General features: G+C 62.3%; 106 protein-coding genes and 2 tRNA genes (1 of these 108 only partly in view). 44 read left to right on the top strand and 64 right to left on the bottom strand.

What is annotated here, in order from left to right:
- The 7 genes from CQ007_RS07465 to CQ007_RS07435 all read right to left on the bottom strand — a co-directional run.
- Positions 1–997: the 5' portion of an arginine deiminase gene (locus CQ007_RS07465; RefSeq protein ID WP_105644725.1), read on the bottom strand. The gene continues 233 nt to the left of window position 1, outside the view; the window shows 997 of its 1,230 coding nt (coding positions 1–997); its start codon is at positions 995–997; its stop codon lies beyond the left edge, outside the window.
- Between the two features lie 24 nt (positions 998–1,021).
- The gene (locus CQ007_RS07460) at positions 1,022–2,467 is read right to left on the bottom strand and encodes a YfcC family protein (protein WP_105644723.1); all 1,446 of its coding nucleotides are present in this window, start codon (positions 2,465–2,467) and stop codon (positions 1,022–1,024) included.
- Positions 2,468–2,624: 157 nt separating this feature from the next.
- Positions 2,625–3,983 (bottom strand): MBL fold metallo-hydrolase RNA specificity domain-containing protein, encoded by a 1,359-nt coding sequence (locus CQ007_RS07455; RefSeq protein ID WP_105644721.1) that lies wholly within the window; start codon positions 3,981–3,983, stop codon positions 2,625–2,627.
- Between the two features lie 17 nt (positions 3,984–4,000).
- Complete coding sequence (locus tag CQ007_RS07450) at positions 4,001–5,131, bottom strand: ABC transporter permease (RefSeq protein ID WP_105644719.1); 1,131 nt, start codon at positions 5,129–5,131, stop codon at positions 4,001–4,003.
- Between the two features lies 1 nt (position 5,132).
- Entirely contained in the window at positions 5,133–7,865 is a 2,733-nt protein-coding gene (rbbA, locus tag CQ007_RS07445; protein ID WP_105644717.1) for a ribosome-associated ATPase/putative transporter RbbA, read from the bottom strand.
- Positions 7,849–8,952 (bottom strand): HlyD family secretion protein, encoded by a 1,104-nt coding sequence (locus tag CQ007_RS07440; RefSeq protein WP_105644715.1) that lies wholly within the window; start codon positions 8,950–8,952, stop codon positions 7,849–7,851. Before CQ007_RS07440 ends, rbbA begins: the two co-directional genes overlap by 17 nt.
- A gap of 111 nt (positions 8,953–9,063) precedes the next feature.
- Positions 9,064–11,589, bottom strand: coding sequence for a heavy metal translocating P-type ATPase (locus tag CQ007_RS07435; protein WP_105644713.1), 2,526 nt, complete (start codon positions 11,587–11,589; stop codon positions 9,064–9,066).
- 159 nt (positions 11,590–11,748) lie between these two features.
- Here CQ007_RS07435 and CQ007_RS07430 point away from each other — a divergent pair, with 159 nt between their 5' ends.
- The gene (locus CQ007_RS07430) at positions 11,749–12,279 is read left to right on the top strand and encodes a methylated-DNA--[protein]-cysteine S-methyltransferase (protein ID WP_158256737.1); all 531 of its coding nucleotides are present in this window, start codon (positions 11,749–11,751) and stop codon (positions 12,277–12,279) included.
- Positions 12,280–12,294: 15 nt separating this feature from the next.
- On the opposite strand, the gene CQ007_RS07425 is transcribed toward CQ007_RS07430, so the two are convergent.
- The 7 genes from CQ007_RS07425 to smc all read right to left on the bottom strand — a co-directional run bounded on the left by CQ007_RS07425 (position 12,295) and on the right by smc (position 25,177).
- Positions 12,295–14,094, bottom strand: coding sequence for an acyl-CoA dehydrogenase (locus tag CQ007_RS07425; RefSeq protein WP_105644709.1), 1,800 nt, complete (start codon positions 14,092–14,094; stop codon positions 12,295–12,297).
- 105 nt (positions 14,095–14,199) lie between these two features.
- On the bottom strand, positions 14,200–15,384 hold the full coding sequence (locus CQ007_RS07420; protein ID WP_105644707.1) for an acetyl-CoA C-acyltransferase: 1,185 nt from the start codon (positions 15,382–15,384) through the stop codon (positions 14,200–14,202).
- A gap of 60 nt (positions 15,385–15,444) precedes the next feature.
- The gene (locus tag CQ007_RS07415; protein ID WP_105644705.1) at positions 15,445–16,779 is read right to left on the bottom strand and encodes an MFS transporter; all 1,335 of its coding nucleotides are present in this window, start codon (positions 16,777–16,779) and stop codon (positions 15,445–15,447) included.
- Between the two features lie 309 nt (positions 16,780–17,088).
- On the bottom strand, positions 17,089–18,054 hold the full coding sequence (locus CQ007_RS07410) for a tRNA-dihydrouridine synthase (RefSeq protein ID WP_105644703.1): 966 nt from the start codon (positions 18,052–18,054) through the stop codon (positions 17,089–17,091).
- Positions 18,051–20,423, bottom strand: coding sequence for an NAD-dependent DNA ligase LigA (gene ligA, locus CQ007_RS07405; RefSeq protein WP_105644701.1), 2,373 nt, complete (start codon positions 20,421–20,423; stop codon positions 18,051–18,053). Before ligA ends, CQ007_RS07410 begins: the two co-directional genes overlap by 4 nt.
- A 267-nt stretch (positions 20,424–20,690) precedes the next feature.
- Entirely contained in the window at positions 20,691–21,560 is an 870-nt protein-coding gene (gene zipA, locus CQ007_RS07400; protein ID WP_105644699.1) for a cell division protein ZipA, read from the bottom strand.
- 113 nt (positions 21,561–21,673) lie between these two features.
- The gene (smc, locus tag CQ007_RS07395) at positions 21,674–25,177 is read right to left on the bottom strand and encodes a chromosome segregation protein SMC (protein ID WP_105644697.1); all 3,504 of its coding nucleotides are present in this window, start codon (positions 25,175–25,177) and stop codon (positions 21,674–21,676) included.
- Positions 25,178–25,437: 260 nt separating this feature from the next.
- Between smc and CQ007_RS07390 the strand changes: the two genes are divergently transcribed.
- The gene (locus CQ007_RS07390; protein ID WP_105644695.1) at positions 25,438–26,898 is read left to right on the top strand and encodes a DASS family sodium-coupled anion symporter; all 1,461 of its coding nucleotides are present in this window, start codon (positions 25,438–25,440) and stop codon (positions 26,896–26,898) included.
- Between the two features lie 551 nt (positions 26,899–27,449).
- Here the strand turns inward: CQ007_RS07390 and ccmI are convergent.
- Genes ccmI through ccmA form a run of 9 tightly spaced genes read right to left on the bottom strand, consistent with a single transcriptional unit; the run spans position 27,450 to position 34,383 of the window.
- Positions 27,450–28,664: a c-type cytochrome biogenesis protein CcmI gene (gene ccmI, locus CQ007_RS07385; RefSeq protein WP_105644693.1), complete on the bottom strand. Its 1,215-nt coding sequence runs from the start codon at positions 28,662–28,664 to the stop codon at positions 27,450–27,452.
- A complete protein-coding gene (locus CQ007_RS07380; protein WP_105644691.1) occupies positions 28,664–29,137 on the bottom strand; it encodes a cytochrome c-type biogenesis protein in 474 nt (157 codons plus the stop codon). The genes ccmI and CQ007_RS07380 overlap by 1 nt, the downstream gene beginning before the upstream one ends.
- The gene (locus CQ007_RS07375) at positions 29,134–29,700 is read right to left on the bottom strand and encodes a DsbE family thiol:disulfide interchange protein (protein WP_105644690.1); all 567 of its coding nucleotides are present in this window, start codon (positions 29,698–29,700) and stop codon (positions 29,134–29,136) included. The genes CQ007_RS07380 and CQ007_RS07375 overlap by 4 nt, the downstream gene beginning before the upstream one ends.
- On the bottom strand, positions 29,700–31,673 hold the full coding sequence (locus tag CQ007_RS07370) for a heme lyase CcmF/NrfE family subunit (RefSeq protein ID WP_105644688.1): 1,974 nt from the start codon (positions 31,671–31,673) through the stop codon (positions 29,700–29,702). Before CQ007_RS07370 ends, CQ007_RS07375 begins: the two co-directional genes overlap by 1 nt.
- Positions 31,674–31,685: 12 nt before the next feature.
- Positions 31,686–32,150 carry a cytochrome c maturation protein CcmE gene (gene ccmE / locus CQ007_RS07365; RefSeq protein ID WP_105644686.1) on the bottom strand — a complete coding sequence of 155 codons (465 nt, stop codon included), beginning with the start codon at positions 32,148–32,150 and terminating at the stop codon, positions 31,686–31,688.
- Positions 32,150–32,317: a heme exporter protein CcmD gene (gene ccmD, locus CQ007_RS07360; protein WP_105644684.1), complete on the bottom strand. Its 168-nt coding sequence runs from the start codon at positions 32,315–32,317 to the stop codon at positions 32,150–32,152. The genes ccmE and ccmD overlap by 1 nt, the downstream gene beginning before the upstream one ends.
- On the bottom strand, positions 32,314–33,057 hold the full coding sequence (locus tag CQ007_RS07355; RefSeq protein WP_105644682.1) for a heme ABC transporter permease: 744 nt from the start codon (positions 33,055–33,057) through the stop codon (positions 32,314–32,316). The genes ccmD and CQ007_RS07355 overlap by 4 nt, the downstream gene beginning before the upstream one ends.
- Before the next feature lie 19 nt (positions 33,058–33,076).
- On the bottom strand, positions 33,077–33,748 hold the full coding sequence (gene ccmB / locus CQ007_RS07350; RefSeq protein WP_105644680.1) for a heme exporter protein CcmB: 672 nt from the start codon (positions 33,746–33,748) through the stop codon (positions 33,077–33,079).
- Positions 33,748–34,383 (bottom strand): cytochrome c biogenesis heme-transporting ATPase CcmA, encoded by a 636-nt coding sequence (gene ccmA, locus CQ007_RS07345; RefSeq protein WP_105644678.1) that lies wholly within the window; start codon positions 34,381–34,383, stop codon positions 33,748–33,750. The genes ccmB and ccmA overlap by 1 nt, the downstream gene beginning before the upstream one ends.
- A 156-nt stretch (positions 34,384–34,539) precedes the next feature.
- Here ccmA and CQ007_RS07340 point away from each other — a divergent pair, with 156 nt between their 5' ends.
- The 4 genes from CQ007_RS07340 to CQ007_RS07325 all read left to right on the top strand — a co-directional run bounded on the left by CQ007_RS07340 (position 34,540) and on the right by CQ007_RS07325 (position 38,590).
- The gene (locus CQ007_RS07340) at positions 34,540–36,192 is read left to right on the top strand and encodes a flagellar hook-length control protein FliK (RefSeq protein WP_105644676.1); all 1,653 of its coding nucleotides are present in this window, start codon (positions 34,540–34,542) and stop codon (positions 36,190–36,192) included.
- Between the two features lies 1 nt (position 36,193).
- Positions 36,194–36,481, top strand: coding sequence for an EscU/YscU/HrcU family type III secretion system export apparatus switch protein (locus tag CQ007_RS07335; protein ID WP_105644674.1), 288 nt, complete (start codon positions 36,194–36,196; stop codon positions 36,479–36,481).
- Between the two features lie 251 nt (positions 36,482–36,732).
- Positions 36,733–37,269, top strand: a complete 537-nt coding sequence (locus tag CQ007_RS07330; protein WP_146114549.1) for a hypothetical protein — start codon at positions 36,733–36,735, stop codon at positions 37,267–37,269.
- On the top strand, positions 37,262–38,590 hold the full coding sequence (locus tag CQ007_RS07325; protein WP_256582229.1) for a hypothetical protein: 1,329 nt from the start codon (positions 37,262–37,264) through the stop codon (positions 38,588–38,590). The genes CQ007_RS07330 and CQ007_RS07325 overlap by 8 nt, the downstream gene beginning before the upstream one ends.
- A 76-nt stretch (positions 38,591–38,666) precedes the next feature.
- Here the strand turns inward: CQ007_RS07325 and CQ007_RS07320 are convergent, their stop codons facing one another.
- The 14 genes from CQ007_RS07320 to flhA form a co-directional block, all read right to left on the bottom strand.
- The gene (locus CQ007_RS07320; protein WP_105644670.1) at positions 38,667–39,062 is read right to left on the bottom strand and encodes a DUF2802 domain-containing protein; all 396 of its coding nucleotides are present in this window, start codon (positions 39,060–39,062) and stop codon (positions 38,667–38,669) included.
- A 5-nt stretch (positions 39,063–39,067) separates the two neighbouring features.
- On the bottom strand, positions 39,068–39,547 hold the full coding sequence (locus CQ007_RS07315) for a chemotaxis protein CheW (RefSeq protein WP_105644668.1): 480 nt from the start codon (positions 39,545–39,547) through the stop codon (positions 39,068–39,070).
- 28 nt (positions 39,548–39,575) lie between these two features.
- Positions 39,576–40,283 carry a CheW domain-containing protein gene (locus CQ007_RS07310; RefSeq protein ID WP_105644666.1) on the bottom strand — a complete coding sequence of 236 codons (708 nt, stop codon included), beginning with the start codon at positions 40,281–40,283 and terminating at the stop codon, positions 39,576–39,578.
- A 93-nt stretch (positions 40,284–40,376) separates the two neighbouring features.
- The gene (locus CQ007_RS07305; RefSeq protein WP_105645238.1) at positions 40,377–41,171 is read right to left on the bottom strand and encodes a ParA family protein; all 795 of its coding nucleotides are present in this window, start codon (positions 41,169–41,171) and stop codon (positions 40,377–40,379) included.
- Between the two features lie 58 nt (positions 41,172–41,229).
- Positions 41,230–42,066: a flagellar motor protein MotD gene (gene motD / locus CQ007_RS07300; protein WP_105644664.1), complete on the bottom strand. Its 837-nt coding sequence runs from the start codon at positions 42,064–42,066 to the stop codon at positions 41,230–41,232.
- Positions 42,067–42,069: 3 nt separating this feature from the next.
- On the bottom strand, positions 42,070–42,810 hold the full coding sequence (locus tag CQ007_RS07295) for a flagellar motor protein (protein ID WP_105644662.1): 741 nt from the start codon (positions 42,808–42,810) through the stop codon (positions 42,070–42,072).
- Complete coding sequence (locus CQ007_RS07290) at positions 42,810–43,916, bottom strand: chemotaxis response regulator protein-glutamate methylesterase (RefSeq protein WP_105644660.1); 1,107 nt, start codon at positions 43,914–43,916, stop codon at positions 42,810–42,812. The genes CQ007_RS07295 and CQ007_RS07290 overlap by 1 nt, the downstream gene beginning before the upstream one ends.
- A gap of 10 nt (positions 43,917–43,926) precedes the next feature.
- Positions 43,927–46,020, bottom strand: coding sequence for a chemotaxis protein CheA (locus tag CQ007_RS07285; RefSeq protein ID WP_105644658.1), 2,094 nt, complete (start codon positions 46,018–46,020; stop codon positions 43,927–43,929).
- A 25-nt stretch (positions 46,021–46,045) separates the two neighbouring features.
- Positions 46,046–46,843: a protein phosphatase CheZ gene (locus CQ007_RS07280; RefSeq protein ID WP_105644656.1), complete on the bottom strand. Its 798-nt coding sequence runs from the start codon at positions 46,841–46,843 to the stop codon at positions 46,046–46,048.
- A gap of 15 nt (positions 46,844–46,858) precedes the next feature.
- Complete coding sequence (locus CQ007_RS07275) at positions 46,859–47,236, bottom strand: chemotaxis response regulator CheY (protein ID WP_105645236.1); 378 nt, start codon at positions 47,234–47,236, stop codon at positions 46,859–46,861.
- A gap of 128 nt (positions 47,237–47,364) precedes the next feature.
- Positions 47,365–48,099, bottom strand: a complete 735-nt coding sequence (locus CQ007_RS07270; protein ID WP_371919812.1) for an RNA polymerase sigma factor FliA — start codon at positions 48,097–48,099, stop codon at positions 47,365–47,367.
- A gap of 2 nt (positions 48,100–48,101) precedes the next feature.
- On the bottom strand, positions 48,102–48,926 hold the full coding sequence (gene fleN / locus CQ007_RS07265; protein ID WP_105644654.1) for a flagellar synthesis regulator FleN: 825 nt from the start codon (positions 48,924–48,926) through the stop codon (positions 48,102–48,104).
- A gap of 26 nt (positions 48,927–48,952) precedes the next feature.
- Positions 48,953–50,299, bottom strand: coding sequence for a flagellar biosynthesis protein FlhF (flhF, locus tag CQ007_RS07260; RefSeq protein WP_105644652.1), 1,347 nt, complete (start codon positions 50,297–50,299; stop codon positions 48,953–48,955).
- 23 nt (positions 50,300–50,322) lie between these two features.
- Positions 50,323–52,449, bottom strand: coding sequence for a flagellar biosynthesis protein FlhA (gene flhA / locus CQ007_RS07255; RefSeq protein WP_105644650.1), 2,127 nt, complete (start codon positions 52,447–52,449; stop codon positions 50,323–50,325).
- Positions 52,450–52,675: 226 nt separating this feature from the next.
- Between flhA and CQ007_RS07250 the strand changes: the two genes are divergently transcribed.
- The 4 genes from CQ007_RS07250 to CQ007_RS07235 all read left to right on the top strand — a co-directional run bounded on the left by CQ007_RS07250 (position 52,676) and on the right by CQ007_RS07235 (position 56,542).
- Positions 52,676–53,668, top strand: a complete 993-nt coding sequence (locus CQ007_RS07250; RefSeq protein WP_218278843.1) for an LLM class flavin-dependent oxidoreductase — start codon at positions 52,676–52,678, stop codon at positions 53,666–53,668.
- A gap of 204 nt (positions 53,669–53,872) precedes the next feature.
- Positions 53,873–55,132, top strand: a complete 1,260-nt coding sequence (locus CQ007_RS07245) for a cytochrome P450 (RefSeq protein WP_105644645.1) — start codon at positions 53,873–53,875, stop codon at positions 55,130–55,132.
- Positions 55,133–55,173: 41 nt separating this feature from the next.
- Positions 55,174–55,247 (top strand) — tRNA-Gly (locus tag CQ007_RS07240).
- An 86-nt stretch (positions 55,248–55,333) separates the two neighbouring features.
- Complete coding sequence (locus CQ007_RS07235; protein WP_218278842.1) at positions 55,334–56,542, top strand: MFS transporter; 1,209 nt, start codon at positions 55,334–55,336, stop codon at positions 56,540–56,542.
- A gap of 33 nt (positions 56,543–56,575) precedes the next feature.
- On the opposite strand, the gene CQ007_RS07230 is transcribed toward CQ007_RS07235, so the two are convergent.
- Positions 56,576–57,466 carry a dihydrodipicolinate synthase family protein gene (locus CQ007_RS07230; RefSeq protein WP_105644643.1) on the bottom strand — a complete coding sequence of 297 codons (891 nt, stop codon included), beginning with the start codon at positions 57,464–57,466 and terminating at the stop codon, positions 56,576–56,578.
- 131 nt (positions 57,467–57,597) lie between these two features.
- Here CQ007_RS07230 and CQ007_RS07225 point away from each other — a divergent pair, with 131 nt between their 5' ends.
- The 3 genes from CQ007_RS07225 to CQ007_RS07215 all read left to right on the top strand — a co-directional run bounded on the left by CQ007_RS07225 (position 57,598) and on the right by CQ007_RS07215 (position 59,939).
- Positions 57,598–58,425 carry a YggS family pyridoxal phosphate-dependent enzyme gene (locus tag CQ007_RS07225; protein ID WP_105644641.1) on the top strand — a complete coding sequence of 276 codons (828 nt, stop codon included), beginning with the start codon at positions 57,598–57,600 and terminating at the stop codon, positions 58,423–58,425.
- Positions 58,426–58,518: 93 nt separating this feature from the next.
- Positions 58,519–58,764: a cytoplasmic protein gene (locus tag CQ007_RS07220; RefSeq protein ID WP_105645230.1), complete on the top strand. Its 246-nt coding sequence runs from the start codon at positions 58,519–58,521 to the stop codon at positions 58,762–58,764.
- Positions 58,765–58,766: 2 nt separating this feature from the next.
- Positions 58,767–59,939 carry an aspartate aminotransferase family protein gene (locus CQ007_RS07215; RefSeq protein WP_105644639.1) on the top strand — a complete coding sequence of 391 codons (1,173 nt, stop codon included), beginning with the start codon at positions 58,767–58,769 and terminating at the stop codon, positions 59,937–59,939.
- A 17-nt stretch (positions 59,940–59,956) separates the two neighbouring features.
- Here CQ007_RS07215 and ptsJ read toward each other — a convergent pair whose 3' ends face one another.
- The 3 genes from ptsJ to msrB form a co-directional block, all read right to left on the bottom strand.
- Positions 59,957–61,252 (bottom strand): transcriptional regulator PtsJ, encoded by a 1,296-nt coding sequence (ptsJ, locus tag CQ007_RS07210; protein WP_105644637.1) that lies wholly within the window; start codon positions 61,250–61,252, stop codon positions 59,957–59,959.
- Positions 61,253–62,149 (bottom strand): ATP-binding protein, encoded by an 897-nt coding sequence (locus CQ007_RS07205; RefSeq protein ID WP_256582227.1) that lies wholly within the window; start codon positions 62,147–62,149, stop codon positions 61,253–61,255. It lies immediately after the preceding gene.
- A 118-nt stretch (positions 62,150–62,267) separates the two neighbouring features.
- Complete coding sequence (msrB, locus tag CQ007_RS07200; RefSeq protein WP_105644635.1) at positions 62,268–62,663, bottom strand: peptide-methionine (R)-S-oxide reductase MsrB; 396 nt, start codon at positions 62,661–62,663, stop codon at positions 62,268–62,270.
- 120 nt (positions 62,664–62,783) lie between these two features.
- On the opposite strand from msrB, the gene CQ007_RS07195 reads away from it, so the two are divergent.
- The 3 genes from CQ007_RS07195 to CQ007_RS07185 all read left to right on the top strand — a co-directional run bounded on the left by CQ007_RS07195 (position 62,784) and on the right by CQ007_RS07185 (position 65,612).
- Positions 62,784–63,995 carry a pyridoxal phosphate-dependent aminotransferase gene (locus CQ007_RS07195; RefSeq protein WP_105644633.1) on the top strand — a complete coding sequence of 404 codons (1,212 nt, stop codon included), beginning with the start codon at positions 62,784–62,786 and terminating at the stop codon, positions 63,993–63,995.
- Positions 63,996–64,237: 242 nt separating this feature from the next.
- The gene (htpX, locus tag CQ007_RS07190) at positions 64,238–65,131 is read left to right on the top strand and encodes a protease HtpX (RefSeq protein WP_105644631.1); all 894 of its coding nucleotides are present in this window, start codon (positions 64,238–64,240) and stop codon (positions 65,129–65,131) included.
- A gap of 292 nt (positions 65,132–65,423) precedes the next feature.
- Complete coding sequence (locus CQ007_RS07185) at positions 65,424–65,612, top strand: PA1571 family protein (protein WP_105644629.1); 189 nt, start codon at positions 65,424–65,426, stop codon at positions 65,610–65,612.
- On the opposite strand, the gene pdxB is transcribed toward CQ007_RS07185, so the two are convergent.
- Together pdxB and CQ007_RS07175 are read right to left on the bottom strand one after the other, a co-directional pair.
- Entirely contained in the window at positions 65,595–66,752 is a 1,158-nt protein-coding gene (gene pdxB, locus CQ007_RS07180) for a 4-phosphoerythronate dehydrogenase PdxB (protein WP_105644627.1), read from the bottom strand. The two genes, CQ007_RS07185 and pdxB, sit on opposite strands and share 18 nt — an antisense overlap.
- A 76-nt stretch (positions 66,753–66,828) precedes the next feature.
- Positions 66,829–67,365, bottom strand: a complete 537-nt coding sequence (locus CQ007_RS07175) for an elongation factor P hydroxylase (RefSeq protein WP_105644624.1) — start codon at positions 67,363–67,365, stop codon at positions 66,829–66,831.
- 63 nt (positions 67,366–67,428) lie between these two features.
- Here CQ007_RS07175 and CQ007_RS07170 point away from each other — a divergent pair, with 63 nt between their 5' ends.
- A complete protein-coding gene (locus tag CQ007_RS07170) occupies positions 67,429–68,838 on the top strand; it encodes an MATE family efflux transporter (protein ID WP_105644622.1) in 1,410 nt (469 codons plus the stop codon).
- A gap of 15 nt (positions 68,839–68,853) precedes the next feature.
- On the opposite strand, the gene tusA is transcribed toward CQ007_RS07170, so the two are convergent.
- Both tusA and rlmM read right to left on the bottom strand, forming a co-directional pair.
- Complete coding sequence (tusA, locus tag CQ007_RS07165; protein ID WP_105644620.1) at positions 68,854–69,105, bottom strand: sulfurtransferase TusA; 252 nt, start codon at positions 69,103–69,105, stop codon at positions 68,854–68,856.
- A 127-nt stretch (positions 69,106–69,232) separates the two neighbouring features.
- Positions 69,233–70,309, bottom strand: coding sequence for a 23S rRNA (cytidine(2498)-2'-O)-methyltransferase RlmM (gene rlmM / locus CQ007_RS07160; protein WP_105644618.1), 1,077 nt, complete (start codon positions 70,307–70,309; stop codon positions 69,233–69,235).
- 168 nt (positions 70,310–70,477) lie between these two features.
- On the opposite strand from rlmM, the gene CQ007_RS07155 reads away from it, so the two are divergent.
- From CQ007_RS07155 to CQ007_RS07145, 3 genes are all read left to right on the top strand, one after another.
- On the top strand, positions 70,478–71,404 hold the full coding sequence (locus CQ007_RS07155) for a LysR family transcriptional regulator (RefSeq protein WP_105645226.1): 927 nt from the start codon (positions 70,478–70,480) through the stop codon (positions 71,402–71,404).
- Between the two features lie 246 nt (positions 71,405–71,650).
- Positions 71,651–72,508: an alpha/beta hydrolase gene (locus CQ007_RS07150; RefSeq protein WP_105644616.1), complete on the top strand. Its 858-nt coding sequence runs from the start codon at positions 71,651–71,653 to the stop codon at positions 72,506–72,508.
- Positions 72,509–72,727: 219 nt separating this feature from the next.
- Positions 72,728–73,351: a QsdR family transcriptional regulator gene (locus tag CQ007_RS07145; RefSeq protein WP_105644614.1), complete on the top strand. Its 624-nt coding sequence runs from the start codon at positions 72,728–72,730 to the stop codon at positions 73,349–73,351.
- 9 nt (positions 73,352–73,360) lie between these two features.
- Here CQ007_RS07145 and CQ007_RS07140 read toward each other — a convergent pair whose 3' ends face one another.
- The 7 genes from CQ007_RS07140 to dctP form a co-directional block, all read right to left on the bottom strand.
- Positions 73,361–74,956: an ATP-binding protein gene (locus CQ007_RS07140; protein WP_105644612.1), complete on the bottom strand. Its 1,596-nt coding sequence runs from the start codon at positions 74,954–74,956 to the stop codon at positions 73,361–73,363.
- On the bottom strand, positions 74,953–75,669 hold the full coding sequence (locus CQ007_RS07135; RefSeq protein ID WP_105644610.1) for a response regulator transcription factor: 717 nt from the start codon (positions 75,667–75,669) through the stop codon (positions 74,953–74,955). The genes CQ007_RS07140 and CQ007_RS07135 overlap by 4 nt, the downstream gene beginning before the upstream one ends.
- Before the next feature lie 105 nt (positions 75,670–75,774).
- Positions 75,775–75,954 carry a CsbD family protein gene (locus CQ007_RS07130; RefSeq protein ID WP_105644608.1) on the bottom strand — a complete coding sequence of 60 codons (180 nt, stop codon included), beginning with the start codon at positions 75,952–75,954 and terminating at the stop codon, positions 75,775–75,777.
- 63 nt (positions 75,955–76,017) lie between these two features.
- The gene (locus CQ007_RS07125; protein WP_105644606.1) at positions 76,018–76,446 is read right to left on the bottom strand and encodes a universal stress protein; all 429 of its coding nucleotides are present in this window, start codon (positions 76,444–76,446) and stop codon (positions 76,018–76,020) included.
- A 116-nt stretch (positions 76,447–76,562) separates the two neighbouring features.
- The gene (dcd, locus tag CQ007_RS07120; protein ID WP_105644604.1) at positions 76,563–77,129 is read right to left on the bottom strand and encodes a dCTP deaminase; all 567 of its coding nucleotides are present in this window, start codon (positions 77,127–77,129) and stop codon (positions 76,563–76,565) included.
- A gap of 106 nt (positions 77,130–77,235) precedes the next feature.
- Positions 77,236–78,327, bottom strand: coding sequence for an iron-sulfur cluster carrier protein ApbC (gene apbC / locus CQ007_RS07115; protein WP_105645224.1), 1,092 nt, complete (start codon positions 78,325–78,327; stop codon positions 77,236–77,238).
- Between the two features lie 78 nt (positions 78,328–78,405).
- Positions 78,406–79,587: a TRAP transporter substrate-binding protein DctP gene (gene dctP, locus CQ007_RS07110; protein ID WP_158256736.1), complete on the bottom strand. Its 1,182-nt coding sequence runs from the start codon at positions 79,585–79,587 to the stop codon at positions 78,406–78,408.
- Positions 79,588–79,834: 247 nt separating this feature from the next.
- Between dctP and CQ007_RS07105 the strand changes: the two genes are divergently transcribed.
- Positions 79,835–81,535, top strand: coding sequence for a methyl-accepting chemotaxis protein (locus CQ007_RS07105; RefSeq protein WP_105644600.1), 1,701 nt, complete (start codon positions 79,835–79,837; stop codon positions 81,533–81,535).
- Positions 81,536–81,559: 24 nt separating this feature from the next.
- Here CQ007_RS07105 and CQ007_RS07100 read toward each other — a convergent pair whose 3' ends face one another.
- Positions 81,560–82,177 (bottom strand): alpha/beta family hydrolase, encoded by a 618-nt coding sequence (locus CQ007_RS07100; protein ID WP_105644598.1) that lies wholly within the window; start codon positions 82,175–82,177, stop codon positions 81,560–81,562.
- Between the two features lie 425 nt (positions 82,178–82,602).
- On the opposite strand from CQ007_RS07100, the gene ccoN reads away from it, so the two are divergent.
- From ccoN to CQ007_RS07035, 13 genes are all read left to right on the top strand, one after another.
- The gene (gene ccoN / locus CQ007_RS07095) at positions 82,603–84,030 is read left to right on the top strand and encodes a cytochrome-c oxidase, cbb3-type subunit I (protein WP_105644596.1); all 1,428 of its coding nucleotides are present in this window, start codon (positions 82,603–82,605) and stop codon (positions 84,028–84,030) included.
- An 11-nt stretch (positions 84,031–84,041) separates the two neighbouring features.
- Positions 84,042–84,653 (top strand): cytochrome-c oxidase, cbb3-type subunit II, encoded by a 612-nt coding sequence (gene ccoO / locus CQ007_RS07090; protein ID WP_105644594.1) that lies wholly within the window; start codon positions 84,042–84,044, stop codon positions 84,651–84,653.
- Between the two features lie 6 nt (positions 84,654–84,659).
- On the top strand, positions 84,660–84,851 hold the full coding sequence (locus CQ007_RS07085) for a cbb3-type cytochrome c oxidase subunit 3 (protein ID WP_105644592.1): 192 nt from the start codon (positions 84,660–84,662) through the stop codon (positions 84,849–84,851).
- Entirely contained in the window at positions 84,848–85,735 is an 888-nt protein-coding gene (gene ccoP, locus CQ007_RS07080) for a cytochrome-c oxidase, cbb3-type subunit III (protein WP_105644590.1), read from the top strand. Before CQ007_RS07085 ends, ccoP begins: the two co-directional genes overlap by 4 nt.
- A 136-nt stretch (positions 85,736–85,871) precedes the next feature.
- Positions 85,872–87,284, top strand: coding sequence for a cytochrome c oxidase accessory protein CcoG (gene ccoG, locus CQ007_RS07075; RefSeq protein WP_105644588.1), 1,413 nt, complete (start codon positions 85,872–85,874; stop codon positions 87,282–87,284).
- A gap of 4 nt (positions 87,285–87,288) precedes the next feature.
- Complete coding sequence (locus CQ007_RS07070) at positions 87,289–87,804, top strand: FixH family protein (RefSeq protein ID WP_158256734.1); 516 nt, start codon at positions 87,289–87,291, stop codon at positions 87,802–87,804.
- 3 nt (positions 87,805–87,807) lie between these two features.
- Positions 87,808–90,273, top strand: a complete 2,466-nt coding sequence (locus CQ007_RS07065) for a heavy metal translocating P-type ATPase (RefSeq protein ID WP_105644584.1) — start codon at positions 87,808–87,810, stop codon at positions 90,271–90,273.
- A complete protein-coding gene (gene ccoS / locus CQ007_RS07060; RefSeq protein WP_105644582.1) occupies positions 90,270–90,500 on the top strand; it encodes a cbb3-type cytochrome oxidase assembly protein CcoS in 231 nt (76 codons plus the stop codon). Before CQ007_RS07065 ends, ccoS begins: the two co-directional genes overlap by 4 nt.
- A 2-nt stretch (positions 90,501–90,502) precedes the next feature.
- Positions 90,503–91,234, top strand: a complete 732-nt coding sequence (locus CQ007_RS07055) for a sulfite exporter TauE/SafE family protein (RefSeq protein WP_105644580.1) — start codon at positions 90,503–90,505, stop codon at positions 91,232–91,234.
- Between the two features lie 84 nt (positions 91,235–91,318).
- Positions 91,319–92,047, top strand: a complete 729-nt coding sequence (gene fnr, locus CQ007_RS07050) for a fumarate/nitrate reduction transcriptional regulator Fnr (RefSeq protein WP_105644578.1) — start codon at positions 91,319–91,321, stop codon at positions 92,045–92,047.
- A gap of 20 nt (positions 92,048–92,067) precedes the next feature.
- Positions 92,068–92,613: an adenine phosphoribosyltransferase gene (locus CQ007_RS07045; RefSeq protein WP_105644577.1), complete on the top strand. Its 546-nt coding sequence runs from the start codon at positions 92,068–92,070 to the stop codon at positions 92,611–92,613.
- A 4-nt stretch (positions 92,614–92,617) separates the two neighbouring features.
- Positions 92,618–93,814, top strand: a complete 1,197-nt coding sequence (locus CQ007_RS07040) for an MFS transporter (RefSeq protein ID WP_218278841.1) — start codon at positions 92,618–92,620, stop codon at positions 93,812–93,814.
- Between the two features lie 100 nt (positions 93,815–93,914).
- Complete coding sequence (locus CQ007_RS07035; protein ID WP_105644575.1) at positions 93,915–94,562, top strand: response regulator transcription factor; 648 nt, start codon at positions 93,915–93,917, stop codon at positions 94,560–94,562.
- Here the strand turns inward: CQ007_RS07035 and CQ007_RS07030 are convergent.
- Entirely contained in the window at positions 94,559–96,385 is a 1,827-nt protein-coding gene (locus tag CQ007_RS07030) for a hybrid sensor histidine kinase/response regulator (protein ID WP_105644573.1), read from the bottom strand. The genes CQ007_RS07035 and CQ007_RS07030 overlap by 4 nt on opposite strands.
- Before the next feature lie 210 nt (positions 96,386–96,595).
- Here CQ007_RS07030 and CQ007_RS07025 point away from each other — a divergent pair, with 210 nt between their 5' ends.
- The 3 genes from CQ007_RS07025 to glpK are packed head-to-tail and all read left to right on the top strand — an operon-like array spanning position 96,596 to position 99,653.
- Positions 96,596–97,630 carry an NADP-dependent oxidoreductase gene (locus tag CQ007_RS07025; protein ID WP_105644571.1) on the top strand — a complete coding sequence of 345 codons (1,035 nt, stop codon included), beginning with the start codon at positions 96,596–96,598 and terminating at the stop codon, positions 97,628–97,630.
- An 8-nt stretch (positions 97,631–97,638) separates the two neighbouring features.
- Positions 97,639–98,112 carry a Cys-tRNA(Pro) deacylase gene (gene ybaK, locus CQ007_RS07020; protein WP_105644569.1) on the top strand — a complete coding sequence of 158 codons (474 nt, stop codon included), beginning with the start codon at positions 97,639–97,641 and terminating at the stop codon, positions 98,110–98,112.
- A 32-nt stretch (positions 98,113–98,144) separates the two neighbouring features.
- On the top strand, positions 98,145–99,653 hold the full coding sequence (gene glpK / locus CQ007_RS07015; RefSeq protein ID WP_105644567.1) for a glycerol kinase GlpK: 1,509 nt from the start codon (positions 98,145–98,147) through the stop codon (positions 99,651–99,653).
- 6 nt (positions 99,654–99,659) lie between these two features.
- Here glpK and CQ007_RS07010 read toward each other — a convergent pair whose 3' ends face one another.
- The 3 genes from CQ007_RS07010 to grxD all read right to left on the bottom strand — a co-directional run bounded on the left by CQ007_RS07010 (position 99,660) and on the right by grxD (position 101,550).
- Positions 99,660–100,808 carry an AI-2E family transporter gene (locus CQ007_RS07010; protein ID WP_105644565.1) on the bottom strand — a complete coding sequence of 383 codons (1,149 nt, stop codon included), beginning with the start codon at positions 100,806–100,808 and terminating at the stop codon, positions 99,660–99,662.
- Positions 100,809–101,061: 253 nt separating this feature from the next.
- Positions 101,062–101,138: transfer RNA gene (locus tag CQ007_RS07005), tRNA-Pro, on the bottom strand.
- Between the two features lie 85 nt (positions 101,139–101,223).
- A complete protein-coding gene (grxD, locus tag CQ007_RS07000) occupies positions 101,224–101,550 on the bottom strand; it encodes a Grx4 family monothiol glutaredoxin (protein WP_105644563.1) in 327 nt (108 codons plus the stop codon).
- A gap of 230 nt (positions 101,551–101,780) precedes the next feature.
- Here grxD and argF point away from each other — a divergent pair, with 230 nt between their 5' ends.
- The 4 genes from argF (at position 101,781) to CQ007_RS06980 (ending at position 104,701) form a co-directional block, all read left to right on the top strand.
- Positions 101,781–102,686 (top strand): ornithine carbamoyltransferase, encoded by a 906-nt coding sequence (argF, locus tag CQ007_RS06995; RefSeq protein WP_105644561.1) that lies wholly within the window; start codon positions 101,781–101,783, stop codon positions 102,684–102,686.
- A gap of 16 nt (positions 102,687–102,702) precedes the next feature.
- Positions 102,703–103,809 (top strand): ABC transporter ATP-binding protein, encoded by a 1,107-nt coding sequence (locus tag CQ007_RS06990; protein ID WP_105644558.1) that lies wholly within the window; start codon positions 102,703–102,705, stop codon positions 103,807–103,809.
- Between the two features lie 73 nt (positions 103,810–103,882).
- A complete protein-coding gene (locus CQ007_RS06985) occupies positions 103,883–104,362 on the top strand; it encodes a peptidylprolyl isomerase (protein ID WP_105644556.1) in 480 nt (159 codons plus the stop codon).
- A gap of 117 nt (positions 104,363–104,479) precedes the next feature.
- Complete coding sequence (locus CQ007_RS06980; RefSeq protein WP_105645219.1) at positions 104,480–104,701, top strand: hypothetical protein; 222 nt, start codon at positions 104,480–104,482, stop codon at positions 104,699–104,701.
- Between the two features lie 31 nt (positions 104,702–104,732).
- Here CQ007_RS06980 and CQ007_RS06975 read toward each other — a convergent pair whose 3' ends face one another.
- From CQ007_RS06975 to CQ007_RS06955, 5 genes are all read right to left on the bottom strand, one after another.
- Positions 104,733–105,224 (bottom strand): GDYXXLXY domain-containing protein, encoded by a 492-nt coding sequence (locus tag CQ007_RS06975; RefSeq protein WP_105644554.1) that lies wholly within the window; start codon positions 105,222–105,224, stop codon positions 104,733–104,735.
- Positions 105,214–106,272 (bottom strand): DUF4401 domain-containing protein, encoded by a 1,059-nt coding sequence (locus tag CQ007_RS06970; RefSeq protein WP_105644552.1) that lies wholly within the window; start codon positions 106,270–106,272, stop codon positions 105,214–105,216. Before CQ007_RS06970 ends, CQ007_RS06975 begins: the two co-directional genes overlap by 11 nt.
- A complete protein-coding gene (locus tag CQ007_RS06965) occupies positions 106,269–107,246 on the bottom strand; it encodes a DUF2157 domain-containing protein (RefSeq protein WP_105644550.1) in 978 nt (325 codons plus the stop codon). Before CQ007_RS06965 ends, CQ007_RS06970 begins: the two co-directional genes overlap by 4 nt.
- Complete coding sequence (locus CQ007_RS06960) at positions 107,243–108,565, bottom strand: MFS transporter (protein WP_105644548.1); 1,323 nt, start codon at positions 108,563–108,565, stop codon at positions 107,243–107,245. Before CQ007_RS06960 ends, CQ007_RS06965 begins: the two co-directional genes overlap by 4 nt.
- 82 nt (positions 108,566–108,647) lie before the next feature.
- Positions 108,648–110,087, bottom strand: coding sequence for an MFS transporter (locus CQ007_RS06955; RefSeq protein ID WP_105644546.1), 1,440 nt, complete (start codon positions 110,085–110,087; stop codon positions 108,648–108,650).
- A gap of 394 nt (positions 110,088–110,481) precedes the next feature.
- Here CQ007_RS06955 and CQ007_RS06950 point away from each other — a divergent pair, with 394 nt between their 5' ends.
- Together CQ007_RS06950 and bfr are read left to right on the top strand one after the other, a co-directional pair.
- Positions 110,482–110,691 carry a bacterioferritin-associated ferredoxin gene (locus CQ007_RS06950; RefSeq protein ID WP_105644545.1) on the top strand — a complete coding sequence of 70 codons (210 nt, stop codon included), beginning with the start codon at positions 110,482–110,484 and terminating at the stop codon, positions 110,689–110,691.
- Between the two features lie 122 nt (positions 110,692–110,813).
- Entirely contained in the window at positions 110,814–111,284 is a 471-nt protein-coding gene (bfr, locus tag CQ007_RS06945) for a bacterioferritin (RefSeq protein ID WP_105644542.1), read from the top strand.
- A 78-nt stretch (positions 111,285–111,362) separates the two neighbouring features.
- Here the strand turns inward: bfr and CQ007_RS06940 are convergent, their stop codons facing one another.
- Positions 111,363–112,205: a TauD/TfdA family dioxygenase gene (locus tag CQ007_RS06940; protein ID WP_105644540.1), complete on the bottom strand. Its 843-nt coding sequence runs from the start codon at positions 112,203–112,205 to the stop codon at positions 111,363–111,365.
- A 176-nt stretch (positions 112,206–112,381) separates the two neighbouring features.
- Here CQ007_RS06940 and CQ007_RS06935 point away from each other — a divergent pair, with 176 nt between their 5' ends.
- Entirely contained in the window at positions 112,382–113,392 is a 1,011-nt protein-coding gene (locus CQ007_RS06935; RefSeq protein WP_105644538.1) for an AraC family transcriptional regulator, read from the top strand.
- Positions 113,393–113,467: 75 nt separating this feature from the next.
- Here the strand turns inward: CQ007_RS06935 and CQ007_RS18780 are convergent.
- A partial coding sequence (locus tag CQ007_RS18780) for a hypothetical protein (protein ID WP_158256733.1) occupies positions 113,468–114,374 on the bottom strand: 907 nt, incomplete at its 5' end.

Below are 114,374 nucleotides of genomic sequence, written 5' to 3'. Positions count from 1 at the left end.
CCACGACCAGCGAATCATAGCCCAGCACATCAGCTACCACGTCGAACAACGGGCGCGGGTCCTGGCGGAACGACAGGTGCTTGCCGCCCGTACCGGGGCGCAGGTCGTAGCAGATCATTTGATCGGCCATTTCCTTGAAGGTGGTCACCACGTTGCCGCCGCAGAAGGTGAACACTGTATCCAGGTGCATGGCGGATCGGGTCTTGGGAATCTGGCAGGCCACCACACGATTGACGGTGCCGCGCTCGAACAGGGCATTGGCCAACTGCCCGATCGCCTGGGGTGACGAGCGCTCGCCCATGCCCACCAGCACCGCGCCGTTGCCGACCGGCATGATGTCGCCCCCTTCCAGGGTGGCCAGGGCATGGTCCTTGAGCGGGTCGCCCCAGAGCACCTCGACCTTGCCGGCGAACAGCGGATGGAAGCGATAGATGGTCGCCATCAGCAGGGTTTCCGGCTTGCGGGCGCTCCAGTACATGGGGTTCAGGCTGACACCATCATAGATCCAGGCGCTGTTGTCGCGGGTGAAAAGGAAGTTCGGCAGCGGTGGCAGGACGAAGCCGGACGGCCCCAGATGGTTACCGAACAGGCCGCTCGGGTTGAACGGCAGGTCGCTCACCTGCAAGCCGCCGATGAGGAATTCTGCCAGTGTCCGGCCCGGCAGTTCATCCATCCAGGCCCTCAGGTCGGATACCATGCCGACGCCGATATGATCCCAGGTGATGCGCTGGTCAAGAAGCCATGCCCGCGCTTCGCCAATATCCAGGGTATCGGCCAGCAAGTCATTGACGTCCAGCACCTCCACCCCCCGTGCGCGCATCAGATTGGCGAACACATCGTGGTCCTTCTGCGCCTGTTTGACCCAGAACACGTCATCGAACAACAGCGCATCGCAATTGGTCGGCGTCAGTCTGCGATGGGCCAGGCCAGGGCGACAGACGATGACTTGTCGCAAAATGCCGGTTTCGGAGTGAACACCAAGTGCATGCCTAGTCATGTGAAGTCCTCAATTGCCAATGCATTACAGGAAGGCGCCGACGCTGATCACCAGCGTGATGAACAGCGTCAGGATCAGTAGCAGCGGCCAGATGAACACCAGCCAGCGGTCATAGGAGACACGCCCTATGGCGAGACCACCAACGACCACCGCAAAGGTCGGGTTGATCAGGTTGACCAGGCCGTTGGCCGACTGATAGGCCGTGACCACCAGATCCCGGCTGACATCGGCGAAGTCCGCCAGCGGCGCCAGGATCGGCATCGACAACACGGCAAGACCGGATGAGGATGGCACGAAGAAGCTCATGCCCACCTCGATCCAGAACATCAGGTTGATGAAGGCCAGTTCCGATACGCCGCCCAGGGTCGTTTCGGCACCATGCAGGATCGAGTCGGCGATCATGCCCTGCTCCATGATGACCACGATGCCCCGCGCCAGACCAACCACCAGGGCCACCCCAAGCAGGTCACGGGCACCGTCGACGAAACTGCCGGTCAGCCTCTTCTCGCCCAGCCGGGCGACCAGGCCAACGACGATGGCAGCGCCGAGGAACAGCGCGCCCATCTTGTCCATCCACCAGTCCTGGGAGGAAACACCCCAGATCATGACGATGAAGGTCAGGGCGAAGATCAACAGCACCAGTTTCTGCGTCAGGCTCAGGGCGATATCACCCTGCTGCTCCTCCGCCTGCAGAAAGAGTTTGCGATGGGCCTCACGCTGCCTGGCCACGACGGAGCGTGAAGGGTCGGCCTTGACCCGCTTGGCATAACGCATCACATAGGCTGCGCAGATGATCAGCCCCCCGATCAGCAGCACCAGGCGCAGCAGCATGCCGTCGGTAAAGGGGATATCCGCCGCATTGGATGCGATGACAGTGGCGAACGGGTTGATGGTCGAACCCAGCACACCGATACCGGCACCGATCAGAATCACCGCTACGCCAGTGACCGCATCGTAGCCGGCAGCGATGATGATCGGCACCAGAATGGCATAGAAGGCCAGTGTTTCCTCGGCCATGCCGTAGGTCGTACCGCCGAGGGCAAACAGCGTCATCAGGGTCGGGATCATCCAGATCTCTCGCCCCTCCAGATGCTGCATGGCACTGCGGATACCGGTATCGATGGCGCCAGTGGCGTTCACCACACCGAGAAAGCCACCCAGAAACAGCACGAACAGCGCCACATCAATGGCATTGGCGGCATAACTGTCGGGATCATAGAAGCCGGCGGTAGGTGCCAACATGATGTCGGTGAAGCCCTGGGGGTTGGGCTCTACCGTCTGATAGGTTCCGGGGACGGCCACTTCACGCCCGATCTCCTCGTTCATGCTGCGTTCGTACTGGCCCGCTGGAATGATCCAGGTCAGCGCAGCCACCAGAACGATCAACAACAACAGAATGGTGTAGGCGGTAGGAAACCGGGTTGCCAGATCCTGCTCCGGATCGGGTGCGGCGTTGTTTTCTTCAGTCATCGCAGTTTCTCCTGCCTTGGGCTTCACGAAACTACGAAGCCGGGGGATACATGCCAGTCAGTCCAGAAAGAATCACATCGGCAGAGTAGGCCTTGTGCATCCCGGAGGAACTGATATGGATCAATAGACAGAAGAAACAGCTGTCAGTGGAGCGAGCTCACAGCTTGAACTCCTGGTTCTGCAGCGGCACCGATGCTGACCATCCCAGTTCACGCTCGATACGCTCACGCAGCGCCTCGGACGCCCCCGGCTCGCCATGCACGATGAACACCTGCTGTGGTGGTCGCTGAAAGTTGGAGAGCCAGTGCATCAGTTCATCGCTGTCAGCATGGGCCGAGAGCATCGGCAACTCGGCGATCTCGGCATTCACCGGCATCCAGTGGCCGTAGATCTTCACCTCCCGCGCCCCTTCCAGCAGCTTGCGACCGCGGGTGCCGGCGGCCTGGAAGCCGGAGAACAACAGGGTATTGCGATGGTCGCCGCCAAAGGCGGCGATATGGTGCAACACTCGCCCACCGGTGGCCATGCCACTGGCAGAAATGATCACCTTGGGAAAGCGGTTGTTGGATAGCGCCTTGGATTCTTCAACATCGCGGATATAGTTGACCGCGCCGCAGGCCTCTGCACACTCCTGGGCAGTAAGCTTGTGCTCGTCCTGGTGTCGGCACAGCATCTCGGTCGCGCTGGTGGCCATGGGGCTGTCCAGATACACAGGTATGTTCTTCAGCCGACCACTTTGCCGCAGCTGCCACAGATCATAGATCAGCGCCTGTGCCCGGCCCACCGCGAACGCAGGTATCACCACGGTGCCACCGCGTCGTACGGTACGCTCGATCACCAGCGCCAACCCTTCGACCGGGTCGGACCTGTCATGCCTGCGGTTACCGTAGGTGGATTCGATGACGATGTAGTCGGCGTCGCTGACCGGTTCCGGGTCGTGCATGACCGCATCGTTGTAGCGCCCAAGATCACCGGAAAATACTACCCTCTTGCCACCGATATCGACCTGCACGGTCGCCGCGCCGAGAATGTGCCCGGCACGCCGCATCTGCACTTTTACCCCGCCGGGCAATTCGACTTCTCGATGCCAGGGTAGCTTCTTGAAGCGCTTGAGTGTGCGTTCGGCATCCACCACCCGGTACAGTGGCAGCGCCGGTTTGTGTTTGGAAAAACCCTTGCGGTTGGCAAACTCGGCATCCTTCTCCTGCAACCAGGCGCTGTCCAGCAGAATCAGCTCAGCCACATCACGGGTGGCCTCAGTAGCGTAGATATTGCCGTTGAAACCATCCAGCACCAGCCGGGGCAGATAGCCACAGTGATCCAGGTGGGCGTGGGTGAGCACCACGGCATCAATCGCATCCGGTGCCACCATCAGGCGCTGCCAGTTCAGTTCGCGCAGGTTCTTCAACCCCTGGAACAGACCGCAGTCGACGAGAATACGCGTGTCACCATGGGTCAGCAGGTGTTTGGAGCCGGTGACGGTGCCGGCACCGCCGAGACAGGTCAATGAAAGCATGGTCAGTGTCCTTGAGTTCAAGCCATACCACTGATGGCTTTACGAAAGCGTAGCAGCGAGCCGCCAAACATCACGCAACCGATTACCGCCAACGCCAGAAAAGGCTTCCACACCGTTTCAATACCGGCACCACGGTACAGGATGGCCTGGCCGACCTCGACAAAATGGGTGGTTGGTGCGACCAGCATGATGATCTGCACTATTTCCGGCATGCTCTCCCGGGGTGTGGTGCCACCGGAGAGCATTTCCAGCGGTATGATGGTCAGCATCATCAGCATGCCGAACTGCGGCATGTTGCGCGCCAGGGTGGCGAGGAAGATTCCCATCGAGGTGGTGGCGAACAGACACAGCGCAGCACCGGCGAAGAACAACGGCAGCGAGCCCTCCACCGGTACGCCGAGTATGCCGCGCACCACCAGATTCAGCGACAGCGCCGAGGCCACCAGTACCACCAGCGCCATCGACCAGACCTTGCCGAGCATGATCTCGGTCGGTGTGACCGGCATCACCAGCAGGTGCTCGATGGTGCCGTGTTCACGCTCACGGATCAGCGCCGCACCGGTGAGAATGATCGACAGCATGGTGATGTAGTTGACGACCTCCATCAGGCTGCCGAACCAGGCCTTTTCCAGTGACGGGTTGAAGCGCGCCCGCAGCACCAGGTCAACCGGGGGTTGGGCACTGCCGCGCTGACGCTGGATGAATTCGGTGATTTCCGCCATCACGATCTGCTGCACCGCCCCACTGCCGGTAAACGCCTGGCTCATGCGGGTGGCATCCACGTTCAGTTGAAGATCTGGGCTGCGGTTGGCCAGTACATCGCGCTGGAACCCCTGCGGGATGTACAGGGCGAAGGTATAGCGACCGGCGTCCATGCCGCTATCCATTTCGCCCATGCTGATCATCTGCGGGTCGGTGAAGTGCGGCGGATAGAAGGCGGATATGAGCTGCCGCGACAGCGCCGAATCATCTTCATCGACGATGGCGATGGGTGCCTTGTTCAGGGTTTCCGGCATGGCCTGGGCTGCCGTATAGACCCCTGCGGTGAACACATAGACGATCAGCACCAGCATCATCGGGTCACGCCACAGGCTCCACAGCTCCTTGACACCGAGGCGGTAGATATTGAGAAAGGATCGTGCGCTCATTTCAACGCTCCTGTTTCTTCAGCAGCATGATCGCCAGGCCCATGATCACCGGTACCGACAGCAGCATGGACCAGAACGCGCCGGTCAGATCCGACAACCCCAGGGCCTTGTTGAACACGCCACGACTGATGCTGACCATGTGCGTGGCCGGGTAGATTTCCCCAATCACCCGACCTGCCCCCTCCAGCGAGGATACCGGGTCGACCAGGCCGGAAAACTGAACCATCGGCACCATGGTGCCGATCATGGCGAAGAACATGGCGGCGATCTGGCTGCGGGTCACCGACGAAGCCAGCAGCCCCATCCCGGTGGCGACGAAGCTGAAGATCAGGGCACCCAATGCCAGGGTCAGAAAGCTGCCGCTGACCGGCACACCGAATAGGGTCACCGCCAGCAGCGTCATCAGCAGGAAGTTGAGCATCGCCAGGGCCACATAGGGCAATTGCTTGCCAAGCAGGAACTCGCTGCGGGTGACCGGGGTGACGTAGAAGTTGGTGATCGAGCCGGTTTCCTTTTCCCGCACCACCGCCAGCGCGGTCAGCATCGCCGGTAGCATCAGCAACAGCATGCAGATCACCGCCGGCACCATGGCCGGCAGGCTCTGTACGTCGGGATTGTAGCGAAAGCGGGTCTGGATATCGGCGCTGATCGGCACGCTACCGACACGCTGGCTGATCTGGCTGGTCAGCCAGTGCTGATGCATGCCCTGCACATAGCCCTTGAGTGTCTCGGCCCGCTGTGGCATGGCACCGTCCACCCAGGCGCCGATCTCGACCGGGCGCCCGGCCAGTGCGTCGCGGGCGAAGCCGTGGGGTATCTCGATGGCCAGCGACACCTCGCCACTGCGCATGCGCCGGTCCAGCTCCTGGTAGTCGATGAGCGGTGGTTGCTCGATGAAGTAACGCGAGCCCGACAGCTGCAGCGCATAATCACGGCTGAGACTGGTCTGGTCGCGATCCAGCACCGCATAGCGCAGGGCTTCCACATCCAGGCTGATACCGAAACCGATCACGCACATCAGCATCAGCGACCCGGCCAGCGCCAGGGTGGCACGGATCGGGTCACGCTGCAGTTCCAGGGTTTCCCGCCACAGGTAGCTGAGCATGCGTTGCAGGCTGAAAGCCCGGTGCCGTGCCGGTGTCGCCGGCGCAGCATCCGGTTGCCCAGCCTCCAACAGCTCGTCCTGGTCCTGGCTCCCGGCTCCGGCTTCTATCAGGTAGCCGATAAAGGCCTGCTCCAGGCTGTCGGCACCGCGCTTCTCCACCAGCCGGGCTGGCACATCACTATCCAGTACCTGACCCGCATGCATCATCGACATGCGATCACAGCGTTCGGCCTCGTTCATGAAGTGGGTGGACAGGAAGATGGTCACCTTGTCGCGCCGTGACAGCTCCACCAGCAAACGCCAGAAACCATCCCGCGCCACCGGATCAACGCCGGAGGTCGGCTCGTCCAGAATCAGCAGTTCCGGGCCATGCACCATGGCCACCGCCAGCGACAGGCGCTGACGCATGCCCAGCGGCAGATTAGCCGGCAGGCTGTCGATGGCATCACCCAGACCGAACCGGTCCACCATCTGCGCCACGCGCTGATCGATCTCCTGCTCCGGTACGGAAAACAGCCGGGCATGCAGCACCAGGTTCTGGCGCACGCTCAGTTCGCTGTACAGTGAGAAGGCCTGGGACATATAGCCGACCCGGCGTCGGGTCTCGATATCCTTCGGGCTCACCTCGGTACCGAACAGCCAGGCCTGCCCTTCGCTGGCTGGCAGCAGGCCGGTGAGCATCTTCATGGTGGTGGTCTTGCCACAGCCGTTGGAGCCGAGAAAGCCGAATATCTCGCCACGGCGGATGCGGAAGCTGACGTCCTTGACGGCAACGAAGTCGCCAAAGCGCAGCGTCAGGTTCTTCGCCTCGATGGCGATATCCTGCTCGTCCGCCTGCAGCGGCGGGATGATCACCGGCGCATGACCGCGCTTGCGCTCCTCCGGCAGCAGCGCAATGAAGGCGCTTTCCAGCGAGGTACTGGCGGTCTGTTCGAGCAACTGTGCCGGAGTGCCGGTGGCAAGCACCCGGCCATCATCCATGGCTACCAGCCAGTCGAAGCCCTGGGCTTCATCCATGTAGGCGGTAGCCACCATCACGCTCATGCCTGGGCGCTGCCGCCGAATGCGTGCGATCAGTTCCCAGAACTGCGCCCGCGCCAGCGGGTCCACCCCGGTGGTTGGCTCATCGAGGATCAGCAGGTCCGGATCATGGATCAGTGCACAACACAGCCCCAGCTTCTGCTTCATACCGCCGGACAGTTTGCCGGCAGGACGGTCGAGGAAGGAATGCAGGCCGGTGGCGTGGGTCAGCTCATCGATGCGGCGGCGCCGCTCCGAGGCATCATGGCCGAACAGGCGCGCGAAAAATTGCAGGTTTTCCTCCACCGACAGGGTCGGGTAGAGGTTGCGCCCCAGGCCCTGGGGCATATAGGCGATGCGTGGGCAGACCCGGCTGCGGTGCCGGCGCCCGGCCATGTCGCCACCCAGCACCAGAACCTGCCCTTGCTGGATGCGCCGCGAGCCGGATATCAGCGCCAGCAGACTGGACTTGCCCACCCCGTCGGGTCCGATCAGCCCCACCATGCAGCCTGAGGGTACGTCCAGGTCGATGCCGGCCAGCGCTTGGGTTTTGCCGTAGCGCAGACCGATGCCCAGCAGTTGGGCGACAGGATCAGTGGTCGGTTGCATGCGACAGGTTCAGCGCTTCGGGGATAGCCAGGAAATCGGGCCAGTCGGCCTCGGCATCCAGCTTGATCCAGGCCACGCCCGGCACGCCAGTCTTGACCTGCTCCAGGTACTTTTGCAACAGCTGCGGTGGTATCTGCGCGCGCACCCGGAACATCAGCTTCTGTCTTTCGCTGGCCGTTTCCACGGTCTTCGGGGTGAACTGCGCCTGGCTGGCAACGAAGGACACCCGCGCCGGCACCACGTAGTCCGGCGCCGTATCCAGCACCAGCCGTACTTCACTGCCCAGCGCCAGACGGCCGGCGGCCACTTCGGGTACGAAGAAGGTCATGTAGACATCCGCCAGGTCGAGCAGATTCAGCACCCGACCACCGGCACCCAGCACCTCGCCGGGTTGGGCCACCCGCACCTGTACCCGACCGGCACGCGGCGCCTTGAGCTCGCTGTCGGCCAGATCGGCATCGATGCGATTGATGGTCGCCTGCATCGCCCTGACCCGGGACTCGGCCCCGGTCTGCTGGGCTTTGGCTGCGGTCACGGCGGCCTGCGCCGCCAGCACCTGCGCTTTCGCCGCCGAGACCGCCGCCCGCACGCTGCGCGCCCGCGCCTGGTCATCATCGAATTCCTGCTGGGAGATGGCACCGTCACGGGCCAGGGTTTCGGTACGCACCAGACGCCGCTGCGCGGCATACAGCTCCGCCTCACGCTGCACCACCACCGCCTGCAGCGCGGTAACATCGCTTTCCCGCAGGCTGATCTGGGCGTTGGCCGCCGCGACCCCATGCACGGCTTCCTGGTAGGCGGCCAGCGCCTCTTCGCGCTGCGCCTCCAGCGTGTCGATCTGCATCCTTGCCAGTACCTGCCCGGCACTGACGAAATCGCCCTCGCGTACCAGTATTTCCTCGATCCGGCCCGGCAGCTTGGTGGCGATATCGATCTCGGTCGCCTCGATACGGCCATTGCCGCTGATAAAGCCTTCGCCAGGGCCCTGATCGAGGTATTGCGACCAACCGTACCAGCCCAGCAGGGCGAGCACGGCGACAACCGCAATGATCAGTACACGCTTGTCAGACAGGGAGGAAGAGGACATGGACAGTGACCTTGGACAGATGGATGACTCAAAGATAATCCAACCTGCCCTACCCTGCCGTGTCTCAGGTCAATTCAACCTCAATCTAGCTGACAATCCGCTCATCCGCTGTTACCTGCTGCCGGTCGCAGCACCGTCCGACTCGGCCTGCCGATAGCTGTCCGGCACCTGGAACCGCCGCAAGCGCAGGGCATTACCCAGCACGAACACGCTCGACAGGGCCATGGCGCCAGCAGCGAAGATCGGTGACAGCAATACACCGTAGGCCGGGTACAACACCCCGGCCGCCACCGGAATCAGCGCGGTATTGTAGGCAAAGGCCCAGAACAGGTTCTGGCGGATATTACCTATAGTCGCCTTCGACAGCGCGATGGCATTGGGCACGCCTTGCAGGTTGCCGGACATCAGCACCACATCGGCGGCTTCCATCGCCACATCGGTCCCGGTGCCGATAGCCAGGCCGACATCGGCCTCGGCCAGCGCCGGAGCATCATTGATGCCATCGCCGACAAACGCCAGTCGGCCATGCTCGGCCTTGAGGCGGCGCACCGCATCCACCTTGCCCTCGGGCAGTACCTCGGCCACCACCTCATCGATGCCCAGGCGCGCGGCAATGGCCCGCGCGGTACCTTGGTTGTCACCCGTGATCATCGCCACCTTGAGACCCAGCCGGTGCAACGCCTCGATCGCCGCCGGCGTGCTCAGCTTGATCGGATCAGCTACTGCGATGATCGCCGCCAGCTTGCCGTCGATTGCCGCGTACAGCGGCGATTTACCCTCGCTGCCGAGGCGTTCCGCCGTCTGCGCGAAGATCCCGACATCCAGCCCCAGCTCACGCATATAGCGGTCCGCGCCGACCTGCACCGGGATGCCCCCGGCGTTGGCTCGCACTCCCATGCCAGTGACCGACTCGAAGTCTTCCAACACGGGCAGTGTAATATCCTCCCGCTCCGCCGCTTCGACGATGGCGCGGGCAATCGGGTGTTCGGAGCGCGACTCCACCGCGGCGATACAGCCCAGCACCTGGATACGCTCGAAGCCTGCGGCCAGCTCCAGATCGGTGAGTACCGGACGGCCCTCGGTCAGGGTACCGGTCTTGTCCACCGCCACCACCGCCGCGTCCTTCAGCAATTGCAGAGCCTCCCCCTTGCGAAACAGCACGCCCAGCTCGGCACCACGGCCGGTACCGACCATGATCGAGGTCGGCGTGGCCAGGCCCATGGCACAGGGACAGGCAATGATCAGCACCGCCACCGCATTGACCAGCGCAAAGGTCAGCGCCGGTGACGGGCCGAATGCCAGCCACACCAGGAAGGTCAACAGCGCCGCGCCCATCACCGCCGGGACGAACCACATGGTGACCTTGTCCACCACCGCCTGGATCGGCAACTTGGATCCCTGGGCCTGTTCCACCAGCCGGATGATCTGCGCCAGCACCGTCTGCCCGCCCACCGCCGTGGCGCTGAGGGTGAAGGCCCCGGTCTGGTTGACCGTGCCACCGACCACCTCGCTGCCTGGCGACTTCTCCACCGGCACCGGTTCGCCCGTGATCATCGACTCATCGACGTAGCTGCGGCCCTCCAGCACCTGCCCATCGACCGGCACCCGTTCCCCCGGGCGCACCTCGACCACATCACCGGCCACCACCTCGCCCAGCGGAATATCCAGAATGCGGCCATCCCGCGAGACATGCGCGACCTTGGCCTGCAGCCCGACCAGCCGCTGGATCGCCTCCGAGGTGCGGCCTTTGGCCCGCGCCTCGAGGTAACGCCCGAGCAGGATCAGCGCCACGATCACCGCCGCCGCCTCGTAGTACACGTTGACCGTACCCTCTGGCAGCAGCTGCGGCATGAAGGTGGCCACCACCGAGTACAGATAGGCCGCCGAGGTGCCGACCGCCACCAGCGAGTTCATGTCCGGGGCCAGGCGCAGCAGCGCCGGGAAGCCCTGCATATAGAAGCGCCGACCGGGTATCAGCAGCACCAGCGTGGTCAGCACGAACTGCAGGTACCAGCTGCGCTGCATGCCGATACTATTCATCACCAGCTCATGCAGCGCCGGCACCATGTGCGAGCCCATTTCAATGACGAACACCGGCAGCGCCAACAGTGCGGCAATCAGCAGATCGCGTTGCAACAGCTCACGCTCGGCGTCCTTTCTCGCCACCGCCTCGGTATCGCCGCCCTGCCCGGCAGTCCGCACCACATGCGCCGGATATCCCGCCTTGGCGCTGGCAGCCAGTAGCGCATCGGCACTGGCAACACCCCGGATGCTGGCACGCTCTGTAGCCAGGTTGACGGTTGCCTCGGTCACACCGGGCACCGCCTTGAGCGCCCGTTCGACCCGACCGACACAGGAGGCGCAGGTCATGCCCTCCACTGCCAGCTCGATGCTGCTTGCCGGTACCTCATATCCGGCCTTCTCCACCGCCTGGACCAGCGCCGCCCTGTCGACCACGCCGGCGGGTTTGACATCGGCACGTTCGGTAGCCAGATTGACCACGACACTGCCAACGCCCTCCACCTTGGCAAGTGCCCGCTCCACTCGCCCGACACAGGAGGCACAGGTCATCCCCTCGATTGGCAGGGTAATGGTTGCGGTGCTGTTCCGACCGTCATCTTTAACCGGCACGCTCATTCTTGCCTCCTGGCACTGGTATGCAATATGGCTGGCAGCGTAGACCTTGCCATGATGGGAAGGTCAAGGCGAGGCGTATCAGGCTGTCAGGCGTCCTGGGCTGTCATGGCGGATCGTCGGCGTTATAAGATGGGCCATCAGTCATCAGCGGAGTCCGCCATGAAAACCCTGCCAGACCACCTGCGTTACACCACGGGCCACTGTCGCCTTGGCGGCCTGTTGCTGGCGGCCAGCGAGGCGGGCATTGCTGCGATCCTGCTGGGTGACGGGGACGAAGCGATGATCGCCGATCTGCAGCAGCGCTTCCCCACTGCGACGCTGGAACCGGACACGGCTGGATTGGACAAGGACATGCGGGCGCTGCTGCGCTATGTGGATCATCCGCTGGGCAAGCTGGACTTGCAGCAACCATTGGCTGCCCATGGCAGCGCGTTTCAGAAGAAGGTATGGGCCGAACTGGCCAAGGTACCTGCGGGCCAGACCATCACCTATGCCGAACTGGCCAGGCGCGTAGGCAACCCCGCCGCCGTGCGCGCGGTGGCGGGTGCCTGTGCGGCCAACCCGCTGGCCATCGTGGTGCCCTGCCATCGGGTATTGCGCAGTGACGGTGGGATTTCCGGTTACCGCTGGGGGGTGCAGCGCAAGCTGCAGTTGATCGAACTGGAACGCCAACTGGCCAGCGACGGCTGACCAGTTGGCCTGCCCTCAGAAGCAGTCTGCGGGCATATCCAGCGTGGAACGATCCGCCTGCCCCAGCACCTTGGCCAGCGCCAGCGGTTTCGGCAACTCATAACGAAGGAAGTACTCGCAGGTTCTGAGCTTGCCTTCGTAAAAGGCCCTGGGTCGATCACCGCCCTGCTGCAGACCGCGCAAGGCAGTCTGCGCCTGGCGCAGCCACATCCAGCCGACCACCACGTGACCGAAACACTCCATGTACAGGTAGGCATTGGCCAGGCCGCGTTCGGTATCCTCCCTGCGCACCGCCTGCAGTGACTCGGTCACCGCCTGCAGGGTATCCAGTGCTTCACCCAGCAGGCCGCTGGAGGCTTGCAGTTGCTCGATACCCGCGCAGGCTGCGATGGTCTCGCGGATATACTGGACCAGCGCCGTGTAGAAGCGGGCCTCCTGCATCGGCACCTTGCGGCCCAGCAGATCCTGCCCCTGAATGCCGTGGGTGCCTTCATGGATCGGGTTCAGACGGTTGTCACGGTAGAACTGCTCCACCGGGTATTCCCGGGTGTAGCCATAGCCGCCATGCACCTGAATCGCCAGGCTGTTGGCTTCGACGCAGAACTGCGAAGGCCAGGACTTGACGATGGGGATCAGCAGATCCAGCAGCCCCGCCGACTCCTCGCGCAGCAGCGGGTCCTCGGCGTATTTCTTCTCATCCGACAGCGTGGCGGCATACAGGCACAGCGACAACCCGCCCTCGACGAAGGCTTTCTGCGACAGCAGCATGCGGCGGATATCCGCGTGCTGGATCAATGGGATCATCGGACTCTGCGGGTCGCGCTCCTTGAGCGGACGCCCCTGGCGACGCTCGCGAGCGTACTCCAGTGCATGCAGGTAGCCGGTGTAGCCGAGCATCACCGAGCCCAGACCGACACCGATGCGCGCCTCGTTCATCATGTGGAACATCTGCGCCAGCCCCTGGTTCGGCTCCCCGACCAGATACCCCACTGCGCCGCCCTGCTCACCGAAGTTGAGCATGGTCGAGGTGGTACCGCGATAACCCATCTTGTGGATCAGGCCAGCCAGGGTCACATCATTGCGTTCACCCAGGCTGCCGTCCTCGTTGACCATGAACTTGGGCACGATGAACAGGGAAATACCTTTCACACCAGGCGGCGCATCCGGCAGTTTGGCCAGCACCAGATGCACGATATTCTCGCTCAGCTCGTGGTCCCCGGCGGAGATGAAGATCTTGTTGCCGCTGATGCGATAGCTGCCATCGCCGGCAGGTATCGCCCGGGTCTTGATATCGGCCAGCGAGGAGCCGGCCTGCGGCTCGGTCAGACACATGGTGCCGAAGAAGCGTCCGGCCATCATCGGCTCGGCAAAACGACGCTTATACTCCTCGCTGCCATGCGCCATGATCAGGTTGCAGGCGGCAATGGTCAGCCCGGCGTAGGCCTGGGTGCTGACGTTGGCGCCCTTGATCAGGCCGATGCAGGTCTGGGCGATCACCGAGGGCAGCTGCATGCCACCGCGCTCGTAATCCTGGGAAGCAGCCATCAGGCCGGTATCACGCAACACGGCCAGCGCCTCGGACACTTCCGGGCGGATCACCACCTTGCCGTTCTCGAAGCGCGGCTCGTCGCCGTCACACAGGTGATTATGCGGCGCGAAGGTTTCAGCGCCGACCTTGAGGGCCAGCTCGATCGCCGCATCGAAGGTATCGCGGCTGTGATCGGCATAGCGGGTGAATTCGGTAAAACGCTCGACATCCAGCAGCTCGTACAACAGAAAGGCGAGATCGTCGGTATTGATGATCTTCTGTGTCATGAAAAATGCTCCGGGTCAGCTTGAAACGAACAGGTTCAGCCAAAAGCAAAACCCGAGCAGGGCTCGGGTTCGCTTGCGGGTAGCAGCCTACAGTCTATTGCAGGATCAAACGATCTCGAACAGACCAGCAGCACCCTGACCACCACCGATGCACATGGTCACGACCACGTACTTGACGCCACGGCGCTTGCCTTCGATCAGTGCATGACCGGTCAGACGCGAGCCGGTGACCCCATAGGGGTGACCGATGGCGATGGAACCACCGTTGACGTTGAGGTTTTCCATCGGGATGCCCAGACGGTCGCGGCAGTACACCACCTGGGAGGCGAAGGCTTCGTTCAGCTCCCACAGGCCGATGTCGTCCATCTTCAGACCGTTACGCTCGAGCAGACGCGGAATGGCGAATACCGGACCGATACCCATCTCGTCCGGCTCGCAACCGGCGACGGCGAAACCACGGAAGATACCCATCGGCTCGATGTTCAGTTGCTCGGCAACCTTGCCGTTCATCACGGTGCACACCGAGGCGCCATCGGACAGTTGGCTGGCGTTACCGGCGGTGATGAAGTGCTCCGGACCCCGTACCGGGTTCAGCGAGGCCAGACCTTCCAGGGTGGTCTGCGGACGGTTGCACTCGTCACGAGTCAGGGTGACCTGCTGGTCGGTGACTTCGCCGGTCTCCTTGTTCTGCACCTTCATGCTGGTGGTGAAAGGTACGATCTCATCGTCGAACTTGCCGGACTCCTGGCCTGCGGCCACGCGCTGCTGGCTGATCAGCGAGTACTCGTCCTGGGATTCGCGGCTGACGTTGTAGCGCGCGGCCACGATATCGGCAGTCTCGATCATGGACAGGTACAGCTCGGGCTTGTTCTTCATGATCCATTCGTTGGTGCCACGGAACATGTTGATCTTGTCGTTCTGGCACAGGCTGATGGACTCGACGCCACCGGCTACGATCGCCGGGATCTTCTCGCTGACCACACGCTGGGCGGCAATGGCGATGGACTGCAGGCCGGAGCTGCAGAAACGGTTCAGCGACATGCCGGCGGTAGTGACCGGCAGACCGCCACGGATGGCCGCCAGACGCGCCATGTTCTTGCCCTGGGCGCCTTCATGGAAGGTCGCACCGAGGATCACGTCTTCAACCAGTGCAGGGTCGATACCGGCACGTTTGACCGCTTCTTCGATAACGAAGCCGGCCAGATCGACGCTGTGCGTGTCATTCAGCGCACCGCGGTAGGATTTGCCCAGGCCGGTACGGGCCGTGGATACGATTACTGCATCAGTCATGGTTCAGCTCCTGTTTTCAAGCCTGGCGCCCGAGGGCGCCGCGTATTACGTGATGACGGATCAGGCCGTCTGTTCCTGTTTCTCCCCCCAGGCGGCGAGTGTGTCACGCGCCTCGCGGTAGGGCTTGATACCCATCCACAGCAGCACCACGGCACCAATGGTGATGACGCTGGCTACCCAGAAAATCGAATAACGTATGGCCATGTCGTCCTGGAACACGTAGTCGGTTACCAGTGCCACCGCGGTCGGGCCGATGCCCAGGCCGATCAGGGTGATGACGAACAGATAGATCGCCGAGGCCTGGCCACGCATGGAGTTGGGCATTACTTCCTGGATCGCTGCCGGCGCAACACCAAACGGCATGGCCACGGTGAAGACATTGAAGAACATGACGATCCACAGCAGGGTCATATTGTCGATCAGGTAGACCACGTTGCACAGCAGCGTCAGCACCGCTGCCAGCAGGCCAACACGCATGTTCGAGTCATTGTAGCCACGACGGGACAGATAGTCGGACAGGCGTCCACCGAACACGATGCCCAGCGAGCCGGCGACCATGACCAGCGAACCGTAATAGATACCCACCTCGCCCGGAGTCAGGCCGTGGTTACGGATGAAGAAGGTCGGAATCCACGCCGAGGCGCCATAGGAGGCGAACGACAGGCAGGCAAAGCCGAAGTTATGACAGATTACCGCCTTGCGGATGCTTAGCAGGTAGGCGCCAACATCTTTCAGCGGCACCGCCACACCCGCACCCACGCCCTTGCGGCTCGGCTCGCGAATGGCCAGCAGCACCAGGCTGAACAGCGCACCGGCGGCACCCAGGACCAGGAAGATCATCTGCCAGGGCCGAACCGTACCCAGCAATGGCAGGACAACATCACCCCGGGCATTGGCCCAGGTAATGACGATACCGCCGAGCAGAAACGCCAGGCCGGCACCCAGATAGATTCCCATGGAGTAAACACTGATCGCGGTGGCGCGCTTTTCCGGCGGGAAGCTGTCAGCCATCAGCGAATAGGCCGCTGGCGACAGCGCTGCTTCACCGGCACCCACGCCAATGCGGAACACCACGAAGTGCCAGTACTGCTTGGCCAGACCGCAGGCAGCGGTCATCAGACTCCAGAACAGGATGCCCCAGGCAATCAGCCCACGGCGGCTGCGGGTATCGGCTACCCGCCCCAGCGGGATACCGGCAATGGTGTAGAAGATGGCGAAGGACAGGCCCATCAACAAGCTCATCTGCGTATCGGAAATACCCAGGTCGGCACGAATGGGCCCCACCAGCAGATTGAGAATCTGGCGGTCGATGAATGACAGCACATAGGCCATCAAAAGGATGGCAACGGTGAACCAGGCACGAGGCGTGGATGGATAGTTATTATTGTTCAGCACTGGGCTCTCCGATACGTCAGTGGACTCGTCGGAAGACTATCAGGTTCGCACTGCGAAAGTCGATTTCAAAAAACTCGCATCAGTAAAGAGGATGCGGAATTATCATTTTGAACTATGACGGTTTCCAATCATGACAAAAGCGGCCCTGATTTCCCGTTCCGGAGTCTTGATTAAAGGCGACTTTTGGCGCTTGAGAAAGGTGGGACTGACCGTTGGCAGGGGCAAATACCGGCTCTGTCGTCGAGCAGGCGCTGACAACCCGGTCGGGTGTAGCGCCCCGGTCTGCGCCCGGGGGCTACGCCGACCTGATCAGGCAGCGGCGCGCATGCCGCTGACCAGGAGGGACTGCAGGGTATCGGCACAGGTTTGCCGGCGCACCTGGTCGAACAGTGCCTGCGCTTCGGGGTAGTTGCGGGCCAGGAAGCCCAGCCATTGCTTGAGGCGACCCGGTGCATGACGATCAGCGACCCGCTCGCGTACCTGGACATAGAAGTCGACCAGCCAGGGTTGCAGCTCGGCCCAGCTCAGAGGTGCCACCGCCCCGCTCCGCTGCAGATCCTGGATGCTCAGACCCAGATCCGGGCACGCCACCAGTCCACGCCCGATCATTACCTGGCTGCAGCCGCTGACCTGGCGAATGCGCTGGTAGTCCTGCACATCCGCCACGTCACCGTTGGCGACCACCGGCACGCTCACGGTCTCACGCACGCGGGCCAGCCAGTCCCAGTGCGCCGGCGGCTTGTAGCCATCCATCTTGGTGCGGGCATGCACAGCAATTTCCGCAGCGCCCGCATCGGCCAGTGCCCGGGCGCACTCCAGCGTCTGACTGGTATCACTGTAGCCAAGACGCATTTTCGCGGTGACCGGTACATGCGCCGGCAGCGCGGCCCGCACCGCGGCAACGATCTGATACAGCGTCTGCGGCTCGCGCAGCAGGGTCGCGCCGCCGCGGTGACGGTTGACGGTCTTGGCCGGGCAGCCGAAGTTCAGGTCCACCGCCGGCGCACCCAGATCGGCCAACAGCGCCGCGTTATACCCCAGCCAGTGCGGATCGGAGCCGAGCAGTTGCGGATGCACCGGCACACCGGTGGCCGTCTTCCAGCCCTGCGCACTCTCCGGCACGATGCGCTGGATACTGCCGATATTCAGCGGCCCTTCGGTAACGCGGATGAACTCGCTGACGCAGCGGTCAATACCACCGATGCGGGTGAGAATATCGCGCAACGGCGCATCCACCAGCCCCTCCATCGGCGCCAGGATGATGCTGTGGTTCATGGCTCGATACCATGGCTGGCCAGCAATTCGAGCAGACCGGCTTCATCCATCACCGATACGCCCAGTTGCTCGGCCTTGGCCAGCTTGCTGCCCGCTCCCGGCCCGGCTACCACGCAATGGGTCTTGGCCGAAACGCTGCCGGCGACCTTGGCGCCGAGGCCTTCCAGATAGTCCTTGGCCACATCCCGGGAGAAACGCTCCAGGGTACCGGTCAATACCCAGGTCTGACCGCTCAGCGGCAGGTCGGCGGCCTGGGCCCTGGGGCTGTCCCAGTGCATGCCGAAGTCCTTCAACTGCTGCTCGATGCGTTCGACCCGCTCACGCTGCTGCGTATCCTGGAAATACTCGCGCAGGCTCTTGATCGCCTTCTCGTTGAGCCGCTCGACCTGCTTCAGGTCGAGCCAGTCAGCCTGCATGATCGCCTGCAGACTGCCGAAAGTACTGGCCAGACGCTCGGCTCCGGTGCTGGCCACCGAGGGGATCTCCAGCCGCGCCAGGAAGACTCCGAGGCTGACACTGGCGGCGAACTCCGGTGCCAGATCACCCTCTTCCTGCAACTGCACACCGCGCTCGAGCAACTGGCGAATCACCGTCTGGTTGTGCTCGTCCTCGAAGAACGCGGTGATCTCGTGGGCTACTTCCGCACCGATCTCCGGCAGGAACATCAGTACTTCAGCCAATGCTCGGCTGATACGCTCCAGGGTACCCAGAGCCCGGGCCAGCAGCTTGGCGGTTTCCTCGCCGACATCGGGAATCCCCAGCGCATAGATGAAGCGCGCCAGGCTCACCTGCTTGCTCTGTTGGATGGCCAGCAGCAGGTTGTTGGTCGATACCTCGGCAAAGCCCTCCAGGGTGATCACCTGCTCGTAGGTCAGGGCAAACAGGTCAGCAGGTGAGGCGATCATCTCCCGCTCGATCAGTTGCTCGACGATTTTCTCACCGAGACCGTCGATATCCAGCGCACGCCGGGACACGAAGTGGATGATCGCCTGCTTCAATTGTGCCTTGCATGCCAGCCGGCCGACGCAGCGATACACCGCCCCCTCGGTCACCGTCTGCTTGCCCCGCCCGCGCTTGACCAGTTGGGTGCGCTCCACCGCCGAACCGCATACCGGGCAATGCTCGGGGATATGGACCGGTCGGGCATCGGCCGGACGCAGGTCGGTGACAACCTGCATGACCTGGGGAATCACATCACCGGCGCGGCGGATGATCACCGTATCGCCGATCATCACGCCCAGGCGCTGCACCTCGTCCATATTGTGCAGCGTGGCATTGGACACGGTCACACCGGCCACCTGCACCGGCCGTAGCCGCGCCACCGGTGTGACCGCCCCGGTGCGCCCGACCTGGAACTCCACATCCAGCAGTTCGGTCATTTCTTCACTGGCGGGAAACTTGTGGGCGATGGCCCAGCGCGGCTCGCGGGCGCGAAAGCCCAGCTCACGCTGCCAGCCCAGGTCATTGACCTTGAATACCACACCGTCGATCTCATAGGGCAACGCATCGCGCCGCTCACCGATGTCACGGTAGTAAGCAAGGCATTCTTCGATACCCTCGACCAGCTTCATCTCACGGCTGATCAGCAAACCCCAGTCGCGCAGACGGTGCAGGATGCCGACCTGGGTATCCGGCAACTCACCCTCGAAGCGGCCGATGCCATAGCAGCAGAACTCCAGCGGACGCTGGGCGGTGATATTGGAATCCAACTGGCGCAGCGAACCGGCCGCGGCGTTGCGCGGATTGGCGAAGGTCTTGCCGCCGCTGTCCCGGGCGCTGTCGTTCAATCGCTCGAAGCCGGCCTTGGTCATGTAGACTTCACCACGCACTTCCAGCACCGACGGCCAGCCTTCACCGCGCAGCTTCAATGGAATATTGCGCACGGTACGCACGTTGGCGGTAATGTCCTCTCCAGTGGTGCCGTCGCCGCGGGTGGCGCCGCGCACCAGCATGCCATTCTCGTACAACAGGCTGATGGCCAGCCCGTCCAGCTTGGGCTCGCAGCAATACGCTACTGCCGCCCCGCCCCCCAGCAGATCGCCCTCCGGCAGGTCCAGACCGCGCCGCACCCGCCGGTCGAAATCCAGCATGTCGCTTTCTGCGAAGGCGTTGCCCAGGCTGAGCATGGGCACATCATGACGCACCTGACCGAAGGCCGATGAGGCCATGCCCCCGACCCGCTGGGTCGGCGAATCGGCAGTGATGATGTCGGGGTTGGCCTCCTCCAGCGCGCGCAGCTCGTTGAACAGGCGATCATATTCGGCGTCGGGCACGCTGGGCTCGTCGAGCACGTAGTAGCTGTAATTGTGCTGGTCGATCTGCTCACGCAGTTGCTTTGCGCGTAGCGCCGGGTCGGGAATCACGGTCATGGTTGGTCAAATCATCGGCGGTGGAACAAGGGCAGTGATTGTAGCAGGGAACCCATCAACGCTGGCGGCGAAGCATGGCTGCGGGGTGATAGCAGGACTGCTCATCGCGGCGAGGCGCCGCTCCCGGGAAAAGCAGTTGCCAGCGATTACGCCAGGCTCGGGTGGGGCAACGTTTGGTAGGAGCCCCGCTCCGGGGCGATAGCAAGACAACCCATCACTGCGAGGGGCCGCTCCTACAGAAAATAGTGCCCATGCCCCCGCAGGATGTTAGCGACGCAGGCCGAAGCGCTTGCGCTCGAACTCGGCGATACGCTGGCGATAATGCTCGATGGTCTGGGCGGTCAGCACGCTGCGGTTCTCGTCCTTCAGATCGCCACCCAGCTCCTGGGACAGCTTGCGGGCCGAGGCGATCATCAGGTCCAGCGCCTGTTTCGGGTGTCGCGGACCGGGCAGTCCCATGAAGAAGCTCACCGCCCGGACGTGGCTGTGGTCCAGCTCGTCCAGATCGAAGATGCCCGGTTTCAGCGCGTTGGCCATGGAAAACAGCACATCACCATTGCCGGTCATGCTTTCGTGGCGATGGAAGATATTCATGTCGCCATAGCGCAGGCCACTTTCCATGATGCTTTGCAGCATTGCTGCACCGGGGAACCCTTCTTCGCTGCGGGCCACCACGTTGATGATCAGTACTTCCTCGACCGGTGCTGGCTCATCGGCAGAGGGCGCAACGGCTTCGCTGGCCGTTTCGCTGGCAGTCATGATCGGTTCGGCACTCGGCTCACGCACCTTGCGTACACCGGGTTTCGGCTCGGAACGTGAGGCAGCCAGCGGCTCGGACCGGGGCTCGTCAAGATCCAGCCCCACCTGTTCCGGCTGCTGGGGTACGCCGGTGGCCACATCGATATCATCGACCAGGTCATCGCCGAAGGACGGTTCCTCGCGCTCGCCGCGGCCAATCACCCGCGCCGGCCCGAGCAGTTCATCATTGTCGGGCGCATCGGGCAGGTCCTTCAAATTGCGTTCGAGCTTGAAGCGTATGCGGGAGCGGCCACCCATACGCCGCCAGCCATCAAAAAGAATCCCCGCAATGACCAGAAGGCCGATGATGATTAGCCACTCACGCAAACCAAAATCCATGAATATGCTGTTCCCGTTATGCCGTAGACAATTAGGGGCATGTTGCTGAATAACATGCCCGGAATTCATGCGAGACAGTAACACGCCCGCCGCTGATTTTGCACCGGTCGATTCTACACTTCCGCCAGTGCTACCGCCTCTTCAACATTGACTGTGACAAGCCGGGAGCATCCTGGTTCATGCATAGTCACCCCCATCAGCTGGTCGGCCATTTCCATGGCGATCTTGTTGTGCGTAATGTAAATGAATTGCACCCGGCTCGACATCTCTTTCACCATCCGCGCATAACGTCCGACGTTGGCGTCATCCAATGGCGCGTCCACCTCGTCGAGCATGCAGAACGGCGCGGGATTGAGCTGGAATATCGAGAACACCAGAGCGATCGCCGTCAGCGCCTTCTCGCCGCCGGAGAGCAGGTGAATGGTACTGTTCTTCTTGCCCGGCGGGCGCGCCATGATGGTCACGCCGGTGTCCAGCAGATCATCGCCGGTCAGTTCCAGCCAGGCGCTTCCCCCACCGAAGACCTTGGGAAACAGATGCTGCAGTCCGCCGTTGACCTTGTCGAAGGTTTCCTTGAAGCGGCTGCGGGTCTCCTTGTCGATCTTGCGGATAACCTGCTCCAGGGTATCCAGCGCTTCCACCAGATCGGCATTCTGCGCGTCCAGATAGCGTTTGCGTTCGGACTGCTGCTCGTACTCCTCGATAGCCGCAAGGTTGATCGCGCCGAGCCGCTGGATCTGCCCATCCAGTCGCGCCAACTGCTGCTCCCACTCGGTTTCGCTGGCGCCTGATGGCAAGGTGGCGATCACACCCTGCAGGTCGTAACCGGCTTCCAGCAGTTGCTCCTCCAGCCCCTGGCGACGGGTCTGCATGTCACGCGCCAGCAAGCGCTGCTCATCCAGCTGGCTGCGCAACACCTGGGCCTGCTGTTCGGCCTGATGGCGACGGCGGTCCTGTTCGCGCATCTGCTGATCGACCTGTTCCAGGGCCTGCCGGGCAATGCCCAGATCCTGCTCGGCCTGCAACCGGCGCTCCAACAGCGCCTCCAGCTCGATCCGCTGATCGTCTTCCGGGCCCTGGGCCTCTTCGAGTGACATCTGCAGTTGCTCGCGGCGTTCGGCCAGACGCTCGGCCTGGCCCTGCAAGCGTTCCAGCCCCTGGCCAGTGGAGTCGAGTTGCGCGCGTACTGATTGCACCCGCAGAGCCAGCTGGTGAGCACGGTCCTTGTGCTGGCGCGACTGTTGCCGGGCATGCTCCAGTTGTTCACGCACCTGCTCGCGCTGCTGCAGCAGCGCTTCGCGGCGGGCAGTATCATCGGCCATGCGCTCCAATGCGTCCTGCAGGGTCAGACGCGCTTCCCCCAGTTGCTCCAGCTCGTCGCCACGCTGGGCCTTGATATCCTCCAGATCGGCCACGATGCGCTGACGCCGGGCATTGACCTGCTCCAGGCGCACTTGCTTGGCGGAGTTCTGCGCCTTGAGTTCGCCCTGCTCGCGCCCCAGGCGCGCCAGCCCCTGTTGCAGGGCGTCGCGCTGCAGCTCCAGTTGTCGAATACGCTCGCGCAACTCGGCCACCCGCCGCTCACCGGCATCGAGCTGGGCCTGCTGCTGCTCCAGGCTGGCCTGCAGCTGCTCCATTTCCTGCTGCCGGGCGAGCACACCCGCTTCCTGCTCGTCACCACCCTGAAAGCGCAGCCAATTCGGCCCCAGCCAGTGGCCTGCCGGGGTAACCACGGACTCATGGCTGGCCAGCGCGCCGCGCATGGCCAGCGCCTGCTGCAGGTCGGCGGCGATACGGATGCCACCGAGCCAGGGTGCCAGGTCCAGCGCCGAGTCGACCTTGCCCAGCAGACGGTCGGTTACCGTGACATTGCCGGCAGTCGCCGTCGATCGCTCTACCAGACGCAGATGGCCCTGCTGAAAGCTGTCGATCGGCGCCTGTAATTCATCCAGCGAGGCCAGGCTGACCGCTTGCAGGTCATCGGCCAGCACCACTTCCACGGCCCGCTCCCAACCGGACTCGACGCGCAACTGCGCGGCCAGCACCGCGGCGCGGTCCAGTCCCTGCTCCCGCAACCAGTCCTGTACGCCGGCGCCCTGGTCCAGCGCGGCCTGTTGCAATGCTTCCAACGAAGCCAGGCGGCCACCATGACGCTGGTACTCGCCCCGGCGAATATCCAGCTCCTGGTTCAGTGCGTTGAGCGTTTCGCGCTCCTGCTGCAGGGTATCGGTCAGATCATCCAGCTGCTGTTGGTCGGTTTCACTGCGCAGCTCCAGCTCGGCCAACTGTTCGGCCAGCTCGACCAACTCCTCGTCCAGCGAGCCAGCGGACAGCCCCGCCCGCTCATCCTCGAGGCGCTGGATACGGTCACCGAAGCGCTCCACGCTCTGCTCCAGGTGACGGATACGTGACTGCTCCACCTCGGCCTGCTGGCGTGGCGCACTGGCCTGCTGGTTGAATTCATCCCAGGCGCCCTGCCAATGCTGCATCCCCTCCTCGGCGGCCAGCATCTGTGCGGCGGTATCCTCCTCGGCGGCACCGGCCAGCTCCAGTTCCGGCTCGATGCGGGTCAGCTCGTCATTCAAGTCGGCCAACAGCGCCTGATCCTGGGTCAGATGGCTCTGCGCTTCCTGCCAGGCCTGCTCGGTCTGCTGCAGGTCCTCGCGCAATTGGCGCTGACGATCACGATTGAACTGCAGCGTCTGCTCGATGCGGCTGATCTCGGCCCCGATGCTGTAGTAGCGCGCCTGTACCTGATTGAAACTGTCGTTGAGCTCGCTGTGCTGGTCACGCTGCTTCTCGATCTCGCTGTCGGCGTTGCGTTGCTCGGCGATGATCGCCTCCAGCGCCACCTCCAGGCTGCGCACCTGCTGCTCGCGTTCGCTGGTGCGGGCGTCCAGGGTCTGCCAGCGCAGCGCCTGCAGTTGCGCCTTGAGCTGGCGCTCCTCGGCTTTGTAGGTCTTGTATTTCTCGGCGGCCTGAGCCTGACGGTGCAGATGCGCCAACTGCCGCTCCAGCTCTTCGCGCAGGTCGGTCAGGCGCTCGAGATTCTCATGGGTGCGACGGATGCGGTTTTCCGTCTCGCGGCGGCGCTCCTTGTATTTGGAAATGCCCGCCGCCTCTTCGATAAACAGACGCAACTCATCGGGCTTGGCCTCGATCAGCTTGGAGATCATGCCCTGCTCGATGATCGAATAGCTGCGCGGCCCCAGGCCGGTGCCCAGAAAGATATCGGTGATATCCCGGCGTCGGCATTTGGTCCCATTGAGAAAATACTGGTTTTGTGCTTCACGGGTTACTTTACGGCGAATGGATATCTCGTTATAGCCGGCATATTCGCCTTGTAAAGTGCCGTCACTGTTATCGAAGATCAGCTCGATAGACGCCTGCCCTACCGGCTTCCGGCTATTGGAGCCGTTGAAAATGACATCCGTCATCGACTCGCCGCGCAGGTTCTTGGCCGAGCTTTCACCCATCACCCAACGTACCGCATCGATGATATTGGACTTGCCGCAACCATTTGGCCCGACCACAGCCCCCATATTAGTAGGAAAGAAAACTGTGGTAGGATCCACGAAGGACTTGAATCCCGCCAGTTTGATGCACTTGAGTCGCATTGAAAAATGTCTGTCCCTTGCCGTTCGGTGAGTATCTGGCAGTCATCCGGCGGATTTGCAGAAATAAGAAACGTCCCTTTTACCTGTATTACTCCCTGAATAGAAGCCCCATGACCATGCATTGATATTCATTGCATGGGAAAGGCTCATTCGGTTGAGCAGGTTGCCAAGCAATAGGCTTTACTGGGGATTGGCAGTGCCGTGGCAAGCGCGCTGTTGCAAAGGTGAAGCAAAGTTAAAATTCGATATTGGATAAGAGAATGTCTGCCACGACAACAAACCAACCACTAGCTAACGGCTGGACCACCAGCCGAGTCATTGGCCTGATCGCCGGCGTTGTGCTGCTGGCCATGACCATTCTACTCCCCGCGCCGGAAGGCATGAGTGACGCAGCCTGGAAGGCCGCCGGCCTGATGATGCTGCTGGCTGCCTGGTGGGCCACCGAGGCGATTCCGATTCCGGCCACCTCGCTGGCACCGATCGTGTTGATCCCCGCTCTGGGCATCGGCACTATAAGCCAGGCCACAGCCCCCTATGCAAACCCGACCATCTTCCTGTTCATGGGTGGTTTTGTGCTGGGCCTGGCGATGCAACGCTGGAACCTGCACAAGCGTATCGCTCTCATGACGCTACTGGCGGTGGGCACCAAACCCAGCCATCAGATCGGCGGATTCATGATTGCCACCGGCTTTCTCAGCATGTGGGTAAGCAACACCGCCACCGCCATCATGATGCTGCCGATCGGCCTGTCGGTAGTCAGCATGTTTGAAAATGATGATCCAGTGGCAGTTCGCAAATACGCCACCGCGCTGCTGCTGGCCATCGCCTATGCGGCCAGCCTCGGCGGTATCGGTACCATCATTGGTACACCACCGAATGCGCTGCTGGTGGCCTACCTGGCTGACAACCATGACATTCACATTGGTTTCGGTCAGTGGATGCTGATCGGGGTGCCGATTTCAGTGCTGATGCTGATCACCGTGTGGTTCCTGTTGGCGCGCAAGGACTTCGGCCTCAAGGCCGAAAACAACAGCCGCGAATTGCTGCAGAAACAACTTGCCGACCTGGGGCCGATGAGCCGTGGCGAGAAAACCGTGGGCGTGGTATTCCTGCTGACCGCTGCCGCCTGGATCTTCCAACCGCTGCTGTCCAGCGCACTGATTCCCTGGCTGAACGACACCAGCATCGCTATTGCTTCAGCCATCATCATGTTCCTGATTCCAGTTGACCGTGAAAAAGGCAACCTGATGGACTGGGAGACTGCCTCGAAAATGCCCTGGGGTGTGCTGCTGCTGTTCGGTGGTGGTCTGTCCCTGGCCGCGGTGATCACTTCTTCCGGCCTGGCCGTCTGGATCGCCGAATCCCTTTCCGTGATAGGTACGCTGCCGACCCTGGCCATCGTGCTGGTCATTACCGCAGTGATCATATTCCTCACCGAGATCACCAGTAATACCGCAACCGCTGCAGCCTTCCTGCCGCTGATGGGCGCCCTGGCGATGGCTCAGGATGTGTCGCCGATCCTGTATGCCGTACCGGCCGCTGTTGCTGCCAGCTGTGCCTTCATGATGCCGGTGGCCACCCCACCGAATGCCATTGTATTCGGTACCGGCCATATGAAGATCACCGACATGATCTCCGCCGGTTTCAAGCTGAATATCGCTGGCGTTATCATCGTCGGCCTGTTGGCCTACTACCTGATGTTCCTGGTATTCGGAATCTGAGTTATTCCGACTGAGCAGTGCCGAGCCGCCGTCCCAGTGACGGCGGCTTTTTTATGGGAGATGCCCTGAGGCCTCAACTTCAGGCCCTGTTCTCGCGCCACATCATCCCTCAGCTCCCCCGTCATCCTTCTCACCCCCGTCATCCTTCGCGAAGGCGAAAGATCCACCGCCACTCCGAGTCAACCGGAACGGTGGATCCCCGGCCTCAGCTTTGGCTTCCTGCGCCGCTCCAATTCCTGCATCCATGCAGTCGTGCGTCGGGGATGACCAGGTAAGAGGACGATGGCAAGCGGACAGATGACGGGCTAGGTAAGCGAGAGAGCGAAGTGGTGGCGCGGTGGTGGGCAAGATGATGAACAGGGGTAAAGATGAGCAGATGCTGTTTCGTGAAACGGTTAGGGCTGGCGGGAGAGATATCCGGACATGAGAGAGTGGCAGTCGGATAGAGGCGCGCTCCATCCACAACCGGACCTTCTGCAGAAGCGCAGTATGCCAGCTTCTGCAGAAAGCCCAACTTGCGCCGAGATGGCGCCCGCAAATAGACCTGGCGCTTACAAAGCCCGGTCTATGCGCAGGACCAACTGCCCTTCTTGCTCACCCACCACCACCTCAACCGCTTCGGCTTCATGACTGGCCTGCATCACATCGCTGCTGGGGGATATGCGGGCACTCACCTGCAGCACCTGGCCCGGTTGCAGGGTGGTGCCGGGCATCAGGGCGTCGTTCGCATCCAGAACCACCTGCGCCGGCAGGCTCGCCTTGTCCAGGCGCTCGGCGAACAGCGGCATCGGCGGACCTTCCGGGTCGCGGGCGGAGACGAAGACCACCGCCTCATCGGGGAACTGTGCGGCCACTTCGTCGGCCAACTCTATGCGTACGCTGACCTGCGGCTGCTCGGCATCAACCACGGCATCCTCTGACGATGCCCCTGCCGATTGCTGCATGCGCTCACGGGCACGATCGATGCCGCCCTGGATCGCCCGGGCGCCGTCGCTGCCAGGCGCCATGCCGGCCTTCAGCCGTTCCCAGTAGGTAATGGCCCCGGCATACTCCCCGGACTCGAACGCGGCGATACCCAGCAGGCCCAGCGCGGTCGGCTCGAACGGGTTCAGCTCCAGGGCGCGATCCAGCGCTGCCACGGCTTCGGTATCGAGCTTGTTGGCATTGGCGAAGAACCGCGCCTGGGCCAGTTGAGCCAGCACTTCGGCGCGCTCGCCGATGCGCTGCAGGCTGTTGCCGAACGCCTCTACCGACTCGGCGGGACGCTGATCAGCCAGGTAGGCACGACCGAGCATGTACCAGACTTCGCCATTCTCCGGCTGGACTTCGGTGATGCGCTCCATGCGGTCGATATAGTCGGCCAGGCTGTCCGGCATCGGATTGTGCTCCATCTCCCGCAGCAGCGCCAAACCCGCCGGGTTGCCCCAGCTCATGTACAGGCCGATGACCACCAGTGGTAGCGCACCGGCGGCCAGGATCAGCGGCCAGGGCCCGCCACGGCGCAGCGGCCGGCGAGCCTCATCCGCCTTGGCGGTATCTTCGAGCAGCAGCTTGCCGGCTTCTTCCAGGGCCGTGGCATGCAGCTCGGGGGTCAGCTCGTTGGCGGCCAGCTGTGCATCCAGTTCGGCGACCCGCTCTTCATACAGGGCCACGTTGAGGCCGGTTCTGTCGACTCTCTTCTGGCCACGCAGCTTCCATACCGGCCAGACTACAACAAGCATGCCCGCCAGCATCAGCAGCGCGCCATACAACCAGAAATCTGTCATCAGTTATCTTCTTCTCTTTCCAGCAGGGATTGCAGGCGCCGTTGTTCGTCCTGGCTCAGGTGCTGTGCGGCTGATTCACGCAGCGCCCGCTGGCGACGACGCAGCAGAACGATCAAGACGATGACACCACCCAGCAGCAACGCCGCCGGGGCGAACCACAGCACCACGGTCGCCGGCGTCAACGCCGGCTTGTAGCGCACGAAGTCGCCATAGCGGCTGACCATGAAATCGATGATCTGGTCGTTGTCCTTGCCCTCGGTGAGCATGCGATGCACTTCACGGCGCAGGTCCATGGCAATCGGCGCATTGGAGTCGGCGATGTTCTGGTTCTGGCACTTCGGGCAGCGCAGCTCGTTGCTCAACTGATAGAAGCGCTCACGTTGCGCGTCGGTCTCGAACTCGTAGGTATCCACCGCGGCCATGGCAATGGGTGCCAGGGCCAACAGAAGGAACAGGCACCAGCGACGAATCATGGCTGTTCCCCCTCAAGCAGCGCCTGGTACCGCGGCCCGAGCTGGGTTTCCCAGACTCGCTCATCGACCACACCGACGAACTTGTAGCGGATGATGCCTTCGGCATCGATCAGGAAGGTTTCCGGCGCGCCATAGACACCCAGATCCAGCCCGAGACGGCCTTCGGTGTCGCTGATATTCAGTTGGTAGGGATCGTGGAACTCCTTGAGCCACTGTCGCGCATCGGCGGTGTTGTCCTTGTAGTTCACCCCGTAGATGACCACGCCCTGGTTGGACAGGCCGTTGAGCACCGGGTGCTCGACGCGGCAGGCGACGCACCAGGTAGCCCAGACGTTGACCAGCGCCGGCCGGCCGAGCAGGTCGGCCCGGGTCAGGGTCGGGCCACCCTCTTCCACTGCCGCCAGGCTGAACTCGGGGAATGGCTTGTCGATCAGTGCCGAGGGCAAGGTGCTCGGGTCGATGGCCAGATCCTGCTGGTTCTTCTTGTCGTTCAGGGTTTTCAGGAACAACGCCAGCAGCAGCAGGAACAGCACCAGCGGAATCAGCATCCAGGGTCTGCGCATCAGGCAACCTCCCCACTTGCCGCCTGCGGTGCGGTACGCCGCTGGCGCACCCGCAGACGATAACGTTTATCGCTGGCTGCCAGCAGACCACCGAGGGTCATCAGCAGGCCACCGCCCCAGATCCAGCGTACGAACGGCTTGATATGCACCCGAATGGCCCAAGCGCCATTTTCCAGCGGCTCACCCATGGCGACGAACAGGTCGCGGGTGAAGCCGGCCTGGATGCCGGCCTCGGTCATCGGCATGTTCTGTACCGTGTACAGGCGCTTTTCCGGGTTCAGCAGGGCAATCTGCCGGTCATTGCGATAGACCTCGATATGGCCCTTGTCGGAAATCCAGTTGGGACCTTCCCGGTGCGTAGCCCCGGTGAACAGGAAACTGTAACCGCCCAGCTCCAGGGTGTCGCCCGGGGCCATGCGCAGGTCGCGCTGGCTATCGAACAGGCTGGCGCCGACCACCCCGACGGCACATACGGCGATGCCGACATGCGCCAGGGTCATGCCCCAGTAGCTGCGCGACAGGCTACGTACCCCGCTCAGCAGGCCCTTGTGGCGCGACTTGTCGAGAATGTCGCGCACAGCGCTGCCGGTTACCCAGAACACCAGGAACAGCATGCTGCCGACCGCCAGGTGGTGATCACCGATCCACACCGCCAGCCCCACCGCGCCAATCGCCGAGAGGATCAGTACCCACTTGAGCTGACCGAACAGCCATTTCACCGGGGTATCCTTCCAGCGGCTGAGCATGCCCACGCCCAGCGCGAGCATCAGGATCGCCATCAGCGGCACGAACAACGCATTGAAATACGGAGGACCCACCGACACCATGGTGTCGGTCAGGGCGTCGAGCACCATCGGGTACAGGGTCCCGAGCAGCACCATCAGGGCTGCCACCACCAGGATCACGTTATTGATCAGCAGGAAGGTCTCCCGCGACCACAGGGCGAAGCCGATCTGACTCTTGACCACCGGCGCCCGCACCGCATACAGCGCCAGGGATCCGCCGACCACCACCAGCAGGAAGCCGAGGATGAACACGCCGCGCTCCGGGTCGGTAGCGAAGGCGTGGACCGAGGTCAGCACACCCGAGCGTACCAGGAAGGTACCGAGCAGGCTCAGGGAGAAGGCGGCGATCGCCAGCAATACCGTCCAGCTCTTGAACACCCCGCGTTTTTCCGTCACTGCCAGCGAGTGGATCAGTGCGGTCCCCACCAGCCAGGGCATGAAGGAGGCGTTCTCCACCGGGTCCCAGAACCACCAGCCACCCCAGCCCAGTTCGTAGTAGGCCCACCAGGAGCCGAGCACGATACCCAGGCCGAGGAACGCCCAGGCGACAATGGTCCAGGGCCGTGACCAGCGCGCCCAGGCCGCATCCAGGCGGCCGCCGAGCAGCGCGGCGATGGCGAAGGCGAAGGCCACCGAGAAACCGACATAACCCATGTACAGCATCGGCGGGTGCACGATCAGGCCGAAGTCCTGCAGCAACGGGTTCAGGTCGTTGCCATCCGCCGGGAAGTACGGCAACTGCCGATCGAAGGGGTTGGAGGTGGCCAGCATGAACCACAGGAAGCCGACGCTGATCATGCCCATCACCGCCAGTACCCGGCTGAGCATTTCCTCCGGCAGATCCCGGGAGAAGATCGCCACGGCGAAGGTCCAGGCAGCGAGAATCAGTGCCCACAGCAGTAGCGAGCCTTCATGGCCGCCCCATACCGCGCTCACGCGGTAGTACCAGGGCAGCGCTGAGTTGGAGTTCAGTGCCACATAGGTCACGCTGAAGTCATTGCTGACAAAGGCGTGCACCAGGCAGATGAAGGCGAACAGCACGAACAGGCACTGGGCGAATGCCGCCGGCTGGGCGAAGCCCATCGCCAGGGTATCGCCACGCCAGGCGCCATACAGCGGAACGGTTGCCTGCAGCAGCGCCAGTACCAGGGCGATGATCAGGGCGATCTGTCCAAGCTCGGGAATCATTCGGCCTCCGGGTCAGTTGGAGGACGGCGTATAGACGCCATCCACTTGCATGTGATCAACCTTTTTCAGCGCCTGGGCCACTTCCGGCGGCATGTACTCCTCGTCATGCTTGGCCAGAACCTCATCGGCGACCAGCATGCGGTTCTCGTTCAGCCGTCCCAGCGCCACTATGCCCTGCCCTTCGCGGAACAGGTCAGGCAGGATGCCGCTGTAGGACACCTGCACCTGCTCATTGCCATCGCTGACGGCAAACACCACTTCCAGGCTGTCGGGAGCACGTTGCAGGCTGCCGGCGACCACCATGCCGCCTGCGCGGATGCGCGCATCCTGCGGCGCCACGCCGGTGGCGATTTCAGTCGGCGTATAGAACAGGTTGATATTCTGCCGCAGTGCACCGAGAGCCAGGGCCACGGCGACGCCGACCCCGAACACGACCAACAGAATCAGCAACAGGCGTTTCTTGCGCTGCGGATGCATTACATCACCTCCCGACGGCGGCGGCGCGCCTCTTCATTGACCAGACGCCGACGGGCCAGCCACGGCTGCACCACGTTCAACGCCAATACGACCAGGGTTATGGCATAGGACGACCAGACATAGATGCCGTGTCCGCCCATATCCAGCATTTCATTCAGGCTGCTCATGACAGTTTCTCCAGCGTCTCGCGCACCCAGCGGGTCTTCTGCTCCCGGCGCAGGACCTCGAGGCGCATGCGCATCAGCAGGCTGACGGTGAACAGCGCATAGAAGCCCAGCACCATCAGCAGTAGCGGCAGCCACATTTCCATCGGCATGGCCGGCTTTTCGGTGACCTTGAAGGTGGCCGGCTGATGCAGGGTGTTCCACCAGTTCACCGAGTACTTGATGATCGGGATATTCACCGTGCCGACGATCGCCAGCACCGCCGTGGCCTTGGCCGAGGTCTCGCGGTTGCTGATCGCCTGACCCAGGGCGATGATGCCGAAGTACAGGAACAGCAGGATCAGCATGGAGGTCAGGCGCGCATCCCACACCCAGTAGGTGCCCCAGGTCGGCTTGCCCCAGATGGCACCGGTAAGCAGCGCAACAAAGGTCATCCAGGCGCCGATCGGTGCCGCGCACTTGAGCGCCACATCGGCCAGTTTCATGCGCCAGACCAGACTGACCACCCCGGCCACCGCCAGCATCATGTAGCAGGACTGGGCAACGAAGGCCGCCGGCACATGGATGTAGATGATCCGGAAGCTGTTGCCCTGCTGGTAGTCCTGGGGCGCGAAGAACAGCCCCCAGACACTGCCCACCAGCAGCAGCGCCACACCCGCCACGGCAAACCAGGGCAGCCAGCGGCCACTGATGTCATAGAACCACTTGGGCGAACCCAGCTTGTGGAAGAAACTCCAGTTCATGCGTTACCTGCTCGACCATTCATTCGCTTACTCCAATGCGCAGCCCGGCGGCGATGGCGATCGGCGCCAGGGTCAGTGCCAGCACCGCCAGACAGCCCAGCCACAGCGCAAACCCGGTGACCGGCATCCCCTGCAACGCCGCATCCATCGCCCCGGTGCCCAGAATCAGCACGGGGATGTACAACGGCAGGATCAGCAGCGCCAATAATACGCCACCGCTCTTCAGCCCCACCGTCAATGCCGCACCCACCGCGCCCAGCAGGCTGAGTATCGGCGTACCCAGCAGCAATGTCAGCGCCAACACCGGCAACGAGGATAGCGGCAGGGCCAGCATCAGCCCGAACAATGGTGCCAGCAGCACCATCGCCAGCCCCGACATCATCCAGTGATGCAATACCTTGACCAGCACCATCAGCGCCAGCGGATGGGGTGACAGCACCCACTGCTCCAGCGAACCATCTTCGTAGTCGCTGCGAAACAGGCCATCGAGCGACAGCAATGTCGCCAGCAATGCCGCCACCCAGATCACACCGGGCGCCATGCTGCGCAACATCGAGGGCTCGGGTCCAACCGCCAGAGGGAACAGGCTGACCACCAGCGCGAAGAACACCAACGGGTTGAGCAGATCCCCCGGGCGACGCCAGGCCAAGCGCCATTCCCGACAGAACAACAGCCAGACGATCTGCCGCATCAGTTCACCTGTCCCAGGTCCAGACAGCGCACCCCCGGTAGATGCTCAAGGCCGTGGTGGGTAGTCATGATCACCAGCCCGCCGCGGGCCGCATGCTGCAGGATGTGCGTCTCCAATGCGGCGACACCGGCCTTGTCGATGGCGGTAAAGGGTTCATCCAGAATCCACACCGGGTGCTGCTCCAGATACAGACGGGCCAGGGCCACGCGACGCTGCTGGCCAGCCGACAGGTTATGGCAGGGAACATCCTCGAAGCCACGCAAGCCGACCTGCTCCAGCGCCTGCCAGATATGATCGTTTTCCACCGGACGGCTCAGCGCGCACAACCAGGCCAGATTCTCCTCGGCAGTCAGCGCCCCCTTCACCGCCGGCGCATGACCGATATACAACCGCTGCTGCCGCCAGTTTTCCCGGCCGGTGCCGGAGAATACCGAGTCGCCACCGTAACGCATGTCGCCTGCAGAAGGTGGCAGCAGACCGGCCATGATCCGCAGCAGACTGGTCTTGCCGGAGCCGTTGGGCCCGGCCACCTGCAGCACCTCTCCCGGCTCGAGTTGCAGCGACAGCGACGCAAACAGCTCGCGCTGATCCCGCTCGCACGCCAGACTGTCCAGTTCAACAGGCAGTGGCTTCACCTTTACTCCAAACCAACAGAACGAATCACGGTTAACTCATGTTTATCAGTACGCTGCCGCTATACTGCATGGGCGTCAGGCACGCTATGTAATTGGCGCCATTATACATACGCCCCCTACCCTGAGGGTTCTGATTTACATCAATATGTGACACACATGACTCCGGATCTGAACCTGCCACCGATCACCGCCAACAGCCCCAGAACAGGGCCTTCCAGCCCGCCTGCTGCGGCTTCCGCGGTCGCCCTGGAGCTGCTGCGTCCGATTGCCGCAGCGACCCTGGCGCCGGGTGAAAGCGCTCGCGCCGAGGTGCTCGACAGCAAGGCCCAGGCCGGTCAATTCGAAATACTGTTACGCCTGGCCAGGGCCGGATCGCCGCCGGCCGACATCAGCGTACGCAGTCACCAGGCGCTGGAGCCGGGCAGCACTGCCACGGTGCAGTCGGTCAGCCCCACCCGCTTGCTGGCGGTCCTTGATGCCGCAGCGGGCCAGCCGGCAGCGCAGCGGCCGGTTACCAGTCTCGATCCGCAACTGTTTCCCCAGGGCAGTGTGGTACAGGCACGTATCGTCGACAGCCAGCAGTTGCAGAATGCCGGCGAGCAAGCGCGGTTTGCGATACTGGCCAGGATACTCCAGGGCCCGGCCTCCGGCACCCTGCTGAGCCTGGACAGCAGCCGCCCGGCGATACCCGGCAGCCTGCTCACCGCGGTGGTCGCCGCCGACGGCGCGCTGCAGGTCACCACCGCCAACGAGCAGATACGCCAGCTGGATCTGCTGCAGGGTATGCGTACCAGCCTGCAGGCACAGGCCCCGGCTGAACCCATGCTGCGCATGCTCGACAAGCTCGCGGCGCTGCCGGACCTGCCGCCATTGCTGCAGGCCAGCATGCGGCAGGTACTGGCGCATGTCGCCACCCCCGAACATCTGAGTACCACCGCCGGTGTAGCCCAGGCGATACGCCAGAGCGGCCTGTTTCTGGAAGCCAGCCTCGAACAGTTGCAACAAGCCTTGCGCAGCCCTGCCGGTAATGGCGGACCGGCCAGCCAGCCAGGTACCGAGCCGGCACCCGCAGGACAACTGCCGCCCTTGGCCCGACTGCTGCCCCTGCTGTCCAGCCTGGCCACCCCACCGGGCACCGAACCGCTGCCCGGCGCCGACTTCAAGGCCAGCCTGATGACCCTGCTGATCACCCTGCAGCAGCACCTGCCACCCGATGCCAGCAAGGCGCTGAGCCTGCCGCCCGGCCCGTGGCAGCAGGCACTGGCAGTGAAGCCCGGTCTGTTCCCGCTGCCCTCCCGGGCAGTACAGGCACTGAACGACGCCCCCGATCTGGGCAGCCTGCTACGCCTGACCGCCGCGCTGCTGTCACGCATCCAGCACCACCAGTTCCAGAGCCTGGGCCAGACCCAGACCTTCACCGACGGCAGCAGCCAGACGGTCTGGCAACTGGATCTGCCACTGCGCGATGGCCAGCAGTTCACCCAGGTGCAGATGCGCATCCAGCGCGATCAGGCGTCACCGGACAAACGCCACGCCGAACAGGCACCGCAATGGGAGATACGCCTGGCCTTCAACCTGGACCGGCTGGGCCCACTGCAGGCCATCACCCGCCTGTACAAGGGCCGGGTCAGCAGCGAGTTCTGGGCCGAGCAGGCCGCTACCCTGCAACTGGTCAACAATGAACTGGGGCAATTGCGCGACCGCCTGCTGACCCGCGGTCTGGAGATCGGCGAACTCAGTTGCCACCGCGGCAGCCCGCCGGAGCCACGCCAGACAGTACAACAACGCTGGATAGACGAGGTGACCTGAAATGAGCGAACAGCGCGAAGCCATCGCCCTGGTATATGAAGGCGGCACCGACGCCCCCAGCATCACCGCCAAGGGCGAAGGCGAACTGGCCGAACGCATCATCCAGTTGGCCATGGACTATGAAGTACCGATCTACGAGAACGCCGACCTGGCCAGCATGCTGACCCGCATGGAACTCGGCGACCAGATTCCCGAAGCGCTGTATCGCACCATCGCCGAGATCATCGCCTTCGCCTGGCACCTGAAGGGCAAAACGCCGGAGGGGTTTGTCCCTCCGGAGCATGGCTGACAGTTCCCTCTCTCCGAGGCGACCTTCATGTTCAAGCTGCGCTCGCCATAGGCAATAACTGTCCGGCTCAACGTCAGTTACGGAGCGGGCTTAAGCCTTACACAAGCTAAAAGTAGCCTCAATTCACATTCTTCCTCTTATCTTCGTGAGTTAATCCACACATCCAGCATCTTCCCTCCTCCGTACTTTGACGATTCCGCTCCCGCCCTTTACTAGTAAGCGTTCCTCTCATCTTGTTTAAAGGAAGATTCATGAAAAGGACGTTAATCGTGCTGTCGCTCAGCGGGCTGCTGACAGCCTGTCTGGACAGCAGCGGTGGCTCAAGTGGCAACTCCGAAGCCACTCCGCCGGTATCGACTCCCGCCATGGCCGCGCTGGAAGAAAGCGGCGAGATCCCCCGCCTCGACCGCAGCACCGATCTGGCCGGCCTCGATACCGACCAAGATGGCGTACGAGACGACATCCAGACCCATATCGACAGCCACTATACCGATCAGGCACAGCGCAACGCCGCGTTGCAGGCAGCTCGGGCCATGCAGGAAGTATTCTCCGTCGATCTCCACGACCTGGTTGCGGTGAAAGAAGTGAATCGCAGACTCGCCCGCGCCGATCACTGCATCTATTTGGTGTTTGAAGAAGGAAACGACAACAAGCCTGCAGCAGAGGTATCGCGCGAGCTGGAGGCTATTGCGACTAATACACGGGAACGGCTGGAACGCTATCTCGAGTTCAACAAGGCACTGGACGGCACTTCCTGGGCTATGCCGCGAGGAAATACCTGTGAATAGATTTCCACATTTTCCGGCATTTACCTCTCTGCTGCTGTTGCTGGCGAGCATACTGAGCAGCCCACTGCTGCAGGCTCAGAGCAATGAAGAAAGTAATATCTGCACCCAGCAAGGTATTGTATTCGCGTTCTTCAACGGTGTTCAGACGACTGTTCGCGAGGCTAACCGAGCCAATGGTGAATTCGCTCGGCTGCATGGCTACACAAACGATGACAACGAAGAGATCACTTACGAGACGCTGTATAACTACACCAACGGCTTTGAGGATTTCGTCGAAACCTTCCGGCAGCGCCTGCTTGAACAGGAAGACGAACTGCATGGGCGGTACGAGTTGTTCTTTGAAAGCCTGCGGGGCGACGGTCCCTGGTGGTCGGTTATTGGCAATGCCTTGCCTCATCTGCTGGATATTCGGGATGGCTGGATCGACTGGTATCAGGCTGCGGTTATCGAGCGCCTGACATCCTTCGTCGGTTCCCCGCCCACCGAGGTGAATTATGCCGAGCATAGGACTCGAATCGACAACTGGATACTGGAAGGCAAGAAGCTGCTATTCGTCGCTCATTCGCAAGGCAATCTGTTTGCCAATGCAGCCTTCGATCATGCCAGCCAACAGTTGCCAAGCGACGCGGTAAAACTGATTCACATCGCTCCCGCGTCTCCACGGCTCAATGGCGCACATACCCTCGCGGATCTCGATCTGGTGATCAATGCGCTCGAGGCTGTCGGCGCAGTAGCGCCTGTTACCGATAATATTCCGGGTTATCTCCTCCGACCTGCCGGCGTCAATGGGCAGAAGGACATTCTCGGCCACGGTTTGCTAGAAATCTATATAAATCAGCAACTGGCAATCGCTTCCCGGATCAGGACCCACATCGATAGTGCGCTCAACTCACTGGTAACACCACCGGCTGAAGCTTCTTCCGGGTTCTTCACCGCCACACTAACCTGGAATGGCAGCGGCGATGTCGACCTGCATGTCTACGAACCGGGCGGCGCCCATGTGTATTACGCCAGCATGGTAGGAGATGTGGGATATCTGGATGTCGATAATGTCGTTGCCAACGGCCCCGAGCATTACTTCGCCAGTTGTAATGCCGAGCAATTGCAGACAGGGACCTATAGCGTAGCCGTAGCCAACTATAGTCGCGCTGATGGCAGAACAGCCACAGTCCAGATAGCTTCCTGGGAGGATGGAGTGCTGGGCACGCAGGCCGTCACCCTGGGAGAGCCGACCTACTCGTCCCCTGCCTACCATTTGTTCAATGTCCAGGTCAGCCAGGACCCGGTGACGGGCAAATACCAGTTATCACTGCAGCGGTAATGATGGTGAAGAACACCCCCTGTTTTCTGCCAGGGGGCTGTTCGCATTGGCGCTTGACGTACCGCGGAGGCCGCGCCTACTTGTTGCCGTGCAGTTTCAGCATCAGCTCGGCTTCGCTGCGGGTCAGGCCGCAGGATTGCACGAGGTCATCCAGGCTGGCACCCATGCCTACCAGACGGCTGGCCTGATTGTAGGGCATGGTGTGCACATCCTGCTGCTCAAGGCGCTGCTGCTTGTTTTCCAGGTGGGTGATCTTTTCACGCAGGGTGATCAGTTCCTCGCCCATGCGGATATTGCTCTGCTGGTACTCGGCCAGTTTCTGCGCCAGCTTGTCCAGCCGGCCGTCGAGGCGGGCTTCCTGTTCCAGCTGGCGCTGCGCCAGGCGTCGCTGGGCCAGGATGCCGCCTATCATCGCGGCAACCAGCACGCCCAGCAGCAGGCCCAGCAGAAGCAACAGCGAGCGCTCATCCATGCGCGTCAGATATCCTGCAGCTCGGCCCACTCATCTTCGGTCATCATCTTTTCCAGATCGACCAGAATGAGCAGTTCATCATTCTTGTTGCTGACGCCCTGGATGAACTTGGCCGACTCGTCGGTGCCCACGTTCGGCGCGGTCTCGATCTCCGACTGGCGCAGATAGACCACCTCGGCCACGCTGTCGACCAGGATGCCAACCACCTGCCGGTCGGCCTCGATGATGACGATGCGGGTCTGGTCGGTGACCGGCGCCGGCTCCAGACCAAAGCGCTGGCGCGTGTCGATGACAGTGACGACGTTGCCGCGCAGGTTGATGATACCCAGCACATAGGAGGGCGCGCCGGGCACCGGTGCGATCTCGGAGTGACGCAGCACTTCCTGCACCTGCATCACATTGATGCCATAGGTTTCGTTATCCAGACGGAACGTCACCCATTGCAGGATCGGATCATCAGTGCTCTGTGCGGTGTTGTTTTTCATCGGTCTCGGTTCTCGATCTTGATGGTTCTCATCCTAATCGGGCACTGGCGTCTTTGCCAGCACCCGCAGCAATCAATTGGGCCAGCGCCTCTACATCCAGCAAGGCGCACATATGGTCGATCACGGTTCCAGCCAGCCACGGCCGCTTGCCCTGTCCCGAGCGCCATTTCACCTGCGCAGGATCCAGGCGGATCGACTGGCTCACACCATGTACCGCCATGCCCCAGTCGTACCCCTGCACGGAAATGACGAAGCGCAGGTCATCGCGCAGCTCGGGGCGGTAGCGCTCCGGCATGACCCAGCGCGCGGTATCCAGCACCTTGAGGTTGCCGGCCTGGGTCGGCAGGATACCGAGGAACCAGTCCGGCTGGCCGAACAGCGGCGTGATCGAGCCTTCCAGCGCGTGAATGGTGCCGAGGGAAACCAGCGGTACGGCCAGGGTCAGGCCGCCGACATCGAACAGCAGCGCCTCGAACGGTTGTTCACGCCAGGCGGGGACGGCTACCGGAGGCGCCGGCTGTTCAATCAGCGCCTCGACCGTTTCCTCCACCTGCACCTGTACCGGCTCTGGCTCCTTCACCGATACCACTTCCAGCACCGGCGCGGTTGGCAACGCCTCCATCTGCTCGGCTTCGGCCAGCGCCAGCTCCGCGGCCGCGTCCTGCAACAGCGCATCCAGATAGGACTGGATGGTCTGCTCGGGTACATAGTGCTGTACGGGCAAGGAGTCGTTCATGTATCGCCTGTGGTTCGGGTTGAGTCTGCAAGGCCGGCAGTTATCCGGTTCTGTTCAGGTTATCGGCAGCCGCGGGCCGATCATGAGGCCGCTTCAGGCCACCTCTTTCGGCTTAGGCAGAGCCTGCACCAGCAGATAGCGCAGCAACGCGCGGTAGGCCAGCACGCCGCGAGCATTGTTTTCCAGCCGCGATGGCACCACCCCGGCCAGGCTGGCATCGCGCAGCTTGGTGTCGATCGGAATATAGGCCTGCCACAACTGATCGGCGTAATCCTTGCGCAGCATGCGCAGGGTGCTCAGCGAGGCCTGGGTACGACGGTCGAACAGGGTTGGCACTATGGTGAACGGCAGAGCCTGGCGCCGCGAGCGGTTGACCATGTTCAGTGTGTGCACCATGCGCTCCAGCCCCTTCATGGCCAGGAACTCGGTCTGCACTGGCACCACCAGTTGTTCGCAGGCGGCCAATGCATTGATCATGGAGACCCCGAGCAGCGGCGGACTGTCGATGATGGCGAAATCGAATTCCCCGTGCAGTTGTGCCAGCGCCCGGGAGATGACCAGCCCGAAACCACCCTGGGCGGCTGACTGGCGCTCCAGGGTAGCCAGCGACGTACTGGAGGGTAGCAGGCGGATGTTTTCGTGCGAGGTCTCCAGCAGCAGCGCCGCAGCCAGCCCCGGCGGCACCTTGCCCTGATGCTGGAACAGATTGAACACGCTGCTGGTCAGGCGATCCGGATCATGGCCGAAATAGCTGGTCATCGAGCCATGCGGATCCAGATCGACCACCAGCACACGCTTGCCCTGGTCCGCCAGCAGACCGGCAAGCGCCACAGCCGAGGTGGTCTTCCCGACCCCGCCTTTCTGATTGGCTACTGCCCACACTCTCATGCCCTTCGCTCCCGCCACATTGCCGTTACACCCATTGTCAGCATCTGGTACACCAGCATCAGCCCGGCCCCGCGCCATCGCCGGTCTTGGCACGGGCCTGCCGCATCTCCTGCAGGCCGGCCGGCTCCTCCGGAGTACGCTCATGGCGCCGGTCGGTGTAGCGTGACACCAGCAGCACCACGCGCCGGTTGGCCCGGCGCCCGGCCGCGGTATGGTTGTCGGCCACCGGCCGATGTTCACCGTACCCCACCGCCGCCATTCGTCCGGCGTCGATGCCACCGGCACTGAGCATGCGCACGACACTGGCCGCCCGGGCCGCCGACAGCTCCCAGTTGGTCGGATACACCCGCGAACGGATCGGCACGTTGTCGGTAAACCCCTCGACGTGGATCGGGTTGTCATAGGGCGCCAGGATACCGGCGATCCTCTCGACGAGAACGAAGGCGCTGTCCAGCGGCAAGGCATCGCCGCTGGGGAACAGCAGACCCGAACTCAGTTCTATCTCGATCCACAACTCATTGGCATGCACCCGCAGATCGCCTATCGAAATCAGCTCGCCGAAAGCTTCCTGCATGGCTTCGGCGATGCTCTCCAACGGATCCTGCGCAGCGCTGCCAGCAGCCCCGCCCGTCGCCGAAGGCTGCTGCAACTCGGCAGGTGACTGGGGCGCTGGCGAACGCGGTGTCTCATTGCCGATCTGGATCGGGTCTACGGTTTTCGGTGCCTGACTGAACACACCGATCAGCGACTCGGTCAGCACCTTGTACTTGCCTTCATTGACCGAGGAAATCGAATACATGACCACGAAAAAGGCGAACAGCAGGGTAATGAAGTCGGCGTAGGACACCATCCAGCGTTCGTTGTTTTCATGTTCCTGTTCACGGCGACGACGCATGCTTCAGTCCAGGAAGCCCTCGAGCTTCATTTCGATGGAGCGTGGATTTTCCCCTTCGGCAATCGACAGCAGGCCTTCCAGGAGCATTTCCCGATAGCAGGACTGCTCCAGTACCACCGCCTTGAGCTTGTTGGCGATCGGCAGCAGCAACAGGTTGGCCAGCGCCACACCATAGATGGTCGCAACGAAGGCCACGGCAATACCGCTGCCAAGCATCGATGGGTCGGCCAGGTTGCCCATCACATGAATCAGGCCCATCACTGCGCCAATGATGCCAATGGTCGGGGCATAACCGCCCATGCTTTCGTAGACCCGGGCGGCGCGCAGGTCGTTGTTCTCGCGACTGACCAGCTCGACTTCCAGAATGCTGCGCAGGGTCTCGGTTTCGCAGCCATCGGCCAGCAGTTGCAAGCCCTTGCGGGCGAACAGGTCCGACTCCATGTCGGCAACGGCTTCCAACCCGAGCAGCCCATCCTTGCGTGCGATATTGCTCCAGTTGACCACTTGCCCGATACCTTCGCGCAATGGGGCCGGCGGAGCGAAGAATACCCAGCGGAACAGGGTCAGGGCACGTTTGAACACCGGCAGCGGGGTCTGGATGAATGCCGCTCCCAGGGTGCCGCCGAGCACGATCAATGCCGCCGGACCGTTCAGCAGCGCATTGATGTGTCCGCCTTCCAGGTAGTTGCCGCCGATGATGGCGACAAAGGCCAGGATCACGCCGATGATACTGAGAATATCCATCAGCCCAGCTCCGCCAGGTAGCGGCCGATCTCGTCGAGATCGTAGATGCCATCGGCCAGGTTGGCCTTGGCCACCGCCATCGGCATGCCATAGATCACGCAACTGGCCTCATCCTGAGCCCATACCGAGCTGCCGGCCTGCTTGAGCATGCGCGCCCCTTCCCGGCCATCGGCACCCATGCCGGTCAGCACGACGGCCAGCACCTTGTCCTGCAACACCTTGGCTGCCGAGCCGAAGGTGACATCGACACTGGGCTTGTAGTTGAGTCGCTCGTCCCCGGGCAGGATGCGCACCATGCCACGGCTGTCGAGCATCATCTGCTTGCCGCCGGGGGCCAGCAGGGCCACACCGGGGCGCAGGACGTCACCGTCTTCGGCTTCCTTGACGGTGATCCGGCAGAGCTTGTCCAGACGCTCGGCAAAGGCCTTGGTGAAGGCCCCCGGCATATGCTGGATCAGCAACAGTGGCGCCGGAAAACTGGCAGGCAGTTGGGTCAGCACCCGCTGCAGCGCCACCGGGCCGCCGGTCGAGGTGCCTATGGCCACCAGCTTGTAGCTGCGCTTGCGAGGTGCCGGGCTGCGCTTGGCCGGCTCAGGAGCCACAGACGCAGTCGCCGCTGCGCTCATTCGCGGTGTGCGGGCAGCGGGTGCAGCAGCAGAGGTCGGCGCGGCAACGGGGGTCGCAGGCGCACTGAAACCCAGCGAGCGGCGGTTGCTGCGCGCCAGTGCATGCACCCGGTCACACAGCATCTGCCGCACCTTGTCCGGGTTGCGCGAGATATCCTCGAAGTTCTTCGGCAGGTAGTCGGCGGCCCCGGCATCCAGTGCGTCCAGACTCACCCGCGCGCCCTCGTAGGTCAGCGAGGAGAACATCAACACCGGCGTCGGCTGGCGCTGCATGATCTGCCGCACCGCGGTGATGCCGTCCATCACCGGCATCTCGTAATCCATGGTGATCACGTCTGGATGCAGGGCCAGGGTCTGCTCCACCGCTTCCTTGCCATTGGTCGCGGTCCCCACCACCTTGATCTGCGGATCGGCACTGAGTATTTCAGTCACCCGGCGGCGAAAGAATCCCGAATCATCAACCACCAGAACCTTGACCACCCCTATCCTCCTAACCGCGCCGCGCGTAGCGTTTGAGCAACCCGGGAATATCCAGGATCAGCGCTATGCGCCCATCGCCGGTGATTGTCGCACCGGCCATCCCCGCCGTGCCATGCAACATACGACCCAGCGGCTTGATAACCACCTCTTCCTGGCCAACCAGCTGATCGACAACGAAGCCGACCCGTTGGGTGCCCACCGACACGATCACCACGCTGGCGGCGGAACGGTCGCTATTGCCCGCGGCACCCGGCATCAGCCAGCGCTTGAGCCAGAACAGCGGCAGCGCCTTGTCGCGCACCAGGATCACTTCCTGGCCATCCACCACATTGGTCCGTGACAGGTCCAGGCTGTAGATCTCGTTGACACTGACCAGCGGCAGGGCGAAAGCCTGGTCGCCGAGCATGACCATGAGGGTCGGCATGATGGCCAGGGTCAGCGGCACCTTGATGGCGATCTGCGTGCCCTTGCCCTTGGTCGACTCGATGCCGATGGTGCCATTGAGCTGGGCGATGCGGGTTCTGACCACATCCATGCCGACCCCGCGGCCGGATACATCGGATACTTCGGTCTTGGTCGAGAAGCCCGCTGCCAGGATCAGATTGAAGCATTCGCTCTCGCTCAGCCGCTCGGCGGCGTCGCGATCCATCATGCCCTTCTCCACTGCCTTGGCGCGTAGTACCTCGGGGTCCATGCCCCGCCCGTCATCGGTGATGGTCAGCAGGATGTGGTCACCTTCCTGGCGCGCAGCGAGCACCATCTCGCCAACCCGCGGCTTGCCTGCCGCCTCGCGCTCATCGGGCATCTCGATGCCGTGGTCGACCGAGTTGCGCACCAGGTGCACCAGCGGGTCGGCCAGCGCCTCGACCAGGTTCTTGTCCAGATCGGTGTCCTCGCCGATCAGCTCCAGGGTGATTTCCTTCTTCAGGTTGCGCGACAGGTCACGCACCACCCGTGGGAAACGACCGAACACCTTCTTGATCGGCTGCATGCGGGTCTTCATCACCGAGGCCTGCAGATCGGCAGTGACCACGTCCAGGTTGCCGACCGCCTTGGCCAGTTCCTCGTCGTCACTGCCCAGACCCAGGCGCACCAGCCGGTTGCGTACCAGCACCAGCTCGCCGACCATGTTCATGATCTCGTCGAGCCGAGCGGTGTCCACCCGTACCGTGGTTTCGGTGGCTGGCGCCTCGCTAGCGGGATCGGCCTTTTTCTCCGCGCGTGCCGCAGCAACCGGTGCGGCGGCCGGTTGGGGCTTGGGAGCAGGCGCGGGTTGCGGCTGGGCGCTGGCGACCGGCGCTGGGCTACTGGCGGCCGGTGTCGCCACCGCCCCGGTACCAGGGCCCTTGCCGGTGCCATGCAGCTCATCCAGCAGCGCTTCGAATTCGTCGTCGGTAATCAGCTCGGCGCTGGTGGTGGCATCGCTGGCGGTCGGTGCAGGCGGCGCATCGTCGCTGCTGCCCGGCCCCTTGCCGGTGCCATGCAACTGGTCCAGTAGCGCCTCGAACTCGTCATCGGTGATTTCATCACTGCCGACGGTCACCGCCTCGGCAGCCGTCGACGCCTCGTCCGGGGTCACGTGCAGCGCCTCGAGCAGCAGCTCGAACTCATCATCGGTGATATCCCCGGCCTCGGCTTCAGCGGGCTCGGAGGGGGCGACTGGTTGCAATGCAACAGCCTCGACTGCCTCAGCCACCATGGCCGGTTCGGCAGCGGCCGGCTGCGCCAGCGCCGAGAGCGCGGTCAGCAGTTGCGGCTCGGCGGGCGTGGGCTCATCGCCCTCGCGTACCTCGGCGAACATGTTGTTGATGGTATCCAGCGCCTGCAGCACCACATCCATCAGTTCGGCGTCGACCTGCCGTTCGCCCTTGCGCAGGATATCGAAGACGTTCTCGGCGATATGGCAGCAGGCGACCAGGGCGTCGAGTTGCAGGAAGCCGGCCCCACCCTTGACGGTATGGAAGCCACGGAAAATGGCATTGAGCAGATCGGTATCGCCTGGGCGGTTTTCCAATTCGACCAGCTGTTCCGACAGCAACTCCAGAATCTCCCCGGCTTCCACCAGAAAGTCCTGGAGAATCTCTTCATCCGCATCAAAGCTCATTCAGTGCTCCCTCAGACCACAGCCTCTAGAACCCCAGGCTCGACAGCAGGTCGTCAACCTCGTCCTGCCCCGATACCACATCATCCCTCTTATCGGCATGAATCTGCGGACCTTCACCCTGGGAGACAGGTTTTTTTGTCTCCGGGTCGGGGAGGTTGTGCTGAATGCCGGCCATGCGATCGACCTGCCCGGCCATGCGCACCAGATTCAGCAGGCTTTCCTCGACATCGTGCACCAGGTTGATCACGCGCTTGATCACCTGGCCGGTGAGATCCTGATAATCCTGGGCCATGAGAATATCGTTCAGATTGTTCGATACCTCACCGCTGTGCCGCTCGCTGCGCTCAAGAAAGGCGAGGATGTCCCGCGACAGCCCGCGGAATTCCTCGGCGCTCATTTCCCGGCGCTGCAAACGCTGCCACTCGGCCCGCAGGCTGGCGGCCTCCTGGCCCAGCTGAGCCACCACCGGAGCGCTGTTTTCCACCAGATCCATAGTGCGATTGGCGGCCTTGTCGGTCAGCCTGACCACATAGTCGAGGCGGTCCGAGGCGTCGGAAATCTTCGAGCTGTCGCAAGCATCGGAATCGAACGAACGCGCGGTATCGAGCTGGAAGCTGACGATCGAGTTGTGCAGCGCGCGCGTGAGCTTGCCGACTTCGTAATACAGGCCACGGTCGCGGGCCTGGTTGATCTCGTGTATGACCAGTACCGCCTCGCGGTAGTCCCCCTCTTCCAGGTGGTCCACCAACTTCCGGGCATTGTTCTTCAGCGAATGCTCGAACTCGTCGGCGGTTGTCTGGCCGGGATTGCTGCTTAATGCCATGTCCTGCCCCCGGGATTATCTGGTCTCGACCCGCTCAAAGACCTTTTCGATTTTTTCCTTGAGCGCCTGCGCGGTGAAGGGCTTGACCACATAGCCGTTCACCCCGGCCTGGGCCGCCTCGATGATCTGGTCGCGCTTGGCTTCAGCGGTGACCATGAGTACCGGCAGGTGCTTGAGCCGGTCATCGGCGCGCACTGCCCGCAGCAGGTCGATACCGCTCATGCCCGGCATGTTCCAGTCGGTCACCAGGAAATCGAAGTTGCCGCTCTGCAGCATCGGCAGCGCCGTGGTGCCATCGTCCGCCTCGGCCGTGTTGGTGAAGCCCAGGTCACGCAATAGATTCTTGATGATGCGCCTCATCGTCGAGAAATCATCGACGATGAGTATTTTCATGTTCTTGTCCAAGTCGACCTCCGTCCAAACCAGAAGAAGTGCAGCCAGGGTCTGTTCCACCCCAGACACTCCGCGAAACTGTTACTACCAATCTATTGCCAATGACCCATCAGGGATGGTGTGTCAATTCAACTGTCACGCCAGTCGGCCATGCGGGCGCGCAGGCGTGCGGCGCACTGGCTGTGCAACTGGCTGACCCTGGACTCGCTTACACCAAGCACCGCGCCGATCTCCTTGAGATTCAACTCCTCGTCGTAGTACAACGACAGCACCAGACGCTCCCGTTCAGGCAACTTGTCGATCGCATCGGCCAGGGCCTTGCGAAAGCGCTCATCCTCCAGCCCATCGAACGGCTCATGCTCGGCACCGACCTCGGTAGGCGCGCCAGCTTCCAGCAGGTCTTCAAAGCTGAACAGCTTGCTGCCAGCGGTATCATTGAGAATCGCGTAATAATCTTCGAGGCTCATGTCCAATTCGGCAGCAACCTCGTGATCTTTAGCGTCACGCCCCAATTTCGCTTCGACTGCGCGAATGGCACCACTGACCAGGCGGCTGTTGCGATGGACCGAGCGGGGGGCCCAGTCGCCCTTGCGCACATCATCGAGCATGGCGCCGCGGATACGGATACCCGCGTAGGTCTCGAAGCTGGCACCCTTGCCATGGTCGAATTTGCGGGAGGCTTCCAGCAGGCCGATCATGCCGGCCTGGATCAAATCCTCCACCTGCACACTGGCGGGCAAGCGGGCGAGCATGTGGTAGGCGATGCGCTTGACCAGCGGCGCGAACTGCTGCACCAGCCGGTCCTGCTCGCTGGTCGCACTCATTGCCCGTGCGTACATGCTGGCGCCACCGCCGGAAGCCACACTCATAGCGGTGTTCCGCTCCGCTGCACCAGGCGCTCGACGAAAAATTCAAGATGCCCTCGCGGGGTCGCTGGCAACGGCCAGGAATCGACCTTGCGGCCGATCGCGCGAATAGCCAGGGCCGCCTTGCAGCGCGGGAATACCTCGTACATGGCCCGTTGCTTCTGTGCCGCCTTGCGTACCGACTCGTCGTACGGCACCGCACCGACGTACTGCAATGCCACTTCCAGGAAGCGGTCGGTCACCTGCACCAGCTTGTTGAAGACGTTGTGGCCTTCCTGCGGGGTATGCACCATGTTCGCCAACACCCGGAAGCGGGTCACGCCATGGTCGCGATTGAGCAGCTTGATCAGGGCATAGGCGTCGGTGATCGAAGTCGGCTCGTCGCATACCACCACGATCACTTCCTGGGCGGCGCGCACGAAGCTGACCACCGAGTCGCCGATACCGGCAGCGGTATCGACCAGCAATACGTCCAGGTCATCGCCGATCTCGCTGAACGCCTGGATCAGGCCGGCATGCTCCCGCGGCCCGAGGTTGACCATGTCCGCCGCACCCGAGGCGGCCGGCACGATGCGGATGCCCCCCGGCCCGGCGACCATGACATCGCGCAGCTCGCAATTGCCCGCGAGCACATCCGCCAGCGTGGCCTTGGGTCGCAGCCCCAACTGCACGTCGACGTTGGCCAATCCGAGGTCGGCATCCATCAGCACCACACGACGGCCGAGCTCGGCCAGCGCCAGGGCAAGATTGACCGAAATATTGGTCTTGCCCACGCCGCCCTTGCCACCGGTCACTGCGATTACCTGAACCGAATGATTGCCCATCTATGCTGTCGCCCTTATCAAAATCGTTAACTTGCGCGCTGACTGTGAAGTATACCGGCAAAAACGTCGGCCATGGTCTGGTCCTCGGCCATCTCGTTGCCCGCCAGACCTACGGCACGACTGACCAGTTGATGGCCGACGCCGCGGGACAGGTCATCCGGGATGCGCTGGCCATCAGCCACATAGGCTACCGGGAGACCCTGCTCCATGGCCAGCCCGAGTGATTCACCCAGGGTGGCCGCCTCGTCGACCTTGGTCAGGATGCAGCCAGCCAGATTGCAGCAGCGGTAATTGTGCCACGCCGCCTTGAGCACCCGATACTGGCTGGTGGCCGCCAGTACCAGCAAGGTGCTGATGCGCGCACCCTGGGCCGCCAACTCGCTGAGCTGACCACGCAGTTGCGGGTCCTGCGCCTGCAGCCCGGCGGTATCCACCAGCACCAGACGCTTGTTGCCGAATTCGTTCAGCACCTCGCTCAGGCTGTTCTGCTCATCGACCACCCGTACCGGCACATTGAGAATGCGGCCCAGGGTACGCAGCTGTTCATGGGCGCCGATACGGTAGGTATCCATGGTTACCAGTGCGACATTCTGGCTGCCGTGCTTGAGTACATAACGCGCCGCCAGCTTGCCCAGGGTGGTGGTCTTGCCGGCGCCAGTCGGCCCGACCAGCGCTATCACCCCACCGCGCTCGATCAGTTCCTCGCGCATCACCGGAATACCCTGGGCCAGATGCGCCAGCAACAGACGCCAGGCCTGGCGTACGTCGGCCACATCAGCAACCTTGGCCAGCAATTCCTTGCACAGCTGCGCCGGCAGGCCGAGGTGCACCAGGCGCCGCCACAGGCTGGCCTGGCGCGGCTGCTGCTGGTTGACCTGGCCCCAGGCCAGGCCGCCCAGTTGCGATTCAAGCAGATCCCGCAGGCCGGCGATCTCCGCGCGCATCACATCCAGGCTATCAGCGGACGCAGCCGGGGCGAGTGCCGGCTGCGCCGGTGTTTCGGTGGCCGGTGCAGCCCGTTCGCTGTGCAGGCGCTGCAGCAGCTCGCGCGCTACGGACGAGCCCTGCTCGGCGGCCTGGCGCGTGCTGTCACCAAATAATTGACGGTTGACGCTGGGACCCTCGGAGGGGCGCTCGCCATCCTGCAGGCTGGCCCGGGCGCTGATGATGCGCTCCTGGGTTTTCTTCAGCTCCAGGTCCAGACCGGGGGTGGGTGGTGTCAGGCGCGGCGCTTCATAGTCCAGCGCCGCCGTCAGCTCGACACCCCCAGCGACCCGCCGGTTGGCGATGATGGACGCATCAGCGCCCATCTCATCGCGCACCAGCTTCATTGCCGAACGCATGTCTGCCGCAAAAAAACGTTTGACTCTCATGGCCTGATCTCACCCTGTGTAAATCAATTCTGTCCGACGGTGGCAACGATGGTGACCTGCTTGCTGTCCGGTATTTCCTGGTAGGACAGCACATGGGCGCCGGGGGCCGCGTAGCGCACGAACCGCGCCATCATGTTGCGGATCGGCCCGGCCACCAGCAGGATCGCCGGCTTGCCCTGCATTTCCTGGCGCTGAACCATGTCCGCCAGTGAACGCTGCAGCTTCTCCGCCATGCCCGGCTCCAGCAGAATGCCGTCATCATTGCCCTGCCCGGCCTTCTGCAGACTCTGTAGCAATATCTGTTCCAACCTTGGCTCCAGAGTGATCACCGGCAGCTCGGCGTCAAGCCCGACAATGCTTTGCACTATGGAGCGGGATAGCGCGATCCGCACCGCACCGATCAGGGCGCCAGTATCTTGACTCTTGCCCGACTGGTTGGCGATGGCCTCGGCGATGGTACGGATATCCCGCACCGGCACCTGCTCCTGCAGCAGACCCTGCAGTACCTTGAGCAATCCGGACAGCGAGATGATGCCCGGCACCAGCTCCTCGGCCAGCTTCGGCGAGGCCTTGGCCAGCACCTTCAACAGCTGCTGGACCTCCTCATGACCGAGCAGCTCATGGGAATGCTTGTACAGAATCTGGTTGAGGTGGGTAGCCACCACGGTACTGACGTCCACCACGGTGTAACCCAGCGACTGCGCCTGATCCTTCTGCGCCGGCTCGATCCACACCGCATCCAGCCCGAAGGCGGGGTCCTTGCCGGGAATGCCCTTGATCTCACCGAATACCTGGCCTGGGTTGATCGCCAGTTCGCGGTCGGCATACACCTCCGCCTCGGCCACGCCGACGCCCATCAGGGTGATGCGATAGACGTTGGGTGACAGATCCAGATTGTCGCGGATATGCACCGAGGGCATCAGAAAGCCCAGGTCCTGGGACAGCTTCTTGCGGATACCCTTGATCCGCGCCAGCAATTGCCCACCCTGGCTGCGATCCACCAGGGGGATCAGTCGATAACCGACTTCCAGGCCGACCATGTCCACCGGCGTCACGTCATCCCAGCCCAGTTCGCGGGTTTCCGGGCGTGGGGTGGCCGGCAACTGCGCCTTCTGCTCCTCGGCGGCCTGCTCCTCCTCGGCCTTGAGCCGCTGCCGGTTGGCAATGAAGTAGGCCCCCACAGCGGCCAGCGCACCCAGGCTGAGGAACGACAGATGCGGCATGCCGGGCACCAGCCCCATGACGATCATGATCGCCGCAGCGATACCCAGCGCCTTGGGCGAGGCGAACATCTGCCGCTTGACCTGCCCGCCCATGTCCTCGGAGGTGGAGACCCGGGTGACCATGATCGCCGCGGCGGTGGATAGCAGCAGCGACGGGATCTGCGCCACCAGACCGTCACCGATGGTCAGGATCACATAGATACGTCCGGCCTCGGCAAAACCCAGCCCATGCTGCCCTACCCCGATGATCAGGCCACCGATGACGTTGATGAACAGGATCAGCAGGCCGGCCACCGCATCGCCGCGCACGAACTTGCTGGCACCGTCCATCGAACCGTAGAAGTCCGCTTCCTGAGCCACTTCCAGACGCCGGGTCTTGGCTTCCGCCTGATCTATCAGGCCGGCATTGAGATCGGCGTCGATGGCCATCTGCTTGCCCGGCATGGCATCCAGGGTGAAACGCGCACTGACCTCGGAAATCCGCCCCGCGCCCTTGGTCACCACCACGAAGTTGATCACCATGAGGATGATGAACACCACCAGACCAACCACGAAATTGCCGCCGATCACCACCTCACCGAAGGCCTGGATCACCTTGCCGGCCGCATCCCCGCCTTCATGACCATGCAACAGCACCACCCGGGTCGAGGCCACGTTGAGCGCCAGACGCAGCAAGGTTGCCACCAGCAGGATGGTCGGGAACGCGGCGAAATCCAATGGCCGCAATGCATAGGCGCAGACCAGCAGCACCACCAGCGACAATGCGATATTGAAAGTGAAGAACACGTCCAGCAGAAACGGCGGCACCGGCAGCATCATCATGCCCAGCATCGCCAGCAGCAGAATCGGCACGCCCAGGCTGCCATGGCGCAGCCCCGCCAGGTTGCCACGCATGGAGTTGATGACTTGACTGTGATTGACGGCCATTACCCTGAGTGTCCCCGAAACAAAAAAATGACGAAAAAGTTCCCCAAGCAGCACTCAAGCAAGAACTGCGCCAGGTATTCAGCGAGCTGAGGCGGGTACAGCCTGCCCTCTCCTCACCCTCACACCTCACATCGTCATCCGGATGCGGAGGTCCACCCGGGACTATGCTCTGCAGCCCCGCAGGGTTAGCATGACCAACACATCCCGTTGTCCCGGAGCCAATATAATGACTTCTGCCGTACCGCTCTCGATCCTGGATCTCTGCCCCGTCACTCTCGGCTCGACCCCGGCCCAGGCGCTACACAACAGCCTGGGTCTGGCCCGTTTCGCCGAACAGGAGGGCTACCACCGCTTCTGGGTCGCCGAGCATCACAACATGACCGGCATCGCCAGCGCGGCCACCTCGGTGGTCATCGGTTACCTGGCCGCCGGCACCGAGCGCATCCGCGTCGGCTCGGGCGGCATCATGCTGCCGAACCACTCCCCGCTGCAGATCGCCGAACAGTTCGGCACCCTGGAGTCGCTCTATCCCGGGCGTATCGATCTGGGTCTGGGGCGCGCTCCGGGCACCGACATGGCCACCGCCCGTGCCCTGCGCCGCGGCCGCACCGATGGGGAAGACTTTCCACAGATGCTCGAGGAGCTGCGCTACTATTTCGCCGAACCGGAACCCGGCCAGCGGTTGGTGGCGGTGCCCGGCGCCGGCCTGAACGTCCCCATCTGGCTGCTCGGCTCCAGCACCTTCAGCGCCCAGCTGTCAGCCAGTCTCGGCCTGCCCTTTGCCTTCGCCGGCCAGTTTTCACCCGATTACATGATGGCCGCCATGCAGGGCTACCGTGACAACTTCCAGCCCTCGGCGGAGCTGGAACGACCACTTGCGATGCTCGGCATCAACGCCTTCGTCGCCGAAACCCGGGACGAGGCGCATTACCTGGCCAGCTCGCACCAGCAGTCCTTCCTCAACATGATTCGTGGCGAACGCGGGCAATTGCGCCCGCCAGTGGAAGACATGGATGCGTTGTGGCAACCCCATGAACGCCATCAGGTGCTCTCGACCCTGGCCGGGACCCTGATCGGCGATGAGCAGAGTGTCGCCCAGCAGATGGCCGATCTGCTCCAGCGCAGCGGCGCGGATGAACTGATCATCAACAGCCCCATCTATGATCAGGACAAGCGCCGCGACAGCTATCGCCGGCTGATGAAAGCCGCGCGCATCTGATTGCACTGGCAGACCAATAAAAAGCCGAACTTTGCCGCACCAGCCCTTTCCAAACTCATAACCACAGCTGTCAGCCCCCCACCAGTGCCGGGGCGCTGATGGCGTGTCCGGATACCTCGCGCAATGGCCAGCCGCAACACCAGCGTAACCGGCTGCGCCAACCGCCGACTGCCCTAATGATTCTCACCCGTCGGGAGCCATCGCATGACGCATATCCCCCGCACCCCCGCCTTCGACTGCAGCAAGGCCTTTCTCGACAACGGCTACCAGTTCATTTCCGAACGCTGCCGGGAATATGCCAGCGACATCTTCCAGACCCGCATCATGCTGCGTCCGGTGTACTGCGTGAGCGGCGAAGACGCGGCCCGGATGTTCTACGTACCCGGTCGCTTCACCCGCAACGGCGCCATGCCGCCGACCACCCTGTCACTGCTGCAGGATCATGGCAGCGTGCTGACGCTGGATGACGAGGAGCATGCCCGGCGCAAGGAAATGTTCATGGGGCTGATGGGCCCTGCCCGCCTGGCGCAACTGATGGAACTGTTCGAGGCGGAGTGGCGGCGGCGGATACCCGTCTGGCAGCGTCAGCCATCGGTGATATTGCAGGACGAGGTCGAGCAGGTTCTCTGCCGGAGTGTGTGCCAGTGGGTGGGCATCAGCCTGGACGAGGATGAGCTCAGACAGCGCACGGCCGAACTGACCGCGATGATCGAAGGCGCCGGCAGCATCGGACCGCGCAACTGGAAAGGCCAGTTGCTGCGCCAGCGTACCGAACGCTGGGCGCGCGAGCAGATCCGCGCTGCACGCGGCCTGTCTGGAGAAGACCGTCCGCATACGCCGCTGGAGGTCATCGCCCACCACACCGCACTGCACGGCCACCATCCGGATTACAAGACCGCCGCCGTGGAGTTGCTGAATCTGCTGCGTCCGGTGGTTGCGGTAGCGCGCTACATCACCTTCTCGGCCCTGGCCCTGCACCGGTATCCACAATACCGGGAACGCCTGGCCCATGCCGAACCGGGCCTGGCCGAGATGTTCGTTCAGGAGGTGCGCCGCTACTATCCATTCTTCCCGGTCGTCGGTGGTATCGCCCGGGAACCCTTCAGTTGGCGCGAGCATCAGTTCCAGGCTGGCGACTGGATACTGCTGGATCTGCACGGTACCAATCATGACCCGCGCCTCTGGCAGCAGCCACACGACTTTCATCCGGAGCAGTTCGCCAGTTGGGACAGAAGTCCATTCAACTTCATCCCCCAGGGCGGCGGCGAATACTCCCATGGTCACCGCTGCGCCGGCGAATGGCTGACCATCGAGCTACTCAAATCCGCCCTGCACCTGCTGACCACCAGCATGCGCTATGAAGTGCCAGCGCAGAACCTGGATATTTCCCTGTCCCGCATGCCGGCGACGATACACAGCCGCTTCATCATCAGCCAGGTACACCCCGCCGGCTCGGTACAATAGATTGCCGAACCGGGGCAAACCTGCGTAAAATGCGTCGCGCTGCGGGTGTAGCTCAATGGTAGAGCAGAAGCTTCCCAAGCTTACGACGAGGGTTCGATTCCCTTCACCCGCTCCATCAAGCCATGGAACTCGAATGGCTTCCTCATCTCTCCCCTGATTCAGTCCCGACAGCATGTAGAACTGCGCGGTCGGTAAGGCTCCATGATGACAGTTACAACCCGGCCCGACGATCCTTTCAGCGGCCGCCCCTTCATTGCCGCTCTGGCCATCGCAGCCCTGATGCTGGCAGCCGCCAACCTGCGTGGCGGCCTGGTGGTCGTAGGCCCCCTGGTGATGGAAATCCGCGACGCCCTCAACATCAATGCCAGCGCCTTCAGCCTGCTTACCACACTGCCGTTGCTGTGCTTTGGCGTGGTGTCCATTTGCGTACCCTGGCTGTCTCGACGCTGGGCTCCTCAACGATTGGCTATCGCCGGCCTGTTGGTGATAAGTCTGGGCGTCGCCCTGCGCCTGCTGGAGCAATACCCGCTGGTCATCCTCGGCACCCTGCTGCTGGGCTCGGCCATCGCCGTGCTCAACGTGCTGATCCCGGGCCTGGTCAAGTCCTTTTTCCCGCGGCAGGTAGGGCTGATGACCGGCCTGTATTCGGTCACCCTGAGCCTGGGAGCGGGTCTGGGGGTCTATCTGGCGGTGCCGCTGATGGAGCAGTTCGGCAGCTGGCGCTACCCGGTAGCCTTGTGGGCACTGCTGCCCCTGTTCTGCCTGCTGTTCTGGCTGCCCATGCTGCGGGTGAAAAGCGTGCAGAGGATCGGCAGCCGGACGCGGATCAGCCTGTGGCGAGACAAGGTGGCCTGGTCCATCACCCTGTTCATGGGACTGCAGTCCTTCTACTTCTACTCCATGGCCACCTGGTTGCCCAAGATACTGCTCGAGAGCGGCCTCGATGCCCACCAGGCCGGCACCGCCACCGCGCTCATCAACCTGGTGAGTATTCCCTTCAACCTGTTCGTGCCCATGCTGGCGGCCAGGATGCGTAACCAGCGCCTGCTGGTGCTGGGAACCTTCGTCACCTCCTTTGCCGGGTTGGCCGGCCTGTGGTGGCTGCCGTCAGCCGCGCTACTGTGGGCCTCGCTGATCGGTGTGGGATGCGGCTGCGCGCTCAGCCTGGCTCTGTCATTCTTCGTGTTGCGGGCCGCCAATCCGATCCAGGCCACGGCGCTGTCGGCCATGGCCCAGAGCATCGGCTACCTGCTGGCGGCGCTGGGGCCCTTCTCTCTCGGCCTGTTGCGCGATCTCAGCGGGGCCTGGCACTGGGCGCTGGGCACCCTGCTGGTATTGCAGCTGCTCCAACTCGGCTTTGGCTGGTATGCGGCCAGGCCAGTCAGTGTGATAGCGGATCAGGAACGCTAGGCGGCCCCCCAAGGAAGAGTTGAAGGAACACGATCACTTCAGCTGCAAGTCCTGCAGCGCTGCGGCAAGCTGTCGCCGCTCCGCATCCCGCAAGGTCTTGAGCGGGGCCGGCAGGCAGGGCTCTTCGGCATGACCAAGCAACTCGGCCGCAGTGGCCACCACCCGCAGGCTCCCGTGCCGGCGAAACAATGCCCAGATCAGTTCCAAACGCCCGGACAACTGGATGGCAGTAGAGCAGTCACCGGCCTGAGCAGCACGGGTGATATCTAGTACGGTGGTCGGGAACAATCCGCCGAGCGCCGAGTACCAGGCGTCGCACCCACCCAGCAATCCTGTCACCGCCGTGGCGTCTCCGCTGATACCCAAGGTCACGTGGGGCGGCAACAGTGCTCGCAGACGCTCAACCCGCGCGTGGACGGTGGCAATATCACCCAGCACCGGGGGAATCTTGATAGAGCACACATTCGGCAGTCTCGCAATGCTGGCATGCAGCTCATCGCTGAACTCAAAATGCGTGGTGGCGGGATTGTCATACACCACCAGGGGCACGGACAGGGCACCACTGACCGTTTCGTAAAGGCCGAAGACCTCGTCAGCAGTCAGCGGCTGGTAGGACATCGGCGCCAGCAATACCGCCCCGACCCCGGCCTGCTGCGCATCCTCGGCCAGCGCCAGCACCTCGGAGGTATTCAGCGCCGCGATACCGACCATCAGCGGCACACCACCGGCATGCTGCGCTGCCAGTTCGGCGACACGCCGACGCGCGTCGCGGTTCAGATACGCATAGTTGCCGGTCGAGCCCAGCACGCATATGGAGTCAACTCCTGCTACCGCAAGCCGCTCCATCAGCCGGGTGAATGCACTCTCGTCGATACGGCCATGCTGCAAAGGCGTCAAGGGAAAAGCACTAAGGCCGGTGAACATTGAACACTCCCGCTGAAAGTAGTCTGTCATGACGTTGCCAGGCAGACATTGCCAAACACCTCGGCAATGTTTACAAAATCTAGCACATAATCCATTATGTCCTAGGACAAAGTTAGGCCGAGACTTGAATAATGAGCACAGACGACAGCATCCCCTCCGGGGAGACCCCGCTTCTGCACGACCTGCACAACCGCTGGCCGCAAGCGGAATCGATAGAGGATTTCCAGCGTAACCTGGCCGCAGTCCATGCGCGCATTGCCGCAGCCTGTCAGCGGGTGGGCCGCGAGCCTGCAAGTGTGCGACTACTGCCCGTCAGCAAGACCAAGCCCGAGACCAGCCTGCGCCTGGCCCATGCCGCTGGATGTCAATGGTTCGGTGAGAACAAGCCCCAGGAGGCCTACCGAAAATGGGAGTCGATGCAGGAACTGAACGACGTGCGATGGTCAATCATCGGCCATCTGCAGACCAACAAGGCCAAGCTGGTAGCGCGCTTTGCCAGCGAGTTCCAGGCGTTGGACAGTCTGCGTGTGGCTGAGGCGCTGGAGCGGCGCCTGCAGATCGAAGGCCGGGCCCTGGATGTGTTCGTCCAGGTCAACACATCCGGCGAGGCCAGCAAGTTCGGCCTGCCTCCCGATGAGGTGGCGGCCTTCCTGGGCAGGTTGCCGGCATTCTCTGCACTGCGCGTACGCGGCCTGATGACGCTGGCAGTGCTCTCGGGCGAAGCCAGGCAAGTGCGCGAATGCTTTGTGCGGTTACGTAATCTGCGTGACCAGCTGCGCCAGGATGCCCCTGCTGGTATGTCTCTGGACGAACTGTCCATGGGGATGTCCGGGGACTTCCAGATTGCCATAGAGGAAGGCGCCACAGTGGTACGTGTCGGCCAGGCCATCTTTGGCGCACGTTCCACGCCCGATAGTCATTACTGGCCGGCTGCGACCGATACAGGGCCGGAACAGTGAGCCCAGCCTGCTCTCCAGAAGCCATACATGCCCCGCCAGCACCGACGACTGGCTGCTACTTGCATTCCATCATCCATCTTGCAGAGTGAAACCATGCAGATCCATCGACTCATCATCCACCGCAATGAAAGGCTGCTGGGCCATTTCGACTCCGACGTACCCTGGTCGCGGGAGGCCGTGCAGGATATTGCGGCACGCCTGCCGGAAGCGGACGGTTACCGACTCGAACTCCTTGTCGCCAGCGAGCAGCAGCGGGTACTGGAAAGCGGCCCCAACGGGGTACGTTTGCTATACAGCACCCCGCTATTCACCCCAACTTCCTTGCCGGAAAGCTCCTGAACATGCCTACAGCCTCTTCTTTCCTGATGCCTGTCTACACGCGCCAGCCGATATCCTTCGTTCGCGGTCTGGGCGCCACACTATGGGATGAGGATGGGATCGAGTACCTCGATGCCATCGCCGGCGTCGCCGTCACCAATATCGGCCACGCTCACCCGGAGGTCGCCAACGCGATTGCCGAGCAGGCCGGTCTGCTGCTGCACACCTCCAACATGTTCGGCATTCCCTGGCAGGAGCGCCTGAGCAGGCAGTTGTGCGAGCACTCTGGCATGCAGCGCGGCTTCTTCTGCAACTCCGGTGCGGAGGCCAACGAGACGGCTCTCAAGCTGGCGCGCCTGCATGCCAACAAGCAGGGCATATCCCAGCCCCAGGTGCTGGTGATGGAAAACAGCTTTCACGGCCGCACTTTCGCCACCCTGGCAGCCACTGGCAACCCCGCCGTGCATCGCGGCTTCGAGCCACTGATGCCCGGCTTCGTACGCCTGCCCTACAACGATACCGATGCCGTACGCCGGGCTGCCGATTGCATGCCGAACATCGTCGCTGTACTGGTCGAACCGGTGCAAGGCGAAGGTGGTGTACGGCCCGCCTCTCCCGCCTATCTGCAAGCGTTGCGTTCGCTCTGCGATGAACGAAACTGGTTACTTATGCTGGACGAGGTGCAGACCGGCATGGGGCGTACCGGTGCCTGGTTCGGCTTCCAGCACACCGGCGTGCTGCCTGACGTCATCACCCTGGCCAAGGGGCTGGGCAATGGTTTTCCCCTCGGTGCCTGCCTGGCCAGGGATCAAGCTGCTGCACTGCTGGCCCCCGGCAGCCACGGCTCCACCTTCGGCGGCAATCCGCTGGCCTGCCGGGTCGGCTGCGCCGTCATCGAGGTGATGGAACGCGAGCACCTACCCGAACGTGCCGCACGGCTGGGCGAGCGCCTGCTGCAGGGATTGCGTGCGAATCTGGACGGGTTGCCGGGCATCACCGATATCCGCGGGCTGGGGCTGATGGTCGGCATCGAGCTGGACAGACCATGCGATGATCTGGTGCACAAGGCACTGGTGCAGGAGCGCTTGCTGATCAGCGTAACCCGGGGCAGGACCATACGGCTGTTACCACCGCTGATTTGCAGCGAAGCGCAGATCGACGAAATCACCCGGCGCCTTACCCGATTGCTGCGCTGAGCATCGCCGGAAGGCCCTCAGCCGAGGCAGTCCCGGATATCCTCGGCCAGCTTTTGGCACTGTGCCGGCTCGATGTCGGCAATGGTGATCCGCAATCCTCGCACAGGTTCCTGGACCGAGAAGGTTTCGCCGTGGCGGATCAGCCAGCCCCGTCGGGCCAGGGCCAGGGCCACGGTCTGATCATCCGTCTGCAACGGAATCCATAGATTGAGGCCATCCGCCTGCTCCATGAAGTCGACACCCTGGTCATGCAGAGCGCTCTCCAATGCCTGGCGCCGTCTGGCATAGTCATCGCGCGCCTGACCCAGCAGCTCGATGGTCTCGGGGGTCGTGACCGCCACCTCGACCAGGTCCTGCAACAGATGGCTGACCCAGCCCGTTCCCGATGTCAGGCGCAGGCGCAACTGGCGGGCAGTCGCCCCGTCACAGGCAACCGCAGCCACCCGGATATCCGGCCCCAGGGCCTTGCTAAAGGACCTGATCAATGCCCAGCGGCTGGCATTGTGCGGAATCACCGAATGGTAAGGTGCGCTCGACAGCAGGGAGAAATGGTCATCCACGATCACCAGCACCTGCGGATACCGGGCCAGCACCCGCGACAATGCCCGGGCGCGCCTGGCGCTCAGGTTGCACCCGGTCGGGTTGTGCGCGCGTGGGGTCAGGATGACCGCCTGCACGCCCCTGGCCAATGCCTCCTCCAGTTCGTCCTCGCGCAGCCCTTGCCCATCAACAGGCACGCCAACAGGCTGCAACCCCATGCTGCGCAGCGTGTTGATGCTACTGAGAAAGCAGGGATTCTCCACCGCCACCTTGTCCCCGGCTACGAGGTAGGAACTGAGCAAGCGCTCGATGGCATCCACCGCACCATGCGCCAGCTCGACCTCGAATGATGCCGGACAATCCGGCTCGCACCACTGGCGGATATAGTCCGCCAGAGAGGCATTGACGGTAGGCTCCCCATAGAGCCGGGGTCTGTAAGGCCTGGCCCGCAGCGCAGCGGTCACATCCGGCAGCCAGGCAAGGTTGGGGTTGCCACTGGCCAGATCCGTCAGTGGCGTGCCTGGCAACGCCCCTTCCTGCTCACCGGACAGGAAGGGGTCACGGATAATCGTACCCAGGCGCCCCTGGGTGATGGCGATGCCCGCGGTGGCGAGTCGGCGGTAAGCTGCGGCAACGGTGTTCCGGTTGACTCCAAGCTCCACCGCCAGCTCCCGTACCGGCGGCAGGGATGCCCCCGGCGGCAACTGCTGGGACTGCACCAGCGCCCGCACAGACTCGAAGATCTGCGCAGCGGTCTTGCCGTGGATATTCATTCAGTCCTGCCGGCTTCGCAGCAGCGCCTTGCCCACCCACGACCGCGCGAACTGCCAGGCACAGCGCCCGTTGCGGTTACCGCGGGCCTGGGCCCAACGGATCGCTTCCTTCTGCAACTCCTCATCCCACTGCCACTCCAGGCCCAGCTCCTGCGCCATGCTGGTCAGCCAGTGGCGGACCACATCCAGATAATGGTCCTGGGTGAACGGATAGAAGGACACCCACAGGCCGAAGCGGTCCGACAGGGCGATCTTCTCCTCGATTGCCTCACCGGGATGCAACTCGCCATCCACCATGCTGGCACCAAGGTTGTCGCTGCGCTGCTCAGGCAGCAGGTGACGACGGTTGGACGTCGCATACAGCAGCAGGTTGTCCGGGGTGGCTTCCACCGAACCATCGAGCACGGTCTTCAGCGTCTTGTAGGCGCTGTCGCCAGCTTCGAAGGCCAGGTCGTCACAGAACAGCAGGAAGCGCCACGGCTGCTCGCTGATCTGCGCCACCAGCGCCGGCAGGTGCACCAGATCGCCCTTGTCGATCTCGATCAGGCGTAGGCCCTGATCGGCCCAGGTGGCCAGCAGCGCCCGTACCAGCGAGGACTTGCCAGTGCCCCGCGCGCCCCACAGCAAGGCGTTGTTGGCGGGCAGTCCCTTGACGAACTGCTCGGTGTTGGCTTCCAGCAGTTGTTTCTGCCGGTCCACCCCCACCAGGTCACTCAAACCATGCCCGGCGGTGATCTGCAACGGCTTGAGCCAGCCGCTGTCGCCCTGCCCGACCCAACGCGCCGCCTGCACCCTGCTCCAGTCTATCTGGGGCGCCACCGGTGGCAGATTCTGCTCATAGCGGTCGAGAAAACGGACAATGCGCTGCATGAAGTCGGCGGTACTGATATCGGACATGGATCATTTCCTGAAAGACGGGAAGGACAAGCTGTCACGCTTATGGAAGAGCAAAACCCATGACAGGTCAACCGCTTAGCGCTTATTGCCCAGACTGGCACGGTGACCGGCTCCGCTTTCAGCTGCGAGGCTCCAGGCGCAGGCACACCGAGTTGATGCAGTAACGCAGCCCGGTCGGCGGCGGGCCGTCGGGAAACACATGCCCCAGGTGGGCATCGCAGCGCGCGCACAGCACTTCGGTGCGGTGCATGCCATGGCTGTAGTCCTCCGTGGTAGTGACCGCCTCCTCGGTGACCGGAGCGTAGTAGCTGGGCCAGCCACAACCGGCATCGAACTGGGTATCGGTATCGAACAGGGGCGCATCGCAGCACACGCAATGGTACCGACCAGGCTCGCCCTTGCGGTGGAACTCGCCGGTAAACGGCCGCTCGGTACCCTTCAGACGGCATACCTGGTATTGCGTGTCGCTCAACTGTTCACGCCAGGCATCGTCCGTTTTGATCACTTTATCCATGATTTCCTCCACAAGGTTGTCGTTCGGGCTTTCTTCGCCGCAATCGCAGTCGTATCATGCTCGCTTTGCTTTTGCGGTCACAGCCCATTCTCATCAACCGATGATTTACAGGTAAGTATCATGCAGGTTAGCAAGTCCAACAAATTGGCCAATGTCTGCTACGACATTCGCGGGCCGGTCCTGCGCCATGCCAAGCGCCTCGAAGAGGAAGGTCACCGGATTCTCAAGCTGAACATTGGCAACCCGGCCCCTTTCGGTTTCGAAGCGCCCGAGGAAATCCTCCAGGACGTGATCCTCAACCTGCCCACTGCCCAGGGCTACAGTGACTCCAAGGGACTGTTCTCCGCGCGCAAGGCGGTGATGCACTACTGCCAGACCAAGCAGATCCAGGGTGTCGGCATCGAGGACATCTACCTGGGTAACGGTGTCTCCGAGCTGATCGTGATGGCCATGCAGGCGCTGCTGAACAACGGCGACGAAGTGCTGATCCCGGCCCCGGACTATCCGCTGTGGACCGCTGCGGTCAGCCTGTCCGGCGGCAAGCCGGTGCATTACCTGTGTGACGAGCAATCGGAGTGGTACCCGGATATCGAGGATATCCGCAGCAAGATCACTCCCAACACCAAGGCCATGGTACTGATCAACCCGAACAACCCCACCGGCTCGGTGTACCCGCGCGAGGTGCTGGAGCAACTGGCCGAGGTCGCCCGGGAACACAAGCTGCTGGTGCTGGCCGACGAGATCTACGACAAGATCCTCTACGACGGCGTCGAGCATGATTCCTTCGCCGCAGTGGCACCGGACCTGCTGTGCCTGACCTTCAACGGCCTGTCCAAATCCTACCGTGTGGCGGGCTTCCGTTCCGGCTGGATGATCATCAGCGGACCGAAGCAGCGCGCCGCCAGCTATATCGAGGGCCTGGAAATCCTGTCTTCGATGCGCCTGTGCGCCAACGTACCGTCGCAGCATGCGATCCAGACCGCGCTGGGCGGCTATCAGAGCATCAATGACCTGATCCTGCCCGGCGGCCGCCTGCTGGAGCAGCGTGACACCGCCTGGGAACTGCTCAACGAGATTCCCGGTGTCAGTTGCACCAAGCCCAAGGGCGCGCTCTACCTGTTCCCGAAGCTGGACCCCAAGGTCTACCCGATCCACAACGACGAGAAGATGGTGCTGGACCTGCTGCTGCAGGAGAAGATCCTGATCGTCCAGGGCACGGCGTTCAACTGGCCGTGGCCGGATCACTTCCGCATCGTCTCGCTGCCGCGCAAGGATGACCTGGAAATGGCCATCGGCCGAATCGCCAACTTCCTGCACGGCTACAAGCAATAGATTATCTTGCAGCCTGGGCACATGCCATCGCCCGGTGGTCCGGGGTGTAACGCCCCGTTCCGCGGTCGGGCGCTATGCCTGCTGCTCCCGGCGCGCTGAAACCTGCCGTCGAGCAGGCGCTCGACAACCCGGGGCTGCTGGAAGCAACTCAACCCGACACGCTTTGAAACAGACTGTCGATTGAATCCCGCGCCGCCAGCCCCAAATATACTCCCCAGGTATCCATAGGAGCTTCACTTAACATGATGCGTATTCTGCTTTTCCTGGCGACCAACCTTGCCATCGTCCTGGTTGCCAGCATTACCCTGAGCCTGCTTGGCGTCGGGAGTATCCATGACGGCCAGGGTGGGATGAACCTGACCGCGCTGTTGATCTTCTGTGCAGTGATCGGTTTCGCCGGTTCCTTCGTTTCCCTGTTCCTGTCCAAATGGATGGCCAAACGCAGTACCGGCACGCGGGTGATCACTCAACCGCAGACCCGTCAGGAGCAATGGCTGGTTGATACCGTGGCCGAACTGGCCAGAGATGCCAATATCGGCATGCCGGAAGTCGGTATCTTTCCGTCACGGGCGTCCAACGCCTTTGCCACCGGCTGGAACAAGAACGCTTCACTGGTAGCCGTGTCCGAGGGCATGCTGCAGCGTTTCAGCCCGAATGAAATCAAAGCGGTCATGGCCCATGAGATCGGCCACGTCGCTAACGGCGACATGGTCACTCTGACCCTGATCCAGGGTGTGGTGAACACCTTCGTGATGTTCTTTGCCCGCATCATCGGCAACTTCGTTGACCGTGCGGTGTTCAAGAACGAGGGCAGCGGCCCGGGTATCGGCTATTTTATCGCGACCATCTTCGCCGAAATAATCCTCGGTATCCTGGCCAGCATCATCGTCATGTGGTTCTCCCGTCAGCGTGAATTCCGCGCCGATGCGGCGGCGGCACAGCTGACCGGCAGCGGCAACATGATCGCCGCACTGGAACGACTGCGCGCCGAACAGGGCATCCCGGTGGAAATGCCCGGCGAAATGACCGCCTTCGGCATCAACGGCAACCTGAAGAACGGCTTGGCCGGCCTGCTGATGACCCATCCGCCGCTGGAGCAGCGCATCGCCGCCCTGCGCGCCGGCAACTATCGCTGAACAGCAGCCGAGCGGTAAATAGACCCCCGCCCTGCTGCGGGGGTTTTGCTTTTCAGCTTCTACTGCAGCTTAAGCAAGCAACTCCCTGATTCTATTGCGGTTGCGCTTGACCCTGGAGGACCGATCTCAGCATGACGGCCCGTACCAGAGGCCTGCAGCCGGCTCCAGACAAGGCTTTCCAGGATATTTTCTGTCATCCCGCAGTCACAAGACTGGTCTATGCTTTGCTTTGTGTCAGGCACCGCAGAGCTGCCGACACCTTACCCGATGAGAACTGATTTGGAGAAAATCCATGAGTCTACAGGTACAGCAGAAGCAGCGTTCCCTGACCGATCACCTGCCCCGCCCGTCTCTGCAGGCACGGGGCTATCTGGTGGATGAGCACGGTCGGGAGATTGCCATTACCGAACGCATGATCCAGCAAGCCTGTGAAGAACTGGACCAGCAATGGGTAGCGCCCCGTTCAGTCGCCAGCCGCTAACACGAAACCTGCCGCCAGCAGTCTCCGGGCCGCCTGCGGCTCGGACGCGGCGGTCCTGATACGCAGCAGATTGCATTCACGACGCAGGGGATAATCCTTGCGCAACCGATCGAACCCCTCCCGACTGGCCTGTTCCGACTCCGCCGCCCCCAGCATGGCGCGCAGCCGGGCATCGTCATCCCGCACGTCATATACCTGACGCAACGCCTTGGCCAGCAGCCAGTCCGGCGGCGCGCCAGGTTCCACCTGCCACTCCCCCGCCCCGGTACGCGGCGCCAGCTGTTCCAGGCTGAAACTCGCCGGCGCCTCGAGGAAACTGCACAGGGCCTGATAGACCTGCACGGTGCCACGCAACTTGCCGTCGAGACTGTAACCGGCGATATGCGGTGTCGCCAGCGCGCAGCGGGCCGCCAACCGCGGGTCGACCAGCGGCTCGGTTTCCCAGACGTCCAGCGCCACCAGCAGGTCATCGCGCTGCTGCAGCACCCGGTACAGGGCGATGTTGTCGATCACCGGTCCGCGGCTGCTGTTGATCAGCCAGGTACCGCGACGCAGCGCACGCAGGCGCTGCTCGTCGAGCAGATGGTGGGTGGCATGCGCACCACTGGAGGTCAGCGGCACATGGCAGCTGATCACATCACAGCGGCTGATCAGTTCATCCAGGGCGACAAACCCCTCCTCCCCTCGCTCCGCGCGGGGAGGATCGCAGAGCAGGCAATCGATGCCCAGCGCCTGCAGCGTGGTTGCCAGCCGGCTACCCACTTCACCGACGCCGACGATGCCGACGGTCCTGTCCTGCCAGGGCCTGGCGCTGCGCTCGGCCAATGTCAGCATGCAGCTCAGCACATACTCCACCACCCCACGGGCATTGCAGCCCGGGGCACTGGCAACCTCGATACCTGCCGCCGCCAGTCCCGGCAGGTCCAGGTGGTCGGTGCCAATGGTGCAGGTGCCGACGAAACGCACCGGCGTGCCGGCCAGCATCGCTGCGCTGACCCGGGTTACCGAACGCACCAGCAGCACATCCGCATCCTTCACCGAGGTGTGGTCGATCAGCCGTCCCGGCAGCCGGGTCAGGCGGCCGAATCCGGTGAGAAATTCATCCAGCAATGGAATGTTTTCGTCAGCGACTATGTGCATGACTCTGCTCCCAGGGTTTGACTTCATTGTCGGAAGGCATCCGCCATCTGTCCAGCCTGGCGCCGAGCGTGGCCGCTCACAGGTGATCGATGCAGAAGGCCTGGCTATCCAGTGCGGCGCCGGGACGGTAGTACTCCAGCAGCGCATCGACAAAGGCGGCCGCCCGCTGGGGGATACCGTTGTCCAGATAGTGCTGCACCTGCTCGATGACGCGCAGCTTGAATGGGGTGGAATCGGTGGCTTCGCCACTGAGGTTGTCCAGGCTGACCCGGAAGCTGTGGCCGGCCGCCTCGCAGAACAGCCACTCCAGCGCCTGCGGCTTGACCTCGACCTGCTCGAAGGCGCCCTGCTGTGCGCTGCTGCGGCCATCTGGTGCATACCAGTAGCCGAAGTCGACCAACTGCCGGCGGGCCTCTCCGGCCACACACCAATGGGCGATCTCATGCAACGCACTACGGTAGTAATCACGGGTGAAGACGATGCGATGCATCGACTCCTGCGCATCGGCCGGCAGGTAGATCGGCTCTGCTGCTCCGCCGACCAATCGGGTGTTGTACTGTGCGGCAAAACAGCCGGCGAACAGGCGGATCAGATCCTGGCAATCGTGTTTCATCGAGTGGTGGACAATACCCGGCAAATTGATAGGATGGGCTGCTTTTCCCAGATGCAGTAGCAGATGACTACCCAGGATACCCCCTCCCGTTGGCGCCGCAGTGTAACAGAATTGCGTGCGCTGATCTGGCTTGCGCTGCCGATCATCGCCGCGCAGATGTCGCACACCCTCATCGGTTTTGTGGACACGGCCATGGCCGGCCGGGTCAGTGCCGTGGACCTCGCCGCGGTGGCGTTGGGCAATTCGTTCTGGGTCCCGACCTTCCTGTTCCTGACCGGCGTACTGATGATCATCACCTCCAAGGTGGCCGCCAGCAGCGGTGCCGGCCGACCGGAGGACAGCGGACCGCTGGTGCGTCAGGGGCTCTGGCTGGGCCTGTGCCTGGGCATCCTCGCCGGGCTGGCGCTGTGCGCTGTGGAGCCGGCGCTGTACTGGGCGCAGGTCGATCCATCCTTGATGCCCAAGACAGTCGCCTATCTGCAGGCCGTAGCGCTGGGCTTTCCGGCCATCGGCATGTACCAGGCACTGCGCGGCCTCACCGATGGCATGTCACGTACCAAGCCGAGCATGGTAATCGGTTTTCTCGGCCTCATCCTCAACGTCCCGGTCAATTACGTGCTGATCTATGGCAAGCTCGGCTTCCCGGCCATGGGCGGGGTCGGCTGCGGCGTGGCCACCACCGTGGTGATGTGGTTCATGCTTGGCTGCATGCTGATCTACCTCAAGCGTTCCAGGATCTATGACGCCTGCCGCCTGTTCGAACGCTTCGAGTGGCCGCGCTGGACGGTGCAGCGCGGCCTCCTGAGCCTGGGCCTGCCGATCGGTATTTCGCTGTTTTCCGAAACCAGCATGTTCGCCCTGATCGCCCTGCTGATCGGCAGCCTGGGTGCCGTCGTGGTGGCCAGTCACCAGGTGACCCTGAACTTCACGTCACTGGTATTCATGGTGCCCTTCAGCCTGGGCCTGGCGATCACCGTGCGGGTAGGCCACAACCTCGGCATGCAGGGTGCCCGTGCCGGATTGTTCGCAGCCAAGGTCGGCATTGCCGTGTCACTGGTATTTGCCACCCTGGCGGCGGGCAGCATCTATCTGGCGGCGGATCTGCTGCCACACATCTATACCAACGACCCGCAGGTGCTGGCGCTGGCCACCAGTTTGCTGTTCTATGCCGCGCTGTATCAGTTCTCCGACTCGGTGCAGGTGGCCTGTGCCGGTGCGCTGCGTGGTTATCAGGACACCCGCATACCGATGCTGCTGACCATGGTCGCCTACTGGCTGATCGGACTGCCCAGCGGCTATGTGCTGGGACTGACCGACCTGCTCGGACCGGCGCAGGGGCCGGCGGGGTTCTGGAAGGGATTGATCATCGGGCTGACAGCCGCGGCGCTGTTCCTGTCGATCCGCCTGGCGGTGGTCGGTGGACGGCGCAAGCGCCAGTTCCCGCTGGACAGCAGTCACCTGCTGCGCAAGTGAGCCGTGATGGCGTCGTCAGTCGGCGCCGCCCTTGCGGATCAGGTAGCGGAACTCCCCTGCCACTTCCTGCTGCTCCAGTAACTGGTGGCCGAGGAAACTGCAGAAGCGCGGAATATCGCGCTGGGTCGACGGGTCCGTAGCCAGCACTTCCAGACATTCACCCGCCGGCAGGTCACGCACGGCATTGTGCAACAGCATGACCGGCTCCGGGCAGAACAGCCCGCGGGCATCGAGTTGTGCTGAAGGTGGGGATACGGCGTTACTCATGTACGGCTGGTCCTGTATTGCGATACGGGGATTATCCGCAAAAGCATTGGCTCTTACCAGTTACCGGGACCGGGACCGGGTCCGCATCGCAGCGGGCCGCCGCGATAAGACCGGCAGGCATCACGGACTATTGCACCCGGTAGCTACCCGCATGCAGCACCCGCACATGACAGGTGACTTCCTCGCGGTCCGTATACAGCTGCTTGCAGGCGATCGTCGCACGGATGTCAGCGGCATCCAGCGCATCCTGCACGTGCTCCAGACACTGCATGACTTCCCGGTAGCGCTGCTTCATCGGTAACTTGAAGTTGATGATCGCCTCACGGCACCAGCCGCGGGTCAGCCAGCGGGACAGTAGTGCGCTGCTGCGCGCTGGCTTGTCGACGATATCGCAGACCATCCACTGTACCGGCTTCTTCGGTTTGAACAGATAGCCATCGGCCTGCACATGCTCCACCTGGCCGCTGTCCATCAGGTTTTTGGCCATGGGGCCATTGTCCACCGCAGTGACCTTCATATGACGGTTGACCAGTTGCCAGGTCCAGCCGCCGGGTGCAGCGCCCAGATCCACCGCGGTCATGCCCGGCGCCAGCCGGCTATCCCACTCGTCACGCGGGATGAAATGATGCCAGGCCTCCTCCAGCTTGAGGGTCGAGCGGCTGGGCGCCTCGCGGGGGAATTTCAGGCGCGGGATACCCATCGGCCAGGCGGCGGCGTTGTTCGCCCAGGACCAGCCGACGAACAGCCGTTCGCCACTGTCGAAGAACACATGCAGGCGCGGCGCCTCGGCCTTGGCCGGACGCACGAAGCGGGTCTTGGTCAATGCGCTTTCCAGCGGGCGGCCAAGCTTCTTGGTCAGCGCCGCCAGCGCCTTGCCATCATTGGTGTCGGCGGTTTCCAGCCATAGCTGCGATGCGATCGGCCCCTTGGCACAGGCAGTGATGATCGGCGAGATGCGATCCTCTGCCGGCACCTCCAGCCAACTGCCCAGCGCCCATTGGCGGACGAAGATCAACTGGCGAAAATCCAGCTTGCGCATCAGCCTACCGGCATCTCCTTCTTCCGGGCAGACGAAACGCACCACGGCCGAGCCATCCGCGGTAACCGCATAGCCGGCAATCCCCTGCTCCCCTGCCAGCGCCTGCATTTCAGCGGCAGCCTCACTTTCAAAACCCGGACGGCAGTGCAATAACAATTCCTGCATGACAAACCCCTGCGCTGGTAAGGGGCGCTACTCTAACGCTGCCGAGGGGTATCAGGCCAGCGGCAGCTGCCCATCGGCAGAAATGTGCCCCGGCTTCGGGCCAGCACTGAATGAAACTCATCATATAAATGATAAACTTCGATTTCGCTCATGTTAGAGGCCGCCGCCATGTTAGAACTACGCCACCTGCGCACGCTTGTCACCCTCCGCGAGGCGGATAGCCTGGTGGAAGCCTCGGAGCGGCTGCATCTGACCCAGTCCGCCCTGTCCCACCAGCTCAAGGATCTGGAACAACGCCTGGGCACCACGCTGTTCGTGCGCAAGACCAAACCGGTACACTTCACCAGTGCCGGGCTACGCCTGCTGCGGCTGGCGGATAACCTGCTGCCGCAGGTGCGGCAGGCCGAACGCGACCTGCAACGTCTGTCCGGTGGCCAGGCCGGGCGCCTGCACATGGCCATCGAATGCCACAGCTGCTTCCAATGGCTGATGCCAACCATCGATCAGTTCCGCAATGCCTGGCCCGAGGTCGAAGTGGACTTTGCCTCGGGCTACTTCTTCGCTCCCCTGCCGGCACTGGCCCGGGGCGAGCTGGACCTGGTGGTGACCTCCGACCCGCAGGATATCGCCGGCATCAGCTATGTGCCGCTGTTCACCTACGAAGCGGTACTGGCGATCGGCAACCAGCATCCACTGACCAGCCGCAGCCATATCGAGCCCCGGGACCTGGCCAGCGAAACCCTGATCTGCTATCCGGTGGAGCGCAACCGGCTGGATATCTTCAGCCAGTTCCTCGACCCGGCCGGAGTCGAGCCCGCAGATGTACGCAACGCGGAGCTGACCATCATGATGATGCAACTGGTGGCCTCGGGGCGAGGCGTATGCTGCCTGCCGAACTGGGCCATCACCGAGTACCTGCAACGCGGCTATGTCAGCGCGCGGCGGCTGGGCAGCGAGGGACTGTTCGGTACGCTGTATGCCGCGGTACGGGAGGACATGCTGGATATGTCTTACATGCAGGATTTCCTGCTGACGGCCAAGGATATTTCCTTCGCCACGCTGGAAGGGGTAACGGCAAAGAACCTGGCTGGATAGAACGGAACACGGCGCCGTCATGCGTGCCGCTAACGAATACAAACGTCTCATGATGGCACTTAGACACACAAGCGAGACGACTCACTCAGAATGAGATCGCCGTCATGATGTCTCGATTTTCACCCTTATAGGCGAGTGTCGCCTTCATAAACAGAGTCTAGGGTTTGTCTCGAACTGGGCGTCGTAGCTGGGTGATCCGGGCTGCCCGTTCACTATCCCTATAAGAAACCAACAAGAGACTCGATCATGAAAGCACCTGCATTCAAGTTGACCAGCCTGGCCCTGGGCATGCTGCTATCCGCCAGCGCCCTGGCCGTCAACCCCGGCAGCCCCGATCCAGATACTGGCTCCGGCTTCCCCGGCGTCTCCGACTTTGCCGCCAGCGGCCCATTCTCGGTCACCAACAGCAACGTCAATACCACCTGTGCCGTGTACCGCCCGCGTACTCTGGGCGAAAACGGCCTGCGTCATCCGATCATCCTCTGGGGCAATGGTACCGGCAGCTCGCCAAGCACCTACAGCAACCTGCTGCAACACTGGGCCAGCCATGGCTTCGTCGTCGCGGCGGCGCGCACCTCCAATGCCGGCAGCGGCGAGCAGATGATCTCCTGCCTGGACTATCTGGTTGACCAGAATGGCCGCAGTACCGGCACTTTCGCCGGCAAGCTGGACGTCAACCGGGTCGCTACCGCTGGCCACTCCCAGGGTGGCGGCGGCAGCATCATGGCCGGTCAGGACAGCCGGATAACCGCGACCGCACCCTTCCAGCCCTACACCATCGGTCTCGGTCATCGCAGCTCATCGCAAAGCAACCAGAGCGGCCCGATGTTCCTGATGACGGGTGGCGGCGACACCATCGCCTCGCCCACCCTGAATGCCCTACCGGTATACAACCGCGCCAACGTACCGGTGTTCTGGGGCGAGCGCCGCTCGGTCAGCCACTTCGAGCCGGTGGGCAATGGCGGCGACTACCGGGGGCCATCCACAGCCTGGATGCGTTATCACCTGATGGACGATCAGAGCGCCGAAAGCCTGTTCTATGGCAGCAATTGCGGTCTGTGCAGCGACAGCCGTTGGGACGTGCGACGCAAAGGTATCAACTAGACCGCGCAGCGCGGACAGCAAGGCCGGCCACCCTGAGGGTGGCCGGCCTTTTTTCGTTACCCCATACCGTCTCGCTGATAGCAAGTCTGACTCATCAAGGAAACGGCTTGGCCGACCGAGCGGTCCTCTGCCATTCGGTCATGGACGGGACACTTTTATCCTTGGTATCATCCCGCTACTATTATATTTAAAAAGTACAATATGGAAGACGCCAATCCTATGAGCATGCAACCCACCCCCCTGTCCATGGCCCTGTCACAACGCAAATCCGACGAGCGAGCCACGCCGTTGAGCGCCTTTCGCATGGCGCGCCGCTGGTGGCTGGAAGGCCGTCGTCTGAACCTGTCGCTGCTGGCCGAAGAACTGGGGATTGGCCGCGCTACCCTGATGCGCTGGGTAGGCAACAAGGACCTGCTGATGGGCGAGATTCTCTGGTCGCTGTACAAGGGCATCTACGATCAGGCAATCGAGAAAGCGAGAATCGACCACCCGAAGCGCGGCATCGACTTTCTCGGACAGATCTACACCGACGTGAACGTGGCGCTGATCAATGCCAAACCCATGCATGATTTTCTCGCCGCCGAGCCGCAGTGGGGGCTGCAACTGCTGACCTCCAATGTCTCGGGATTGCAGCAACGTCTGATCGATGAGTGGGAAGCGCTGTTCGAGGAAGAGATCGAAGCCGGACGTATCAACCCGGAAATGGACGCCAACAGTCTGGCCTATTTCATCATCCGTATCGGCGAAGGCGCGATCTATTGCGACCTGATCTGCGGTCGTACACCTGACCCCGAGCGCGCCGGCCAGGCATTTCGCCTGCTGGTCAACGGCCACACCCGCTGAGCGGCGCAGTCAGCGCCGACGCAGCGGCCACTCTATGATGAAGCAGGCTCCACCCAGAGCCTGCGACCCCTCCGCCCGGGCCCGGCCGCCATGCCAGAACATGATGCGCCGCACGATCGACAACCCCAGACCATAGCCACCCGATGCACGCGTACGACTCAGGTCCATGCGCATGAACGGGGTGAAGATCTTTTCCCGGTAGGGCTCCGGGATGCCCGGCCCATCATCCTCGATGGAGATCCGGCACATGCCGTGTTGCACCCGAGTGGTGATCTTCACCTGGCTGCCGGCGTGGCGCATGGCATTGCTGACCAGATTGGTGATGGCCCGCTGCATGTAGCGTGGCTCGGCATCGATATGCCGCCCCAGGCCCCAGGAATTATCGATGTGCTCCAGATGGATGTTGGCATCGAGCGGCGCCAGCTCGGCCATGACATGCTCGACCATGCGCGGGATGTTGGTCCCTTTCATGGTGATCGCCGGAGCGCCCTGCTCCAGCCGCGCATAGGTGAGGATCTCATCGACCAGGCGGTCCAGCTCGCTGAGGTCGCCATCCATGCCTTCGATGAAACGCCTGCGGTCGTCGCCGGTCTGTGCGCTCTCGAGCATTTCCAGGCCAAAGCGCAGACGCGCGACCGGTGTGCGTAGCTCATGCGAGACCGCGCCCAGGGTCTCGCGCTGGATGCGCATCAGTCGCTGCAGGTGATCGGCCATTTCGTTGAAGGCCCGTGCCAGGCGGCCAACCGAATCAGGGCTATCCATATCCACCCGGAAATCCAGATTGCCACGACTGATATTCACCGCCGCGCTTTCCAGGGTCATCAACCGCCGCTCCAGCTGGCGCACCAGCAGATAGATCAGCAGGCCGGTGAGCATCAATGTCAGCAGCCCCATGATCATCAGCAACTCAGGCGGATAGGCACTCATCTGATACAGTGGCCCCAACTGCAGTATCCACTGGGTGCTGGGAATCTTCAGGTACAGCAGGATCGAATCGCCATCCGGCCCCAGGGCCATCACGGTGTCGCTTTCATCCAGCCGCCGCAGCTGGTCCGGATCCAGACCCGACTCGCGCACCCGACTCAATTGCAGCGGATAACCGAAGCCCTTTTGCCGGCGCAGCTGTTGCAGGCGCGCCGGCATATCCGACTCGGGACGGCGGATCAGTTCATCGGCAATCAGAAACAGCGTGGCACGGCCCAATTGCTCGGATACACGCTGAATATCGGCGGTCAGCACCGCCTCGCCCTGCATATCCACCAGCACCAGAACGCGGACTTCGTCATTGTCGGTGGGGCGCACCAGCACCCGGCCCTGGATCAGTTTCGACCAGGCGGCGGAGTCGAGCTGCAACTCGGGCAATGTCTGGATATGCAGCGGCACGCCCAGCAGCCGCTGCCATACGTTCATTACCTGCCGGCGTTCCGAGTCATCCATCGGCTGCAGGTTGTCAGCCATCAGCCGGAAGGTGCCGCTGGCGATACGTTCGCGGTAATCCTCGGCACGGATGCCATTGATCTGATGAATGGCGAGCAGTGCCAGCAGCGACACGGTGACCAGCACCAGCAGCATGCCGCCATAGATGCGCAGGAAGATCGAGTTCACGGCGTACCCGGTTCCGGCGCAACGAACAGGTAGCCCTTGCTGCGCACTGTCTTGATCAACCGTGGCATATCCGGATCATCACCGATCTTCGGACGAATGCGCGAGATGCGCACGTCAATGGAGCGGTCCTGGCCGTCGTATTCGATCCCGCGCAGAGCGACAAAGGTTTCCTCGCGGCTGAGAATGCGGCCGGCATTGCTGGCCAGCAACCACAGCAGATCGAACTCGGCACCGGTCAGGTCAATCAGTTCACCGTCCAGCCAGGCTTCACGCCGGGCGTTGTCGATGACCAGCGCACCAAAGGTCAGGCGCGTGCGCTGCTGCTCTGGCGTCTCCGCCTCGGTACGCCGCAGCAGGGCACGAATGCGTGCCAGCAACACCTGCGGACGCACCGGTTTGTTGACGAAGTCGTCGGCACCGGTTTCCAACCCCTGGATATGGTCCTGGTCGTCGCTGCGGGCGGTGAGCATCAGAATCGGCCGGGCAAACCCCGCCTCGCGCAGGCGCCGACATACCGACAGGCCATCCTCCCCCGGCAGCATCAGGTCAAGCACGACCAGCGATGGCGGATGGGCAAGGATTCGTTCGACAGCCCTGGCCCCATCGTCGATCAAATCGATCTGCAAGCCCTGGGACTGCAGAAACTCGCCAATCAGAGCGGCAAGCTTCGCATCATCTTCAACGATGACGATTCGTTCTTTCTCTGCGTGCATTCCGTTACCCTTGGGTTACTTCCGGAGGTGGCCGCAGATTGTATCATCAGCAATAAAAAAGGCCGGCACCTTGCCGACCTTTCATCTTGGAGCTGCAGAGCTGGATCAGGCCTTGTCGATCCGGTCCTTCAGATTTTCCTTCACCTTGCCCTTGACCTGCTGGGCTTCGCCCTTCCGTTCCTGCATGTGACCTTCGGCACGAGTACTCGGCTTGTCGCTGCTCTGCTTGACCTTGCCGACCATCTCGTTGGCCTTGCCTTTGATTTTGTCTGTGGTGCTACCCATGATCTGAACCTCGTATTGTCCGCTACAACTGTTTGGACAAGGCGAAGCGTTCAGATGTTGCATTTATTTCACCAGCAGTACCGGCACCGGCACATCGTGCACCACGCGAGTGGCGACCGACCCCATCACCAGATTGCCCAGGCTGCCCATGCCGCGGGTACCCATTACCACGGTAGTGCAGCCAAGGCGCTTCACCGCCGCGACCACTTCGGTAACCACATCGCCCACCACCTCATGGGTCTGGTGACTGATGGCCGCCGCCTGCAGCATTTGAACCGCCTCGGCATTGACCTTCTGCGCATGATTCATCGCACCCTTGCGCAGGTCATCGAGCATGGCCGCCGGCACATAGTTGCCATAGAGGTTGGGCTCGCGCTGCACGTTCAGCAGATGCACCTGGATATCTGGATAGGCCTTGGAAAACTCCACCAGGTATGCCACTGCCCGTTTGGCGGACTCCGAGCCGTCGAATGGAACCAATACGTTCTGCATAGCTACTCCCCTTGTTATCGTGCTGTTCTTTTCAGAGCATAGCTGCTAAAGCGCCGCCGCGCATTTGATCTGCGTCAACAGGACGCGGGAAAAGCCGACTTCGAGGGGAGCCGGCCTCAGGCGCGCGGCAGGGTCACACCGCGCTGGCCCTGGTACTTGCCGCCGCGATCCTTGTAGGACACTTCACAGTCCTCGTCGGATTCGAAGAACAGCATCTGTGCCACGCCTTCATTGGCGTAGATTTTCGCCGGCAGCGTGGTGGTGTTGGAGAACTCCAGGGTCACGTGGCCTTCCCACTCCGGCTCCAGCGGGGTGACGTTGACGATGATGCCGCAGCGCGCATAGGTGCTCTTGCCCAGGCAGATGGTCAGCACGTTGCGCGGAATACGGAAATACTCGACGGTGCGCGCCAGCGCGAAGGAGTTCGGCGGGATGATGCACACATCGCTCTTCACATCGACAAAGCTCTTTTCATCGAAGTGCTTGGGGTCCACCGTGGCCGAATGAATATTGGTGAACACCTTGAACTCGTCGGCGCAGCGCACATCGTAGCCGTAGCTGGACACTCCATAGGAAATCACCCGCTGACCTTCCTCGCCACGCACCTGGCGCTCGACAAAGGGTTCGATCATGCCGCATTCCTGCGACATGCGACGTATCCAACGATCCGATTTGATAGTCATGGGCGTGTTCTGATCCAAGCGTTAGAAAGACGCTGCATATTACCGGGTATTGAGCGGACACTAAAGCCCGCCGGTGGTCGTCGCACCACCGGCGTAGCGCAATGCTTCAATCGTCGCTGATACTGATCTCGGGCATCGCGGTCTGGTTGGCCTGGCCTGCGATCCGTGCCCCGACATGACGCGCCATATCCTGGTAGAGCAGGCTGATCTGGCATTCGGGCTCGGCAATCACTGTCGGCTTGCCGCCATCGGCCTGCTCGCGAATCATCAGGGATAGTGGCATGGAGCCCAGCAGGTCCACCCCGTATTCGTCCGACAGTCGCGTGCCGCCGCCTTCACCGAACAGGTGTTCGACGTGGCCGCAATTGGAACAGATGTGCACCGCCATGTTCTCCACCACGCCCAGCACCGGAATATTGACCTTGCGAAACATCTCGATGCCCTTGCGCGCATCCAGCAAGGCGATATCCTGCGGCGTGGTAACGATCACTGAGCCGGTGACCGGCACCTTCTGCGCCAGCGTCAATTGGATGTCGCCGGTGCCCGGTGGCATGTCGATCACCAGGTAATCCAGCTCGTCCCAGGCGGTCTGCGTCAGCAACTGCATCAGCGCCCCGGAGACCATGGGCCCGCGCCAGGCCATGGGTGTGTTGTCATCGGCGAGAAAAGCCATGGACATCACCTGCACGCCATGGGCCTGCGGTGCAACGAACCATTTCTGCTCCCGCACCTGCGGCCGGGTACCCGCGGGCAGGCCGAGCATCAGGCCCATGCTCGGACCATAGATATCCGCATCCAGCACACCGACGCGCGCCCCTTCGCGGGACAGCGCCAGGGCGAGGTTGACCGCGGTGGTGGACTTGCCTACCCCGCCCTTGCCGGAAGCGACGGCGATGATGTTCTTGACATTGGCCAGGGCCGGAATGCTGCCCTGGATGGGAGCGGCGTGAACTTCCCAACCCACCTGCACCGTGGCCGCCTCGACCCCCGCCACGTTCTCCACCGCCACGGTCAGCATCTGCGCAATACCACTGACGATATTGCCCGCCGCATATCCCAGGACGATATCGACACTGACCCGGCCACCATCGATCTGCAACGAGCGCAGGCAACCAGCGGCGAGGAGGTCGGTCTTGAGGTAAGGATCCTGATAACTGGCCAGGGCCTGTTCTACAGCGGTGCGGTCAATCTGGGTCATGGTATGCATCCAATGGAAACGAAATCCCCTTCATGCTACTGCCTGCGCTGCCGATTGACCACGCCAGGTACTGCTATTTCAGGGAGTTACCGATTCCGCAGCGTCATCGCTGGCGTTCCTGGTCTGGTCCCCTTCACCGGTCACCGGCGAGGTGCGCGTTTCAATGGAGTGAGTAGTATCGGTCGGTGCTATCGGCTCCTGCTCGGCGGGTCCTTCCTCCATATGCTGCTGCAACAGGGTCAGCAGGCGTCCCCCGCGGGCTCCGGCACTGTCCATGAGCCACTCGCGCATCGGCAGGCCGCGATCCTGGAAGGCCGCACGCTGCTCGGCGGTGAGATGGATGATCTCCACATCAGCGCTTTGCCCGATGGCCTCCAGCCACTTGGCATTGGTTGAGGCCTGGCGTTCATGGATATAAGGCACCAACTCCGCCACCGTCTCCTCGATGGCCTGCTCATGGTCGTCGGACAGATTGTCATACCAGTCGCCCTGCGCGACCAGAGTGGCGATGTGCTGCCCCTGCCGGGCCAGGATCAGATAGTCCTGTGATTGCGGCCATCCCGCCTGCTGCAGCCTGGACAGGGTCTGCACACTGCCATCGACCTGGTCCGTCTGCAGCGCCTCGGCTACTTCCTCGCCCGTCATGGTCACCGGGTTGGCGCCGTAGGCACTGTAGGTCTCGCGCAGCACCGGGTTGTCGGCCATGCCCAGGCTCAGGCCGGCAAGATCCTCGGGAGTGCGGACCGGTCGGTTCGCCGTCCACACCAGCCAACCCTCGGGCACCAGTGCCAGAGGCTGCAGCTCGTGCTCACGGTAGGCATCGACCAGATCGTGGTGCTTGCGAAACCCGTCGTCATTCAATATGCGTGTATTGCTCTGCTCATCCTCGCTCAGGGCAAACCCCAGGCTGAACAGCTGCGACTCGGGAACCACCTCGGTCAGGACATCCGAGGCGAGTGCCAGTTGCAGCGACCCATCCTGTAGCTGGGCCTGGATCTCGCCGAGACTGCCAAGCCGGCCATAGGGGAACAGGCGCACTTCGACTTCGCCGGCGGTCTTCTGGCTGATGATCTCGGCGAAGCGGTTGGCGTACTCGTACTGGAGGCTGTCGTCACCCTCTTCCAGGGCGAAGCGCCAGATTTCCACCTGACCGGTGGCCGGCTGTTCATCGGCCAGGGTTTGCGCCTTCTGCTGTTCGTTATCACCACAGGCCGCAAGCACCAGAGCGGCAGCACCTACCAGAGCATTACGCCATATCATGGAACTGTCCTCGCACATTGTCCTGATAAACATAATAAAAAGTAACACAGGATGGGACTGTGTCCATGTTATGGACAATGTAATCACCCGATATTCGCGATAATAATGTCGCCCGGTCGGAAGTGCTCAGCAGCAAAACCAGACTATTGTCCAAATTAAGGCTGCCGATAGCATAGGTTGAGAAGCAGTCATCGTTCTCGTGGATGCAAACAATTATAACGCTCCACACAGGGGCACCGAGGGAACCATGCAGGATATTTCTACCCCCACCTCCTCTCGAATCACTCCCGTCAGGCTGCCGGCCCTGCCTGCCGGAGGCGCGGCATTGTCTCTGACCGTCCTCATGCTGGGCGCGCTGTTGCTGTGGCAGAGTAGCGGCCTGGTCCAGCTGCTGGCAGTGGTGCTGAGCACCGTCTCGCTGCTGCTGGTGTGGCTGCTGACCTGCCAGCAACCACAGGCCTCATCACTGCTCACGCGACTCGATCAGGCCAATGCCTTGCAGATCGATCTATCAGCAACAGCCGAACATGCTGACTGCGCCAGCAGCCACGCGTTCGCCGGTTTCAGTGGTCGCCTGCGCAACATGCTGCTCGAATTGCAGCAGCAGAGCCTGAGTATTGCGCTGGCGTCGGCGAAGAACCGGGTTCTGGCCGAACGCACGGAAAACGAGGCAAAGGTGCAACAGCAACTGTCCGAGCTGATTTTCCAGGCCAGCGACCAGACCAGCAGTGCACTGCAGGATATTTCCGCCCGTACCAGCAACATCACCGGGATGACCGCGCGCAACCTGGATGGCGCCAGGGCCTCGCAGATGCAACTGACCGAGGCCTGCGACCGCATGCAGCAGATCAGCGAGGCGATGGCCAGCTTCAAGGGCAATATCGCGGCACTGGACGCCAGTTCGGCACAGATCCGCACGATACTCACCACGGTGCAGAATTTTTCTGCGCAGACCAATATGCTGGCGCTGAACGCAGCGATCGAGGCCGCCAGGGCCGGCGAGCAGGGTCGCGGGTTCGCGGTGGTCGCCGATGAGGTACGTAGCCTGTCGATCCAGGTTGGCGATGCGGCCGACCAGATCGACCAGCTGATGGAGCAGATGCTCGGCGCCATGACCGGTGCCGAGCAGCAGACCCGGCATATGCAGCAGCATTCCGATGACGCGGGTCAAGCGGTACGCGTGGCAGCCGAGCAGTTCGGCCAGATGGTCGAGGACTTTCAGCTGACCAACGACGACCTGCTGATGGTCAGTAGTGCACTGGAACAGCTATCGGTAGGTAATCAGGAAACCCATCAGCACAGCAGCGCCATCCGCGACAGCAGCCTGAGCATCAGCAACAACATGGCGCAGAATTTCGTGCTTGCTGACCACCAGCGCGATGACAGCAACCTGGTGCTGCAGACACTGAGCCTGTTCCGACTGGGCGAGGGCCGCCTGGAGCAGATCAGCGACATACTGCTGGGCCGTCGTGCCGAACTGGAAGCCGTGCTGGAGGAACTCGACCGGCGCGGCCTGGACATGTTCGACCGCCACTACCAGGCCATCGCCGAGCAGCCGGGCAAGCACCGGGTCAGCTGGACCGACCCCTTCCGCGAACTCGTGCAACCGCTGCTGGACGCATGGGACTGCGGCAGCAAGGATGGCATCCTCTATATGACCGCCATCGACGACCGCAGCTATATGGCTGCCGCCCGCACCGCCGCCTCGCAGCCGCTGAGCGGCGACCCACGCATGGACAGCATGCGCAGCACCCATATGCGCTTCACCATCGACAACCCGGTGGAACTGGAGAACCTGCGCAAGTGCACCTACATCAGCATGGGTACCTTCATCCTGCCGAATGGTCGGCCGATCTTCGTGCAGTTCGTCCCGCTGATGCTCAACGGCCGGCGCTGGGGCACCCTGACCGCAGGGATACTGCCCGCAGCACTGGGACTGCAATCATGATGAGCCAGACCATCGCACCAGGGCTCATGGGCGGCGCATGAAAGTCGCCGCCCGGTGCGCTGCCTGCCCGATCAGTTGCAACTGGTCCATGCCGCTGCTCTTCAATGGTTTGAAGTCATGGTCGCCGGACGCCAGCCAATTCACCTGGATCTGCTCGGACAGCTCATAACCCTCGACCTCTTCAGGCTTGCCGAAGGGGTCACGGGTCCCCTGCAGGATCAGCGTCGGAGTGCGCAACTGCGCCAGGTGCGCGGTACGCGGCTTGTCCGGTTTGCCCGGCGGATGAAAGGGATAACCAAAACAGATCAGGCCAGCGGCACCCAGTTCGTCAGCCAGCAGGCTGGCGACTCGCCCACCCATCGACTTGCCGCCGATGAACAGCGGCCCGGACAATGCCTGATAATGCAGCCGAAAACTGTCCTGCAACACCGGCATGGGGTTGGGCGGGCGTTTGCCGCCCGACTCCCGGCGGGAGGCCATATAGGGGAACTCGAAACGCAGCACCTTTATACCTTGTGCCGCCAGCGCCTCGGCCAGCAAATCGAGGTAATCGCTGTCCATTGGCGCTCCGGCACCGTGAGCCAGCAACAGGGTCGCCGCGTCCGGTCCGCCAGGGGACGTTTCAAGAAAGGATGGGGTCATGCGCTTCACTCCTGGTAACAGTGCCGCTGGTCAGTCCGGATCATTTTTTATGGACCAGCTTTTTTGGTCCGGCGCCTTGATTTCGGGCATGTGCGACATCATGCCACAGCGCGGTGGCGGAACCATCCCTTCACAGCTCCGACCCCTGGGCTTATCCTTTGCTCCCCGGTAATCCGGCCTGGGATGGGTATCGCCCCGGCCCCCGGGAAGGCCTGACGGAGCAGACGCGGAGGTGTATTGTTGCGGGCGCTTTTACCGGCGATTTCCTTTCCCCAACCATACGCTCTAACCGCCGAAACCCTTCGCCCGACCCTCCCGGCCACTGGCCATTACGTTGACATGTGTCATTGCAAACAATACGGGCATTCCTCATACTGCCGCCGCTTTGACCCCCTTTAACCTTTGCTATCCGTGGAATCTCTCGCATGAGCACAGCTACCACTCCGACAGCCTATAACTATAAGGTGGTACGTCAGTTCGCCGTCATGACGGTGGTCTGGGGTATCATTGGCATGGCTCTAGGTGTCTTCATTGCCGCCCAGCTGGTCTGGCCAGCCCTTAACTTTGACCTGCCCTGGACCAGCTTCGGACGCCTGCGCCCGCTGCACACCAACGCGGTCATCTTTGCCTTCGGCGGTTGTGCGCTGATGGGCACCTCGTTCTACGTGGTGCAGCGCACTACCCAGGCGCGCCTGTTCTCCGACCGCCTGGCGGCTTTCGTGTTCTGGGGTTGGCAGGCCGTCATCGTGCTTGCCGTGATCACCCTGCCGCTCGGCTATACCAGCACCAAGGAGTATGCGGAGCTGGAGTGGCCGATCGACATCCTGATCACAGTGGTGTGGGTAGCCTATGCCGTGGTGTTCTTCGGCACCATCGTCAAGCGCAAGATGAAGCACATCTACGTAGCCAACTGGTTCTACGGTGCCTTCATCATCACCATCGCCGTGCTGCACATCATCAACAACCTGGAAATGCCGGTCAGCATGTGGAAGTCCTATTCCATCTACGCCGGTGCGACCGATGCGATGATCCAGTGGTGGTATGGCCACAACGCGGTAGGCTTCTTCCTGACCGCCGGCTTCCTCGGCATGATGTACTACTTCGTGCCCAAGCAGACCGACCGTCCGGTGTATTCCTATCGTCTGTCGATCGTGCACTTCTGGGCGCTGATCGGCCTGTACATCTGGGCCGGCCCGCACCACCTGCACTACACCGCCCTGCCTGACTGGGCTCAGACCCTCGGCATGGTGATGTCGCTGATCCTGCTGGCACCTTCCTGGGGTGGCATGATCAACGGGATGATGACCCTGTCCGGCGCCTGGCACAAACTGCGCACCGACCCGATCCTGCGCTTCCTGGTAGTGGCCCTGGCGTTCTACGGCATGTCCACCTTCGAAGGCCCGATGATGGCGATCAAGACCGTCAACGCCCTGTCGCACTACACCGACTGGACCATCGGTCACGTACACGCCGGCGCTCTGGGCTGGGTTGCCATGATTTCCATCGGCGCCATCTACCACATGCTGCCAAAGGTGTTCGGCCGCGAGCAGATGTACAGCACTGGCCTGATCAACGCCCACTTCTGGCTGGCGACCATCGGTACCGTACTGTACATCGTCTCCATGTGGGTCAACGGCATCACCCAGGGTCTGATGTGGCGCGCAGTGAACGTCGACGGCACCCTGACCTACTCCTTCGTCGAAGCGCTGGAAGCCAGCCACCCGGGCTTCATCGTTCGCTGGATCGGCGGCCTGTTCTTCCTGATCGGCATGCTGCTGATGGCCTACAACAGCTGGCGCACCATCAGTGCCTCGAAGCCGGCCGAAGCCCAGTCTGCAGCCCAGATCGCCTGAGGATTTGATTGATGAGACAACATGAGATTGTTGAAAAGAACATAGGCCTGATGATCGTGCTGATCGTGATCGCGATCAGCTTCGGCGGCCTGACCCAGATCGTCCCGCTGTTCTTCCAGGACGAAACCACCCAGCCGGTGGAGGGCCTGCGTCCCTACACCGCGGTGGAGCTGGAAGGCCGTGACATCTACATCCGTGAAGGCTGCGTCAGCTGCCACTCGCAAATGATCCGTCCGTTCCGCTCGGAAACCGAGCGCTACGGCCATTACTCCGTCGCCGGCGAAAGCGTCTGGGAACACCCCTTCCTGTGGGGCTCCAAGCGTACTGGTCCGGACCTGGCCCGTGTCGGCGAGCGCTACTCCGACGACTGGCACCGCGCTCACCTGATCAACCCGCGTGACGTAGTGCCCGAGTCGAAGATGCCGTCCTATCCCTGGTTGCAGGAAAACGTGCTGACTGGCAAGCATACCGCCCGGAAAATGGAAGTCATGCGCAAGCTGGGCGTCCCATACACCGATGAAGACATTGCCGGCGCCACAGAAGCCGTCAAGGGCGTAGCTGAAATCGATGCCCTGATTGCCTATCTGCAGCACCTGGGCACTGTCATCTCCGACCGCCGGTAACTACCAATGGATATCAACACTCTCCGCGGCATCGCCACCATCTTCGCCATGGTGGCCTTTATCGGCGTCGTGATATGGGCCTACAGCTCATACAAGAAGAAGGATTTTGATGAAGCAGCGCAGTTGCCCTTCGCCGACGATGATGAAGACCAGAAAACGTGTGAGCAGCAGAAAGACACCCGGAGTAATGAAAAATGAGTAATTTCTGGAGTGGGTACATCATTGCCCTCACTGTCGTCTTCCTCGTCCTGATCACCTGGCTGCTGTTCGCCACACGCAAGGGTCAGCAGGTCGACCAGACTACCGAGACAACCGGCCACAACTATGACGGCATCGAAGAGTATGACAACCCGCTGCCGCGCTGGTGGTTCATGCTGTTCATCGCCACCCTGGTATTCAGCGTGATCTACCTGATCCTGTATCCGGGCATGGGTAAGTTCCCGGGCGTGCTGGGCTGGACCCAGGTCAACCAGTACGAGCGTGAAGTGACACGCGCCGAGGCGCAGTTCGCACCGATCTTCGCCAACTACAGCGAGATGTCGATCGCCGACGTGGCGCGGGATGAAGAGGCACGCCGCATTGGTCAACGCCTGTTCGCCACCAACTGCTCGGTATGTCACGGTTCCGATGCCCGTGGCGCCTTCGGCTTTCCGAACCTGACCGACAACGATTGGATCTGGGGTGGCGAGCCCGAGCAGATCATGACCACCCTGCGCCAGGGTCGTCAGGCTGCCATGCCCGCGTGGCTGGCAGTGATCGGCGAGGAAGGCGTGCGCAACACTGCAGGTTATGTACGCCACCTGGCAGGCCTGGAGTCCGAGGGTGTCGACCTGGAAGCCGGCAAGCAGGTGTTCAACACCAACTGTGTCGCCTGCCACGGCCCGGACGGCAAGGGTAACCCGCTGCTGGGCGCACCCAACCTGACCGACGACGTATGGCTGTATGGCTCCAGCATGCTGCAGGTCCAGCACACCATTCGTGCCGGCCGTAACGGCAACATGCCAGCCCAGGCTCACCTGGGTGACGACAAGCTGCACATGCTTGCCGCCTACGTTTACAGTCTTTCCCTGGAAGACAAGTAACACCCCCACGTGACGTCCTGTCGCATGGTACGCTCCGCCCGGTCAGGTTATCCTGATCGGGCGGAGTCGCATTACCCCCCTGACCAGCACTGCTCTGGCCAGGCGTCCCTTCTTATAACGATATGGCCAGCCTGATATGAGCGAGAAAATACCCGTTAAAGACGTATCCACGGAAAAGATAGAAACCATTGACCTGTATGCCAAGCGCGAGAATATTCACCCGCGCTCGTATCAGGGCTTTTTCAAGAACATCCGCCTGGCAGGTGTGGCAGCGCTGTTTCTGCTGTTCTTCGGAACAGTGTGGCTGAACGTCGATGGCCGTCAGGCGGTGCTGTGGGATCTTCCTGCCCGCCAGTTCCATATCTTCGGTGCCACCTTCCAGCCGCAGGACTTCTTTCTGTTGTCCTTCCTGCTGATCATCTGCGCCTTCGGCCTGTTCTTCATCACTACCTTCGCTGGTCGCGTGTGGTGCGGCTACACCTGCCCGCAAACTGTATGGACCTGGATATTCATGTGGGCCGAGCGCGTCACCGAGGGTGAGCGCAATGCCCGTATCAAGCTCGACGCGGCGCCGATGAGCATCAACAAACTGGCCCGGCGCAGCGCCAAGCATGCCCTGTGGATTGCCGTATCACTGGTCACGGCGCTGACCTTCGTCGGCTATTTCACGCCTATCCGCGGTCTGGTGGTGGACCTGGCTACCCTGCATCTGAATGGCTGGGCGGCGTTCTGGATCTTCTTCTTCACCGCCGCCACCTATATCAATGCCGGCTGGCTGCGCGAGCAGGTGTGCTTCTACATGTGCCCTTATGCACGCTTCCAGAGCGTGATGTTCGACAAGGACACCATGGTGGTCACCTATGACTACACCCGCGGCGAGAACCGTGGCCCGCGCAAGAAAGGCGCCGACCCGGCCGCACTCGGCCTGGGCGACTGCATCGACTGCACCATGTGCGTTCAGGTCTGCCCCACCGGTATCGACATCCGTGATGGCCTGCAGCACGAGTGCATCCAGTGTGCCGCCTGTATCGATGCCTGTGACGACATCATGGACAAGATGAACTACCCGCGCGGCCTGATCCGCTACACCACCGAGCACAATCTGGCCGGACAGAAGACCCGCATCCTGCGTCCACGCCTGATCGGCTATGGTGCAGCCCTGGCGATCATGATCGGCATGTTCATCTTCACCATCGGCAACCTGGCCCAGGTCAGTCTGGACGTACAGCGCGATCGAAATGTCCTGTATCGTGAAGCCCGTGGCGGCCATATCGAAAACGTGTACATAATCAAGGTCATGAACAAGGGCCAGCAGACCCGCACCTTCGACCTGAGCGTGGAAGGCCATCCGGAACTGCAACTGCAGATGAGCGCGGGCCGCCTGACCGTAGAGCCGAGCAGCCTGCTGCAGGTCCCGGTCAACGTACAGCTGGACCCAGCGTTCATGCAAGGCACCAACATGCCCATCACCTTCATCGTCACCGCAGCGGATGACACCGGCATCTCGGCCCAGTCCGAAAGCCGTTTCATGGGCCCTACAATCAGGTAATTTCATGCAACACGACGAGAACATTCCACCCTGGTACAAGCAGTTCTGGCCCTGGTTCCTGATCAGCATCCTGGTATTTGCCGTCGTCATCGGCCTGGGCCTGCTGTACGTCTCGCTGCTCAACCCGGACAGCATGGTGCGTGACAATTACTACAAGGAAGGTCGCGCCATCAACATGCACATGGGGCGCGACCACCGCGCACGGGAACTGGATCTGGCGGCGCAGTTCAGCGTCGATGAGCTGACCGGCGACGTCAGCCTGCAGCTGGATGGCAAGCTGGATCAACCGCCGCCCCGACTGCTGCTGGAGATCATCTCCCCGACCCACGCCGAGCGCGACCGCAGCGTGGAGCTGACGCAGATTTCCGGCAACCACTACACCGGCCAGCTGGAGCACAGCATCCGGGGTCGACACTACATCGACCTGAGCGATCCGGCGCTGCCGGCTGAAGACGGCTGGCGCCTGACCGGCGAAATAACCCTGGTCATGGGGCAACAGCACCAGCTTTCCGCCCGCTGAGCCATGGCCCACCCCACTCCCTGCTATCACTGCGGCGAGCCGGTTCCTGCCGGCTCCTCGTGGTGCGTCAGCATCCTCGGCCAGCAGCGCGCCATGTGCTGTCCCGGCTGTCAGGCCGTGGCCGAGGCGATCATCGCCGGCGGGCTGGAATCCTACTATTCCCACCGCACGGAAAACTCGATCAATCCCGAAGCCCTGCCACAGGCGCTGCAGGACGAACTGGAGATGCTCGACCGCAGCGATGTGCAGCAGCGCTATGTACGCAGCGAGGGTGATCAGCAACATATCCAGTTGCTCATCGAAGGCATTAGCTGCGCCGCCTGTGGCTGGCTGATCGAAAAGCGCCTGCGGCAGATGCCCGGGGTAGCCGAGGCCATCCTCAACCTGGGCAACAACCGGCTTACCCTCAGTTGGGACAGCACCGACACCAAGCTGTCCGCGCTGCTGGCCGAGCTCAAGCGCATCGGCTATGCCGCGCATCCCTACGAGCCGGACCAGGCCAGCGCACAGATCGCCCAGGAGAACCGCCGCTACCTGCGCCGCCTGGGGTTGGCCGGCCTGATGTTCATGCAGGTTATGATGGCCACCATGGCGCTATGGGACGGCTTCAACCAGGACCTGACCCCGGAAATGGCCGTCACCCTGCGCTGGGCAGCGCTGCTGATGACCACGCCAGTGGTGCTGTACAGCTGCATCCCGTTCTTCCGCGGCGGCTGGCGCGATCTGAAGAACCGCCGGCTGAGCATGGATGTCTCGGTCTCCCTGGCCATTGGCGCCACCTATCTGGCCGGCATCTGGGCCACCCTGACCAATTCCGGTGAAGTGTATTTCGACTCGGTAGTGATGTTCGCCTTCTTCCTGCTGGCCGGCCGCTATCTGGAGCGCCGGGCGCGCCAGCGAACGGTGGAAAGCACCGCCAAACTGGTCAACCTGCTGCCGCCGAGCACCCTGCGGGTGGATGACCAAGGGCGGACCCAGCGCATCATGCTCGACGAGGTACGCACCGGCGATCTGCTGGAGGTCAAGCCCGGGGAAAGCATTCCCGCCGATGGCATCATCACCCGTGGCGTCAGCAGCGTCGACGAATCGGCGCTCTCCGGGGAATACCTGCCACTGACCAAGCAACTCGGCGACCGGGTCACCGCCGGCACGCTGAACGTGGAAGGTCCATTGCAGATCCAGGTCAGCGCGATCGGCGAGCAGACTCGCCTGTCCGCCATTGTCCGGTTGCTGGACCGCGCCCAGTCGGACAAGCCGCGCCTGGCTCATCTGGCCGACCGCGTCGCACAGTACTTCCTGCTCACCGTGCTGCTGGCGATCGTCGTGGTCGGTGCCGCCTGGTGGTGGCTGGTCAGCGGCGACAAGGCCTTCTGGATCATCATCGCCATGTTGGTGGCCGCCTGCCCCTGCGCACTGTCACTGGCCACGCCCACCGCGCTGACCACCGCCACCGGCAGTCTGCACAAGCTCGGTCTGCTGATCACCCGCGGGCATGTGCTGGAGGGCCTGAACAAGGTCGACACGGTGATTCTCGACAAGACCGGCACCTTGACCGAAGGCCGCATGACCCTGGAGCGCATCCAGCCATTTGCCGGCCAGGATCCCGATCACGTACTGGAACTGGCGCGGGCGATCGAGTCGCATTCCGAGCATCCCATCGCCCGCGCCTTCGGGCGCAGTGCGCGGCAGGCTGACTCGGTCACCAGCCACCCGGGGCTGGGGCTGGAAGGCCTCTGTGAAGGGCGCCTGCTGCGTATCGGCAAGCCTGGATACGTGGCCCAACTGGGCAGTTGGGATGCCCCCGCTATCCCCGCAGAGCCCGGACAATGGCTGCTGCTGGGCGATGCACAGGGGCCGCTGGCCTGGTTCGTCCTCAATGACCGGCTGCGCCGGGATGCGCCGCAGCTTATCCAGTCGCTCAAGGCGCGCGGCCTGCGTGTGGTGCTGCTGTCCGGCGATCACACACCGGTGGTCGAGCGCATGGCGGGCGAGCTGGGCATCGCCGAGGCAATCGGCAATGCCACGCCGGCGGACAAGCTGGCCTTCGTCCAGCAACAGCAGGCCGCAGGTGCGACGGTGCTGATGCTCGGTGATGGCGTCAACGACGTGCCGGTACTGGCCAGTGCCAATATTTCCATCGCCATGGGCGAAGCCTCCGACCTGGCCAAGACCAGCGCCGATGCGGTACTACTCAGCAGCCAACTGCAGGTGCTGAGCGACGCCTTCGTGGTCGCCCGGCGCACCCGGCGCATCATGCTGCAGAACCTGTTCTGGGCCAGCGCCTATAATCTGGGGGCACTACCCCTGGCGGCACTCGGTCTGGTCACCCCGGCACTGGCTGCAGCCGGCATGTCCGCCAGCTCACTGCTGGTGGTACTCAACGCACTGCGCCTGAGTCGCCTGCCCCAGCATACCCGGCGCCCACGCAGTGCACCGCAGCCCGCCCCCATTCTGGAGCACAGCCCATGACCGTACTCTATATCCTGGTTCCGGTGGCCATCGTACTGGTGATCCTCGCCATCCTGGTGTTCAACTGGGCGGTCAATAGTGGCCAGTACGACGACCTGGACAGCCCGGCCCACAGCATTCTGTTCGATGAGGAAGACCCGGCTCACCTCGAGGCACAGCAACGGACAGAACAATCAAAGCCCGATGACCGCCAGCAGTCGCCGAATGACCAGGAGCCCAAAGCCTGAGCATGGAACTGCTGCCACTGTTTCTCACCGCCCTGGCCCTGGGCCTGCTTGGCGGCGGCCATTGCATCGGTATGTGCGGTGGGCTGATGGGCGCGCTGACCCTGGCCATCCCCGCCGATCAGCGCCAGGGCTGGCCCCTGTGGCGGGTGCTGCTGGGCTACAACTTCGGGCGCATCGCCAGCTATAGCGTGGCCGGCGCCCTGCTCGGCAGTCTCGGCTGGCTGATCCAGGATCTGGGCCTGGGTCAGGGCCTGCGCGTGCTGGCCGGCCTGCTGATGATCGCCATGGGCCTGTATCTGGCCAACTGGTGGGCAGGGCTGACCCGCATCGAACGTCTCGGGCGGGGGCTGTGGAAACACATCGAGCCCCGCGCCCGCAAGCTGCTCCCGGTGACCCGGCTGCCACAGGCAATCCTGCTCGGCTCACTATGGGGCTGGCTGCCCTGCGGCCTGGTCTACAGTACCCTGGTCTGGGCCAGCAGCCAGGGCGATGCGGTATTGTCCGCCGGCCTGATGGCGACCTTCGGCCTCGGCACGCTACCGACCCTGCTGGCCACCGGGCTGCTGGCCAACCGCATGATGGCGCTGTTGAGAAAACGCCTGGTACGCATCACCGCCGGCCTGATGATCATCCTGTTCGGCATCTGGACCATCCCCGGCCCGCACACCGCCTGGGTCATGGGCGGCCAGCATGGTACCCATGAGCATCCTGCAACGCCTCATTCCGGGCATTGATCGCCAACCGATGATAGAATCACGGTTTATCCGACGTATAGCCATTTCGGCCGCTCGCCGTCGACACTGAGGATTGAAACCGTCATGCCCAATGCCACACCTTTGCTTCACCGCGAGGCGCACTGCAAGGACTGCAGCCTGGCTTGTATGTGTCTGCCTATCTCTCTGCATGCCGATGAAATGGAAGCGCTCGACCGCATCGTCAAGCGCGGCCGCCCATTGAAGAAAGGCGAGGTGCTGTTTCGCCAGGGTGACGCGTTCAGTTCGATCTTCGCCCTGCGCAGCGGCGCGATAAAGACCTACAGCCTGTCCGACGAGGGCGATGAGCAGATCACCGGCTTTCATCTGGCCGGCGAGCTGATCGGCATGTCGGGCATGGATAGCGGTCAATATACGGTTACCGCCGTGGCCCTGGAAACCACCTCGGTGTGCGAGATCCCCTTCGATACCCTGGATGAGCTGACTGCGGTATTGCCGCAACTGCGCAAACAGTTGATGCGACTGATGAGCCGGGAGCTGCGTGAGGATCAGGATATGATGCTGTTGCTGTCGCGCAAGAATGCCGACCAGCGCATCGCCACCTTGCTGATCAACCTGTCGGCACGCTTTCGTGCACGCGGCTATTCGGCCAAGGCCTTCCGCCTCTCCATGTCGCGCAATGAGATCGGTAACTACCTGGGGCTGGCGGTGGAAACCGTGTCGCGGGTATTCACCCGCTTCCAGCAGCAGGGCCTGATCCTGGCCGACGGCAAGCAGATCGAGATCGTCGACTATATTCAGCTATGTGCCCTGGCCGGCGGCCAGAATGACTGAAGACCAAGGAACCGCTATCCATGATATTTGATGAATTCACGATCAAGTCGCTGATCCGACCGGTTCCGGGCTTCCCCCGGGAAGGTGTCACCTTCCGCGACATCACCCCGCTGTACCAGTCCCCCCGTGCGGTACGCATGGTCGCCGACAGCCTGATCCAGCGCTACGTCGAATCACCGGTGACCCATATCGGTGCCATCGATGCCCGCGGTTTCCTGATCGGCGCGGTGCTGGCTTACGAGTTGAACAAGCCCCTGGTACTGTTTCGCAAGGCCGGCAAGCTGCCCGCCGACTGCATCAGCGCCGCCTACAATACCGAATACGGCGAAGCCCATATCGAAGTGCACCGCGAGGCCCTGAGCGAAGGTGACCAGGTGTTGCTGCTCGATGACCTGATCGCCACCGGCGGCACCTTCCTCGCTGCCGCCCGATTGATCAGCGAGCTCGGTGCCGAGGTGTACGAGGCCGCTGCCATCATCGACCTGCCGGACCTTGGCGGATCACGTCTCATGCAGGATGCCGGGATCGCCACCTTCACCCTATGCGCCTTCGAAGAGAACGAGTAACCCGATGCCCGGCGAGGCCAGCGCGCCCGACCTGATCGCGCGGGGCACCCCTGCTTTTCGCCGCGCCAGCCTGGCGCTGGTACTCGCTTCGCTGGTGGTCTTCGGCAATCTCTACGTCATCCACCCGCTGCTGCCGCTGATCTCGCAGCAATACCAGGTCAGCACGCTGCAGGCGAGTAACGCCTTCACCCTGACCAGCCTGACCCTGGGGCTGTCGCTGCTGCTGCATGGCCCGCTATCCGATGCCTTCGGCCGCCGGGCACCCCTGATCATCGGCATGGCCGTCACTGCGCTTCTGACCCTGGGCATGGCCTTTGCTGGCAGCTTCACCACCCTGGTGTGGCTGCGCGCGGCACTCGGTATAGCCCTGGGCGTACTGCCGGCCACCGCCATCGCCTACCTCGGCGACAGCCTGCAGCGTACCGCGCTGGTCAGCGCTGTGGGACTGTATATCGGCGGCAATACCATCGGCGGTGCCGGCGGTCGCCTGCTCGGTGGCTTCATCGCCGACCATTTCGGCCTGCAGGCGGTATTCCTGATCGTCGGCTCCGGCAGCCTGCTGTGCACCCTCGCCGTGGCCCTGATGCTGCCTGCAGCCCGCGCCTTCCGTCCGCAACGGCTATCGCTGGGCAGCATCCTGGGCACCTTTGCCAGCCATCTGAGTAATAGCGCGCTGCTACCCGCCTATCTGATCGGCGGACTGAATTTCATGGTGTTCATCAACCTGTACACCTTCATCACCTTTCGCCTGAGCGCCGAACCCTGGCAGCTCGGCGCCGGCAGTCTCGGCCTGCTGTTTCTCACCTACCTGGCCGGCACCCTGTCGGCCAGCCTGTCCGGGCGTGTGGGCACCGCCCGGGCCACCCAGGGCATGGCCTGGGGTATCCTGCTGTTCATGGTCGGCTGCCTGGTCACCCTGACCGATCAGTTGTGGCTGATCATCGCCGGGTTGATCTGCAATGCTTTCGGCTTCTTCCTCACCCATTCGCTGGCCAACAGCTGGGTCAACCAGCATGCGGCGCATGGCAAGGCCAGCGCCTCCTCGCTGTATTCGGTGTTCTACTACCTCGGCGCGGCGGTCGGCCTCTATTACCTGGCGCCGTTCTGGCGGTTTGCCGGCTGGCCGGCGGTGGTTGCCGGCAGCCTGCTGATACTGGTACTCAACCTGGCACTGATCATCTATATGCGCCGCGGGCGATAGGACAACCGGCTGGACGTCGGCGGCTGGCTTACCTATCATCAGCAAATAGAACAACAAGCCAGTCCTGTCTCAGGATGTGACAAGCCAAGGAAATGTCGGCATGCCCATAGCCACACTGCCCCCGGATACCCGCCTGCTGCTCATCGACGATCATCAGATCTACCTCGATGGCCTGACCCTGACCCTGAACAAGCTCTGCCAGGGCATCACCCTGGACCATGCGCGCACCGCCGCAGAGGCTCAGGAGCAGGTCAGACAATATACCTATGACCTGATCCTGCTGGATCTGCATCTGCCCGACGGCAACGGCCTGGTATTGCTGGAGAAGCTGCGCGGCATCGACCCGCTGACCCCGGTGGCGATTCTCACCGGCAGCAACAACCCGAGCGATATGGATGCCGCCCTTCGCCTGGGCGCCGCCGGCTTCATCAGCAAGGCCGCCGATGGTCCGATGCTGGTCAGCGCGGCGCTGCGCCTGCTGTTCGGTGAACAGGTCCTGATCGCCGATGAGAACCAGCCACTGGATCGCCGGGCCAATGCCCGGGAGCTGGGTATCACGCCACGCCAGCTGGAGATACTCGATCTGCTCGCCGAGGGCCTGCCGAACAAGGTGATCTGCCAGCGTCTGTCGCTGTCAGAGGACACGGTCAAGACCCACCTGAAGGCGGTGTTCGCTGCCCTGGGGTGCCATAACCGTACCGAATGCGTCAACACCGCACGCCGACGGGGATTGATCAGTAGCAGCTAGACCAGGTCTGCTCCCGCCGCCTGCCCCGGCTGTCGGGCACCGAACAACAACGACTGCACGGTACGGCGCAAGCGTGCCGGCAGTACCGGCTTGTAGATAACCGCCACGTCAGCCTGCCGCGCTGCGTCTGCCAGCGGACTGCTGGTGTCGGCGGTGACCAGTGCCGCTGGCCCATCATACAGGCCAGCCTGGCGCAGGCTGGCGACCAGTTCGAGGCCATTCATCGGCCCCTCCAGATGGTAGTCGGTGAGCAGCAGGCCGGTTCCTGCGGTAACATCCGCGCCGGCCTGCAGCAATGTCGCGGCATCCGCATAGCAGTCCACCTCGCAGCCCCAGTGCCGCAGCAGCGTATCCATCGCCTCCCGGTTGACCATATCGTTCTCCACCAACAGCACACGGCCGTTGAGCGCAGCGCCACCAGGTGCCAGCCCCACCGCCGGTTGCGCCTGCCATTCCCCCAGCGGCACCTCGACCCAGAAACAGGCACCCTGCCCCGGCTCGGATACCACCCCGGAGGGGTATTCCAACAGGTGCTGCAGCTGACGGCAGATCGATAACCCCAACCCGACACCTTTCTCCAGCGTCCGCGCCGGATTGCGCAGCTGGGTGAACTCTTCGAATATCCGCTGCTGCTCGTCCCGATTCAGGCCGCAGCCATCATCCACCACCGCGATGTGCGCCTGCCCCCCGGTCTCGGTCACCCGCAGTTGCACCCGGCTGGCGCCGGCATGTACCAGCGCGTTGTTCAGATAATTACGCAACAGCCGTTCCAGCAATACCGGGTCGGTGTACACAGCACAGCGCTCCGGGCATTCGAGCTGCAGTTGAATACCGCGCTGCCGGGCACTGACCTCGACACTGTCGAGCAGGCGCCGCAGCCAGTCATGCAGGTTGATATGCCGCAGTTGCGGGCGCACCATGCCCATCGACAGCCGGGAGATATCCAGCAACGAATTGAGCATCGCCTGCAGCAACTGGGCCGACTCGGCGAGCCGGCCGATGGTCTTGCGGGTATCGGGTTCGACGACCTTCTCGTCCAGGTGCTGGATGAACAGCGACATGGCATGCAGCGGCTGGCGCAGGTCATGGCTGGCGGTAGCCAGAAAACGGGTCTTGCCCTGGCTTTCCCGCTCAGCACGCACCCGCGCCGCCTGCAGCAGTTGCTCGTTCAGGTAGGCGCTGCGCAACATGTGCTCATAGGCATAGGCACCGATGCTACTCATCAGGGTGAAACAACCGAGAAACAGCCCGGTACCCAGCACCGTCTGCCGGGATGCTCCCAGCAGAGCCTCGCCGATCAGGTAGCTGAACACGATGAACCAGGACCCGAGCACCGCGCGACGCGCCGGCAAGCCGAGCAGGAAGGAGCCTGACAGCAGAATCAGGTACAGACCGTCATGGGTCACCGGCACTCTCACCTGCTCCAGGCGGCACAACAGGATGACCATGGTCACCATCAGCCCGGTGCAGACATAGCCCAGCGTGGCGGTATTGAACGCCGAGCCCGGTTCCACGCTGCCGGCACGGTTGGAATACCACAGGCAGTAGCAGACCAGCAGCAGTACCGCCAGACGTACCGAGATGCTCAGGTAGTGCACCGACTCGGGCAGGAAGGCATAGTCCACCCAGATGAACAGCAACATGAACCCGAGGCTGGAAGCCGCCACCGGCCATACCCGGCTGCACATCTTGCGATGCAGATAGGACATGAACCCGACTTCCATGGAGGCGGGAAAACGCAAGCGCCCAAGGCGATGACGCTGGGCCAGCAGCGCTGGTTCGTCCAGCGGCGCGTCAGGGGCAGCGGCAGCTTCGACCATCATCTTCTTGTTGTCCTTCTGATTCGGCGCTCCGGCACAAGCCTACGCCGTTCCCGGCCTCCAGCCAATATCCTGCCCGGCAGATCTTCCCTCAGTACGCTTTGCTGATACCCCACCATCAGGCTGGTGCAACCCGGTTGACCGTGCCGAGTCGGCTCTGCATGCTAAAGTCCACAGCAGCTACCCACTCACTTTCACAGCGGAACCCTCACCATGCCCCAGACTGCCGATATCAACCGTCAGATCCTGCTCGCCTCCCGCCCGGTGGGCGCACCAACGCTCAATGACTTCAAGCTGGTCGAGAGCCCGTTGCCGAAACCCGGCCCTGGACAGATGCTGCTGCGCAATATCTGGATGTCACTGGACCCCTACATGCGCGGCCGCATGAGCGATGCCAAGTCCTATGCCGACCCGGTGGCAGTCGGCGGGGTGATGCCCTGCGGCGCGGTAAGCCGGGTACAGGAGTCCAACCTCGACGGGTTCGCGGCGGGGGATCTGGTGATGTGCTATACCGCCGGCTGGCAGGACTACAGCCTGTCCGACGGCAGCATGGTGTTCAAGCTCGATCCGAACATGGCCGAACCGTCACAGGCGCTCGGTGTGCTGGGCATGCCCGGCTTCACCGGCTACATGGGTCTGCTGGATATCGGCCAACCCAAGCCCGGCGAGACCGTGGTGGTGGCCGCGGCGACCGGACCGGTCGGCAGCGTGGTCGGCCAGGTGGCCAGGCTCAAGGGCTGCCGCGTGGTGGGTATTGCCGGCGGACCGGATAAATGCGCCTATGCGGTGGATGAGCTGGGCTTCGATGTGTGCCTGGACCACAAACTCGACAGCCTGGCGGATGACCTGGCCAATGCCTGCCCGGACGGCATCGACGTGTACTTCGAGAACGTCGGCGGCAAGGTATTCGACGCGGTCATGCCGCTGCTCAACCCGCATTCACGGGTGCCGGTCTGCGGGCTGATTGCACAGTACAATGCCACCGGCCTGCCGGATGGGCCGGACCGCCTGCCGCAACTGATGCGCCTGTTGCTGAGCCAACGCATCCGCATGCAGGCATTCATCATCTTCGACAACTACGGCCCGCATTACCCCGAGTTCCTGCAAACCATGACGCCCTGGGTCGCCGAGGGCAAGGTCAAGGTCAAGGAACACCGGGTCGAGGGTCTGGAAAATGCACCTCAGGCCTTCATCGGGCTGCTCGAAGGGCAGAACTTTGGCAAGATGGTGGTCAAGATAGCCGACTGAGACAACGCATGACTCCAGCGACAAAAGTGCTCGACAAGGCCAGGGTAAGCTACCAGCTGCATCGCTACGAGCACGACCCGCAGGCCGAATCCTATGGCGGCGAGGCCGCCGACAAGCTCGGCCTCGACCCGCGACAGGTATTCAAGACCCTGCTGGCCAGCACCGACAATGGCGAGTTGCTGGTAGCCGTGGTGCCGGTGGTCGGCCAGCTGGATCTGAAACTGCTGGCCAAGGCCGCCGGCGTCAAGAAAGTCAGCATGGCTGATCCCGCCGCCGCCCAACGCAGCACCGGCTACCTGCTCGGCGGCATCAGTCCCCTGGGGCAGAAGAAGGCACTGCGGACCTTCATCGACGACAGTGCTGGGGGGTGGCCGCAGATATTCGTCAGCGGCGGACGCCGAGGGCTGGAGATAGAGTTGCAGCCAGAGGATCTGGCACGCCAGACCCGCGCCACCTTCGCCGCCATTGGCCGTGGCGATTGACCCGCAAACCCGACACCAGAGGGGCAACGCCCATGCCGCAGCATCTTCTCGCCATCGACCAGGGCACCACCAGCAGCCGCGCCATGCTGTTCGATGCCCAGTGTCAGCCGGTCAGCGTCGCCCAGCAGGAGTTTCCCCAGCATTTCCCCCGTGATGGCTGGGTAGAGCACGATCCCGAGGCCATCTGGCAGAGCGTGCTCGATGTGGTGCGCAAGGTGCTGGAGCAGGCCGGGCTGGGTGCCGGCGACATCTGCGCCATCGGCATCACCAATCAACGGGAAACCACCCTGCTGTGGGACGCCAGCACCGGCGAGGCAGTCTATCCGGCGATCGTCTGGCAGGACCGGCGCACGGCCGCGTTCTGCGACCAGCTGCGGACCGACGGCCACGAGCAACTGGTCAGCCAGCGTACCGGGTTGTTGATCGATCCCTACTTCTCCGCCACCAAGCTGCGCTGGCTGCTGGATAACGTCCCGGGCGCGCGTGATCGTGCAGCGCGGGGCCAGTTGCGCTTCGGCACCGTCGACAGCTTTCTGCTGTGGCGCCTGACCGGTGGCAAGGTGCACCGCACCGACGCCACCAATGCCTCACGCACCATGCTGTTCAATATCCACAGCCAGCAATGGGATGAGGAGCTGCTGCAGCTGCTGGACATACCAGCCAGCCTGCTACCGGAGGTGCTGGACAACACCGCCGAGTTCGGCCACACCGATGCTGCATTGTTCGGCGCCAGCATCCCGATTGCCGCCATGGCCGGAGACCAGCAGGCCGCCCTGGTTGGCCAGGCCTGCTTCACCCCCGGCAGCGTCAAGAGCACCTATGGCACCGGTTGTTTCATGGTGATGAATACCGGTGAGACGCCAGTGCGGTCTTCCCACCGGTTGCTGACCACCATCGGCTACCGACTCGGCGGCCGTACCACCTATGCGCTGGAAGGCAGCATCTTCGTCGCCGGGGCAGCGATCCAGTGGTTGCGCGACGGTCTCAAGCTGATCAGTCATGCCGATGAAACCGAAGCCCTGGCCGAGCAGGTCGGTGATCAGAGCGGCGTCTATCTGGTGCCCGCCTTCACCGGCCTGGGCGCCCCCTATTGGGACCCGCAGGCGCGCGGAGCGATCTTCGGCCTGACCCGCGACACCGGCATCGCCGAGATCGTCACCGCCGGCCTGCAATCAGTGTGCTTCCAAACCCGCGATCTGCTGGAGGCGATGAATGCCGATGGTGCCATCGCCACTTCCTCATTGCGCGTTGATGGCGGCATGGTGGTCAACAACTGGATGGTGCAGGCCCTGGCCAATACCCTTGGCGTGCAAGTCGACCGTCCCCAGGTAACGGAAACCACAGCCCTCGGCGTCGCCTGTCTGGCTGGCCTGCAGCAGGGCCTGTTCAGCAGCCTGGATGACATTGCCCGGCACTGGGCCTGCGAGCGCAGCTTCACACCACTGATGCCAGCCCAGCGACGTGGGGAGCTGTATGCCGGCTGGTTGAATGCGGTACGGCGGGTGCGTGAGCCTGTTGGTGGGGAGCGGGTGGGGAAGTAGCTCCCCCTAACCCTCCGGCCCCTTACCCTGCTCCACCTCGACCACCACCACCTCCTCACCCAGCGGCTCCTGCAGCACCTCCTCGGCCGGCACGGCAACCACTTCATGCTCCTCCCGTGCCTCGGCGTACAGACTCCAGGCCGCGATGAACAGAGCGGCGATCAGCGGCCCGATAACGAATCCGTTAAGACCGAACAATGCCAGGCCGCCCAGGGTCGAAATCAGCACTACATAGTCCGGCAGCTTGGTATCCTTACCCACCAGGATCGGGCGCAGCACGTTGTCTGCCAGGCCGATGACCACCGCACCGAAGGCGGTCAGTACTGCTGCCTGCCAGATCGCGCCGGTGGCCAGGAAGTAGATTGCCACCGGCCCCCAGATCAGGCTCGCCCCCACCGCTGGCAGCAATGACAGCACGGCCATCAGCACACCCCACAACAGCGCCCCCTGCAGGCCAAGCACCCAGAATATGAAGCCCCCCAGGGCACCCTGTATCGCGGCCACGGCGATGTTGCCCTTGACCGTGGCCTTGACCACGGTGGTGAACTTGCTGAGCAGATGCTGCTTGTAGACTTCCCCCAGCGGGATGGCCCGGCGCACCCGGGCCGCCACTTGCCGGCCGTCACGCAGCAGGAAGAACAGCAGGTACAGCATGATGGCGAAGCCGATCAGGAACTGGAACGTGTTCTGTCCGATGCTGAATGCCTTGGTCGCCAGGAACTGACTGCCGGCCATGGCCCCCTCGGAAATACGCTCCTGTACCCCCGCCACATCAGTCAGGCCGAAGCGCTCCAGCAATTCACGAGCGAAACTCGGCAGCGCGTTGATGACCTGCTCCAGGTAACTGCCGAAATCCAGGGACCCGGTGCTGATACGCTGATAGACATTGGTCCCTTCCTGCACCAACGCACCGGCCAGCAGACTGACTGGCAGAATCACTATCACCAGGATGATCAGCAGCGTAACCGTCGCTGCCAGCCCCCGCCGCTGATTGAAGCGTGCTTCGAAGCCACGCTGCATCGGCTGGAAAATGATGGCCAGGATGGTGCCCCAGAACACGGCGCCGTAGAACGGCAGCATGATCATGACAAAAGCCACGGACACCAGCGCCAACAACAGCAGAAAACTCTTGTTCTCGAGATTCTCGTTAAACATGTCTATCCATTCTCGTCCAGGCGGGGTGAGGATTCTGGAGAATACCAGTCGCACATCAATGCAGGTAGCACAGCCCTGGAAAAGTTAAAACCCATCACACAGACCGTTGTCACAACCTGCGAGCAAGGCACTGCAGGAAATACGCGGGGCTGCGGCAGCAAGTAACGGGGAAACCGACGAAGCCTGGTGATGCCCCGCCAGGGACGAAGGAGCACAAAAAAGCCCTGACTCTTTCGAGTCAGGGCTTTGGTATTGGTCGGAGCGACTGGAATCGAACCAGCGACCTTCTCGTCCCGAACGAGACGCGCTACCAGGCTGCGCTACGCTCCGTGTTGGTGAGGCGGCATTTTACATAATCGTTGTTTTTTCACAAGAGGATTTTGAAAAAATCTTTTGCCGCCCGGTGCTTACGAGCTTATTCGGCCTTGGCAACAGCATCGGTGACCATGGTCTGCAGCTCGCCGGAATCGAACAGCTCCTGGATGATGTCGCTGCCACCAACCAGTTCACCGCTGATCCACAATTGCGGGAAAGTCGGCCAGTTGGCGTACTTGGGCAGCTCGGCGCGGATGTCCGGGTTCTGCAGGATGTCCACATAGGCGAATTTCTCGCCACAGCTCATCAATGCCTGCACGGCCCGCGCCGAGAAACCACACTGCGGTGCATTCGGTGCACCTTTCATGTAGATCAATACAGGGTGGCTGGAGATCTGGTCTTTGATTGTATCGATGGTGGTACTCATGGAGGTTCCTCGGTGGCGGTTGCTTGCCTTGGGGCGTAAAAACGATGCCCAGTGTACCGCAAAGCGCCTTGCCATGCCCAACGACGACGGGCCATTTGCCTTGCGGCAGATTTTCCCTATAAGATGCCCGCTTCTCACTTTTTCAGGTATGGCTTGTACCGGGCCGCCAGGTCACGGTAAGGGTCGCTATTTCCGGTCGATAGCCGATCGAAGCAACCAGGTAGCACAACATGACAGTACGGCATTTTCTTTCGTTGATGGATTGTTCCCAGGCAGAGTTGGCAGGACTGCTGAAACGCGGCACCGAGCTGAAGTCGCTGCACCGCCAGGGCGTCATTTACGAGCCGTTGAAGAACCGCGTGCTGGGCATGATCTTCGAGAAAGCATCGACGCGTACCCGGGTTTCCTTCGAAGCCGGCATGATCCAGCTGGGCGGCCAGGCCATTTTCCTGTCGCCACGCGATACCCAGCTGGGCCGCGGCGAAACAGTCGAAGACAGCGCCCGGGTCCTGTCGCGCATGTGCGATGCGGTGATGATCCGCACCTTCGCCCATGCCACCGTGGAAACCTTCTCCGCCTACTCCCAGGTACCGGTGATCAACGGTCTGAGCGATGACCTGCACCCTTGCCAGCTACTGGCGGACATGCAGACCTTCCTGGAACACCGCGGCAGTATCAAGGACAAGACCGTGGCCTGGATCGGCGATGGCAACAATATGTGCAACAGCTACATCCAGGCCGCCATCCAGTTCGACTTTCAGTTGCGCATCGCCTGCCCCGAAGGCTACGAGCCGGACCAGGCATTCCTCGACCAGGCCGGTGACCGGGTGACCCTGCTGCGCGATCCCGCCGCCGCAGTGGCCGGCGCCCACCTGATCAGCACCGATGTCTGGGCGTCCATGGGCCAGGAAGACGAGGCCCGGGATCGCCTGCAGCGCTTCGCGCCCTACCAGGTGACCTCGGCACTGCTGGACCTCGCCGACGAGTCGGTGATCTTCATGCACTGCCTGCCGGCCCATCGCGGCGAGGAAGTCTCCGCCGAACTGATGGATGACCCGCGCAGCGTGGTCTGGGACCAGGCGGAGAATCGTCTGCACGCGCAGAAGGCCCTGGTCGAATTCCTGCTGGTTGACTGACTGACGGTGACTGTCGATGTCCGACATTGTTCTGGAACTGAATAACCTCGCCTGCGGCTATGGCGGACACAAGATAGTCGATGACCTGAGCCTGCACCTGCGTGCCGGCGATATCGGCTGCCTGCTCGGCCCCTCGGGCTGCGGCAAGACCACGACCCTGCGCAGCATCGCCGGCTTCGAACCGATCACTGCCGGGGAGATCCGCCTGCTGGGCAAGGTATTGTCCAGCCCGACCCATACGGTACCGCCCGAGCAGCGCCGCATCGGCATGGTGTTTCAGGACTATGCCCTGTTCCCGCACCTGAACGTGGCGGAGAACATCGCCTTCGGCATCGCCAAGCATCCCGAGCGCAAGCGCATCGTCGATGAACTGCTGGCGCTGGTCAAACTCGACCGGCTGGGCAAGCGTTACCCCCATGAGCTGTCCGGTGGCCAGCAGCAGCGGGTAGCGCTGGCGCGTGCACTGGCGCCGGAACCCAAACTGCTGTTGCTGGATGAACCCTTCTCCAATCTGGATGGTGACCTGCGCCGGCGGCTGTCGGCCGAAGTACGGGACATCCTCAAGGCCCGGGGCACCAGCGCCTTGCTGGTCACCCATGATCAACACGAAGCCTTCGCCGTATGCGATCAGGTCGGTGTGCTGCGCGAAGGCCAGCTGCAACAATGGGATACGCCCTACAACCTCTACCATGAACCGGCCACGCCCTTTGTCGCCAGTTTCATCGGCCAGGGCTACTTCATTCGCGGCCAGTTGCTGACCCCGGATACGGTGCAGACCGAAGTTGGTGTCATCCGCGGCAACCGCGCCTATCAGTTGCCCGGCGGCAGTGCCGTGGATGTGCTGCTGCGCCCCGACGACATCGTCGGTCAGGAAGGCAGCAGCCAGACGGCGATCATCACCGGCAAGGTCTTTCTCGGCGCCACCACCCTGTACCGCCTGCAACTGCCAACCGGCAGCACCCTGGAAGCCATTTTCCCCAGCCATGACGATCACCTGCTGGGCGAGGAACTCGGCATCCGCGTAGCCGCCGACCACCTGGTGGTCTTCGCCGCCCAGGGCAGTGTCAATGTCAGCGCACAGCTGCCGCTGGAGCAGGTATTGCAGGACGGCAGCTCGGTCTGATGCCAGGCGGCTTGGCAACAGGCCAACAGCTCCGGATAATGGCGGCTTTCAAACCAGCCTGACGAGTCCCTTCATGCAGATCGCAAACAATTCGGTGGTCCAGTTCCACTACACCCTGTCCGACGCCAATGGCGAAATCGAAAGCTCCCGCCCGCACGAGCCGGTGCTCTATTTGCATGGCCAGCCGGGCCTGCTGGAAGGCCTGGTCGAGGCCATGGAAGGTCGCGAAGCCGGTGACAGCTTCAGCGTCGAGCTGCCGGTCGACAAGGCCTATGGTCCGCGCCAGGAAAACGCTACGCAAAAAGTCCAGATCAAGCATCTGCAGGGCGCAAGGAAATGGAAGCCGGGCATGCTGGCGGTGATCCACACCGAACAAGGCCCACGCCAGGTCAGCGTGGTCAAGGTTGGCCTGTCCCAGGCCGAGGTGGATACCAACCACCCCCTGGCCGGTCGCGACCTGAAGTTCGACGTGGAAATTCTCGCCGTGCGCCCGGCCACGGAAGAAGAACTGGCGCATGGTCACGCCCATGGCGCAGGTGGCCATCAACACTGAGGCCCTCCTTGCCAGCCCGGGCTGGCAAGCCCCGCTCCTCGGCTTGAAAAAACAACCCAAGCATTATTGACAGATAAAGTGTATTATGGTTGTTTTTTCAACCTCGAGGTGTACTCCATGTCGACAAAACCCGCCGTCAAGGCTGTAGCCAAACCCAAGACAGCTCCTGCCAAGCGCAAGGCCGACCCGGCCGTGGCGACCAGCGAATCCATCAACGATCAGATCTCCGCGTTCCTCGCCTCCGGGGGCAAGATCCAGAGCATTCCCAGCGGCACCAGTGGCCAGACCTATGGCAGCCCGCGCGCCGCCAAGCCAGCCAGCAAGACGCAGAAAGCCTGAGCCTGTTCAGGCTCTTACAGCAGCGGCACGCCTAGCGTCGATTGCTCCCCAGCAGTTGCAGATTCTCATCATATAGCGCGGTCAGCAGCGCAGTACCATCGGCGGCCACGCGAAAACCACCCCAACGCGCCTCCTCGTAGACGGCTGCGGTGCCTTCCTGAAAGAAGAACGCATTGGGACCGACACTCGCCTCGCGTCCATTCTGGCGAATGCGCATGGAGACCATGCCCGGCTCGCTGCTCGGCTCGTCCCCGGCGCCCGCCAGCACCGCACGCCCCTCGGCACCGACATGCAGATGCGCATAGTTCGGCCACTGGCCGTCCTCCCTGGGCAACTGCCCGTCGACCGCAAAGCGCAAGGCCATGTAATCACCCTGCATCAGCGAGCGCGGGTCCACGGGTGCCAGTTGCAGCAGCACCAGTTGCCCGTCGCGCAGGGTCCGTTCGTGCCCGGAGACAGTGTATGCCACCGCCACCACGATGAGCAGCCAGGCGGCGACGATGGCAATCCGGTCAGCCCTCATATCGACCTCCCCATTGGCGCAACAGCAACCAGCGCAACAGAAGCAGCACCAGTCCGGTTGCCACCAGCAGCATTGATTTGTGCAGCAAGGTGATGTGCAGACTGTAGTACAGGTCGCCCAGGTACAGGGTGGTACCGATCCCCACCAGCACACACCAGAAACGGTCGCTGGCCTGGAATACCGCCAGCCACAAGGCCGCTCCGACCAGCAGACCCGGTGCCTGGGCACAAAGCGCGACGACGATCACCACCGCTGCTGCGCAACCCAGCCGAAACGCCGGCTTCTCGCCGCGCACCAGCCAACTGACGGTTGCCAGCAACAGGAGGCCAGCACCGACGGGATAAAGCCACGTCAGCAGTTGCACGGTGCGATCATTCAGCAGCAGGCCCAGCAGATCGCCCCACCGCCCATGCCCGAGAATCGCCAATACCAGCGCCATCACCGTCGCCGCACCGGCGATGGCACGATACAGGGCTGCCCGCTTTCCAGCCCAGCCGCTACGCTGTAGCCACAGACAGATACCCAGCGCGGCCAGCAGCAGACCATACAATGACAGCAGCGCGTTGGCGCCGATCAGTACCGCCAGGCTGAACATGGCGATCAACGCGCAGACCAGCCGGTGGGCGCCATGGGCTGGTGGCAACAACATGCCGGCAGCCACCAGCAAGGCTCCCAGCGCCGGAAGGCGCTGCCCAGCTGCAGCCCATGGCTCCAGCTGTACCAGCGCGAACACCAGCAGCCCCTGCCCCACCAGCGACAACGCCAGCCCCAACTGCGCGGCGAACACGCCCGGCCGGCGCAACAACCAGATCGCCAGGGCCAGCAGCAGGCCGCCACTGATGGCGCTGGCCGGCGCGCTGTCATCGATAATGGTAATCAGCGAACTGCCGAGTAACAGCAACGCCGCCAGCCAGGCCGCCAGCCCCGAGAGCAAGGCCATGTACCAGGGTGCGGCATGCTCATCCCGGACACGCTCGACCGCCGGCGGGTCGAGTATCTGGCGCTGTTGCAACGCCTCGATCAGCCCCTGTTGCCATGCCCTGCTCATGCCTCGCCCTCCCGATACACCCGATGCAGCCAGACCGACGCCAGGGCACTGCTCAGCAGCATAAACAAGCCGAGCAGGTTGAACAGCGTAAAGCCATCGATACTGTCGAACAGCCGCGCCAGTCCTGCAGTCAGTACGCCGACCAGCGAATACAACAGCAACGCCAGCAGCAACAGGTCACGCCGCCCCCAGCGGTACAGCGGGATACCGATCAGCCAGACCACGCCTAACCCCCATAGCAGGTTGAGGTAGGTGCTTTCCCACCAGGCGATGCAGGCTCCCAGCGCCAGCGCACTGAGCAGCGCAAAACCGGCCAGACGCGACATGCTGCGACCGGGCTGTGACAGCAGGCGGCCCGCGAACAGCTCGAATACCAGCAACAGCAGCAGATTGCCAGCCGCTACGCCGAGCAGAGCCCGCGGGCTGGCCAGCGCCGCACCGAGCCAACTGTCATGCATGGCGAAATAGCGCAGCAGCGCCAGGTTGGCAATCGCCCAGAACAGCCCCCAGCATGCCGCCGAGCGCGACAGCAATACCCAGGGCAGCATGAGTACCGCCCAGGCAGTGAACAGTTGCCAGATGTCAGCGCCGGTCTGGTAGGTCTGCCCCACCAGCGCCAGCACCCCGCCGGTAGCCAGTGCCGCCCCAAGCAGAACGGCGCGGTACAGGACCGAGCCTGGTTGCAGCCACAAGGCCATGCCGGCGAAACCGGTCAGTGCACCGAGCGCCAGAGCCAGCTTGCCGAAGCGGTGCAGATCATCCCAGTTGAAGGCAAAGAAGAAGATCGCCCCCAGCGCCAGCAACAGACTGCCATACAGGGCCAGCAGCCGATCCAGCGCATGCTGCCACTCCCGCGCACTCGGCTGAGGCCGCTGGGGCGCCAGCGCCTGTTCCAGTTGGTGCGGCGTCAGCAAGCCCTGCTCCATCCAGGCCAGCAGTTGATCGCGCCGCCGCAATTCGTCCAGCATCTTCATCGGCTTCCCCCCAAACGCATACGCAAGCGCTCCGTGAACTCGGGCACGGCCAGGAACAGGTACAGACTGACCAGCACGTTGAGCAGCGACACCACCAGGAACAACTGCGGAATGGTGATCCCCACCACGCCCAGCATGAGCATGGCGAATATTGCGGAAATCACCATCAGCAGTGAATTGAGAATATTGTTTGCCGCGATCACCCGGGAGCGCTCATGGTTCTCTGTCCGGGCCTGAATCAGGGCGTATAGCGGCACGATGTAGAAACCACCGAACATACCCAGCCCCAGTATGCAGGTCATCACGCCCCAGGCCGCCGGCTGCATCAGCAACTGTGTCCAGCCCAGGTGCTCGACACCCACTTCGATATACCCGGCACCGGCCCACAACAACAACCCGAACAGCGTCAGGCCCGCCGCACCAAAAGGCACCAGCGTGAGGTTCACCGTCTTGCCCGCCAGCCGCTCACAGAGCAGCGAACCAGCGGCGATACCGATGGAGAATACCGCCAGGATCAGTGTCACGACGGTCTCATCGCCCTGAAGATAGTCACGGGTAAAGCCCGGAATCTGCGCCAGATAGGTCGCTCCGAGAAACCAGAACCAGGAGTTGGCCAGCAGCGAACGGGATACTGTCCGGGATTGCTGCACCAGCCCCAGGTGCAGAATACGCGCCGACTGGCGAAAGATATTCCAGTCCAGTCGCAACGCCGGCAGCGCGGCCGCCGTGCGCGGAATCACCATGCTGGCGCAGAACCCGAGCAGCGCCAGCCCGACCACCGACACCGAAACCCACCAGGCCCATTGCTCGCCGGCCATCAACAACCCGGCGAACAGGGTGCCACCGAGAATCGCCAGAAAGGTACCCATCTCCACCAGCGCATTGCCGCCGACCAGTTCCCGCTCCGCCAGGTGCAGCGGCAGGATCGAATACTTCACTGGGCCGAACAGCGCCGACTGCGAGCCCATGGCGAACAACACCGCCAGCATCAACGGCAGATGACCGATCAGCACACTGGCGGCGCCGGCCAGCATGATGATGATTTCGGCAAACTTGATCAGGCGGATCAGCGTGTGCTTGGGAAACTTCTCGCCGAACTGGCCGCCGAGCGCGGAAAACAGGAAAAACGGCAGGATGAACAGCAAGGCACTGAAGTTGATCAGCACGTTCGGATCGGCGCTGGTGCCGATCTTGAACAGGATGGCCAGCACCAGCGCCTGCTTGAATACATTATCGTTGAAGGCACCCAGAAACTGCGTGATGAAATACGGCAGGAACCGCCTGCTGCGCAACAAACCGAACTGGGACTGCCCCGCCATCGCTGTCATCCTCTTTGAATCCAAGCGCCGAAGGATGACAGCATAACGGAAGAATACGACACATTCTGCGCCAATAACCGTCTCAGGTCTTTTCTGCCTCCGCAGTCTGCAGACGCAGGTTGCGCCGCTCGATCCACGACTGAATGCGCTCCTGCCGATCGGAGGTCAGCGGATAACGGCGCGCCAGCATGAATGCGGCCATGTACATGAGTACCGGCCCGACGATGTAGAGCACACGCAGGGACATCAGCTGGCTCTCGTTGTGCACGGTCTGGGTAGCATCGAACCCGACCAGCGCCAGCAGGCCCAGCGACAGCCCCAGGCCAAGGGCCATGGCACTCTTCTGCGCCATACCGGACATGGCAAAGAACAGCCCGGTGCGATGCTCCTTGCTGCGCGCGGTATCCAGATCGACGATATCCGCCAGCATCGACAGCGGCAGGAACTGGAAGGCGGCAAAGCAGAAGCCCTTGACCGCGAACATGATGGCGAATGGCACCAACTGACCGGCCTGCAGAAAGAACATGCCGAGAATACTGAGGCTGGACACGGCGACCGCCACGCAGAAAGCATGGTGCTTGCCGATTCTGCGCCCCAATACCAGCCAGAACGGAATGCCGAGGATACCGATGCCGAAATACAGCAGGTACATCATGCCGATCTGCGCCTGGATCTGGATCACATGCTGCATGAAGAACACCGACATCGCATTGCGGAACGACTCACCGGTAATCACGATCAGCAGGATCAGCATCAGCCGTTTGAACGGACCGTTGTTCTTCATGATCCGCAGGCCCTTCTTCCAATCGGTCTTCTGTACTGACCGTGCTGGGGCCTCGCGTACCATGGTCACCACCAGGAATACGGTCAGCGGCAGCAGGATCAACAGCAACCATCCCATCCCAGCAAGGATGGGGCCGTAGCCGGTGCCGAGCTGCCCGTCCTTGCCGACCAGCCAGACCATGGCACGCATCACGGCACCATCGGTGTCCCCCGCCGCATAGCGCGCCCCCATGGCCTGTACTACCGCCGGGGCCAGCGCGGCGACGAACAGTCCCAACAGGACATAGCCCTCGCGCGATGCGGTCACCCGGCTGCGTTGATGATACAGCGGCGACAGTTCCGCCCCCCAGGCACCGTAGGGCAAGGTGACCATGGTCCAGCCCAGATACATCAATACGGTCCAGATCAGCAGATGCCACAGCCCTGCCCCGTCAGGCGGCATGAAGATCATCACGGTACTGACCAGCATGATCGGCGTACCCATCACCAGCCAGGGCTTGCGCCGGCCGAAGCGGGTCTGCCAGCGGTCGCTGAGCATGCCGATGAGCGGATCAGTGATCACATCGGAAAAGCGCGCGATGACCAGTACCAGCGCCATCAGCGCCATGTTCAGACCCATTTCCTGGGCATAGAAAGGCGGAAGGTAGACTGCCAGCGGATATCCGATGATAGCCAGGGGGATACCCACGGAACCGTGGATCAGGATGGTGGAACGTTTCAGAATTCCGGACTGACTCATCTATATGCCACTCCAATGAGATTGAGCGGGGATCGAGCCCCGCCTTGTTGTAGTTGTGCTCTCGCTGGCGCAGCAAGGGCCGAGCCAACCGCTTTTCTATCGCCGTTGCCTGGAGTCTATTCCATGTGGCTGGCCAATATTCATGCGACATTCCTGACGAATGTACCAAGGTATTGCCAGAGAACCGCATTGCCCGCATAGACCCCAGCGTCGGCGCGGGCTGCAGAGACTATAAAGTGCGAGGATGGCTGATATTCAGCTGACTGATGATCAAAAAAGAGCCTGCAGCCGAGCCGTTTATCCACCGGATGCGAATGGCACAGATAATTGTTTGACAATTATTCTCATTACAATTAGCTTATAGCCATTCTTGACCTGCTCCCGGAGTGCACCCATGTACGTATGTCTTTGCAAGGGAATTACCGACACCCAGATTCGCGATGCCGTGACTGATGGTGCCTGTAGTATGCGCGACCTGCGTGAGCGCCTGGACGTTGCCAGCCAATGTGGCAAATGTGGTCGGGACTGCAAGTCGATCCTTGGTGAATACCGCCAGGCTGCCGTGGCCAGTTTCGTCAATGCGGGGCAGTTCAGCGTAGCCTGAATGCGTATCGCATTCATCCGAGAAATGTTTCTATCTATTTGATTTGCAAGGGCGGATTTGACAGATGCCGCTCTCGGTAGCACACTCGGTGCATTGATCCCCCTGCACTGAGGAAAATCGTCATGAAAGGCGACGCACAGGCTATCCGTCATCTCAACATCTTGCTCGGTAATGAGCTGGTTGCCATCAACCAGTATTTCCTGCACGCGCGCATGCTGCAGGACTGGGGTCTGGACAAGCTCGGCGAGCATGAGTACAAAGAATCCATCGATGAAATGAAACATGCCGATGCGCTGACCCAGCGTATCCTGTTTCTCGAGGGTCTACCCAACCTCCAGGATCTCGGCAAGCTGATGATCGGCGAGAACACCCGCGAGATTCTCGAATGCGACCTGCGTCTGGAGATGAAGGGCATTCCCGATCTGAAGGCCGCCATCGCCTACTTCGAAAGCATTGGTGACTACGGCAGCCGCGATCTGGCCGAAAGCATTCTGGAATCGGAAGAAGAGCACGTCGACTGGCTGGAAACCCAGCTGAGCCTGATCGACAAGGTCGGCCTGGAAAACTACCAGCAGTCGCAGATCAGCAACTGAGCCCTGCCCTTCAAAGCCCCTTGGCGTAGAAATACGAAGAACAGGTTGCTCATCATGAGCAACCTGTTGAAGCACCGATTACGCGACGACCGTACGGTGCAGTACACGCTCATAACCTTCATAACCGCCGTTGGCCTTGTGCAGAACCGCACGGTTATCCCACATCACCACCATACCGGGCTTCCACCCATGGCTGTACTGGAATTCGGGGCGGGTCTGCCAGTTGTACAGCTCCATCAGAAGTTGATTCGCCTCATCCTCAGCCATGCCTTCAATACCGATGATGTACCCAATGCAGCCGAATAAGGTTTCTTCGCCAGTTTCCGGGTGCTTGCGGATGATCGGGTGAGCCTGGGTATCATAGGCGGACTCGGATGTCTTGATCTTGAACCCTCTCTGATTACCACTTTCCTTCTCTCCGTCGCCATAGGCCCCTGTGGGAGCATATGCTCTGCGCGCTGAATGGATGGCGTTCTTCCCCTCGATGCGGCTGCGAAGCTCCTGGGGCATCTCCTGCAGGGCCTTTTGCTGATTCACGAAGTCCGTATTTCCGCCATGGGGAGGAATGGTGATGCCGTACAGGATGGTAGCCGAAGGCGGATTCTTGCCAAAGCTCCAGTCAGTGTGCCAGGCATCAGCAAAAATTGGCGTGGTTTCGTCTGCGGTCCGACGCAATTCGATGATATTCGGGTTGTCGTCCAGTGATGCAATATAGGGATCGCCAGCGAATGAGCCGAAGTAGAGGCTAAAGCGTTCAAGGTCTGCATCGCTGATGTTCTGCCCGGTAAAAACCAGCACCTTATGTTTCAGCCAGGCTGCGCGCAGATCTTCAACCGTCGCCTTATCCAGGTCTTCAGAGAGATCCAAACCTGCTACTGTCGCTCCGCATGCACCTGACGTGGGTGTAATCGTGTAACTCATTTTTCTCTCCTGCCAAGGCCGTAGATAGAATTGTTTTAATTTGGACTGCTTTCTGCACCCTCACTGTAAGAGAGGGTGGAGCCGCATTCATTGAGAATCCACGCCATAAATTTGCATTTCATGCCACAATACCACTCATTATTTTGCATTTTCATTGACACCAGGAGAGTGGGGACGTGGATCATCGCCATATCAATAACCTCTGGGTCAACGAACTGCTGCTGGCTCTCTCTGACCTGGGAGTGGACATAGGTTTTTTAACCAAAGGGGTCAAGGGCATTCAAGGCAGGAGGCTTCTGGTTGGCGAGCAGTTGGACCTGGTGGAGGCCCGCACCTTGTGGCATCGAGCGGTGTCGACCTCTGACCGAGAGCACCTGGGGGTGGAAGTAGGCCGCCGTCTCAGCCCCCGTTCGTCAGGGCTGCTGTTTCCCCTGCTGCTTCACAGTCCTTCGGTCCGGACCGGGATGGAGCTTCTTGTTCGCTATCAAAGCTTGATTAGCGAAAACGGTCGATTCCGATTCGTTGAAGCGACAGAAAACAATGTCGTAGCGCTTGAATACCTTCCAGCTCAATCGTCTGTTGCCGTGCACCTGCAGCATGTACTGTCGGTGATAACCGCGACGCTGAAAAATATTTCGCTCATTTCTGCTGGTGGCACCAAGGCGCGCCTCTTGCATTTACCCGCAGGGGCAGAGGATGTGGAGGGGGTGGCCAGGATCCTGAAATGCCCTGCGGTGTCAGTAGGTGAGCGTTATATCGTCGAGTTGGATAATACAGCTATTGATGCTGTGATTACCGGGCGTGACGAACACCTGTATCAGCTGTTGCTAGGTTACGCAGACGGGCTATCCAGAGCGCAGCGCGTTGGACAGGGGTTCCTGGATCATGTCAAAAGCCACATGGATGGTAACGACTTGGTCAGGTTGGATATCGATACACTGGCAAAGGCAGTTGGATTCAAGAAACGAACGCTGCAGCGGCACCTTGATGAGCAAGGCACCAGCTTCCGTAAACTCAAGGAGGGGCTGCTGAAAGAGAAAGTTCTGGAACTGCTGGTGGTACAGCAATTACCTACCGAGCAGATTGTCGAGGTGCTTGGTTATGCTGACGTGAGTACCCTCCATCGTGCTTTCAAAGCATGGTTTGGAGTGACGCCAGGGCAATTCAAAAGTCAGATCGGTAGCTGAGCAGAAGGTGTCGATCAACCTGGATAGCTCAGCGAATAGCCATCCGGGCATAGCGGCAACCAGAATTCACTGTAGTCAGCCTACAGAAACGTACTCCACATACTGCGCCATCAGATTCGGGCGGCTGAAGGTATCGATCCTGTCCACCCTGGCGCGCATTGCCATCTGCGCTTCCTTGAAAGTGTTTTCGTCCATATCAATCCAGTACCGAGGATGGCGCCCGGTGGCTCGATCATGCTCCGCGGTGGTTGGGTCATTCTGGCGGTGTTCCTCGAACAATGGCGCGTCCGGTAAGGGATGGCTGATGTCCATATAGTTCTGGATGAAATCCCACAGGGCACAGAGCTGTTGGGTATTGCGATCCGGTGGCTGGATATCACCGAAGAAAATGCGGATATCCGAATAACGGTGTTCCAGGCTCAGCACATTCATCGGCAGACCCTGGCGATCCGGCGTGGTGTTGATATAGGCGTCGAACTCGTGGAAGGGAGCACGTTTTTCGTTCACCTGCTGTCGACGGTATTCGAACAGGGTAATCATGCCGGTGCGACGGTTGAGTTCCCATTTGGGGCCCTTGCCGGGTTTGGCCCAGAGCCGGGGGAATTTATGAATGACAACAGAGCCAAGGCCCCAAGCTGAGAGACCGGGTAATCCCATGCCCAGAAATAGGGCTCGATAACTCTGCAAGAAGTTTTCCAGAAAGCTTCCTTGCTCCAAGAAACCACTCGTAATCGCGGCAAAAAAGCCCAAAATTAGAAACATAAAAAAAAAGCCTTTTCCTAAAGCGGCTAGATAGATCCAAAACTGTGTTCTCCCTGCCCAAGGCGCATGACGATAATGCTCATGATCACAACGATCATGGAAGTCGATATGCTCCAGAGGCGCTGGCTTATAGGTGCCTTTCGCCCGTTGTTCTTCTCGTTCCCGCTTCTTCTGCTCTACCAGGCGCAATGCATCCGGACCGGGGGCCATAAAGGTATCT

Source organism: Pseudomonas sp. MYb185 (assembly GCF_002979975.1).
Classification (GTDB): domain Bacteria; phylum Pseudomonadota; class Gammaproteobacteria; order Pseudomonadales; family Pseudomonadaceae; genus Halopseudomonas.
The sequence above is the reverse complement of the archived record's forward strand: the minus strand, read 5'-3'. Positions and strand labels throughout refer to the sequence as shown.

Excerpts from the sequence above, each read along its gene's own strand:
- CQ007_RS07460 (WP_105644723.1), bottom strand. The coding sequence starts at position 2,467 with ATGACTGAAGAAAACAACGCCGCACCCGATCCGGAGCAGGATCTGGCA.
- CQ007_RS07455 (WP_105644721.1), bottom strand. The coding sequence starts at position 3,983 with ATGCTTTCATTGACCTGTCTCGGCGGTGCCGGCACCGTCACCGGCTCC.
- CQ007_RS07450 (WP_105644719.1), bottom strand. The coding sequence starts at position 5,131 with ATGAGCGCACGATCCTTTCTCAATATCTACCGCCTCGGTGTCAAGGAG.
- rbbA (WP_105644717.1), bottom strand. The coding sequence starts at position 7,865 with ATGCAACCGACCACTGATCCTGTCGCCCAACTGCTGGGCATCGGTCTG.
- CQ007_RS07440 (WP_105644715.1), bottom strand. The coding sequence starts at position 8,952 with ATGTCCTCTTCCTCCCTGTCTGACAAGCGTGTACTGATCATTGCGGTT.
- CQ007_RS07435 (WP_105644713.1), bottom strand. The coding sequence starts at position 11,589 with ATGAGCGTGCCGGTTAAAGATGACGGTCGGAACAGCACCGCAACCATT.
- CQ007_RS07430 (WP_158256737.1), top strand. The coding sequence starts at position 11,749 with ATGAAAACCCTGCCAGACCACCTGCGTTACACCACGGGCCACTGTCGC.
- CQ007_RS07425 (WP_105644709.1), bottom strand. The coding sequence starts at position 14,094 with ATGACACAGAAGATCATCAATACCGACGATCTCGCCTTTCTGTTGTAC.
- CQ007_RS07420 (WP_105644707.1), bottom strand. The coding sequence starts at position 15,384 with ATGACTGATGCAGTAATCGTATCCACGGCCCGTACCGGCCTGGGCAAA.
- CQ007_RS07410 (WP_105644703.1), bottom strand. The coding sequence starts at position 18,054 with ATGAACCACAGCATCATCCTGGCGCCGATGGAGGGGCTGGTGGATGCG.
- ligA (WP_105644701.1), bottom strand. The coding sequence starts at position 20,423 with ATGACCGTGATTCCCGACCCGGCGCTACGCGCAAAGCAACTGCGTGAG.
- zipA (WP_105644699.1), bottom strand. The coding sequence starts at position 21,560 with ATGGATTTTGGTTTGCGTGAGTGGCTAATCATCATCGGCCTTCTGGTC.
- smc (WP_105644697.1), bottom strand. The coding sequence starts at position 25,177 with ATGCGACTCAAGTGCATCAAACTGGCGGGATTCAAGTCCTTCGTGGAT.
- CQ007_RS07390 (WP_105644695.1), top strand. The coding sequence starts at position 25,438 with ATGTCTGCCACGACAACAAACCAACCACTAGCTAACGGCTGGACCACC.
- ccmI (WP_105644693.1), bottom strand. The coding sequence starts at position 28,664 with ATGACAGATTTCTGGTTGTATGGCGCGCTGCTGATGCTGGCGGGCATG.
- CQ007_RS07380 (WP_105644691.1), bottom strand. The coding sequence starts at position 29,137 with ATGATTCGTCGCTGGTGCCTGTTCCTTCTGTTGGCCCTGGCACCCATT.
- CQ007_RS07375 (WP_105644690.1), bottom strand. The coding sequence starts at position 29,700 with ATGCGCAGACCCTGGATGCTGATTCCGCTGGTGCTGTTCCTGCTGCTG.
- CQ007_RS07370 (WP_105644688.1), bottom strand. The coding sequence starts at position 31,673 with ATGATTCCCGAGCTTGGACAGATCGCCCTGATCATCGCCCTGGTACTG.
- ccmE (WP_105644686.1), bottom strand. The coding sequence starts at position 32,150 with ATGCATCCGCAGCGCAAGAAACGCCTGTTGCTGATTCTGTTGGTCGTG.
- ccmD (WP_105644684.1), bottom strand. The coding sequence starts at position 32,317 with ATGAGCAGCCTGAATGAAATGCTGGATATGGGCGGACACGGCATCTAT.
- CQ007_RS07355 (WP_105644682.1), bottom strand. The coding sequence starts at position 33,057 with ATGAACTGGAGTTTCTTCCACAAGCTGGGTTCGCCCAAGTGGTTCTAT.
- ccmB (WP_105644680.1), bottom strand. The coding sequence starts at position 33,748 with ATGCGGCAGATCGTCTGGCTGTTGTTCTGTCGGGAATGGCGCTTGGCC.
- CQ007_RS07340 (WP_105644676.1), top strand. The coding sequence starts at position 34,540 with ATGACTCCGGATCTGAACCTGCCACCGATCACCGCCAACAGCCCCAGA.
- CQ007_RS07335 (WP_105644674.1), top strand. The coding sequence starts at position 36,194 with ATGAGCGAACAGCGCGAAGCCATCGCCCTGGTATATGAAGGCGGCACC.
- CQ007_RS07330 (WP_146114549.1), top strand. The coding sequence starts at position 36,733 with ATGAAAAGGACGTTAATCGTGCTGTCGCTCAGCGGGCTGCTGACAGCC.
- CQ007_RS07320 (WP_105644670.1), bottom strand. The coding sequence starts at position 39,062 with ATGGATGAGCGCTCGCTGTTGCTTCTGCTGGGCCTGCTGCTGGGCGTG.
- CQ007_RS07315 (WP_105644668.1), bottom strand. The coding sequence starts at position 39,547 with ATGAAAAACAACACCGCACAGAGCACTGATGATCCGATCCTGCAATGG.
- CQ007_RS07310 (WP_105644666.1), bottom strand. The coding sequence starts at position 40,283 with ATGAACGACTCCTTGCCCGTACAGCACTATGTACCCGAGCAGACCATC.
- CQ007_RS07305 (WP_105645238.1), bottom strand. The coding sequence starts at position 41,171 with ATGAGAGTGTGGGCAGTAGCCAATCAGAAAGGCGGGGTCGGGAAGACC.
- motD (WP_105644664.1), bottom strand. The coding sequence starts at position 42,066 with ATGCGTCGTCGCCGTGAACAGGAACATGAAAACAACGAACGCTGGATG.
- CQ007_RS07295 (WP_105644662.1), bottom strand. The coding sequence starts at position 42,810 with ATGGATATTCTCAGTATCATCGGCGTGATCCTGGCCTTTGTCGCCATC.
- CQ007_RS07285 (WP_105644658.1), bottom strand. The coding sequence starts at position 46,020 with ATGAGCTTTGATGCGGATGAAGAGATTCTCCAGGACTTTCTGGTGGAA.
- CQ007_RS07280 (WP_105644656.1), bottom strand. The coding sequence starts at position 46,843 with ATGGCATTAAGCAGCAATCCCGGCCAGACAACCGCCGACGAGTTCGAG.
- CQ007_RS07275 (WP_105645236.1), bottom strand. The coding sequence starts at position 47,236 with ATGAAAATACTCATCGTCGATGATTTCTCGACGATGAGGCGCATCATC.
- fleN (WP_105644654.1), bottom strand. The coding sequence starts at position 48,926 with ATGGGCAATCATTCGGTTCAGGTAATCGCAGTGACCGGTGGCAAGGGC.
- flhF (WP_105644652.1), bottom strand. The coding sequence starts at position 50,299 with ATGAGAGTCAAACGTTTTTTTGCGGCAGACATGCGTTCGGCAATGAAG.
- flhA (WP_105644650.1), bottom strand. The coding sequence starts at position 52,449 with ATGGCCGTCAATCACAGTCAAGTCATCAACTCCATGCGTGGCAACCTG.
- CQ007_RS07250 (WP_218278843.1), top strand. The coding sequence starts at position 52,676 with ATGACTTCTGCCGTACCGCTCTCGATCCTGGATCTCTGCCCCGTCACT.
- CQ007_RS07245 (WP_105644645.1), top strand. The coding sequence starts at position 53,873 with ATGACGCATATCCCCCGCACCCCCGCCTTCGACTGCAGCAAGGCCTTT.
- CQ007_RS07235 (WP_218278842.1), top strand. The coding sequence starts at position 55,334 with ATGATGACAGTTACAACCCGGCCCGACGATCCTTTCAGCGGCCGCCCC.
- CQ007_RS07230 (WP_105644643.1), bottom strand. The coding sequence starts at position 57,466 with ATGTTCACCGGCCTTAGTGCTTTTCCCTTGACGCCTTTGCAGCATGGC.
- CQ007_RS07225 (WP_105644641.1), top strand. The coding sequence starts at position 57,598 with ATGAGCACAGACGACAGCATCCCCTCCGGGGAGACCCCGCTTCTGCAC.
- CQ007_RS07220 (WP_105645230.1), top strand. The coding sequence starts at position 58,519 with ATGCAGATCCATCGACTCATCATCCACCGCAATGAAAGGCTGCTGGGC.
- CQ007_RS07215 (WP_105644639.1), top strand. The coding sequence starts at position 58,767 with ATGCCTACAGCCTCTTCTTTCCTGATGCCTGTCTACACGCGCCAGCCG.
- ptsJ (WP_105644637.1), bottom strand. The coding sequence starts at position 61,252 with ATGAATATCCACGGCAAGACCGCTGCGCAGATCTTCGAGTCTGTGCGG.
- CQ007_RS07205 (WP_256582227.1), bottom strand. The coding sequence starts at position 62,149 with ATGTCCGATATCAGTACCGCCGACTTCATGCAGCGCATTGTCCGTTTT.
- msrB (WP_105644635.1), bottom strand. The coding sequence starts at position 62,663 with ATGGATAAAGTGATCAAAACGGACGATGCCTGGCGTGAACAGTTGAGC.
- CQ007_RS07195 (WP_105644633.1), top strand. The coding sequence starts at position 62,784 with ATGCAGGTTAGCAAGTCCAACAAATTGGCCAATGTCTGCTACGACATT.
- htpX (WP_105644631.1), top strand. The coding sequence starts at position 64,238 with ATGATGCGTATTCTGCTTTTCCTGGCGACCAACCTTGCCATCGTCCTG.
- CQ007_RS07185 (WP_105644629.1), top strand. The coding sequence starts at position 65,424 with ATGAGTCTACAGGTACAGCAGAAGCAGCGTTCCCTGACCGATCACCTG.
- pdxB (WP_105644627.1), bottom strand. The coding sequence starts at position 66,752 with ATGCACATAGTCGCTGACGAAAACATTCCATTGCTGGATGAATTTCTC.
- CQ007_RS07175 (WP_105644624.1), bottom strand. The coding sequence starts at position 67,365 with ATGAAACACGATTGCCAGGATCTGATCCGCCTGTTCGCCGGCTGTTTT.
- CQ007_RS07170 (WP_105644622.1), top strand. The coding sequence starts at position 67,429 with ATGACTACCCAGGATACCCCCTCCCGTTGGCGCCGCAGTGTAACAGAA.
- tusA (WP_105644620.1), bottom strand. The coding sequence starts at position 69,105 with ATGAGTAACGCCGTATCCCCACCTTCAGCACAACTCGATGCCCGCGGG.
- rlmM (WP_105644618.1), bottom strand. The coding sequence starts at position 70,309 with ATGCAGGAATTGTTATTGCACTGCCGTCCGGGTTTTGAAAGTGAGGCT.
- CQ007_RS07155 (WP_105645226.1), top strand. The coding sequence starts at position 70,478 with ATGTTAGAACTACGCCACCTGCGCACGCTTGTCACCCTCCGCGAGGCG.
- CQ007_RS07150 (WP_105644616.1), top strand. The coding sequence starts at position 71,651 with ATGAAAGCACCTGCATTCAAGTTGACCAGCCTGGCCCTGGGCATGCTG.
- CQ007_RS07145 (WP_105644614.1), top strand. The coding sequence starts at position 72,728 with ATGAGCATGCAACCCACCCCCCTGTCCATGGCCCTGTCACAACGCAAA.
- CQ007_RS07135 (WP_105644610.1), bottom strand. The coding sequence starts at position 75,669 with ATGCACGCAGAGAAAGAACGAATCGTCATCGTTGAAGATGATGCGAAG.
- CQ007_RS07130 (WP_105644608.1), bottom strand. The coding sequence starts at position 75,954 with ATGGGTAGCACCACAGACAAAATCAAAGGCAAGGCCAACGAGATGGTC.
- CQ007_RS07125 (WP_105644606.1), bottom strand. The coding sequence starts at position 76,446 with ATGCAGAACGTATTGGTTCCATTCGACGGCTCGGAGTCCGCCAAACGG.
- dcd (WP_105644604.1), bottom strand. The coding sequence starts at position 77,129 with ATGACTATCAAATCGGATCGTTGGATACGTCGCATGTCGCAGGAATGC.
- apbC (WP_105645224.1), bottom strand. The coding sequence starts at position 78,327 with ATGACCCAGATTGACCGCACCGCTGTAGAACAGGCCCTGGCCAGTTAT.
- dctP (WP_158256736.1), bottom strand. The coding sequence starts at position 79,587 with ATGATATGGCGTAATGCTCTGGTAGGTGCTGCCGCTCTGGTGCTTGCG.
- CQ007_RS07105 (WP_105644600.1), top strand. The coding sequence starts at position 79,835 with ATGCAGGATATTTCTACCCCCACCTCCTCTCGAATCACTCCCGTCAGG.
- CQ007_RS07100 (WP_105644598.1), bottom strand. The coding sequence starts at position 82,177 with ATGACCCCATCCTTTCTTGAAACGTCCCCTGGCGGACCGGACGCGGCG.
- ccoN (WP_105644596.1), top strand. The coding sequence starts at position 82,603 with ATGAGCACAGCTACCACTCCGACAGCCTATAACTATAAGGTGGTACGT.
- ccoO (WP_105644594.1), top strand. The coding sequence starts at position 84,042 with ATGAGACAACATGAGATTGTTGAAAAGAACATAGGCCTGATGATCGTG.
- CQ007_RS07085 (WP_105644592.1), top strand. The coding sequence starts at position 84,660 with ATGGATATCAACACTCTCCGCGGCATCGCCACCATCTTCGCCATGGTG.
- ccoP (WP_105644590.1), top strand. The coding sequence starts at position 84,848 with ATGAGTAATTTCTGGAGTGGGTACATCATTGCCCTCACTGTCGTCTTC.
- ccoG (WP_105644588.1), top strand. The coding sequence starts at position 85,872 with ATGAGCGAGAAAATACCCGTTAAAGACGTATCCACGGAAAAGATAGAA.
- CQ007_RS07070 (WP_158256734.1), top strand. The coding sequence starts at position 87,289 with ATGCAACACGACGAGAACATTCCACCCTGGTACAAGCAGTTCTGGCCC.
- CQ007_RS07065 (WP_105644584.1), top strand. The coding sequence starts at position 87,808 with ATGGCCCACCCCACTCCCTGCTATCACTGCGGCGAGCCGGTTCCTGCC.
- ccoS (WP_105644582.1), top strand. The coding sequence starts at position 90,270 with ATGACCGTACTCTATATCCTGGTTCCGGTGGCCATCGTACTGGTGATC.
- CQ007_RS07055 (WP_105644580.1), top strand. The coding sequence starts at position 90,503 with ATGGAACTGCTGCCACTGTTTCTCACCGCCCTGGCCCTGGGCCTGCTT.
- fnr (WP_105644578.1), top strand. The coding sequence starts at position 91,319 with ATGCCCAATGCCACACCTTTGCTTCACCGCGAGGCGCACTGCAAGGAC.
- CQ007_RS07045 (WP_105644577.1), top strand. The coding sequence starts at position 92,068 with ATGATATTTGATGAATTCACGATCAAGTCGCTGATCCGACCGGTTCCG.
- CQ007_RS07040 (WP_218278841.1), top strand. The coding sequence starts at position 92,618 with ATGCCCGGCGAGGCCAGCGCGCCCGACCTGATCGCGCGGGGCACCCCT.
- CQ007_RS07035 (WP_105644575.1), top strand. The coding sequence starts at position 93,915 with ATGCCCATAGCCACACTGCCCCCGGATACCCGCCTGCTGCTCATCGAC.
- CQ007_RS07030 (WP_105644573.1), bottom strand. The coding sequence starts at position 96,385 with ATGATGGTCGAAGCTGCCGCTGCCCCTGACGCGCCGCTGGACGAACCA.
- CQ007_RS07025 (WP_105644571.1), top strand. The coding sequence starts at position 96,596 with ATGCCCCAGACTGCCGATATCAACCGTCAGATCCTGCTCGCCTCCCGC.
- ybaK (WP_105644569.1), top strand. The coding sequence starts at position 97,639 with ATGACTCCAGCGACAAAAGTGCTCGACAAGGCCAGGGTAAGCTACCAG.
- glpK (WP_105644567.1), top strand. The coding sequence starts at position 98,145 with ATGCCGCAGCATCTTCTCGCCATCGACCAGGGCACCACCAGCAGCCGC.
- CQ007_RS07010 (WP_105644565.1), bottom strand. The coding sequence starts at position 100,808 with ATGTTTAACGAGAATCTCGAGAACAAGAGTTTTCTGCTGTTGTTGGCG.
- grxD (WP_105644563.1), bottom strand. The coding sequence starts at position 101,550 with ATGAGTACCACCATCGATACAATCAAAGACCAGATCTCCAGCCACCCT.
- argF (WP_105644561.1), top strand. The coding sequence starts at position 101,781 with ATGACAGTACGGCATTTTCTTTCGTTGATGGATTGTTCCCAGGCAGAG.
- CQ007_RS06990 (WP_105644558.1), top strand. The coding sequence starts at position 102,703 with ATGTCCGACATTGTTCTGGAACTGAATAACCTCGCCTGCGGCTATGGC.
- CQ007_RS06985 (WP_105644556.1), top strand. The coding sequence starts at position 103,883 with ATGCAGATCGCAAACAATTCGGTGGTCCAGTTCCACTACACCCTGTCC.
- CQ007_RS06980 (WP_105645219.1), top strand. The coding sequence starts at position 104,480 with ATGTCGACAAAACCCGCCGTCAAGGCTGTAGCCAAACCCAAGACAGCT.
- CQ007_RS06975 (WP_105644554.1), bottom strand. The coding sequence starts at position 105,224 with ATGAGGGCTGACCGGATTGCCATCGTCGCCGCCTGGCTGCTCATCGTG.
- CQ007_RS06970 (WP_105644552.1), bottom strand. The coding sequence starts at position 106,272 with ATGAGCAGGGCATGGCAACAGGGGCTGATCGAGGCGTTGCAACAGCGC.
- CQ007_RS06965 (WP_105644550.1), bottom strand. The coding sequence starts at position 107,246 with ATGAAGATGCTGGACGAATTGCGGCGGCGCGATCAACTGCTGGCCTGG.
- CQ007_RS06960 (WP_105644548.1), bottom strand. The coding sequence starts at position 108,565 with ATGGCGGGGCAGTCCCAGTTCGGTTTGTTGCGCAGCAGGCGGTTCCTG.
- CQ007_RS06955 (WP_105644546.1), bottom strand. The coding sequence starts at position 110,087 with ATGAGTCAGTCCGGAATTCTGAAACGTTCCACCATCCTGATCCACGGT.
- CQ007_RS06950 (WP_105644545.1), top strand. The coding sequence starts at position 110,482 with ATGTACGTATGTCTTTGCAAGGGAATTACCGACACCCAGATTCGCGAT.
- bfr (WP_105644542.1), top strand. The coding sequence starts at position 110,814 with ATGAAAGGCGACGCACAGGCTATCCGTCATCTCAACATCTTGCTCGGT.
- CQ007_RS06940 (WP_105644540.1), bottom strand. The coding sequence starts at position 112,205 with ATGAGTTACACGATTACACCCACGTCAGGTGCATGCGGAGCGACAGTA.